Genomic DNA, 115343 nt, shown 5'->3' with positions numbered 1-115343 from the left:
GACGGTATCCGGTCATATGCTCACTCCGTCGTCAGGGCAACGTACTTCAGCACCGTGTATTCTTCAAGCCCCTGACGGCCGCCTTCCCTGCCGATGCCGCTCTCCTTCACCCCGCCGAACGGAGCTTGCGGGTAGGCGAGCGAAGTTCCGTTAACGCCGATGTTGCCTGTTTTCAATACCCGAATCATGCGGTGAATGCGCGCGAAATTTTGCGTATACACATAAGTAGCAAGTCCGTAGGCGGTGTCGTTGGCGGCCGCCACGACCTCCTCCTCCGTTCGAAACGTCAGCACCGGCGCGACCGGACCGAAGATCTCCTCGTGCGCGATGTCCATCTCCCCCGTGACTCCGGCAATCAACGTAGGCGCATAGAAGTAGCCGTCCGCATACGGTTCCCCCTGCAGCCGGCGGCCGCCCGCCAGCAATTCGCCGCCCTTGGCGACGGCGTCGCCGACAAGACGCTCGACCTTGGCGAGCGCAGCGCCGCTGATCAGCGGACCTACATCCGCGCCTTCGGACAAGCCCGGGCCCGTCCGAAGACGGCGCACGCGGGAGAGAAGGGCGGCGACGAAGGCATCGCGGATGTCCTCGTGAACATAAATCCGATTGATGCCGTTGCATACCTGACCGCAGTTTTCGAACTTGTTCGCGGCAATGTCGGCAGCCGCTTTTTCCGGATCGGCATCCGGGAAGACGATGACCGGCGAGTTGCCGCCCAGCTCCAGCGACACCTTTTTAACCGTCCGGGCAGCCTGCTCCATGAGCAGCTTCCCGATGCGGGTCGACCCGGTAAACGAAATTTTGCGGATCGCCGGATGGGCCATCAAACGGGCGCCGATGCGGGCCGCTTCGCCCGTGACCAGATTGGCCGCTCCGGCCGGGATGCCGGTCGCCATCAAATGGTCGAACAAGGCGATGGCGGTAAGCGGCGTCGTCTCGGCCGGCTTTAAGACGAGGGTGCAGCCGGCCGCCAGAGCGGGAGCGACCTTGCGAGCCACGGTCGCCGCCGGGAAATTCATCGGCGTGATCAGGCCGACGACGCCGGCCGCCTCCCGGTATACGAGCAGTTGCTGCCCCTCGTTGGAGGCGGGGATAATTTCGCCGTAAGCCCGCTTTCCTTCTTCCGCATACCAGCGGATGATTGCCGCCGCGCCCGCGATCTCGCCGCGCGACTCGACGAGCGGCTTGCCTTGCTCGAGGGTCAGCAAGCTGGCGAGCTCCTCCGAATGGTCGAGCAGGCGCTGCGCCCATTCGTTCAGATAGCCCGCTCGAACGCCCGCCGGCAGCCGCGACCATGAATCGAATGCCTGCCCGGCGCTTTCTATCGCGCGGTCGACGGCTTCGTCCTCCAGATCGGGCACCCGGGCGATCGTCCTTCCGGTTGCCGGATTTTCCACTTCCATTGCCGCCATGCTTTGAACCCGTTCTCCGCCGATCCAGTTGCAACTGTATCGATCCAGCTCTATTGGCGTTTTCATTCGTGCTCCTCCTTCGCCGGCCGCGGCGCCTGCGCGCGATCGGCCCGCGTCCTTCTGCGGTTTAAATGAATTCGAAATACTTCTTGCGCTCCCAGTCCGTGACCGCCTTGGAGAAATCGTCGATCTCAAGCTTCGCGGCTTGCAGATAATGATTGACGACCGCGTCGCCGAGCAGCGACCTGGCCGCCTCGCTTCGTTCGAGATTGTCGCGGGCCTCCATCAGGCTGGACGGGAGAAGCGGAACCGCCTGGGTTCCCGCGTTGCCCTTGACCGGCGCCGGGATGTCGATCCGGTTTTTGATGCCGTACAGGCCGGAGGCGAGCATGGCCGTCAGCACAAGATAATGATTCGCGTCGGCTCCGGGCACGCGGTTCTCGAATCGGGCCGATCGGCCTTTGCCGTCGAAGCGGAAGGACGTGCTGCGATTGTCGATGCCCCAGCTTATCGTGTTGGGCGCGCCAGAACCGAAGTCCGCAAGACGCTTGTACGAATTGATATAAGGGGCGTAAAACAGCATCATTTCCGGCGCGAGCGCCATCATGCCGCCCAGAAAATAACGGCCCGTTTCCGATAGTCCGTATTCCCCTTCGGGATCGGAAAGCAGGTTGGTTACGCCTTCCGAATCCCACAGGCTGATATGGGTATGGCCGCTGCTGCCGGAATCCCCGGCGTCCTGCTTCGCCATAAACGTCGCCATCAGCCCGTTCAGCGCCGCCATCTCCTTGATTCCGTTTTTGTATATGGCCGTCCGGTCCGCCATCTCCAGCGCCTCCGCATACCGGACGTTCAACTCGATTTGTCCCTTGCCCCATTCGCCCTTTAACGCCTCGATCGGCACGCCCGCCGCCTCCAGGTTCTCGACGAGCATGCCGAGAAACCCGTGATCGACGGTCAGCCGGTAAATGGAATAGTCGATCGGATATTCGAACAACGGCTTCAGGTCCGTAAAGTTTTTGGCGCGGACGGTCTCCGAAGTTTCCTTGAATACGTAAAATTCGATCTCCGATGCCGCAAAGGCTTTTATGCCCATCGAGGCCGCCTCGGAAATTTGTTTTTTCAACATATTGCGCGGCGCTACGGCAACCTCCGAACCGTCCTTTTCATACGTGTCCGAAAGCACGAACGCCGTTTTGGGCGACCACGGATACGGCCGCAGCGTCTTCAGATCCGGCACCGTCTTTATATCGTGCACCCCGGTATCCCAGTTGCAATAGTCGAATGCGCCGAAGTTGAGGCTCACATCCCAGGCAAAATTCAAGGCGCACGTATGGATGCCGTCTTTGGCCTCCTCGAGAAAATAAGAGACGGGCACTCTTTTGCCGAACAGCTTCCCCTGCATATCGACCGCCGCGATCACAACCGAGCGAATCTCCCCGCCTTCCGCCATTCGCGCCAGCTGCGCCAAATCCAATCTGCTCATGTCGGTTCTCCCTCTTTTCTGTTGCGTGTGCGGTTAATGAATCGTCCAGCCGCCGTCTACAAACACGGTCGTGCCCGTAACATATTCGGATTCGGGCAGCGCCAGAAACAGCACGGCATTGGCGATATCGTCGGGCACCGCGATCCGCCCCGCCGGAATGCGTTCAAGCACCCAGGCCTTAACGTCCGGATTCTCCAGTCCCTTCGCCGTGAACGGCGTTTCGACGACGCCTGGCGCAACGGCGTTGACCGTAATTCCGTAACGGGCCAGTTCGAGCGCCATCGCCTTTGTCAAAAGGTTCAGGCCGCCTTTGGAGGAATTGTAGTGCGGCTGGCAGTGTCCGCTGCTCGAAACGATGCGATGGGCCTCAACGGAGGTGATATTGACGATTCTGCCTTTGACGCCCGCTTCGATCATCGCCTTGGCGGCCGCCTGGGAGCAGAGGAACGGCGCCTTCAGATTGACGTTGTGAACCTTGTCCCACTCCTCCTCGGAGAGTTCCAGAAACTCCGTAAACGCGACGATGCCGGCATTGTTGACCAAAATATCGAGTCCGCCGAACGTTTCGACCGTCGTCCGAATCATCCGCTCCACATCGGCTTTGCGAGTCACGTCGGCCAGGACGACCGCCGCATTCGCCGGTTCGGGCGCAAGCTCCGCCGTCTGCCGCGCGCCCTCTTCCGAGATATCCGCGATGACGACTTTCGCTCCTTCCTTCAGAAAACGCAGCGCAATCGAACGTCCGTTGCCGGATCCCGCTCCCGTGACAATGACGACCTTATCCTTGAATTTCATGCATATCATCCTTTGCTTGTTTAATGAATTGCTTCAGAATTTGCTTGTAGCGGCCAAGGGACGGAATGTCCGCATATTCGCCGGGGCCGTGGTGATGGGCGCCCGCCGGTCCGAACTCGACGGCCGGAATGCCATGCAGAGCGTAAAACCGGGTGTCGGCAGAGCCGTCTTGTCCGAAAAAGGAAGTTCCGGCGATAGCCTGCAGTTTTCGGACGAGCTTGTGTTCCGCCGTCGTGTCGACCGGGTAGCCGTGAAAATGAACCTTGATCTCGGCGTCAGGCAGCGCCTGCCGGATCATCCGAAGCAGGTCGTCCGCCTTCTGGCCGGGCAAATAACGGATATCGACGCCGAACGTACAGCGGTCCGGCACCTGATTGAACACCGTACCTGCCTGAATTTTGGCGAGATTGAGCGACGGACGTTCAAAGTAAGGCGTGCTCTCTTCGAAGATTCGCATCGAAGCGATTTTCTCGTAGTGCCGCAGCGCTTCGAGTATCGCATTTTTGCCGAGCCAAGGCCGGCTTCCGTGAGCGGCGACGCCCGTCGCCTCGACGACGAGCTGGAGAATGCCTTTGGCTTGCAGCGCGATGTTCAGATCCGTCGGCTCCCCGCAGATGGCGATATCTCCTACCTCTCCCTGCTCGACCAGAAAGCCCGTCCCCCTCTCGCCCCCGCTCTCTTCGTCGGGCACGAGCGCAAGCTTGACGGTGCAATCCGGCACGTCCTTCGCCAGTTCCGTCATCAGCACCATCATGCTGGCGACGGCTCCCAGCATGTCATAGCTGCCCCGGCCGTACAGTCTGCCGTTTTCCACGCGAGGCGCGAAGTCGTCGGGCTCTCCGGGCACGACGTCCAGATGGCCGTTCAGCACGATGACGGGCAACCCCGATCCGACGGAGGCCACTACGCTTTTCAAGCCTTGATTCTCGTAAACTTTAACGTTCACACCCCCTTGTTCCAACCAGTCCGCGCAATAATCGGCGCATGCGTTGATCCGCTCGGGCGTCGTCGTTTCGAACCGGATCAGATGGCTGGCCAGAGCTGCGATTCGCTCTTCGTCCAGTCCGAGTGGCATTGTCATATTCAGCTTGATGTCACCTCTCGTCTTTAAAAATGCCTGCACCATTATTCAAGCAAGAATCGTGCCAACGTGTTGAAACGCAATCTTTTTTGTCAAAAACGCGGATTATCGCGCTCCATTCCCGCCCCGCTGCCTTTCTTCCAAAATAACGGGCTCTTTTTGTCCCGCTTCGCCCCTTCGCCTTCCTCCCATTAATCCCGTTTTCTCTCATTTATCCTGTTTGTCCCGTTTTTTAAGAGAACAAAAAAATGCCTTTTGAAGATTCAAAGGCATCTTTGGCTTCCGCCTCCATTATCGACTGTTCAGCAGCTCGTACCCTTTTCTGGTCAAACGGCAGCCCCCCCGGCCGATGCGAACCTCCACCAGCCCCTGCCGGTTCAAAACGCCGATCCAATGCCGCATTTGACTTTCGGCAATCAGCAAGCCTTCGCTCTCCGCAAGCTTGATGAGGTTCCGCCTTCCCGCAGGGCGGCCTGCCAATTGCGCCTTCAGGATCAACTCGAGAATCGCGCGTTCGAGTCGGCCGTCCTCCATGTAAGCGGCCGGAACCGCCCTCGCGTCCGGGGCCGGACGCGCGACCGTCCCGATGGGCGCAGCGTCTCCGGCAGGCTGTTCGATGGCGAACGGAAGCTCCTCTACGGAAAATTCCCCCTCGCTCATAATCATCATGTATTCGATCGTATTCTCCAGTTCTCTAATATTCCCCGGCCACTCGTAACAGGCCAGCGCCGCCATGAAGCCGGGGCCCGGCTCGCGGTCGACGCCCCTTCTTTCCAGAAAGAAGCGGACGAGCGGCGGGATATCCGCCTTTCTCTCGCGGAGCGGCGGAATCTCGATATGAAGCACTTTCAGACGATAATACAAATCCTCCCGAAACCGGCCTTCCTTGACCATCTGATATAAATCGCGATTGGTGGCCGCGATAATCCGCACGTCGACTGGAAGCACCTTCGTCCCGCCCACCTTCATAATTTCCTTCTGCTGCAGCACGCGAAGCAGCCTTGTTTGGAGAGCGGGGCTGATGTCTCCGATCTCGTCGAGGAAAATCGTTCCCCGGTGCGCCTGCTCGAACAGCCCCGGCTTGCCTCCCCGCCGCGCGCCCGTGAACGCGCCGTCTTCATAGCCGAACAGCTCCGACTCCAGCAGATTCTCGGAGAGCGCGCTGCAATTGACCGCGATAAAGGGAAAAGAGGCGCGCGGGGAATGATTGTGAATCGAGTGGGCGAACAATTCCTTTCCCGTTCCGTTTTCGCCGAGAATCAGCACGCTAAGCTCGCTTTCCGCCATCTTCCGGGCTCTTGCGATGATGCGGAGCATTTGTTCGGAAGAAGTCACGATGTCGCGGAACGAAAATTTGGCCGCGTGTCCCTTGTCCCGCAGCTGGGTGCGCAGCTTGAGCTCCAGCTCCTCGACCTTCTGGGCGATCTTGAAGATGAGGACGCTCTCCGAATGGCCTCCTCGTCCGAGAATGCGCATATTGTTGACAATGACGGCCTGCTTGCCCACCGTGAGCAGCCGATCCTTCAGTTCCTCGGGAGAATCCAGCAACGCGCGGTCAAGGCCGTGGCCGCCAAACAGTTCGCCGATCGTTCGGCCGGCCCACGACGGTGCCGGTTCCCCGAAGATTTCCTCCGCCGTCCGGTTGACGAACGTGATCGAGCCTCCCTCGTCGTACGTCACCACCCCGTCCTGCACCATATTCAGCGTTTCCTCGAACAAATTTTTGGCGTCGATCAGCCGGTGCATCGTTTGCTGCAAGCCTTGGCTGAGCGATACGATCCGCTCTCCGTACTCGTCCAGCAGCTTGCGGGTCTCGTGATTCAGCAGATTGAAGCGGGTCAGAATTTCGACAATCGTGCTGACGTCCACCACGCGCGGCCCGATATCGATCGTTTCCTTGACCGAGTCCGGGATAAGATGCGCTTCGCCCGGCGTAATGGCAGCGGAGACATCGTAAATGTCCGGCACGCCAGGGTAGTAGGGCAGCAGGTCCACTTGCCTGAGACCGGACTCGTAAAGCAGCGAGATCGTTTCGACGACCGAGTCGCGCTCGTCGTTGACGACCAAGTAACGGTTGCCCGGCGGCAGCTTGCGGATCAATTCCCATCCCGCTCGGGTCAGCGTGCGCTTGATGATCAGCACGTCGGTGAGCTTGGCGCCGCTGTGCAAGGGAGGGTGACGGGTAAAAAGGATATGCGAGCTGAACAGGACGAGATCCATCTCTTCGCCCTCGTGCCAGTCCGTAACCGGATACGGATAAAAAGTCATATAGGCGCCCAACAGCTCGTCCAGCTGCCTGCAAAGCATGGACCCCGTTTCCCGCGTCCCCGCGATCACCGCGATGCGGATGTTTTCCAACTTCTCACCCTCCTCTCAAATGCTGCCTCTGGGAGGTCTTGCCGATGCCAAGCTCCTCCCGGTATTTGGCGACCGTCCTCCGCGCGACCGCGATGCCCTCCGCGGCAAGAAGATCGGACAGGGCCTGGTCGGACAACGGCTTATTTCGGTCTTCGCAGCCGATCAGCCGCTTGATTTTCCCTTTGACCGCATCCTGCGACGATTCGCCGGAGATGCTGCGCAGGCTGGACGAGAAAAAGCTCTTAAGCGCCAGCACCCCCCGGTCGGTCAAAACGTATTTGCTTTGAACGGCCCGGCTCACCGTCGACTCGTGCAGCTCCAACGAACGCGCGATATCCTGAAGAGACAGCGGCCTCAGATGACCGGGGCCCCGGCCCAGAAATTCCTCCTGCCGCACGACAATCTCTCCGATGACGCGAAGAAGGGTTTGTTCCCGCTGTTCGATGCTCCCGATAAATTGCGCGGCGGCCCGTCGGCACTCCTGCAGATAGGTTCGTACCGAACGGGAAACGCCGTTCGTCCGCAGCATGGAGGCGTAGCCGTCCGCGATGACGAGCCGGGGATAAGCCCCGGCATGGAGATAAACGGCATATCCCGTCTGCCGCCGAACAATGACGGCGTCGGGAACGATATAAGACGTCCGCTCCCGCGTAAACCGGGCTCCGGGGCGGGGATCCAGCCCCCGGACGAGGCGAATCGCATCCCGGAGCCGTTCGGCCGGCGCCTTCAATTTCGCGGCGATTTTCCCGATATTTCCCTCGCTCAGATCCGTCAGGCAGCTCTCGACCAGCCGCTCGGCCAATTCATTCCTTTGTTCCAGCCGTCCGAGCTGAAGAAGCAGGCAGTCGCGAAGTCCGTACGCCCCGACGCCCGCCGGCTCGAAGCTTCGCACTGCGACGAGCGCCTTCTCCACTTCGGTCTCCGGCATCCGGAGCGCATGCGCCATGTCCGCCACCGTCATCGTCAAATAGCCGGCATCCGTCAAATTTCCGATAATAAAAGCGGCGGCCCGATACAGGACGGAACGCCGATCGACCGAAAAATTCAGTTGTTCCGTCAGCACGGCCTCCAGACTGTCGCCATGGCCCGACTGCGCTCCCCACTCCTCGAAGCCGGCGGTTCGCGTCCTCCCCCCCGGATCCCGGCGGTCAAAATAGCCGTCAAAGCCCGAAAGGTCGTTCCCGCCGGCCGCTTCTTCCAGCATCGGATTGTTCCAAAGTTGTTCGTAAATCAGCGATGTCAACTCTTCTGACGAACATTGAAGGACTTGGAGGCTTTGTCTCATCCCGGCGCTCAAAGACAGCTTCATCGCCTGCGACTGGACTAGGTTTGCTCCTGTCATCAAGATTGCCACCCTCTGGATTCGTTATATGCGTTATGTTTAGTAACAAAGATATAACGCGTCATCGGAACTGTCAACAAACATTCAATGCCTATACGCAAAAAAACGCCCTCTGCTTGGCATGATTAGCCAGGCAAAGGGCGTTCTTTCGTTGCGGAAAATGGGGCCCGCTAGGGACGGACTGTTGCAGCGCGCCGCTCTTACAGCGTCTTCTGACCGGGCTTCCAGTTGACCGGGCACAGGCCGCCGGATTGCAGCGCCTGCAAAATGCGCAGCGTCTCGTCGACGCTGCGGCCGACGTTCATGTCGGTGACGACCTGGTAGCGCAGCACGCCTTCCGGATCGACGATGAACAGGCCGCGGTGCGCGGCGCCGGACGCGTCGTCGAGAATGCCGTAGGCATGAGCGACTTCCTTCGTGAAGTCGGACGCGATCGGGAAGCGGATGTCGCCGATGCCGCCGGCGTCGCGCGGCGTCTGGATCCAGGCGCGGTGCGTATGCACGCTGTCGACCGAAGCGCCGACGATTTCGCAGTTCAGCTCTTTGAATTGGTCGTAAGCGTCGCTGAAGCCGACGATTTCGGTCGGGCAAACGAACGTGAAGTCATACGGCCAGAAGAAGAAGACGAGCCATTTGCCGCGGTAATCTTCCAGGGAGACCGTTTCTTCGAGCGTCTCCATGTTTTTGGTCGAAAGCAGCTTGAACGAAGGGGCGGGCGTGCCGACTTTGGCGAACGGATATTGTACGGTATGCAAGGTCATGATGTCATCCTCCTAAGATGAAAGTGTATAGTTGCAATCAAGGCCGACTGGTCCTCAGGCTTTCAGTTCTTCCAGCGCGCGGGTCAGTTCGGTTTGGTTGAAGCCCAAAATTTTGCGCTCGCCGATGACGGTGACCGGCACCGACCGCATGCCCGAATTCCACAGTTCTTCGGCATGCTTCTCGTCGAGGTCGATGTTGCGCTCCTCGAAGGCGACGTTTTGCTCGGCCAAAAACGACTTTACTTTTTTGCAATAGACGCAGTGCGTGCTCGTGTACATGATAACGGTCGGGTTCGACATGGCGGGTTCCTCCTTTTAGTTAACGGCTGCGGCGTGCGCCTCGGCTTCCGCGGTTTCCAAAAAACGTTCGCAATCGAGGGCGGCCATGCAGCCGGTTCCGGCGGCGCTGATCGCCTGGCGGTACTTGTTGTCCTGGACGTCGCCGCAAGCGAACACGCCCGGAATATTCGTTTCCGTCGAGCCCGGCTTGACGACCAGATAGCCGACCTCGTCGGTTTCCAGTTGACCGTCCAGAAATTTCGTGTTCGGGTTGTGGCCGATCGCGACGAAGACGCCTTCGGCTTCGATCAGCTCTTCCTCTCCCGTCTCGTTGTTGCGAACCCTCAGGCCTTTCACGCCGGTTTCGCTCGCCACGACCTCAAGCGGGGTGCGGTTCAAGCTCCAGCTGATCTTCTCGTTTTGGCGCGCCCGGTCCTGCATGATCTTCGAGGCGCGCAGTTCGTTGCGGCGGTTCACCAGCACGACTTCCGAAGCGAAGCGCGTCAGGAAATTCGCTTCCTCCATCGCGGAGTCTCCCCCGCCAACGACGATGATTTTTTTGCCCCGGTAGAAAAATCCGTCGCATGTCGCGCACGTGCTGACGCCGCGGCCGACGTTGTCCTTCTCGCCGGGAATGCCCAGGTACTTGGCCGACGCGCCGGTGGAAACGATGATGCTTTCCGCCTGCAGCTCGCCCATTCCTTCGACGGTTACGGCGAAAGGACGTTTGGACAGGTCCGTTTTCGTCACCCATCCGCGGATGAACTCGGCGCCGAACCGTTCGGCCTGCTTGCGCATGTTGTCCATCAGCTCCGGCCCCATGATCCCTTCCGGGAAGCCGGGGAAGTTTTCAACCTCCGTCGTCGTCGTCAGCTGGCCGCCAGGCTCGGGCCCTTCGATGACGAGCGGGTTCAAATTCGCTCTTGCCAAGTAGATTGCCGCCGTCAGCCCCGCAGGGCCCGTGCCGATAATAATCGTTTTCCGCATGAACTCCACTCCTTATTATATTTAGATTAAGTATAAGCGATGTCTACAAAAATAGCATATCATCCGCCGGTCGACCTTTCATGAAGATGGAATGAAGACATCATGAAGGTTTCATGAAACGGCGCCGGGCGGCGATATGCCTTCTGTTTTCAATCGGCGATGCGGTATCCGATGCCCCTGACCGTCAAAATGTAGCCGGGATTGCGGGGATCGTCGCCGAGCTTTTTGCGCAAGCTTTTAATATGGACGTCGATCGAATTGCTGCCCCCGAAATAGGTTTCGCCCCAGATCGATTCCATCAGCTCCTGCCGCGACATGACGCCGTCGGCCGAAAGAAGCGCCTTGAGCAAATCGTACTCCATGCGCGTGAGTTCGATTTTTTGGCTGCCTTTGTGCACGGTCATTTTTTTCAGGTCCATCCGGATGTCCCGAAACGCGAGCATATCCGCCAGCTCCGTGCTGGACACCGGCTCGCGGCTTTCGACCAAAATTTGAATGCGTTCGACCGCCGTCTCGAGCGGACCGGGCCACGGGTGGACATACGCGGCGTTCGGGGGAGCCTCCGACCGGTCCCCGACCAAGTACAGGACCGATCCGGCCGGCGGCGCCTCGTTTCCGTCCGTCTCGAGCGGTGCCACCGTGCGGTCGACGATCATCAGGTCGGGATGAAGGCTCGCAAGCAGCGGCTCCCGCTCATGGTGAAACACGAGCACGTCGTAGCATTTTTCCGTCAGTTCCGAAACGAGCCCCTGCAGCCTTCCGGGAAACGGACTGATGATGACGATCCGCCGCGTCGTTTCGCAGTATGCTCCATAGGGCCCGTTTACTTGTTCGGTTTCGAGGTTTTGCATTCCGCGCACACTCCCTTGAACAAAAATTGCTCCTCGGTTATGTCGTAGCCCGTCTCGGCCTCGATTCGCTTCAGCCATTCCGCGGGCGTTTCCGTCATCACCTCGTCCACCCGCCCGCAGGACGTGCACACGATATGATGGTGGTCTTCCGTCCGGGCATCGTAACGGCTCGCGTCGCCCTGAAGCTTCAGTTCGCGAATGAGCCCTTCGTCGGTCAAAAAGCGGAGCGAATTGTATACGGTGGCATAGGCGACGCTTCGGCCGTCCGCTTTGAGCCGGTCGATAATGTCCGCGGCCGTCGGATGGTCGTGCGAGTCGTTGATGATATCGAGCACAAGCTTGCGCGGCGCAGTCAATCCTTTTCTCGTCATGGACTGCCCCTCCTTTGATAATTATACTTAGTCTAAAATTATATCAAAAAAGGGGGTTTGTCAAACGTTTAGGCGGATTTTCCATTTTACGCTCACGCTCCGTCACGTCTGCTTCCGGCCCCGATCTTGGCGACCCCGACTCTGCCGGAAAAAAACGCCGCGCCCCCGCCCATGTCCGCCAGCCGGTCCGGCGTCAGCGCATTGACGGCGCGCTTGCCGTCCGGGCCGTCCGCCCACAAGCCGAGGCTTACGGCCACACCCCGCAAAACGTCGCGCCCGACCGAAGCCGTCAGCTCGCATTCGCCCCGGGCGTTCCATACGCGCACCGCATCCCCGTCGGCAATGCCGAGCTCGGCCGCGTCCAGTTCGTTCAAAACGAGCTTCGGCGATTTCTCCATTTGCGCGTGCTTCGCGTTATTGGAAAACGTCGAGTTCAAAAAGTTGTGGTTCGGTCCCGGAATAAACAGGAACGGCAGCTCTCCGTCGTCCGCGAGCGGAACGAACGTAGGCAGCGGCGGCAGCCCTTTGCGCTCCATCGCCTTCGAATACAGCTCGATTTTGCCGCTCGGCGTCCGCAGCTTGCCGGGAAGGGGCGGTTTCGCCTTGACCTTGACGAACGGCTTCTCCCGCAGCAGCTCCAGCGTAATGCCGTCATAGGCGGGGTTGAACGGCGCGTTCAGCGCCTGTCGGATCAGATCGTCCTCCGTATCCCGGAAGGCTTCGTCCTCGAACCCCATCGCTTCGGCCAGCAGGCGGAACGTCTCGACGTTCGATTTGCTTTCGCCGTACGGCGCGATTACCGGCTCCTGAATTTGCACATAATGATGCCAATAGGAATGATAAAAATCGGTATTTTCCAGCGACGACGTCGCCGGCAGCACGATGTCCGCGTACGCGGCCGTCTCCGTCAAAAACAGATCGTGCACGACGGTGAAGAGGTCCTCCCGCCTGAGCCCCTCGCGCACCTTGTTCGTGTCCGGGGCGACGATCGCCGGATTCGAATTGTACACGTACAGCGAGCGAATCGGCGGGTCGAGCTCGAGCAGCGCGCTGCCGATCCGGTTCATGTTGACCGAGCGCGGCTTCGTCCGGCGCAAATCCGGGCGCGTCAGCGCCTTGTCGTTGTGGGCGACGTGCCCGCCGTTGCCTTTGATCGCTCCTCCGCCCAGGTCGAGCCAGGAGCCGGTAACCGCGGGCAGGCAGGCGATCGTCCGGACGCACATGCCGCCGTTGTCGTGGTGCTGCGGGCCGTTGCCGATGCGGATGAAGGCCGGCTTCGTCCCGCCGTAAAGCCTCGCCAGCCGCACGATGTCTTCCGGGGGGACGCCGGTAATGGCCGAAACCGCAAGCGGATCGTACTGCCGTACGTGCTCGCGCAGCTCTTCGTGCCCGACGGTATATTCGCGCAAAAAGGCTTCGTTCGCAAGCCCTTCCGCGAACAGCACGTGCATCATGCCGAGGGCGAGCGCGGCGTCGGTGCCGGGCCGGATCGGAACGAACCAGTCGGCCCAGCGCGCGGTGCGGTTGCGATGAACGTCGATGGCGACGACGGTCGCGCCGTTTTTGCGGGCTTTTTCCGCGATCGTTACCTGGTGCATGTTCGTCGAGACCGCATTGATGCCCCACATGACGATGAGCTTCGCGTGAACGGTATCCTCCGGGTCCGTGCCGTAGCTTCCGCCCATCGTGTGGCGGTAGCCTTCCGTGCCGGCCGATTCGCAAATCGTCCGCTCCAGCTCCGACGACCCGAGCCGGTGGAAAAACCGCCGGTCCATCCCTTCGGTTCCGATCCGCCCCATATTGCCGTAGAAGCTGTAGGGCAAAATGGCCTCCGGCCCGGACTCCGCGATCAGCTCCTTCCAGCGCCCGGCGATCGTCTTCAGCGCTTCGTCCCAACCGATTCGCTCGAATTTCCCCTCGCCCTTCGGTCCCGTCCGCTTAAGCGGATAGGCAAGCCGCTTCGGATCGTAAATCCGCTCCGTCAAATGGCGGACTTTGTTGCAAATCGCGCCCAACGTGACCGGATGGGACGGATCGCCTTCGATTTTGACGATGCGGCCGTCCTTTTTGTGAACGAGCAATCCGCATTGATCCGGACAGTCGAGAGAACAGACGGACGGAAACACGCCGTCGGGCTGCTCCGTCCATGGCAGGCTTACGCGCCGTTGCATAAATCAACCTCCTGTTTTTGCATCTCGCCAAGTGCCTTTTTCCGCATGGTGCAGCATACGTCTAGGATAACCCCTGCGGCGATGCAAAACAATAAAGAGAATGGAGGCTTCCCTCAACCCTGCGGCCTTCGCGCGACGCTGCCCCGAATCCAGGCGGCCAGGCAAAGAAGCAGGCCGATTGCGATAAACGCGAAATCGAATACGATGTGGCTCGACCCCAAATAGCGGTCGAAATCGATTTCGCTGGACGGCCCCCAAACGCTCAAAACGAGGGTGAAAAACCCGATCGGGAAGGCGATCGCCTTGTAATCTTCGATCCCCAGCCACTGCGCCGTCCCCAGCACCGCGGCGTACTGATAGGTGGCCAACTGCAGGAACGTTCCCGGAAGCCAAACGGCCAGCAGCAGGGCGTCGACATGCTGGAAAAATTCGCCGATCGCGATATAGCGGACGACCTCGATGAACGGGTAATTCAGCGTGCCCGCATGCTTTCCGAACAGAAAAACCGACACGAGGCCGGAGACGACGAGCGTAAGCATCAGCGAAAACCAGGTCAGCAAAGTATAGGTTTTCGCCTGCCGCTGATTCGAAATCAGCGGGTAGTACAGCCCCAGCATGATGTATCCGGCGAACCAGCTCGTCGGAACGAGCGCGCCCTTGACGGAAGGAAGAGGTCCTTGCCCCATGATCGGCAAAACGTTCGTCACCTCCCACTCGGGAATGGTCAGCACGATCAGGAAGCCGAACACGAGCACCGTGACCGGCAGAAACAGCTGCGCGAGCCTCCCCAGCGCCTCCACTCCCCCTCTGACCGCATAAGCCGCAAGAAGCATGATCCCGCCCGCCGGGACGAGCGGAGGCGTTCGATCCAGAAAAACGGCGGAAATGAAATCGCCGTATATCCGCAAAATGACGGAAGTCAGGTAGACACAGTAAAAAATGACGGCCGCCCCCGCCGCCTTTCCCCCGACCGTGCCCAGCAGCCGCTTGCCGTATTGGACGACCGTCTCCTTCGGAAACATGCGGGCCATGCGAAGCATCGCTATCACGTAGATCAGGCCGACCAGATGGGCCCAGACGGGCGACAGCCATAAATCGCGGCCCGCTTCCTTGCCCGTGATTTTGGGAATCAGAAGCAAGCCGTCATAGGCCAGGATGGAATAAAAAAGAATCCCGAATTGCGCCGCCGAAATTCTTCCTTTCTCCATGGAGCGCCCTCCTCAGCTCAGCTTGCCGGCCAGCGGCTTGCAGATCCAATCGATCAGTTCCATCGGTCCCGGCATATTCGGAAACATCAGGACGAGCACCGCGGCAAGCCAGCCGGCGGCGGCCACGGCTACGAGCGCCGCCCTCTCCTTCTTGCGGCGGGGATCCAGGCTGCCCCATTCGGCTCCGACGATCGCCGCGACGACGAGCGACACTCCCGCGACCTTCAGCCAGATCATCGGCTCTCCCCCGTTTTCGGCGTTCGCCCGACGGGCTCGTTGTTCATGCCGATGCGGCGGACGTTCACCCGAACCGCGACCTCGACTTCCAGCGAAGGAAAAACCTGCTTCCAGCGGGCTTTCATCCGGTTCCATTCCCGCGGGCGGCTGCGGTTGATCGCTTCCCCGAACCCGAAGACATCGGATTTCATCTTTTGCGCCCGCTCGACGGCAAGCTCGACTTTTCGGCGGATATGCTCCGCCTCGGCCTTTTCCGTTTTGCGAATATATTCCGGGTCGGCCAAAGCGTAAGGGGTCGTATTCTGAATGATGCTCAACTCCGTCTCGATGCGAATTTCCATAGCGGGGCGATCTCCTTTCAGATGGGGAATCAACCGGGTTTTCGCGGACATCACCATGAGCGAGACGAGCGGAGGAGAAGCTTCCAGCTTGACGGTTTCGATATCGCGATGCAATTGCTCCAGCACCCACTTGGTTCCCGAAAACGCTTCTTCGTCCATTTCGCCTGCCATGCGGCCTTCGGAAAGAACGGCATACCCTTTGATGTAAGGGGCGGTTTCCTTGCCGTCGCGCGAAAGGTTGATAAGGGGCACGACCGCGTCTTCCGTTTCATCGGTCATCTTTTGAATGAGCCGGTTCATCGTCATTGGCTTGGGGAACAGGCGAGCGGCTTCGCCCCCCAAAAAGTCGGCTTTCGTTTGTTCGAGGGAATACCCGGAAGCGAAAAAATCGCGGACGCTTCCTCCGAAAACGAACGGCTGCACCCGCAGGCGCACTTCGTTGTCGCGGACCAGGTAATCCAGCTGCTCGCGAAACCCGGCGCGCGCCAGCTTTTCCCCCACGACAAGCATTTCCAGCTGCCCCCAATAGATCGTGCGGGGCAGCTTGGCTTGCAGCTTGCTCACCGCATCGGCGGCGGTTTCGCCCTCGGCAGACCGAACGATCGTTTGCCCCCCGCCCCCCGGCTGGCTCCCGCTTTGCGCCCGGCTGCCGTCCTCCTGCTTCGGAACGATGATTTCCAGCGTCATCTCGACGGCTCCGCTCTCCTTCCGGTCCAAGCCGACGCTCGTCACGATCGCCAATCCGTTCACTTCCTCCCGGTCCCAGCAGCCGGCAATCGGCGCGATTGCAAGCGCCAGGAACAAAAGCGGCAAGCGCTCGCTCAAAAGCCGCCAATAGGCAACCGTCCGTTCAGGCATGCCGCTTCATTCCTCCTCTCCCCGTCCCGGCTCCGGCCGCTGTCCGGGGGCAAGCCGGTCCCGGTTTCGCCCGTTCGCGAAGCTCGGGCGCTTCGTCATCTTCCACCAGGGAACCCGGACCATCGTATCCTTCGTATCGCTGGCGACGAACGGCGCGAACGGCGTCAGGTAGGGAACGCCGAACGATCGCAGCGTGCACAGGTGAATGGCGATGGCGATAATGCCGAACATGACGCCCAGCATGCCGAGCATGCCTCCCAGCACGATGAGCAGGAGCCGGAGCAGGCGGATGGACAGCTCGATCGAATAGTGAGGGGCCGTAAACCCCGCGATGCCGGTAAACGCGATAATGATGACGATCGGCGCGGAGACGAGGCCGGCGGAAACGGCAGCCTCTCCTACGACGAGCGCGCCGACGATCGTGACGGCCGAGCCGATCTGCCGCGGCAGACGCAGGCCCGCTTCGCGCAGCACCTCGAACGCCAGCTGCATCATCAGCACTTCCACGATCGTCGGGAACGGAATGGCTTCCCGCGCCGACGCGATGCTGATCATTAATTTGCCCGGCACCATCTCCTGATGAAAATTCAGGAGCGCGACGTACGCCGCCGGAAGGATGAGCGAAATGAACAGCGTGCAGTACCGCAAAAAACGGAGCGTGCTGGAGTACAACGAGCGGTTGTAGTAATCGTCCGCCGCCTGCAGCAGCGTAACGAGCGTCACGGGGACGATCAGCACGTTGGGGGTGCCGTCGACGAGGATGACGACGCGGCCTTCGAGCAGGCTCGCCGCCGCGATATCGACCCGCTCCGTAAATTGCTGCTGCGGAAACGGCGAGTACGGGCTGTCCTCCGTCAGCTCTTCGATATACCCCGTTTCCAGCACGCTGTCCAGGTCGATTCGCTCGATCCGCCGCCGCACCTCCTCGACCAGAGACGGCTTGGCCAGCCCTTCGATGAAGGCAATATAGACGTCCGTCTCGGTATAACGGCCGAGCTGCAGCGATTGCAGCTTCAGCTTGACGGTCTGGACTTTCCGGCGGAGGAGCGACAGATTGGTCGCGATCGATTCGGTAAAGCCTTCGCGCGGCCCCCGAAGCGACGGCTCGGTTTTCGGCTCTTCCACCGCGCGTTTGTCCCACTTGGCGATTTTGAGCAGCAGGGCGCGCTCGCAATCGTCGATCAGCAGCAAAGGGTCCCCTTTGATCAATTGACGGGCGCATTCGCCGATCGTGCCGATCTCCTCGACCGACACGACGGACAGCACCCGGTTTTTGACCTCTTGCAAATCCGCCTTCTCCGCCGGTTCCGACCGCATCAGCGGCTTCAGCACGCTGACATCGATCTCCTGCCGGTCCGACATGCCGGGGATATAGACGAGCTCGGCCTTCACCGTTCCGCCGATCAGGAACGTCCGGAACGAGACGTCGTCCGAGAGGCTGAAAATCCGTTTGAGAGCTTCCACGTTCCGGTCCAGCGACGCGGACAAAGCCGCGCTTTCTTCCGGCACGAACGTTTCGGAAGCTTGGTTTGGTTTGAAAGACCGTTTTCGCATCACCGTCACCCTGTTTCGCTTCGGCGGCCGCCCGTTTCATTTTTTCCTCGATTCCGTTAGGGTTGCCAAAAACCGCCGTTTCATGAATGTCCCGGGAAAACGCAAATTCGAATGCAAAAAATCGTCGCAATATACGTAATTATTACGATTAAACAATAAACTTAAACCGGAATTTATTCGACCGTAAAAGAACGGCCCTTCGAGACCGTTCCGCATCCACCGGGGCCTACAGATCAGGTATTTCCGGGCCATCGGGGGAACAAACGGACGGAAAGATCCCGTCCGACAGCTCCGCAAACGATCCGCTTTTCCATCGGATCCGCGTTTTCTCTTTTCGCATTTCGCTATTTCCATACGACTTTTTCGCCGTAGTCCTTGCCCCATTCGTACATCAGCTTCAAAATCGGCATCAGCCCCTCGCCGTATTCCGTCATGGAATATTCCACTCTCGGCGGCACCTCGGCGTACACCTTGCGGCGAACGAGTCCGTCGTCCTCCAGCTCGCGGAGCTGGTTTGTCAGCATCTTCTGCGTAATCGAAGGGATGAGCCGCTTCAGCTCGCTGAACCGTTTCGTTCCTTCCAAACCCAGATGCCACAAAATGATAAGCTTCCATTTTCCGCCGATGACCGCCAGCGTCAGCTCTTTTTCGCAATTGATTTCTTTCAGGTTGATTCGTTCTTTCAACTCGGTGGCCATGATATTCGAAGCCTCCCCTTTCAAAAGCCCCGCCGGGGCCCAATAGTATCCTTGCGGTAACTACATTACGGCAAAGTGCGTTCTTCCGAAAAAGACGGCATACGTCTAGAATAACCCCTGTACCCTAGCAAACACAACAAACGATTGGAGGAACGGTTATTATGCAACTGCAATTGGCGCTGGATCTGGTGGGCATCCCGGAAGCGATCGAACTCGTTCGGGAGGTCGAAGCGTTTATCGATATCGTGGAAATCGGCACCCCTGTCGTCATCAACGAAGGACTTCATGCGGTCAAAGCGGTCAAGGACGCGTTCCCGAAGCTTAACGTGCTGGCCGATCTGAAAATTATGGACGCGGGCGGCTATGAAGTAATGAAAGCTTCCGAAGCGGGTGCGGATATCGTGACCGTGCTCGGCGTCTCGGACAATTCGACCATCGTCGGAGCCGTGGAAGAAGCGAAAAAACGGAACAAAAAAATTATGGTCGACATGATCAACGTCAAAAATCTGGAGGAACGCGCGCAAGAGATCGACGGGCTCGGCGTGGATTATATTTGCGTCCATTCCGGATACGACCACCAGGCCGCGGGCCTCGACTCGTTTGCGGATTTGGCGGCGATCCAGCGCGTCGTCAAAAACGCCAAAACCGCGATCGCGGGCGGCATCAAGCTGGACACGCTGCCCGAGGTCGTGGCGGCGGGGCCGGATTTGGTCATCGTCGGCGGCGGGATTACCGGCCAGGCCGACAAGCCTTCGGTCGCCGCGGAGATGCGGCGGCTGATCGGACGGGCCTGACCCGATGGCCGGTCAGCAACGGCCCGTTGCCGCGGACGCTTGGACGGAACGCGTGCTGGAGGAGCTGATCCGCACGGTGGCGGCCGTGCCCGGGGCGGCTTTGGAGGCGGTCGCCGGGCAGATCGGCGGGGCCCGTCGAGTCTACGTAGCGGGCGCGGGGCGGTCGGGCCTCATGATGCGGGCGTTTGCCATGCGGCTCATGCACCTGGGGTTCGAAGCGCACGTGGCGGGAGAGACGGTGACGCCGGGAATCGGGGAGGGCGACCTGCTCGTGATCGGATCCGGGTCGGGAACGACCGGGAGTCTGCTTCGCATGGCGGAGAAAGCGAAAGGAGTCGGCGCCCGGCTCGCGCTGCTGACGACCGCCGCAGATTCCGACATCGGGCAATTGGCGGACGTGACCGTGCCGATTCCCGCCGCGGCGAAGGAGCAAAGGGGCTCGTCTAAAAGCGTGCAGCCGATGGGCTCCCTGTTCGAGCAGAGCCTGCTGCTCACGCTCGATGCTGTCGTCCTGAAGCTGATGGAGGCCGGGTCGGTCGACGCCCGCGCCATGATGGCCAGGCACGCGAATCTGGAATAAACCGAAAGGCCGCCAGGCGGGAACAATCGTTTCTTCCTCGCACGGCGGCCTTTCGGTTTTTCCCGCCAGCCTTCGGGTGATCTCGGCTGACGCTTTAGCGCGTTTCCCGGTGCAGCGTGCGGCGCTTCAGCCGCGGGCAGTATTTCATGCGCTCCAGCCGCTCCGGGTGCGTTCGTTTGTTTTTCGTCGTCGTATAGTTGCGGTCGCCCGTTTCGGTACAGGCCAATGTAATCGTGACTCTCATCGTTCGGTCTCCTTTGCATTGTACTTAAGAAATTTTAAGAGCAAGCGCTTTTGAGCGAATTTCATGACGCCTTCCAGCCTAATTTACCGCGTTACGCGGAGGTCGGGCCTTCCTCTTCGCCTCAATCGCCTCAATTGCGAAAGCATCAGCCGGACGAGGCTCGCCTTAGCCCCCGGCCAGCTCTGCCTGCATTCCGGGGAACGGGTCCTTCAGAACGCTCCAATTTCCCGCAAGCTCGTCCTCGGTCAGCAGGCAGCCGTCGAGTTCGGACTCGATCGTTCCCCGGTCGAGTCCGATGCCGATGAACACGACTTTATTGATCCGGTCTCCGTATGCCGGGTGCCAGCGCTCGCGGAGCTCCTCTTCCTCGCGCAGAACCTGCTCCCGCTCCTCTTCCGGCAGCGCCGCCAGCCAATAGCCCGCAGGCCCCATCTGGATCGACGGGCCCGCCTGGCTGAAGCTTTGCGCCATCTCGTTGCGCGTCGCCAGCCATACCACTCCTTTGGCGCGGACGATCTCTTCCGGCCATTCCGACATCCACCGCATCAGACGCTCCGGATGGAACGGGCGAATGCGCTCGTACACGAACGAGCCGATGCCGTATTCCTCCGTTTCCGGCGTATGCTCCGGCGCTTCCAGCTCCTTGATCCAGCCCGCCGACCGGCTTGCTTCCTCGAAGTCGAACCGCCCGGTGTTCAAAATTTCCGCCGGATCTACCCGGCCCTGCTCGCTCCGAATGATGCGGGCCCGCGGCTGCAGCCTGCGCAGCAGGCGCTCCAGTTCTTCCAGCTTGTCGGGCGCCACTTTATCGCACTTGTTCAAGACGAGCACGTCGCAGAACTCGATCTGGTCGATCAGCAGATCGACGACCTCCCGCGTATCGTCTTCTCCGGCCGCCTGCTTGCGGTCGAGCAGCGTCTCCCCGGACGAAAAATCGTGCCAGAACCGGTAGGCATCCACGACGGTGACCATCGTATCGAGACGGCAAAAGCGGGTCAAATCGATGCCGAGCTCCTCGTCGATATAGCTGAACGTTTGCGCCACGGGAACGGGCTCGGCAATGCCGGTCGACTCGATCAATATGTAGTCGAACCTCCCCTCCTTCGCCAGCCGCTCGACCTCTTGGAGCAAATCGTCGCGCAGCGTGCAGCAGATGCAGCCGTTGGACATTTCCACCAGCTTCTCCTCCGTGCGCGACAAGCCTCCCCCGTCGCGGATCAGGTCCGCGTCGATATTCACTTCGCTCAAATCGTTGACGATGACGGCGACCTTCAAGCCGTTGCGGTTGTTCAACACATGGTTGAGAATCGTCGTCTTGCCGGCTCCCAGGTATCCGCTCAGCACGGTGACCGGGATCTTGTTCGAGTTCGGATTCGGGTTCAGGTTCGGGTTATTTGTCATGTCGATCCCTCCAAAAATGTAATTTTTACGATTATGAATCAAGGATAAACCGGACAACATTTGCCTGTCGCTGCGCTTGCGCATCCCCGACATCCAAACGATGTCCGGCTATCCCGTTCGCCTGTACGGCATCACCCATCGTCTCACGACGTGGTTCTGGCGGTCTTCCTCACGCCATCGTCTTTTTCGCGCCATACGATGCTCATTCGCCGGATTATTGTGTAATTATTACGGGTACTAGACGAGCATCAGCCTGGAATCCTATGTCGATAAGATTAGCGCCTTTCGAGACTAAGGCATCTGTCCGACGCCCCGCCTTCGCCATGGTATTTGTACGATTTTTCATACAAAATCGCCATTTCAGGAGGGTCTGCGCACGTTTTTGTATGATATTTCATACAAAAACCCTTCTTTTTCCGCTTTCGCCATGGCATTTGTACGATTTTTCATCCAAATCCGCCACGCCAGGCGGGTCTGTGTATGTTTTTGTACGATTTTTCATCCAAATCCGCCATTTCAGGCGGGTCTGCACACGCTTTTGTATAATATTTCATACAAAGACCCTTCATCCGCGAACGAAATACGCTAGTTACGCGTTCAACGCCTTCGTCAGCGCTTCGAGATTGTTCCGCATCACGCCGAGATAGTCGAGATTGCTGTCCTGCTCTTCTTTCGTCAGCCCTTCCAGCGGGTTCAGCACGTCGGTCGAGGCTCCGATTTCATCGGCGATCGTTTGCGCGACTTTCGGGTCGACCAGCGTTTCGAAGAAAATCGTTTTGACGTCATGCTCTTTCGCCAGTTCTACGACTTCGGCCATTTCTTCGGGGGAAGGCTCCTGGTCGGGGGTCAAGCCGGAAATCGGAATTTGCGTCAAGCCGTACCGTTTGGCCAAATAACCGAATGCGGCGTGCTGCGTGACGAATTCCTTGCGCTTGGCGTTCCGGAGAGCTTCGCCGAACTCCGCGTCCAGCTCCTGAAGCTTCGCGATATAGGCATCCGCATTCGCTTTGTAATCGTCCTTATGCTCCGGGTCCGCTTGAGCCAAGGCCGCTTCGATGGTTCGTACTTCCTGCTGGGCGAGCACCGGGTCCAGCCATACGTGCGGATCGAGCGATTCCTCTTCATGACCGTGCTCTTCTTCGCCTGCATGAGCCTCTTCGGCGGCATGCTCGTCTTCATGCGCGTGCTCGTCTTCATGCGCGTGCTCTTCCTCCGCCGCATGCTCCTCGCCTTCGCCGTGGTGATGATGGGCCTCGCCTTCCTGCAATTCAATGCCTTCGCTCGCCCGGACGACGACGCGATCCGAGTTCGCCGCGCTCTCGAGCGCGCTGTCTACCCATCCCTCGACGATGCCGTGATAGACGAATACATCGGCTTCGCTAATTTGGGCCATATCCTTCGGGGCCGGCTCCCAGTCGTGCGGCTCGGTTCCTGCCGACACGAGCGCCGTCACGTCGGCGTGCTCCCCCGCCACCTGACGCGTAAATTCATACATCGGATAAAAAGTCGTAACGACTTTAAGCTTGCCATCCTGCGGCGCCTCCGCACTCGCGGTTGCCGATGCCGTTGCTTCTGCGCTCGCCGAGCCGGACGGACTGGCCGACGTATTCGAATTGCCGCCTCCGCAGCCCGCGAGCGCGAGCGCAACCGACGCAAGCAGCAGAGACGATTTCAAAAGCTTGTTGCTCATTCTTCTTTTCCTCCAGACTGTACGTATGAGTATTTATTCGATAAACGGGGAATGCGAGCCTCGCTCTCACTCTCCGTCCAATCGCGTTTCCGGTTGGTCCTTTTGCCGAAACGGACCACGATTTTTTGCAAAGCTATGCCGGCCAGCAGCATAAGCAGCAGCGACAGCGCGATCGTCGCCCCCGGCGGCGTGCTGAATTCGTAGGAGGCAGTCAACCCCGAGAACACGCCGCAAAGCGCTGCGATCATCGCGATCCAAAGCGCCGCCCGAAAGCTCGGAGCGATCCGGATCGCAAGCGAGGCCGGCAGCACGATCAGCGATGACACGAGCAGCACGCCGACGATCGGCATCGCCGCGGCCACGATCATCCCGGTCAGAACGCTGAAGCCCATGGAAATCCATTTGACCGGGAGACCGTTCGTCTTCGCCGTATCTTCGTCGAACGTCATCTGATACAGCGGGCGCCGCAGCAAATAGAAAAAGACGGCCCCGAGAACGGTCACGGCGAGCATCAGAAGCAGTTCCGTCCGGTTGACGGCGACGACGGAGCCGAACAAATAGGAGCTGAAGCTTTTGTTGACGGCGCTGTTCATGCTCATCAAAATGACGGCCGTCGACAAGCCGCCGACCATAATAATGGCGATCGAAATTTCGCTGTAAGATTTATACGTTCTGCGGACGTATTCGACGGCGACCGCGCCGACCAATGCGACGACGAAACCCGATACCGTCGGATTCAGGTGCAGCAGCGCGCCCGCGGCGATCCCGGCCAGCGATACGTGCGACAGCATATCCGCCATCAGCGCCTGCCGGCGAAGCAGCAAGTACACGCCCAGCACCGAGGCGATTACCGCGATTAGTGCACCGGCGAAAAATGCCCTTTGCATGAAGTCGTAGTGCAGCATTTCCAGCCCCCATCCTCCTTTCGCTGAAGCTCGATGATCCGATCCAAATAGGGACTTGCTTCCGTCAAGCCGTGCGTAACCATGACGACGGTCCGCCCGTGCTGCCGGACCTGATGATGCATCAGCTCGTAAAAGCCCATCCGGCTCTCTTGATCCATCCCCGTCGTCGGTTCGTCCAGCACGAGCAAATCCGGCTCCATGGCGAGCGCCCGGGCGATGCAAATCCGCTGCTTCTGTCCGCCCGACAATTCGCCGATTCGGCGGTGCCGCCATTCCCACATGCCGACCTGGCGCAGCGCTTCTTCGGCGCGCTCCCGATCTTCGGCTCGCAGCTTGCGAAACCAGGAGCCGCTGCCGTAGCGTCCGGACAGAACAAATTCCCAAACTTTGCTCGGAAAGCCGCTGTTGAACGCGGCGATCTGCTGGGGAACGTATCCGACTGCCAGCTTCCGGCCGCCGTCGCCTTTTTTGGCCAGTTCGATCCGGCCGGACCACGGCTTAAGCAAGCCCAGCATCAGCTTTAGCAGCGTCGTCTTCGACGCGCCGTTCGGGCCGGTTACCGCGACGAACTCTCCGGGCAATATGTCCACGCTCACATCCACCAGACTGGGGACGTCCGAGTAGCCGAATACGACATCCCGCATCGAGGCCAATGTTTGCTGCATGTTCGCTCTTCCTCTCGTTCCGTTCTCTTTCGTTCTAATTGTAATAATTACGTGCCTTGGGCAACAAATGTAATAATTACGGCTTAAGCGCAACGAAACGGATGCGGCTAGCGTGCGCCGCATCCGGATCTCGTTCAGGGCGTCGATTCAAGCCTGCACTGCTCGCACAGGCCGTATATTTCAAACCGGTGGTTCAAAATTTTATAATTGCCCGGCAGCTGCAACCCGTCTTTCATCGGGCAGTAATCGAACGTTTCCGTCTTCTCGCAGTTCATGCAAATCAAGTGATGATGGTGGTGATTGAGGCAGGACGCCTTGAATTTCAAGCCGCCTTCCATAAAATAGAACTGCTCCAGCACGCCCATCTCGCTCAGCATCCGCAAATTGCGGTAAACGGTATCGAAGCTGACGCTTGGATACTTCACCGACAACTGGTCGTAAACGTCTTTCGGAGAAAGATAGCCGTCCGTGGACGAAAAAATTTTCGCCAGCGACCTGCGCTGATCGGTAATTCTCCACCCGCTGCGGGACATCATCGCGACCATGTCCTGAACCTTCTCGTGATCGCCGACGGAACGCTGCGGGTCGCTGCTATGATCGTGATCGGACAACGGAATCCCCTCTTTTCCTCGTACAGGATGTCCGAAGCTTATTAACGTAATAATTACTAATAGATCATAATGCTCATTGCTCCAATTGTCAACTCGGCTGCGTCCGTACGTCAGTGGTCAGCGTCAAGCCTGCGCGTCACTTTAACGCCAAATGCATGCAGCCGCCCGCAGTTGAGTAAAAATGACTCATTTTACCGCCTCTCGTGCACGCTAACGATCCAGTTGAGTCGTCATGACTCATCTCGACCCGCCAAGCGCGCACAGCCGCCCGCAGTTGAGTAAAAATGACTCATTTTACCGCCTCTCGTGCACGCTAACGATCCAGTTGAGTCGTCATGACTCATCTCGACCCTTACGCACCTGCCGATCTGCCGACACGAACTCCTCAAGAAAAAAATCCCTCCCCGCCGTTATTCGGCGGATGAGAGGGATTTTGCTTCCTTCATCTATCCGACCAACTATTCATTCGCCCGAACCCGCAAAGCCAGATAAGGCCTGCCCGGCAGCTCCACCCGGCATTTGCCCGCGAGCGACGGCGCGATCGTTTCGATCGTCATCGCCTGCGTATCGATCAGCTCGAACCGGAACGTCAGTCCCTCCGGCAGTTCGAACTCCCGATACTTGGGCCTGTGGATGCCGAAGTAAAGCAAATAATAGCTGTATTCGACGCCGATGGCCGGCACGTCGGGGATGGAGGCGAACGGCTTCAGGCATGCCGGCGCTTCCTCCAGCAGCTTTCGCAAAAACGCGATTCGGGCCGGGCTTTCGCCGTACAGCCTGCCGCCCTTCGCCCACCACAGCTCGTCCGCGGGATGCACGTACGTTTCGCCGTGGCCGACAAAGCCGCCTCTGAACGTTCCGTCCCAGACGCGATGCGCCATTTCCTCGGCGGGCAGGTTGCCCCAGCGCTGCGGAATGTTGCCTTCGTAGCCGCATTCGTCGATGACGATCGGCTTGCGGTATTGCTTGTGCCAATGGGGCACGAGCGTGACGTCCCAGTGCTGCACGCTGCAGTGGGTCACCCAGCTTTTGCCGTGATCGTACATGCGGATGCTGTCGGGATCGTACATCCGGGTCCAATTGTGAATGGACCTCGGGTGCCCGTACGGATCCTCCTCCTGCACGATGCGGAACAAGCGGTCCCAGTCGCCCTCCGACTTCCGGTCCATCAAGTCGTACTCGTTGGCGAGCGACCACCAGACGTTCCGGTAAGCGGACAGGCGGGCCAGAACGTAGCGCAGATAGAACGCATCCTGCTCGGCCGTCATTTCGTCGAAGCCCCAGCGTCCGTTGTCGTACGGGTGGAACAAAATGAGATCGGCTTCGATGCCCAGCCGTCCCAGCTCCTCGATGCTCTTTTCCAGTCTGGCAAAAAATTCGGGATCGAACCGGTCAAAATCGAAGCCGTCCGCCCGGCTGCCCGGAAACGGGAAGCGTTCCGGATCGGTTGCGTTAAAGCTGTAATTTTTCGGAAAGACGCACATTCTCAGCTTGTTGAACGGCGAAGCGGCGAGCGTTCGCAGCGTCGCTTCCCGCAGCTCCTCCTCCTGGTGAATCCAGGCGTAGCACGTCGTGCCGAAGGGAAGATATGCGCCCCCGTCCGCGTATTCAAAATGAAGCTCGTCGCGTACCCGCACGGGTCCCCGATTCGCCGGGGACCGCGGGGCGACGCATTCGAACCGCCCCTTATGGCCCGAGAGCGCTTCGCAGGAGCTCGTCGTTTCGTAACTCCACGTTCCTTCCCGGTCGGGCATAAACCGGATGCGGTAAACCCCGTTCCCGTCGTAAAAGCCCGGGACCGTCACTTTCCGGCTGCCGCAGGCGAATTCCCCATGCAGCCGGATTTCCCGAAACGGATTGCCGCCGGCCGGCCCCTCGATCGACCATTCGAATAGTTCCCAGCGCTCAACCGAACCCGATCCGCTCAAACCCATCCCTCTTTCCGACTCGTATTGTCAGCCTTTGATCCCCGTCGTCGAAATCCCCTCGACGAAATACCGCTGCAGCGAGAAAAACAAAATAAGCGAAGGAACAAGCGCCACCACGGACATCGCGAACAGCGGCCCCCAGGCCGATTCCCCCGACGAGTCCATGAACATGCGAAGGCCGAGCGGAACCGTATACAGGCTGGAGGTGTTCAAATACAGCAGTTGGCTGAAAAAATCGTCCCATGTCCAAATGAAGGTGAAAATGGCCGTCGTGACGAGAGCCGGAAAAGCGAGCGGCAGCACGATGCGCCAGTAGATGCCGAACCGGCCGCAGCCGTCGATCGTCGCCGATTCGTCGAGCTCGCGGGGCAAGCCGCGGATGAACTGCACCATGAGGAAGACGAAAAACGCTTCCGTCGCGAGAAACTTCGGGATAAAAAGCGGCAAATACGAGTCGACCCAGCCCATTTCCTGAAACAGAATGTATTGCGGGATAATCGTCACATGGTGCGGAAGCATGATCGTCACGAGCATGATCGCGAACCAGAAGCTTTTGAGCGTGAATTCCATGCGCCCGAACGCGTAAGCGGCGAGCGAGCAGGAGATCAGATTGCCGACCAGGCAGAGCGCGCAGACGATCAGCGAGTTGACCATGAAGGTCCAGAACGGCGTTCCCGATACGCCCTGCCAGCCCAATTTGTAGTTGTCGAGCGTAAACTCCGCCGGCCACAGGCTGAGATCGGAAAAAATCAGCTGGCTCGGCTTGAACGAGCTCATGATCAGCCACAAAATCGGGTAAAGCATGACGACGCCGAGCGCGATGATGAACGGATGAAGCCAGGCGTTGCGTCCCAGCAGCGTGCGAATGCGCATATCGGTCATCTCCCCCCGTCGCCGTAAGTGACCCAGTATTTGGACGTCGTGAACACGATTCCGGTCAAAACGCCGATGATGATCAGCAGCACCCAGGCCATTGCGGACGCGTAGCCCATTTCAAAGAAGGAAAATCCCTTCATATACAGATACAGCGTGTAAAATAACGTGGAATCGAGCGGGCCGCCCTTGCCGCCGCTTATAATGAACGCCTGCGTAAACGCCTGAAACGAGCCGATCATTTGAATGATCAGGTTGAAGAGCAGGACCGGCGACAGCATCGGCAGCGTGATCCGGACAAACTGGCGAACCTTGCCGGCTCCGTCCACCTGCGCCGCTTCGTAATACTCGGTCGGGATTTGCTTCAAGCCGGCCAGGAAAATGATCATCGAGGAGCCGAACTGCCAAACCGTCAGCGCCACGATCGAATAAAGCGCATACTTCGGATTGGCGATCCAGTCCGGCGCATCGAAGCCGAACATCCACAGCAGCGCCTGGTTGACGATGCCTTCGCCGCCGAAAATTTTCCGCCACAACACGGCGATCGCGACGCTGCCGCCAAGCAGCGTCGGGATGTAATAGATCGTCCGGTACAAGCCGAGTCCCTTGAGCCCCTTGTTCATCAAAATCGCGACCAGCAGCGCGAATCCGAGCTTGAGCGGGACCGACACAAACACATAAATAAAGGTGACTTTCAGCGAAGCGAAATATTTCGGATCGGACCCGAACATCGTCTCGTAATTTTGCCAGCCGATCCATTTCGCCGGCGTCAGCATGTCGTACGAGGTAAACGAAAGATACAGCGAACTGACCATCGGACCGAGCGTGAGCACCAGAAAACCGAGTAGCCAGGGGAGGAGAAACGCGTAGGGAACCGCGTTTTTCCTCCATAATCTTCGAATCCAACTATCGGAAGTTCGGTTCATTCCCGGTCCCTCCTCATCATTTCAAGGATTTGTCGATCGCGGCTTGCGCGCCGTCCACGATAATTTGCGCCGCCTGCTCCACGCTGCCTTGCTTGAACGATACCGTTTCGGCCGCCTGCGTCATCGCGGTATTGAACTCGACGCTGTTCGGCAATTCGCGGTCCATCGTGCGGGAGTTGGCGATGGCGAGATCCAAATATTCGTACACCATCTTGTTCGTGGCCGTACCGCTGTCCTTCAAAGCGTCGCGCACCTTGGAGGAACCCGGAATGCCGCGCTCGCTGCCGAGAATGGCCGTCGCCTCCGGATCGTTCACCATGAAGCTGATGAACATGGCGACTTCCTTCGGGTGCTCGGTCTTCGCATAGCCCGTGAGGAACTGGCTCGGCTGGATCCACATGCCTTGCGTCGTGCCGCCGGAAGGAGGCAGAACCGCGCCCAGTTCATCCTGCATCAGGCTTTGGTACGCATTGATCTGGTTGGACCAGACGACGGACAGCACGGCTTTGCTCTGCACGATGGCCGACGTGTCGGGACCCGTTTCCGTGTAGGCGGAAGCGGCTTCTTCGGCGGTCGGAATGAGCCCGGCCGCGCGGTAGCGGTCCCAGATCGAAAGCCAGTCGGCGGCGTCCTGGACGCCGATGCCGGTTTTCCCGGCGGCGACGTCGTACATCGGCTTGCCGGATTGGCGGGCATAATAGGCAAAAAACGGAGCCGAGCTGGACAGGTCGGTGAAGGCGTAGTAATCGTCTCCGAGCTTTTCCTTCAATTGCGTGCCGTAAGCCTCGAATTCTTCCCAGGTCATGCTTTCCTTCGGCGGCTCCATGCCGGCTTTTTCCACGAGCGCTTTATTGTAAATGAGCGCCAGCGCGTTGCTGCCTAGAGAAATACCGTATTGCTTGCCGTCCATCGCCCCCGCTTCGACGACGGAAGGATCGAAATGGGATACGTCGATTTCCTTGCCCATATAAGGCGTCAGATCGAGCAGGGAGCCTCTCGCGGCATAGTCCGGATAATTGTTTCCGAATTGCAGCAGGTCGGGGGCGCTCCCTCCCGCGATCAGCGTGTTCAGCTTGTCCCAGTAACTGTCGCTGCCCATGTACTCGCCTTTGATCGTAATATTCGGATATTTCTGATGGAACAGCTCCAGCACTTTCAGCGTCGCGTCGTGGCGCGCCTGGGATCCCCACCACATCATGCGCAGCTCGACCGGTTCGCCGGACGAGGTTTCTCCGGACGCCCCTCCCTCGGAAGCCGGCGAAGAAGCTGGCGCCGAACCGCTTGGGGACGAACCGGAACCTCCTCCTCCGCATGCGGACAATACCAGAACGAACGAAAGAATCAGGCTCGTAAACCACATTTTTTTTGTCATTGATGTGCGCCTCCCGCTTTTCTCCGATTTCATTCCTTGCATCGTCTCTGTTTAGTAAATTATTACAAATCATCTAACTAAACGAAAGCGGTTACTAAATAAAAATCACTTTTAGGTAAACGCTTTCATTTCTTGTTATTCATCATATCATCGAGAATTCACCGAGGTCAAGCCGATTTTGACTAAATTTGAGCTTAACAATCTAAATTAATTTTAAATTAGTGATGAATTGTTTAGTTCGAAGGCGATTGATCCTTGATTATCTTATCCCTCAATGAAAAAGCTGCCGGTACTGGCGGGGAGACATCCCTTCGAGCCTGGAAAAGCAGGAGCTGAAGTAAGGAGCCTGGTTGAAACCGACCTCCTCCGCGATGCGGGCGACGGTCCAGTCGGTCTGCATCAGGAGGAGCTTGCTCTGCTCGATTCGAAAACGAAGCAAATATTCCATCGGCGTGCAGCCGTATTCCCGCTGCATGCAGCGGGCGATATAAACCGGATGGAAGTTCAGGCTCTCCCCTAGCTCCTTTACGGTAATCTCCTCGCGATAACGGCTGCGCAGGAAGGCCGCCGCCCGCTCCGCGCACTCCTTGCCCGGGAAAGCCCGGCGCGATTCCGGAGAGGCCGCGAGCAGCTGCACGAGCTCCTGAAACAGCAGCTGCTGCTTGAAGCGAGCGGCGCTAAGATGCGCATTCGGATGAAGCCGGCTCAAATGCTCGAACAGCTCCTCCGCTTTTCCCGGCTTTGCCAATCGGATAAACTGCGGCATCCGGATCGAAAACGTCCGCACCGCGAAATTTTCATCCCCCGCGCCGCTGTCATTGGACTCCCCGCTTCGTTCCGCCGGGCCGTCCGCGACGGCCCAAGCCCCCGTCGTTTGAAAGTGAAGCCAGTAATATTCGGTTCGCTCCCGGCACCCTTCCTGTCCGTAATGAAAGCAATCCGGGCGCAGGATGAGCGCGCAGCCCGGTCCGACTTCGTAATGCCGATCCTCTTCCCCCATAAATAAGCAGCCTTTCCGCACGAACAGCAAATCGAACACCCGGATGTTCCGGCGGCTCATATGACGGTCCCCGGGAACGAAAATCGTATGGCCGCAAGCGATATAATGCAGCAGCGGAGGGACGGTGAACTCCAGCAGGCTCATGGGAGCGCTTCCTTTCCAATCAGGTTTCAAAATTGAACGTTTACGTTTTGAAAATGAACCATCGCCGTCAGTATACCATCTATAATCTGTTAGGGATATAACGAGACTATCCATCGTTCCCGAAGGGAAGCAACCAGTCCAGTCAGGGGGTTTCATTTGTGAATCCTAAATATTCGCTTTGGGCGCTTTCCTGGCCCGTTTTTATCGAATTGCTCCTTCAGACGCTGCTCGGTACCGTCGATACGATCATGGTCAGCCGAATTTCGGACGAGGCCGTCGCCGTCGTCGGCTTCGCCAACCAGCTGTTCAATGCGCTCAACACGCTGTTCATGACGATCGCGACCGGCGCCGGCATTCTCGTCGCGCAGCGGCTCGGCATGAAGCGCGGGGAGGATGCCCGCACGATCGCGATTATGGCCGTGTCGGCATGCGCGCTCGTCGGCATGGCGCTAAGCGTCGTTCTGTACGCATTCGCAAGTCCGATCGCCGGACTGCTGAACGTTTCCGACGAATTGCTCCCGCTTTGGAACGTCTATGTTTCCCATCTCGGCGGAGGCATGTTCCTGACGGCGCTCATCGCCGTGCTCGGCACCGTCATCCGCAATACCGGCAATACGAGAGGCCCGATGTATATCAGCATCGCCATGAACGTCATCCATATCGTCCTGAACTACGGCTTTATTTTCGGCGCGCTCGGCCTGCCGAAATGGGGGCTGCTCGGCGTGACGGTGTCCGGCAACCTGTCCAAGCTTTTTGCCGCGGCGATTTTGCTGTACCTGTTCGTGTTCGCCTTCGAGCGGACGATCCGAATCCGCGACTTCCGCGTTTTCGACGCCCCCCTGTTCAAGGAAGTGCTGAAAATCGGCTGGCCGCTCGGCATCAATATGTCGTGCTGGGTGTTCTCGCAGCTCGCGATCTATGCGTTCCTTGCCGATCTGGGCGACAAGGAGCTCGCCGCCCGGACGTACATGAACACGCTCGAATCGTTCTGCTTCATGCTGGGCAGCGCCATCGCGCTTGCCGTCCAGATTCAGATCGCCCATCTCTTCGGCGCGGGCCGGATCCGGGAAGCCTATCGGGCGGCTTACCGCGCGCTTGCAATCGGCCTCGGGTTCGTCGCGGCCTGCGCGCTGCTGCTCTTCCTGTTCGGCCGTCCGATGCTCGGCCTGTTCACGAAAGACGGCGAAATCGTCGCCATGGGCGTTTCGCTGCTCGGACTGAACCTGCTGCTTCAACCCGGCAAAATGCTGAACATGGCGCTCGGCAACTCGCTGAACGCCGTCGGAGATACGCGCTTTACGATGTATATTTCGATCGGCTCGATGTCCGTCATCGCGACGGGCTGCTCGTACTGGCTCGGGCTTCACGCGGGCTGGGGGCTGATCGGCATTTACTGCTGCATGATCGCGGACGAATACGTGCGGGGAATTCTTTCTCTGATCCGATGGAGGGGAAAAAAGTTTTTGCTGAAGGGCAGCGGAAGCGGCGCCCAGGGACGCTTCGAGGCGGCACCGGCCATTCATCTGTGACGCGATTCTCGCAACGACGGTCCGAAAAACAAAAAACTCGTCTCCCGGCGCGCTTTCAAGCGGCCAAGGGACGAGTTTTCTAGTTTCGGCGGAGCGCCTTCAATCGAAATCGTAACGCTGCTCCTTAAAGGGATCGCCGTACATGTGGTACCCGTTCCGCTCCCAGAAGCCCGGCTTATCCTTGGCCATGAACTCGATGCCGCGCAGCCATTTGGCGCTTTTCCAGAAATACAGATGCGGCACGACCATGCGAACGGGATACCCGTGCTCGGGCGTCAACAGCTCTCCGTTATGCTTCAAGCCGAAAAAGGACGTATCGCGCAAAAAATCTTCAAGCGGCAGATTCGTCGTCCATCCCTGTTCGGCGTGCAGCATCACGAAACGAGCCTCCGGCTTCGGCTTCACCCGCTCCATCAGCGTCGACACCGCGACGCCTTCCCAGACGTTGTCCAGCCTGGACCAGGTCGTGACGCAGTGAATATCGTTGACGAACTCTCGGCGCGGAAGCTTCATGAATTCGGCATAGGAGATCGCGACTTCCTCCTCGACGAGACCGAACACGCGCAAATCCCATTTGCTCATATCCCGGTAGTAAGGCACTTCTCCGTGATGGAGAACGGGAAAGCTGGTCGTCAAACGCTGGCCCGGCGGAACCCGCGACTCCATGTTCGTCATGCTCATTTTAAGCCCCCTCCTTCGACTTTGCCTCAATCCGTTTAAATTTTCGACATCATGTTAGTTTGCGCCGAATTTGCCGAAAAAAGCCGCGGCGCGCAACGAATCTAAACCTGATCCTCCACAAGCGGCAAATAAATAATAAATTCCGTGCCCTCATTCAGTTCGCTGTCGACCTGGATCGTGCCGCCATGATTGCGGATAATCCGATAGCTCACCGACATGCCGAGACCGGTTCCTTCCTGTTTGGTCGTGAAAAAGGGATCGAACAGCTTCGTCATCGTGAGCCGGTCCATTCCTTTGCCGTTATCGCGAATCCGAATGACGGCGTAGCGGTTTTCCCGGTTGGCGGACATTTGAATCAGTCCGTTGCGGTTGTCGCCCGCTCCCTGGATCGCATCCATCGAGTTTTTCATAATGTTCAGCAGCACTTGCTTGATCTGCTTGACGTCGATGGCGATCTGAATGGCCGGATCGAAGATTTCGCACTTCAACTCGCAGCCTTTCATATTGGCTTCGCTTTCGAACAGCAAAATCGATTCCTTCAGCAGCATGCCGACCGAAATCCGCTGCTTCATCGGAGCGGAAGGCTTCGACGAATTCAGAAACTCGAAAATGATGTCGTTGGCGCGGTCGATTTCGGATAAAATGATGCGAACGTATTCCTGCTTGCCGATCGTCTCCAAATACGGCTTCAGCAATTGGATAAAACCGCGTATCGAGGTTAAAGGATTGCGAACTTCGTGCGCGATGGACGCGGCGATTTTGCCGAGCATGGCGAGCTTGTCGTTTTGAAACGCGGACTGCTCGATTTGCTTGTATTCGGACACGTCCTTGACGCTGACCAGGTAATCCCCGTCCAATTCGTCGATTTGCGTAATGCTGATCAGCAGAAAACGGCCTTGCGAATCCTGAAACTCCCCATAGTTCCTGCGATAGTACAGCATATCTTTGTACATCCGCACGAAAATCGCCCGAACGGACTTGCGCAATGCCGGATGGAACATCAGCTGGCGCAGCGAATTGCCGATCAACGCGTTGCGCGGGGCCTGCATCAAACGGGACATCTGAACGTTCAAAAAACGTAGATTTCCCTCCGAATCGAAAAGAGCGATTCCGCTGTCCATATGCTGCAAAATCGTCTCGAATTTACTCGGACGAACTTCTTCGATCGGAAGCGACTGAATGGCGGCTTCCTTCAGACGCCTCATTTCGGCCCCTTCCTGACCGGCCGCGGCTTCGGGAAGCCTCATCGAAGTCAGAATTTCCATCAGGAAAAGCAGGGACCGGTGCATGAGCGCAACCCGATCTTCCGCTTCGGCGTTGGAAAGCAAGTACTTCAAGCTCTCCTCATGATGGCTGAGGAGTTCATCGGTGGGTACTCCTTGCAGATGCTGCAGCAATTCCGCTTTTTCCGCAAAAGAGCCTGCTTTCCCCAGCGCGAATTCCGCCAAGGCCGGAAAATAGCGAGTTTTCCACCTCTTCATGAACGACTCCTCCCGATTTCTCGTCTATCGACAGGTTCGTATTGCCAAAAAATCACATTAATCATAGCTATGGATGAAACATCCTGTCAATGAGAGATCGTGTCGTTCGATGTAGAATGAAGACTGATCGCCGTTTTCTTCCTTAGCGCTCGCTCCGGTTCGAATTCCCGTGTTCCTTCCGGCCGCGGTTCTCGCCGGATTCCTTGCGGTCGTCCTCGTTTTCCGCCTTCCGGCCTCCCTCCGATCCGGAGCCGCTCCCGCCCCGGTTTGACGAACTCCATTGCCCGTTCGCGTTCTCGCCGCTCGTCCCCCCGCTCCCGGATGGCTGCCGGACCTGTTCGTTATGGCCGACGCCGTTTCGGCGGTTGCCGCTCGGACTTTCGTTTCGGTTGTCGTCTCGGTTGTCGTCTCGGTTGTCGTTTTGGTTATCGTTGCGATTGCCATTCTCTTTCCCGGTCGGGGCGCCGTTCGGTTTTTCGGTCGGATCGCCGTTCCCGCCCTGTCCGTTTGGCCGTTGCCCGCGGTTATCCGGCTGCTGCCGGTTCTCTTCCTTGTCCCGGCTATTCTCGCGCTCTTCGCCCTTTTGCCCGGCCGGCTTCGGAGTCCCGGATTGGACGTCGGTCTGCCCGCCATCCTCGCGCTGCTCCGGCTCCTCCTGACGGTGCTGCCGATCGGTTGCCCGCCGCTCGTCGCGCTGCTTCTTGTCCTCTTCGACTTTGGCCTTCGACGCTTCGACGAGCGCCTTCCATTCGTCCTTGCCCTTTTCCTTGTCCGCGGAGGCCGATTCGCTCTCGGTTCCGGCTTCGTTTCCGGTTGCGCTCCCGTTTTCGTTTCCGGTTCCCGCCAGCACCCGATCGACGCCGCCCCAGTCGCTCGCGATCGTTTTCAACGATTCGCGCCTCAGCGTCTCAAGCGGTACCTCGTGCCCCTGGCTTTCCGCTTTCAGCCAGAACGCCATCTTGCCGGCCGACACGCCGCTTTTGATCGCTTCTTCCCTTACCTCCTCGGGGACCGACACGACCGTAATTTCCGGAAGCTGCTCCGCCCCTTCGGACGCTTGCCGGGCCGCCTGCCGGATCGCTTCCTCGATTTCGCCGATCACTTCCGCTTCCCAATCGACGTCGACTTTCCCGACCGCTACGCTGGCCAGCACGACTTCTCCGTCCGCGCTTAGCAGCTTTCGGGAAGCGAGCTCCGCGGCGAGCCGCGCCGTCACTTCCGCCACCGGCTTCCCCTTGTAATCCGCGACAGCTTCGACGATCGGACGCGCGTCCCCGTTGATCGCATGCAGCTCCCGAACGTTTTCGTTGCTGTCGAGACCGAACTCGACGCTCGGATTGACATCCATCGTCACGTAAGCCACGACCGGCGGCGTTCGGAACGCCCACAATCCGACCAGCAGAAGAACAAGCGCAGCCGCGGAGGCGCATGAAGCGAACACGCGCTTGCGATTCGCAAAAAAGCCCCGATCCGCCGCTTGAAGCTCGGATTCCCATTCGATTTCGTCGCCGATTCGAAAATGAGGCCGGCGTCTGATGCGAACGAAACGGCCGCCGGGCGCAAGCGCGATCGCTTCCTTTTTCTCCAAAGACATAATGACGGCCCGCTTCATTCCGACGCTCCCCCTTTATCCTCCGGCTCCTCTTCCTCTATGTACGGCTTCAGCCATCCGTACGGCCCTCCCGCGATAAGGGCGACCGCGATCAAATACTTCCGGTTGCGCTCCAGCGTTTTTCTCGATACGCGTTCCTTTTCGCACAGCTCCTTGAGGGGCAGCTGACGCTTTTCTTTAAGCACGGCAAATAAATCGGGCGTTTCGGCCAGCCTCCGGCCGATGCCCAGCAGCAGCTTGCGCGAATCGTAATGCTTCGGGGAATGATCGCTCAATTCCGCAAATCGGATGCCGAAGCCCGCCAGTTCCTCGGCCAGCGCCTCGATTTCCTCCCGGCGCGCGGCTTTTTCCCGATCGAGATCGTATGCCGCCAGCGCCTCTTTCGACTCGAGCCTCGTTAGCGGAGACAGCCCCTCGTCTTCTCCCGCGCTCTCCATCGCGCTGAACGGGACAAGCGCTGCAAGCCGCTCCTCCTTGCGCGCAAAATCGATCAAGCGCCTCGTCATCACCTGCGCGGCGAAGCTGAGAAATTTTCCGCCCGATTCGGGGGAGTACCCGTTTATGGCTTCGTCGAAAGCCGTGAGCGCCACGCTGTATTCGTCGTCCCGTGAAGGATCGATATAGCGTTTGCTGAAGCCGCTGGCGGTTTTCAAAATAAAAGGACGGTATTGTTGGATCAAATCATTGCGGAGTTCTTCGTTTCCCAGTTGAATGGATGCAACGGCTTCTTCCGGCGATTGGCCGACGGACGCACTGTCCGCGTTGAAGCGCGAGCGTCCGACCCATCTTCTCCACAGTGCGAGCAGCAAAAACTCACCCCACAACTACAAAATTCGAACGTCGATCCTTTTATGAGCGGGTACCCCGCTTTATGCATGCAGAAAAATCGCCCCGCACCGCGGCGCTGCCGACCAGTGGGGGGCGATCAACACTTCCGTATTCCATCGGCTAATGAGCGCCGCCGCTCGTTCGCTTGAGCCTCAGCTTATGGCGGCGCTGGGCCAGCATGCCGAGACGGCGCTTGAGCTGCTGCTCCCATTCCGCGTCTTCCAGTTCCTTCGCAAACGTAAGCAAATCCAAGGCCATATCGATCTGATACTGAACGACGTAAAGCGGATCCTCATCCTCGTTGTTCACACAGTTTTCGTGGAGGGCTTTATCCGATTCGTCCACGTAGTCTTGAAAATCGACTTCGGATGCTCCGTCGCCGTGCGCGTACTCGGCCAAAATTTCGTATTCGTTCTCGACCAGATAATGAACCTCGACCCTGTGGCAAACCGGACAAAACAAAATGGGGACATTATGGATTCGCGTTCTGTAATGCTTCAGCGTCCCCTTCGTGCCGATCATGCTGGCTCCGCAGCAAAAACTCATCGATACCCCTCCCCGTTCCGCGCGTTTGGATGATTTTATTCACTATATTCTCTTTGCGAATATAGAATTCCTGCCGATAAATCGCATGCCGCTATTCTTCATTTTGACGTATTTTGTCGGGAAAAGCAAAGGCGCATGCATCATGCATGCGCCTTTGCCGATATGAAAGTTAAACATTCATTATTTGGCAACCAGGTGCTTGTCCCCCGGTTTCCAGTTCATCGGGCACAGACCGCCGGATTGAAGCGCTTGAAGCACGCGGAGCGTTTCTTCGACGCTGCGGCCTACGTCGTTATGGTTGACGACCTGGTATTTCAGTTCGCCTTCCGGATCGATGATGAACAGGCCGCGCAGAGCGACGCCTTCTTCTTCGATCAGGACGCCGTAGTCCTTCGCCGTCTTCTTCGTAATGTCGGCAGCGAGCGGGAAGTTCAGCTTGCCGAGACCGTTGTCGTTAACCGGCGTGTTGATCCAGGCGCGGTGGCTGTGGATGCTGTCCACGCTGACGCCGAGAATTTCGGTGTTCAGCGCTTTGAATTGGTCGGCCGCTTCGGAAAGAGCGGTAATTTCCGTCGGGCAAACGAACGTGAAGTCCAGCGGGTAGAAGAAAAATACGAGCCATTTGCCTTTGTAATCGGAAAGGGACGCTTTGCCGAAGCCTTGTCCGTCGCCAAGAGCCGTTTCAAGGTTGAAATCCGGAGCCGGGCGACCTACCAAACGTTCTGCCATTATGGATTACCTCCTACTTTTCCGGCCTTGTGGCCGGGCTTATGTCTATTCCAATCCTACCATCATTGAGAAAGAAAATCAATATGGAACGATTACTTATTTAGAATAAATACAAACAAGTGATCAGCGTGCCATGGCCGCGACGATCAGGTCGCCCATTGCCGTCGTGCCGATCGCTTTGCTCTTGTCGACCGCGATGTCGCCCGTGCGGTGGCCGGCGTCAAGCACTTGCTTCACGGCGTTTTCGATGACGTTGCCCGCTTCCTCGAAACCGAAGGTGAGCTTGAACATAAGCGCGACCGACAGAATCGTCGCGATCGGGTTGGAAATGCCTTGGCCCGCGATATCGGGAGCGGAGCCGTGCACCGGCTCGTACAGGCCGAAGCTGCCTTCGCCGAGCGACGCGGAGGACAGCATGCCGATGGAGCCGGTCAGCATGGCGGCTTCGTCGCTCAGGATGTCTCCGAACATGTTCTCCGTCACGATGACGTCGAAGCTCGACGGGCGGCGCAGCAATTGCATCGCGCAGTTGTCGACCAGCACGTGCTCCAGCTCGACGTCCGGATATTCCGGCGCGATGCGGTTCACCGTTTCCCGCCATAGACGGGACGTCTCCAGTACGTTCGCCTTGTCGACGGAGGCGAGACGCTTGCTGCGTTTTTGCGCGATTTCGAACGCCTGGCGAACGATCCGCTCCACTTCCGCTACGTTATAAACGCACGTATCGACGGCTTCTTGTCCGCCCGCGCCCTCGCGGCGGAACTTCTCGCCGAAGTAGATGCCGCCCGTCAGCTCGCGCACGACGATCAGATCGGTGCCTTCCAGCACTTCGGGCTTCAGCGTGGAAGCGTCTTTCAGGCAGTCGAACACGACGGCCGGACGGATGTTGGAAAACAGGCCGAGCGCTTTGCGGATGCCCAGCAAGCCGGTTTCCGGACGAAGCTCCTTCGGATTGTTGTCCCATTTCGGGCCGCCGACGGCGCCGAGCAGCACGGCGTCCGCTTTTTGGCAAATTTCCAGCGTCTCCTGCGGCAGCGGCGTTCCTTTCTCGTCGATCGCGATGCCGCCGAACAGGCCGTATTCCAGTTCGAATTTGTAGCCGAACAGCTCTTCCGTTTTTTTCAATACTTTGACCGCTTCCGCCACGACCTCGGGGCCGATTCCGTCCCCGGGGATGACGGCGATTTTTTTCACTTCTGCCATAATTGCGATTCACTCCCGTTTTCCATAAGATTTACGTGTCCGAGACTCTCCATTCATTTGTAGCACATTTCCTCTGAGAGGCAAAATAGATAAATCCTATTGTTTTCATATTCGGGAACTATAACCGATCCAGCGCGCGTGCCAAACCCGGCCAAACGGGGAGCAGGCCCTTATCGCCCGGCTGTAGGGCCGGCGAGGCGGCCTGCCGCCGCCCATTAACGAATTCCCACGATCAGACGAGCACGCTCTCGATCGCGCGCGTCATTTTTTCCATGCCGGAAATCGTGGCGTCGTAGTCGTTGTGCGTAAAATTCATCCGCATGCAGTTCGTCGGCGCGTTTTCCGCGAAGAAGGTTACGCCCGGCACGAAAGCGACGCCCAGCTCGACGCATGTTTTAAGCAGCTCCGTCGTATTGACCGATTCCGGGAATTCCAGCCAGAAAAACATGCCGCCCTTCGGCTCCTGCCATTTCACCCCGGGCCAATCGTGCTTCTTCAGCAGGTCGGCCATTTGCCGCATCCGCGCCTCGTACTCCTTCCGGACAAACTCGATATGGCCGTCCAGATCGAAATGCGCAAGCAATTGGTACAGCGTCTGCTGGTCGAGCGAGCTCGAATGCAAATCGGCGGCTTGCTTGGCCTGCGACATCGCGCGGATCAGCTTCGAATCGCCGATGACCCAGCCGGTGCGAAGCGCGGGCGCGACCGTCTTGGAGAACGTGCTCGTGTACACGACGCACGAGTTATCCGTTTGCTCGTCCAGCGACAGGATCGACGGGTACGTGCGGGATGCGTCTCCGAATTTCAGCTCGCCGTACGGGTCGTCCTCGAGAATGAGCGTGTCCGAAGCCCGGCATGCCTCCAGCACGGCGCGGCGGCGCTCCTCGCTCCATACCTTTCCCGTCGGATTCGAAAAGGTCGGGATGACGTAAAACATTTTCGGCTTGTGCTGCTTGATTTTCGCCGCCAGATCGTCCAAATCCGGGCCGTCCAGGTCCGCGTCGACCGAAATCGGCACGGCGCCGTAGGAGCGGAACACCTGCAGCGCCGACAAGTAGGTCGGGCGCTCGACGAGAATGACATCGCCCGGGTCGATGTAAATCCGGGTCAGCAAATCGATCGCCTGCTGGGAGCCGGTCGTCAGCAGCATGTTTTCGGGCTTCGCCTTCACGCCTTTGCGGGCCATCCGGTCGCACAGCGCTTCCCGGAGCGGCATATACCCTTCGGTCAGCCCGTATTGCAGCGCTTTGTTGCCCTGCTCCATGACGCGACCGAACGCTTCGCTGACCGCCGCGACGGGAAAGTGCTCCTCCGCGGGCAAGCCTCCGGCAAACGAGATGATCGAATTGCCCTGCGTCAGCTTCAAAATTTCGCGCACCGCCGAAGAGGAGAAGCTCCCCAGCTTGGCGGAAAACCGATAATTCATGTAAGGGTTCCTCTTTTCGTGGCAAAATGGGCGAAGCCCCCGCTTGCCGGGGACCTCGCAGCCGAAAAGGATAAACGTGAAATTCAGCCTTTACGGTAACGTTTAAATGAGCGTCACGTTGTCGCGGCGGGCGCGCGTCGGCGCGTTTCGCTTGTCGATCAGGCGATTGAGCGCGTCGACGTAGGCGCGGGCGCTCGCCTCGAGGATGTCGGTGCTGACGCCGCGGCCCTGCGCGCTTACTTCGCCCTGCCGCAGGACGACGTGAACGTCGCCGAGCGCATCGGTGCCGTCGGTGACGGATTTGATCGTGTAATCGTCGAGGACGACTTCTTCCTTCGTCAGCTCGTCGATCGCGCGGTAAATCGCGTCGACCGAACCGTTGCCGACCGCTTTCGTCTCGATTGGGCCGCCGGCCGTTTGGAGACGGACGGTTGCCTCCGGTCCTTTGCGGCTGTCGAAGGCGATGACCAGTTGGTCGAGCGCGTACACTTCCGGCGTATCGACCATCTTCTCTTCCATCAGCGCGATGATGTCTTCGTTGCTGACGTCTTTCTTGCGGTCGGCCAAATCCTTGAACTTGCCGAAAGCGGCGTTCAGCTGATCCCCGGTCAGGTTTTCGAAGCCGAGATCGACCAGCTTCTCCCGGAACGCATGGCGGCCGGAATGCTTGCCGAGCACGAGCTTGCTGTCCTTGAGGCCGATCGTCGCCGGGGAGATGATCTCGTACGTCGTCTTCTCCTTCAGCACGCCGTCCTGGTGAATGCCGGACTCGTGGGCGAACGCGTTCGCGCCGACGATCGCTTTGTTGCCGGGAACGACCATGCCCGTCAGCTTGCTGACGAGCCGGCTCGTTTTGGCGATTTCCTGCAGGTTCAGCGTCGTCCTCGCCTGGAAAAATTCGGCCCGCGTATGCAGCGCAAGCGCGACTTCCTCAAGCGCCGTGTTGCCGGCGCGCTCGCCGATGCCGTTGATCGTGCCCTCGATTTGATCGGCTCCGTTCAAAATCGCCGCAAGCGCGTTCGCCGTCGCCATGCCGAGATCGTCGTGGCAGTGCGCGGAAAGCTGGATGCGATCGATGTCCGGCACCTTTTCCTTCAGCGTCTTGAAAATGTTGCCGAACTCTTGCGGCGTCATATAGCCGACCGTATCGGGGATGTTGACGACGGAAACGCCGTTCTTGACGGCAAGCTCAGTCACCTCGCAGAGGAAGTCCAGCTCCGTCCGACCCGCGTCCTCGGCGGAAAACTCGATTTTGCTGAAATACTTTTTGGCATATTGAATGGCGCGCTCGGCCGTTTCCAGTACCTGTTCCTTTTCCATCCGGAGCTTGTGCTTGCGGTGAATCGGGGACGTGGCGAGAAAAATATGAATGCAGGGATCCTGCGCGTCCTTCAGCGCGTCGCGCACGGCGTCGATGTCCTGTTCGCGGGAACGCGCAAGTCCGACGATGCTGGCGTTTTTGACGGCTTTCGCCACCGCGTTCACCGCGGCCAGATCGCCGGGGGAAGCGGCCGGAAAGCCGGCTTCGATCCGGTCGACGCCGAGACGCTCCAATTGGTAAGCAATTTCCAATTTCTCTTGGGTGTTCAGGTTGACGCCCGGGGATTGCTCCCCGTCGCGGAGCGTCGTGTCAAAAATATATATTTTTCGCATATGGCAACTGGTTGCCCGCACCTCCTGAAACCGGGATTAGGTTCGGACCGTTCGCTTTTCGTCCGGCCACGAATCGATTATATCATAAACTTGATAAATAACCCCGGCCGAAGCCGGGGTTGTCCATCGCGCTATTGTGGGGATTACTTGTTGATCCAGTGCATCAGGCCGCGAAGCTGGGAACCGACCACTTCGATCGGATGCTCGGCTTCGTTGCGGCGAGTCGCCGTCAGGAACGCGCGTCCGGATTGATTTTCCAGGATGAAGTCGCGGGCGAAGCGGCCGGCTTGGATGTCGGCGAGCACTTCTTTCATCGCTTTTTTCGTTTCGTCGGTCACGATGCGAGGACCGGTTACATAATCGCCGTACTCGGCCGTATTGGAGATCGAGCTGCGCATTGCGGCAAGTCCGCCTTCGTACATCAGGTCGACGATCAGCTTCAGCTCGTGCAAACATTCGAAGTAGGCCATTTCCGGAGCGTAGCCCGCTTCGACGAGCGTTTCGAAACCGGCTTTGACGAGGGCGCTCGCGCCGCCGCACAGAACGGCTTGTTCGCCGAACAGGTCGGTTTCCGTCTCTTCGCGGAACGTCGTTTCGATGACGCCCGCGCGGGTGCAGCCGATGCCTTTGGCATAGGCCATGCCGATTTCGAACGCTTTGCCGGTGCCGTTTTGGTGGATGGCGATCAGGCCGGGAACGCCGAAGCCTTCGACGTACGTGCGGCGAACCAGGTGGCCCGGCGATTTCGGAGCGACGAGCAGAACGTCGGCGTCGGCCGGCGCGACGATTTGGCCGAAGTGCACGTTGAAGCCGTGGGAGAACATCAGGGCCGCGCCTTTTTTGAGGTTCGGCTCGATTTCGTTTTTGTAGACGGCGGCTTGCGTTTCGTCCGGCATCAAAATTTGCACGACGTCCGCTTTGCGGGTCGCGTCGGCGACGGACAGCACTTCGAAGCCGTCGTTGCGGGCCGCTTCCGCGGATTTGCCTTCGCGAAGACCGATGATGACGGACAGGCCGCTGTCGCGCAGGTTTTGCGCTTGAGCGTGGCCTTGGCTGCCGTAGCCGATGACGGCGATCGTTTTGCCTTTCAGGGCGCCGAGGTCGGCGTCTTTTTCGTGGAATAACTTAACTGCCATGGAATGTGTTCCTCCTTAAATTGTAAAACCTTTTTATGGCAACCCTCATGGAACGGGCGTCCCAAGAGAGAACCGGCCTTTGTCGGCGGTTCTCTCCTCGAACTCCCGCTCCCTGGGGGAGCGGTCAAAAGCGGGATAAGGCCCCGATTACTTCGCGCCGCGCGTCAAAGCGGTAACGCCGGTGCGGGAAATTTCGCGAATGCCGTACGGCTTCAACAGCTCGATCATCGCCTCGATCTTTTCCGGATCGCCGACGACCTGGACGATCAGGCTGTTCGGGCTGATGTCGACGACGGCGGCGCGGAACGTCTCGACGACGCCCAAAATCTCCGGCCGGGCCGACGGCTCGGCGGAAACCTTGATCAATCCCAGTTCCCGGCCGACCATCGGATTGGAACCGACGTCGATGACTTTGATGACGTCGATAATTTTGTAAAGCTGCTTTTGAATTTGTTCGAGCGTGTGCTCGTCGCCGCTCGTCACGATGACCATGCGGGACAGCCCCGGCTCTTCCGAACTTCCTACGGTAATGCTTTCGATATTGAAGCCGCGTCTGCCGAACAGGCCGGACACCCGCTGCAGAACGCCCGGCTGGTCGTTGACGAGAATCGCGATCGTATGCTTCCGGTTCATTCCGCATCCCCCATGATCATTTGGTCGATCGAACTGCCCTGCGGCACCATCGGATAAACGTTCTCTCCCTTGCGGACGACGAATTCGACGACCGCCGGGCCCGGGTGCTTCAACGCTTCCTCCCAGGCGCGGCGCGCCTCCTCCTTGTTCGTCGCGCGGAATCCCTTGACGCCGTACGCCTCCGCCAGCTTCACGAAGTCCGGGCTTCCGGACAGGTCGATATGGCTGTAGCGGTTGTCGTAAATGAGCTCCTGCCACTGGCGGACCATGCCGAGCACCTGGTTGTTCAAAATGGCGACCTTGACCGGAATGTTGTTGATCGCGCAAATCGCCAGCTCCTGGGCGCACATCTGCATGCCGCCGTCGCCGTTGATCGAAACGACGGTCCGGTCCGGGTTGCCCATTTGAGCGCCGATCGCCGAAGGGAAACCGAAGCCCATCGTGCCGAGGCCGCCGGACGTTACCCACGAGCGCGGCTTGTTGAACGGATAATATTGCGCCGCCCACATTTGATGCTGGCCGACGTCGGTCGTGACGATGGCGTCGCCCCCCGTCGTTTCGTGAATCATCGAAACGACCCACTGCGGCTTCAATTCCGCGCCCGAATCGGAGTACGAGAACGGCTTGGCCGCCTTCCACTCCTGAAGCTGGGCGCGCCAGGCATCCGCCTTCGCCGCCCGCTTCGCGCTTTCGTTCGCGAGTTGGAGCACGGCTTTGACGTCGCCGACGATCGGAATTTCCGTCGGCACGTTTTTGCCGATTTCGGCGGGATCGATATCGATATGAACGATCCTGGCCTTCGGCGCGAAACCGTCGAGCCGTCCCGTCACGCGATCGTCGAACCGCGCGCCGATGCTGATCAGCAGGTCCGCGTTCTGAATCGCGGTGTTGGCCGTCCACGTGCCGTGCATGCCCGGGAAGCCGACGTGCAGCTCATGCCCGCTCGGAAAAGCTCCCAGGCCGAGCAGCGTCGTCGTAATCGGAATTTCCGTCTTCGTGACGAATTCGTACAGCTCCTCGTGGGCGCCGGAGTAAACCGCTCCGCCGCCGACCAGCAGCAGCGGACGTTCGGCTTGCTCGATCGCGCGCAGCATTTTGTCCACTTGCATCTTCTTCGGCTGCACCGTCGGGTTGTAGCCGCGCAGCTGGACGGAATCGACGGGCTGGAACAGCGCCTTTTGCGCGGACACGTCTTTCGGGATGTCGATCAAAACCGGGCCTTTGCGGCCGGTGTTCGCGATGTGGAACGCCTCGTGAATGACGCGAGGCAGGTCCTCGACCTTGCGGACCAGGTAGCTGTGCTTCGTAATCGGCATCGTGATGCCGACGATATCGGCTTCCTGGAATGCGTCCGTGCCGATCAGGGTCGTCGCGACGTTGCCGGTGATGACGACGAGCGGCACCGAATCCATATAAGCCGTCGCAATCCCGGTAACCAGGTTCGTCGCCCCCGGCCCCGAAGTGGCGATGCAGACGCCGACCTTGCCGGTGCTCCTCGCGTAGCCGTCGGCCGCGTGAATCGCCCCCTGCTCGTGACGGGTCAGCAAATGTTTAAAATCGTCGAAGCCGTACATGGCGTCGTAAATATAAAGCACGGCGCCGCCGGGGTATCCGAAGACGCACTCCACACCCTCCAGCAGCAAACTTCTCAGGAGCATTTCCGAACCGGTAATGACTTCCGGTTTGCTCCATTTTTCAATCAGCTCTTCTTTGGACTTCAGCGTGGCACTTTGCGCGCTCATCCGTCATCCTCCTTTCATCGATTCAAATCCTCTGTCAAAACAAAAAACCTCTCGTCCCGAACATTCAAATGAAATGTTCAGGGACGAAAGGTTGTTCCTTCCGCGGTACCACCCGGATTTGCCGCTCATCTCGCGATGAAGGCCTCATAAAGTACGGTTGCCGACTTGAGCGCTCAAGGGACAACTTCATACTTCGGGCGCGATAACGTGCGCCATCCCGATTCCCCCTACAACGCCGGCATGCGGCGGTTCAGGCGAACAGCTCCAAGGAGACCCAGCGTACAGGGATTAAGGCATCGGTCTCAGCATTCCCGACGCTCTCTGAGCATAAGAGCCCTCGCGCTTCTTCCTCTTCACGGCCATTAAATGTTCGGTCGATGTAGCTCTAATTATATTCTTCACGGAAGCGTTCGTCAATACACGAATCGGGCGCGCGGGAAAATTAGCGGGACACGTTTGCGAAGCCCCGATCATACGATGTATCGACCGGCGGAAGATGACGACCGGCAAGCAACCGATTGACGGAGGCGCCCCATGATTCGTTGGAAGCGTAAAGGAGACAACCCGGGCATCATTCGGCTTGTCCGCGCCCAGCTCGTTCCGATTTCTCCCTGGTACGACGAACGCGACAAAAACCTCGACGGGATCATCGCCCGGCGAATCCGCGGCGGGTATACGTTCGTCGTTTCGCGCGTCAGAAGCGGCGCTCCGATCGCCTTCGTTCATTTTATCGTGCGCGGCGAATTGCTGTTCATCGATCTGCTTGCGGTCGACGGCGCATCCCAAGGCCGGGGCTGGGGCACCGAGCTTATGCGCCGCGCGGAAAGCTTCGGCCGAAGCCGCGGCTGCTCGCGGGTTCGGCTGTACGTGGACGAGGGCAACGCGAAAGGGCTGCGCTTTTACCTTCGACTCGGCTACGAAACCGTAAGGCATGCCGCGGAACTTCGCGCCATCGAGCTGGCAAAGCCTTTGTAACCGATACGGGTCACCACCACCAGCCGCCGTCGAATCCTCCCCAGCCGCCGAATCCGCCGCCGTACCCGTAAGGACCGAAGCCGTAGAACGGGGCCGTGCCGATCGCCAGCAGATCGAACAGCACGAGCGGCACGAATGCTTTCGTCCGAACCTTCTTGCCTTTCGTCTCCACAACGAGGACGTTGCCGCTGATGCGAACGAGCTTTCCGCTCACTACCGTGCCGTCTTTCCGTTTGGCGTAGATGCGGCGGCCGACAAGCTTAAGGACTTGCTCGCGTGTAACGCGGGACATGAAAGACTCCTCCTTTCCGGGAAGATGAGACCCGCGGTAACCCCGCACCGTCACAAGTCGGTCTGCATCCCCTTTGTCCTACAGCGTATGAGCGCGAAGCCGTCTCGGCTTGCACCCCTGTCCCGCATGGCCAAAAAGGGCGAACGAGCGCATTTCGGCCGCTTCCCTTGCGGCGGCGCGGCTCCTCTCCCTGCAAACGCAAAAAAGCCGCCGCATCCGGCCGCCGGACAGGCGGGGATGCGATGGCTTTTCCGTTAAACGCGCGTTACGCGTTGATTTTCGATTTGGCGACGCCTGCGAGCGAGTTGAACGCGCCGATGTCGTTGACGGCCAGGTCGGCCAGCATCTTGCGGTTCACTTCGATGCCGGCCAGCTTCAGGCCGTGCATCAGCTTGCTGTAGGACAGGCCGTTTTGGCGGGCGGCGGCGTTGATCCGCACGATCCACAGCTTGCGGAAATTGCGTTTCGTTTGACGACGGTCGCGGTATGCGTACGTCAGGGACTTCAGAACTTGCTCGTTGGCTTTTTTGAACAGGCGATGTTTCGCGCCCCAGTAACCTTTTGCCAGTTTCAGGACTCTATTGCGACGGCGGCGCGTTACGAATCCGCCTTTGACTCTTGCCATTTGCCATTACCTCCCGGTACGAATGAATATGCGCTAATTAGGGCCGCGGCGCGGCTTATTTCAGGTTGGCCAGCTGTTGCTGCATGCGGCGAACGTCGCCTTGGGCAACGAGCGGCTGCGTGGAGAGCACGCGTTTTTGACGGCCGGACTTGTGAGCGAGCAAGTGGTTCTTGTACGCTTTGTAGCGTTTGACTTTGCCCGTACCGGTAATCTTGAAGCGGTCTTTCAGACTGCTGTGCGTTTTCATCTTAGGCATCTTTTGTTCCTCCTGTCATCAGTGGCTCTTCGGAGCCAGAATCATAATCATGCTGCGCCCTTCGAGCTTCGGCACGCGTTCGACGACGCAAATGTCGGCCACTTCGCTCGCCACCCGCTCCAGAATCTTCTGGCCGATGTTGGCGTGAGCGATTTCGCGTCCGCGGAACCGCACGGAACATTTGACTTTGTCGCCGTCTTTCAAAAACTTGACTACGTTGCGGAATTTGGTCTGGTAGTCGTGTTCCTCGATGTTCGAGCGGAACCAAACCTCTTTCAGATCTACAATCTTCTGATTCTTCCGGGCTTCCTTCTCTTTCTTCTGCTGCTCGTAACGGAATTTGCCGTAATCCATGATCCGGCATACCGGCGGCTTCGCCTGAGGAGCGATGTTCACGAGATCGAGATTGGCGTCGATGGCGAGCTGCATGGCTTCGCGGAATGGCTTGATTCCGATTTGCTCTCCGTCCGGCCCGACGAGCCGAACTTCCTTCGCCCGGATTTCCTCGTTGATTTGATGATCTTTGCTGATATGTTCCACCTCCAGATTGGACTGGTTGTCATGCGCCAACAACAAAAAAATGCGGGCCCAGAAGACCCACATTCCGCTGCAAACGTTGTGCCGGCAAAGGCGGATTTCCATCCGTCGCAAACCGGACCTCGCTACGCGTACCAGCCGATCGGCATCGGTCAGGTGAGAAGCGGGCGCTTCTGCTTAAGCGTGCTGATTCATTTCGTCACTCGAGTACTATACCATCCCCCGCAGACGTTGTCAACCTTCCGGCAGGCGGGAAGCTTTGCGAGGATGCGCCGGGTGCCGAAGAAGCAAAAAACGGCCCGAAGGCCGTTTCGCTTTTGCCCGTTTACATCTGCTTGCCCTGCACCTCGTCGAGCCGAAGCACGCGCGTGTGCTCGGTATGGCTCCACGTCTTGTTGTTTTGCGTGAAAAAGGCGTACACCGTGATCGGCCACCACGAAATGGAGAAAATCGGGAACGTGACGAGCCTGAGGTACATTTTCCACGGCACCTTCTCCAGCAGCATCGCCAGCGGCGTCTGCGCGTACATGTACAGCGCGATCGGAATCGAAAGCCAGGCCGGCGCCACCGCGTAAATCGAATCGAAATTCGGATCGCCCGGCAGCAGCTGGTCGAACCACAATACGCCGGTTACCGTAAATCCGAGCAAAAAGTAATACGCGTTGAAAATATAAAGGGCGGCGTCGATCTTCGCCCATTTGCGCTCCTTGATGCCCTGCCACAGCGTCGGCAGCATATAATGGCGGGCGACGTGAAAATGCCCTTGCATCCACCGCAGCCGCTGGCGGGACGACGCGCGGAACGTAATCGGCTTTTCGTCGTAAACCCGGGCATCGAAATTGAACTTCGGATAAATGTTGCGCTGAATGCAGCGAATCGTGAATTCCAGGTCCTCGACCAGGCTCGTCGCGCCCCAGCCCATCTCCTTGAGCAGCTTCGTCTCGAAGCACATGCCCGTTCCGCCGAGGAAGTTCGCCAGCCCCAGATTATAGCGCGGAAGCTGCCACAACCGGTTGCAAAACCAGTAGTTGATGCCGTTGGCGGCGCTCACCCAGGAATCGTGCGGGTTTTTGGTGTCGAGGTAGCCTTGGACGACGCGGTGGCCGTTCAGCAAGTCCTCGTTCATGTACTTCAGGAAATCGGTCGCGACCAGGTTGTCGGCGTCGAACATGACGACGGCGTCGTACTGGCGCGGATGCTTCCACAGCTTGCGAAGCATCCATTCGATGGCGTAGCCCTTGCCGCGCTCGTTCGGATTGACGCGCTCGCAGGCGTAAACGCCGGGATAGCCGCGGACGATGTCGGCCGTTCCGTCGGTGCAGTTGTCGCAGATGACGAACACGTCGAACAGCTCGCGCGGATAATCCATTTTGAGCAGGTTTTCCAGCAGCGCGCCTACGACCTTTTCCTCATTATGGGCGGCGACGAGAACCGCGAACGACTTCGTCGGCTCGTGCTCGATTTTTTCCCGCTTCCGTTTCCAAGCGAACACGGACAGGAAAACCTGGTACGTCCCGAGCACAAAAAACAGTCCTTGCGCGATCAGCAGCAAATGGTTCCACATATTCGGTTAGACCCCCTAAAAACCCTTTTTCATTTTTGCGCGTCCGACTTCCATCCGGTGGTCCGGATGCCGTCGCCGCTTTTCTCTTTTTGTTGTTTTTCTCTCTGTTTGAAAACACAAACCTGATTTTCATCCGTACGCGTGCATTTCGTCAAAAAGCATTTTCCGTCATTTCCGGTGTCCAGGCTCCGTTTAAGTTCCCTTCGCTTGCCGGGCATCCGTTTTCAACCGACTTCCTCCGCCAAGCATCCGCAAGCATCGTTTTCCGTCCGTTTTGTGTCCGCAGTCCCGATCTCCCGACACCATTCCTTCACAAGTCAGTTCTTTCGGATCGACCTTTCGCCATCGCCGCGGAACCCCGTTCGTTCGCTTTCGACACGCCGTTCGAATGACCGCGAGCGCAACGGCATGGCAGCGGCCGCCGCCGGCCTCCCCGCTATCATATGACGAACCGCGCGGCCGGAAGGTTTCAATCCATGCAGATATCTCCATAAAAGCTTACCCATCCGCCGCGAAAGTAAAACGAGCCGAACATGAAAATCCCGGCAGGAAAGCCCGCCGGGTTTACAGAAATGATATAGTGGATTTATATTTTCTTAATGTTTATCGATTAAAATGACAGTAGCGCTGCGATCCGGATTCTGTTTTGCGAGGCTCGCGCAACCCGGTACCGGGGAAAACGGGAGGGACGCTATGATGATGAGATTTTACAACAGACTCCATGAGTGGGAAGGTCCCTTGTTCCTTCATGTGAATATTCGATGGAACCGCCGAACGTGCAATTTGCTGTTTGCGATCCTTTCGCTCATCGGCGGGGCGACGTTCAGCCTCAGCTTTTCCGCGTTGGTCGGATTTATGATGCCGGACCCGTGGAGAGTCGTCGGCTGGCAGTCGCTGGCGGCCGTGTCGCTGAGCCATCTTCCGGTCGTTCTGGCGAAACGGAGCATGCCGCGCCTTAGGCCTTACCAGGTTTTTCCGCAAGCGAGAACGGGCAGGCGGCCGCTTCAGGATCCTTCGTTTCCGTCCGGCCACACGACCGCCGCTTTCGCGTTGTTGACGCCGTGGATGATCGCGATGCCAGGCATGTTCCCCCTGCTGCTGGCCGTCGGGCTCGGCGTCGCCCTGTCGCGCGTCTATTTCGGCCTGCACTACCCGAGCGATACCGCCGTCGGGGCGATGCTCGGTTTTCTGACCGCGCTCCTGATGATCAAACTGATCGGATAAATCCGCTACGAAAACGCGAAAAGGCAGACGGCCTCGCAGAAGGTCCGTCTGCCTTTTCGCGTTCATCGGCGTCGCCGCGCATGCCGCCCGATCAAAACCGGCCCGAGCGGAAAATGGAATAAATCAGCCACACGAACATGAGCGCGGCCACGATAAAGCCGACGACGACCGCCGGGACTTTCCACGGCAGCATGTACTCGTGCCCCATGGACGACCCGACGATGAGCCCCGCCATCATAATGCTGAAGGCAAGCAAAACGATGCTGAACGCCAGCCGGTTGCCGACCCGGTCCAGCTTCTTCAGCATCCGGTTCATCTGCTTCTCCGGCACCGACAGCTCCAGCTTGATTTTCCCTTGCTTCGCGAGCGTCAGCAGCTCCCGCAGCTTTCCCGGCGCTTCCGTCAGCAGGTCGGCGTATTCGGGCAAATGACGGGCCCAGATTTTCAGGATCGAGAACGGATTGAGCCGGTCGGTGACGAGCCGGCGGCCGAACGGTTCGGCCGCGTCCATAATGCTGAAATCCGAATCGAGCCCGGATACGACGCCTTCCATCGTCATCAGCGACTTGCCCAGCAGCGTCAAATCGGCGGGGATGCGGATGCGATGGCGGTAGGCGAGGGACATCAGCTTTTTGACGGCGTCGGCGATGCTGATTTGGCTTAACGGCACCTGGTAATAGTCTTCCCTCAATTCGTCCACGTCCGAGCGAAGCGAGGCGCGATCGGCGTCGTCGGGAATGAGCCCGAGCCGTTCGATCGCCGCGATGATTCCGTCCGTGCTCTGATTGCGCAAAGCGATCACGAACGTCGCGAAATGCGTCTTGGCTTCCGACGACAGCCGGCCGACCATGCCGAAATCCAAAAATGCCAGTTCCCCTCCGGGCAGCACGAGCACGTTGCCGGGATGCGGGTCGGCATGAAAGAAGCCTTCGATCAAAATTTGCTGAAGCATCGCGGTCGTGAAACGCTCGGCGACCTGCGCCCTGGAGATCCCTTCCCGTTCGAGCTTCTCGCGCTCGTTCAGGCGAATGCCGTCGATAAACTCCATCGTCAGCACCTTGCCCGACGAAAGCTCCCGAAACACGCGCGGAATGCGAACATAGGGCAGCTCGGCGGAAAAGACGGCGAATTTCTCCGCATTGCTTGCCTCCCGGCCGTAATTCAATTCGTTGCGCAGAGCGCTTCCGAGCTCCTCCATCATCTCGCTGACCCGGTACCTTCTCGCCCAGTCCAGCCTTTTCTCGGCCAAGCGAGACAGCTCCCCCAATATTTCCAGGTCGGTTTCGATACGGGAACGCACGGAAGGACGCTGTACTTTGACCGCCACGTCGGTTCCGTCCTTCAGCACGGCGTAATGGACCTGTCCGATGGAAGCGGCCGCGATCGGCGTCTCCTGGATTTCAAGGAACAGCTCCTCGACGGACGAGCCGAGCTCTTTTTCCAAAATCGTTCTCGCTTCCGAAAAAGGAAAGGCCGGAACGTCGTCCTGCAGCCGCGCAAGCTCCGCGATCACCTCGGCCGGAAGGAGATCCGCCCGGGTGCTGGCAAGCTGGCCCAGCTTGACGAAGGTCGGTCCCATTTCCTCGAGAAACAGCCGAATCCGGAGCCCGATCGAATGCTTTTGCAAATCCCGCCGTTCCTCGTCCCAGATCGCTTTATAGGATAACCCTTGGGCGAGCCCGAGGTCCTTGACGATAAATCCGAAACCGTAGCGCACGAATGCGGAGACGATTTCCCGGTAGCGTTTGAGATGGCGGATTCTTTTGCCGACGTTCATATCGTCCCTCCCCCGAACGCGGCGCGTTTTCCCGCAGAAGGCGCGCGGCCTTTAAACGGATTCGTCGTTCCCGGGCGTTTCGGTTCCGCTTTTTTCGCCGCCCGCGATCGCGACGAGCTCGTCCAGCCGCCGCTCCAGCCGCTCGATATCGGCTTTCGTCGCCAGATTTCTTTCGCCTAAAGCGGTCTGAATGCGCTCCTGGATGTAGGATTCGAGCTTCCGGCGGGATTCCTCGCCTTTTTGCAGCCACTCGTCGACGAAGCCGAAAGACTCCGCGCGGCTCATCTCGCCCTTCTTGACCAGTTCGTCGACCAGTTTTTCCACCTGCTCCTTGCTGGCCGCGGCAACCCCCAGCCCGAGGGAGAACGCCTTGTTCAAAGCCTCTTTCATGCTCCAGACCTCCTCATCCTTTTAGAAAAAATGAATGCCGGATTCGATGTCGTTAGTGTGGATAAGAGCCGATGGTTTATACCTATTTCGTTTGCTCCTTCCTTGTAAAAGTCTGATAATTCCGTCTCCTTCATCGTACCGGATGATGCCCAAAAGTCAACCGACGATTCGATGGCGATTCTCTTGGCCGGTCTTCGGCAGGGCGGAGCTTTCGGAAGGCATGAAATTGGCGGCACTCAAGAGTGCGACCATAGTCGAGATGAGTAATGGTTACTCGATTGCGCGCGGGTCTGTGTGCACGGCGGGTTGAGATGAGTAATTTTTACTCAACTGAGTGCGGATCTAGGCGCATGGCGGGTTGAGATGAGTATTTTTTACTCAACTGCGCGCGGGTCTTGGGCGTATGGCCGGGCAGATGAGTATTTTCTACTCAACTGAGTCGGTTCTGGGCGCACGGCGGGTGGGAGTTGAGTCACCATGAGACAACCGGGTTCCCGGAGGGCAGAGCCGATTTCCTGAGCGGCTGCGGGAGATGTCGCCGGAGAGGCATTTCGTGCGGCCCGAGCGGCGCCCCCGTCCCCCGGCGGGCTTGTCCGGCTCTTGTCTGTTCGTACGGCAAAAAAATTTAACAAAAAAAGCCGGCCGAAGAAGGCAAACGTTCGTTTGCCGCCTTCGGCCGACCCGAATCCGCTCGATCGTCACGGTTCGTTTTTCTCGAGGCGCTCCTGCGCCCTCATCTCGCGCTTGCGTTCGGCGGCGCGCTCCGAAGCGATGCGGTCCGCGTTGTCGGCGATCGCCCGCTCGCCGACGACGGCCTCCAGCCGGTAAATCGGCTGCCCGAGCCCGACGAATTTCGCCTCGTATTCGGTCAGCACCAAATCTTCGCGCAGCGTTTCCCGGTGCAAATGCAGCGAGATGTTCCGCATCTGCAGGCCGCAGTCCGAGAAGCTGTTCAGCGAAAACTCGAACAGCGTGAGCGAGTCCGTTTTGAAGTGGATTTCCCCCCGCTCGTTCAACGCGAGCTTGTACTTCTCCAGCATTCGCGGATGGGTCAGGCGGCGCCTGGCATGCTTGCTTTTCGGCCACGGATCGCTGAAATTCAAATAAATCCGCTCCAGTTCCCCCGGCTCGAACATGTCCTCCAGAAACTCGACGTTGCCGCGGACGAGCGCCAAATTCGGAACGCGATCCGCTCCGGCTTCCCGCCAGGCCGCGCGCGCCTTTTCGCTTCCGCGGCGCAGCAGCTCGTCGTACATGTCCATGCCGATGTAGTTGATATCCGGATTCCGAACGCTTTGCGTGCTGATGAAGCGCCCCTTGCCCATCCCGAGCTCGACATGGATCGGACGGTCGTTGCCGAAAAACTCGCGCCATTTTCCTTTCCATTTATTCGGCTCCAGCACGACCAGTTCCGGCTGGGCCTCCAGGCTTTCCCTTATATTTTTTCTGCCACGCAGTCTCATCGCTCGTCCTCGTCCTTCCGCTATGTTGGGCCGCAGCCCGCCGATTGCGCCGGCCGGACCTCGCCGGTCCCCGGCATCGACCTTTATTTTGCCGAATCCGGCCCCGATTGTAAAGGGGAAAGCGATTGCCGCGCCGCGGGCAGACATGAAAAAAGACCGCGCTCCTTCGCTTTCGGAACGCGGCCTCGCGATATTCACAGAAAGCCGGCGTTCGGCTTTCCTTTAATTCAGATACTTTTTGTCGTCTATGTCGTACTGAACGTCGAGGGCGTCCTGGAGCTTTCTTTTCGCGGACACTTCCACTCCGTGATTGTTGTGGAACTTGATGCCCGCGAGCGCCATCACTTCCTTGACCGTCAACTCGACCTTCATCGTGTCGTCCCCTTGGGGGATTTTTACGTTGTTCGTCACGATCCTCACCTCTCGCTTTCTCCAAAATGACTGTGGGGGCTTCTGCCCCCCGGAACGGAACAGCGGCAACAGCTATGCGTACAGTGCTGGAAATGGAGTGTGATGTCAGATTTTTTTGTTGATTTGGCGCACTTTTAATATAACAGATCATGTTAGGTATTTCAAGATGAAACCGCTTTATTTTTTGCGAAATCCGCGAAAACCTATTTATCGTTCTCCCCCGAACCTCAAAAAAACGTTTATCGGAATCCCCGTCCTCGCCACCCGATTGATTTTCCGGTACAATGGAAGAAGCGATTTTAGGGCAAGGAGAGGCTAAAGGCCATGCAGCAGACCCGCTCGATCCGGCCGGAAGCTTCCGGCCTCCCTTTGCGTTGGGGCGACAAAAGGTTTCACCCCTGGAGCTACGAAATGCGGCAAACCTTCGGCACGAAGGCGTTTAAAGTGATGCTGGACGCGGGCTTCACCTGTCCGAACCGGGACGGCTCCATCGCCGCGGGGGGCTGCACCTTTTGCAGCGCGCGCGGCTCGGGCGATTTCGCGGGCAGCCGGCGCGACGATCTCGTCACGCAATTCAATTCGGTGCGCGACCGCCAGCATTTGAAATGGCCGGAAGCGAAATACATCGGCTATTTTCAGGCGTATACGAACACTTATGCTCCGCTCGCTGTTCTGAAGGAATATTATGAAACGATTTTGCGGCAGCCCGGCGTCGTCGGCCTGGCGATCGCCACGCGGCCCGACTGCTTGCCGGACGACGTGGTCGATTATTTGGCCGAATTGAACGAGCGAACCTACCTTTGGCTCGAAATGGGCCTGCAAACCGTGCACGAATCGACGTCCGCGCTGATCAACCGGGCGCACGACACCGCCTGTTACCTGGACGCGGTCCGGCGCCTGCGCTCAAGAGGCATTCGCGTCTGCGCCCACATCATCTACGGCTTGCCCGGCGAGACGCGCGAGATGATGCTGGAGACCGGCCGGCAGGTCGCGGAGATGGACGTCCAAGGCATCAAAATCCACCTGCTCCACCTGATGCGCAAAACGCCGATGGTCCGCCAGTGGCGGGACGGCCTGCTCCGGTTTCTGGAGCGGGACGAATACGTCGAGCTTGTCGTCGACACGCTCGAAATGCTCCCGCCGGAAATGATCGTGCACCGGCTGACGGGAGACGCTCCCCGGGAGCTGCTGATCGGGCCGACGTGGAGCCTGCGCAAATGGGAAGTGCTGAACGCGATCGACGCCGAGCTGATCCGGCGCGCCAGCTGGCAGGGCAAGCTTTGGAAGGGGCGCTGACCGATGGGGTTCCTTTCGGTGCTCGCCATGGCGCAGCGCTGGGTGGCGGAGCGGGCGGGTCCGGGCGCCGTCGCCGTCGACGCGACGGCCGGCGGCGGGGTGGACACGCTGTTTCTTGCCCGAACGATCGGACCGGGCGGGCTTGTCTACGCCTTTGACATTCAGGAAGCCGCGCTCGACCGGACGCGGGAACGGCTGGCCGCGGCGGACGGCCCCGGCGGCGGAATCGCGCCCGTCCGGCTGCTGCGGGCCGGGCACGAACGGATGGCCGAGCTGATCGATCCGCGGCATCGCGGGCTTGTCCGGGCGGCGATGTTCAACCTCGGCTTTTTGCCGATGGCGGATGCCGACCGCTCCGTCATAACGAGGCCGGATACGACGATTCCGGCCATGAAGGCGGCGCTCGGCCTGATGGCGCCGGGAGGCGTGCTCACCGCCGTCGTATACCCCGGTCACGAGGGCGGCGGCGAGGAGGCGCAGGAAGTGGAGCGCTGGATGACGTCGCTCCCGGCCGCCGAGGCGCAGCTGGCCCTGTACCGGATGCCGCAAAAGCCCGCGGCGCCCTACCTGCTCGCGCTTGAGAAGCGGGCGCCGCTGCCGGGCTGATTTTTCGCGAAACTTGCGACGAAGCTCTTGAATTTTTGCAATCGATTAGAGGAGGATTACCCGCATGACCGTCAAACCTTATCCCTTGCATTTCAAACCGGAATTCAAAGAACGCGTCTGGGGCGGACGCGCGCTGGAGCGCTTCGGCTTCGACGTGCCGGAAGGCCATATCGGCGAAGGCTGGATGATCGCCGACCACCCGAACGGCGTATCCCACGTGCTGAACGGCGAACTGGCCGGCCAAGGGCTCGACCGGATCCGCGAGACCGTCGGCGCGGAATGGTTCGGCGACCGGGGCGCGCTGTCCGGCAACGGACGCTTTCCGCTGCTGATCAAGCTGCTCGACTGCAACGACGACCTTTCGGTGCAGGTTCACCCGAACGACAGCTACGAGGGACTGCCGAAAGGCGAACTCGGCAAAACCGAAATGTGGTACGTGCTGGACGCGAAACCGGGCGCCAAAATCATTTACGGGCTGAAGCCCGGCGTCGATCGGGAAGAGCTGGCGAAAGCCATTTCCGAAAACCGCATCATGGATACGCTGCAGGAGGTGCCCGTCAAGGCGGGCGATACGTTCTACATCCCCGCGGGAACCGTCCACGCGCTCTGCTCCGGCGTGCTGGTCGCGGAAATTCAGCAAAACTCCGACACGACCTACCGGTTGTACGATTACGACCGGCCCGGACTCGACGGCAAACCGCGGGAGCTCCATATCGAGGATTCGCTTAACGTCATCGCCTACGAAGGAGCCGGGGCAAGCCGGATGGAAACCGACGGCGCCGCCCCGGGACAATGGCTGAACCTGGCGCAATCTCCGTACTTTACGACGGACAAAGGCGTCGTCGACGGCGCCTGGGAGCTGTCCACCGATCCGTCCAGCTTCGTCGTGCTGATCGTCGCGGACGGAGAAGGCTCGATCCGCTGGTCGGGCGAATCGCTGCAGGCCAAAGCCGGCGACTGCTTCCTGCTTCCGGCCAATTTGGGCTCATACGCGCTCGACGGCAAAATGACGGTGCTGCGCAGCCGTCTTCCCGAGTAACACGACTTCGTCGGTCATGCGGAGGCACGATCGTTCAAGCTGTCGGCCTCCGCCATTTCCCGCGCCTGCCGCGCGAAAGGAAGGAAACGAATGCTGCGCCAAACGTTGGTATTAACGGGACTCGGCCTTGCCATGTGGGTCATCTCCACGCTATTCTTCATTCTTTTCGGGGATTGGGTTCTGGTGGGCACGGACGATTCCCATTTCGGCTCTTCCTTGTTTTTGCTCGAGGCGCTGACGCTGCTCGTGCTCATCGGCCTATCGCTGATCGTAAGGCTGCGGCTGTTTCGCCAGCGCGGCTCGGCTACCCGTTTCGGCTATATTGCCGCTTCGATCGGCCTGCTGCTGAGCGCCTTGGCCATCTGGAACCGCAGCCGCGTTTTCTCCGATTTGGACGAAAGCCAGCTTCACGCTTTTTCGATTTGGATGACGCTGGCTTACGCCATGACGCTGCTCGTGCCCGCCGCAACGGACCGGCTCGTCCGGACGAAAAGCGAAGAAGCGGCCCCGGCGGACGAACGGCCGAGCGAACCGTCGGATGAATACGCCGATGCCGGCCGGGACGAAACCCGCCTGTAAAAAGAACGCCGGAAAGAACGTCGAAAAAATTTTCCCGCGGCCGTCAACCCCTGTCACCCGATACGGATTGGCGGCCTTATTTTTATCGAACGAAGGAGTTGCGAAATGAGCACTTCAACCGAACAGCATCGCAGCGAAGCGCCGGCAACCGTCTCTTGCCTGATCGTTACCGTATCCGATACCCGCACGCCCGAAACGGACAAAAGCGGGCAGCTCATCCGCGAGCTGCTGGAGAACGGCGGCTATCGGGTCGTCGACCGGATCATCGTTCCCGACGAATTCGAACGGATTCGAAGCGAAGTGAAGCAAGCGGCGGACAGGCCCGACGTCGAAGCCGTCCTGCTCAACGGGGGAACGGGAATCGCCGCCCGCGACACGACCTGCGAAGCGGTGCAAAGCTTGCTCGACAAGGAGATGCCCGGGTTCGGGGAGATTTTTCGCTACCTGAGCTTCGCCGAGGATATCGGTTCGGCCGCCATATTGTCGCGGGCCATCGCCGGCACGATCGGGCGAACCGCCGTTTTTTCGATGCCGGGCTCGACGGGAGCCGTGAGGCTGGCCATGACCCGGCTCATCGTGCCGGAGCTCGGACACGTGATGCGGGAAATTTATAAGGACCGTTAGGGGGATTTGCGGCATGTCCGAACGCTCCGCTTTCGTGCCGGCTTTTTTCGTGTGGGCGCTGCTCGCGGGATCGGGCCTGCTTCGGATCCGCCGGACGGCTTCAGCCCCTTCGCCGGTGCCGCGGACCGCAAGCTGGCGCGTTGGTCGGGTTACGCGCTGATATCCATGTCGGTGTTCCGTCTATAAACGGAAGGGCGGCCCCGGGGGTCGGTTTGACCTCTTGGGACCGCCTCTTCTCCTTTTACTGCTCGCCTTTTAAAATGTCTTCGATGCGCTGAAGCTCCTCGGCCGTGAAGTCGAGGCGGTTGACGGTCGCGGCGTTGTCGTCCACCTGCTGGACGCGGCTCGCGCCGATCAGCACAGTCGTCACCCGGCCGCCGCGCAGCACCCAGGCAAGCGCCATCTGGGCGAGCGTCTGGCCCCGCTCCGCGGCGACTTCGTTCAAGCGCCGCACTTTGTCCAGCTTGTCCGGCGTTATGTTGGATTCGCTTAAAAACACGGAGGCTCCGGCAGCCCGCGAGTCTTCCGGGATCCCCTGCAAATATTTGTTCGTCAGCAAGCCTTGCTCGAGCGGCGAGAAGGCGATCGAGCCGACGCCGTTTTCCTCCAGGACGTCGAGCAGTCCGTCCTCGACCCAGCGGTCGAACATGCTGTAGCGGGGCTGATGGATCAGCAGCGGCGTGCCCAGGTCTTTCAAAATCCGGATCGCCTTGGCGGCCTCCGGCGCGCGGTAATTCGAGATGCCCACGTACAGCGCCTTGCCGGAACGGACGATATGGTCCAGCGCCGCCATCGTTTCCTCCAGCGGGGTTTCGGGATCGGGGCGATGATGATAGAAGATGTCCACGTAGTCGAGCCCCATCCGCTTCAGGCTTTGATCGAGGCTGGAGACGAGATATTTGCGGGAGCCCCAATCGCCGTAAGGTCCCGGCCACATATAGTAGCCCGCCTTCGTCGAAATGACCAGCTCGTCGCGATACGGCTTCAAGTCGGTCGCGAGCAGGCGGCCGAAGTTTTCCTCGGCGGATCCCGGAGGCGGACCGTAATTGTTCGCCAGATCGAAGTGCGTAATGCCAAGGTCGAACGCTCTTCTTACGATGGCCCGGCCGTTCTCGAACTTGTCGTTGCCGCCGAAATTGTGCCACAGGCCGAGCGAAATCGCGGGCAGCTTCAATCCGGTGCGTCCGCAGCGATTGTACTTCATGCCTTGATACCGTTCCTCGCTTGCCACATAAACCATGTTCCTTGCTCCTCTCCGGCTATTCGATAGGTTTGCCCGCTTCCGAAAGCTGTGCCTTGCCTAAGGGCGAAGGAAGCGCAAGCAATTGAGGCGGCGTTTCCTCTCCGCCGTAAAGCACCGCGAGCAGCGTGCCGTTCTCCCGGTCGATGCGGCCTTCCCCCGACCAGGCGGCGTAATCGAACGGAACGTATTCGAGAACCGCCTTTTTCGCGAGTTCCCTTTGATCCAAACCCAGCCGCTCCGCCGCCGCCTTCAAATGACCGGACCAGGCGTCCTTGTCCATTCGATCTTCCCACCAGATTTTGCGGGGCTTGTATTTATGCTGGAGGAAGTAATCGATTTTGAGCAATCCGAGCGTGACGTCAAGATCCAGGGCGGGGTTGGCATCCTCTTTCAGGAACGACCAGATCCGGACGAACAAGTCCTCCAGTTGATGCCCGATCCGCTGCCAGCCGCGTTCCTCCCAATAATCCCCGAACCGCTGGAAAAAGTCAAACGGCGACGGATACGCCCGGCCGACCAAATATTCGATCGTGCGGTCCATCCGGTGCGCGTTCCAGTATTTTTCCAGCACATCCTCCACGCGCTTGATGCGGACGATATCGGAAAACGGCATCCGATCGTTGCCCAGCATTTCGTACGGGGCGCGATCCGAATAGACGTAGCCGTACTTGTCCGCGTCGATCCGCAGTCCCGTTCCGCGCAGCATTTTGAGAAATCCGAGCTGCAGCTCCTCCGGCCGAAGCTCGAACACGTCGTTGAACGTTTTCCGGAACGTGTCGTAATCTTCGTGCGGCAGTCCGGCGATCAGGTCGAGATGCTGGTCGATTTTGCCGCTTTCCTTGACTTTCGTTACCGTGCGAACAAGCTTCGTCCAGTTTTGCCGGCGCTTGACCGCCAGATTGGTCGGATCGTTCGTCGACTGCACGCCGATTTCGAACCGGAAAATGCCGGGCGGCGCGTGCTCCGCGAGAAAATCCAGCACCTCCGGCCGCATGATGTCGGCGGTAATTTCGAATTGAAACACGCAGCCCTTGTGGTTGTCGATCAAAAACCGGAAAATTTCCAGCGCGTAATCGCGCTTGATGTTGAACGTCCGGTCCACGAATTTGATCAGCTTCGCCCCGCTGTCGATCAAATAGAGCAGATCGGATTTGACCCGGTCCATATCGAAATAGCGGACGCCCACCTCGATGCTCGACAGGCAGAACTGGCAGCTAAACGGGCAGCCCCGGCTCGTCTCGAAATAAACGACGCGATTTCCGAGCGACGGCAAATCCTCCTTGAAGCGGTAAGGCGAAGGGAGGGCATTCAGGTCGAGCTTCGGGCGTCCCGGATTGATGACCGTTTCGCCGTTTTTGCGGTAGGCGAGCCCGAACACGAAGTGGAACTTGCGGTCTCCCGCCAGCTCCCGCAGCAAATCCCGCAGCGTCTCCTCCCCCTCGCCCATGACGATGAAATCGACCGCGGGCAGCCGGTTCATCCAATACTCCGTATCGTAGGAAACCTCCGGGCCGCCGAGCACGATTTTGACGTCGGGCATCACCTTGCGCAGCATGTCGATGACGACGATCGTCTCTTCGATGTTCCAGATGTAGCAGGAGAACCCGATCACGTCCGGCTTGCGGCGATACAAATCGGAGGCGATCGTCATCGCCGGATCTTTGATCGTGTATTCGGCGAGCTCGATATCGAACTCGTCCCGACAATAAGCCTTGAGCACGCGCAAAGCCAGGGAAGTGTGAATGTATTTGGCGTTCAGCGTCGCCAGCACGACGTTCATGGCAGAACCTCTTTTCAAATCGAAGCATTCTCTTCATTGTACCGGAAATCGCAGCGAAAAAACAAAAGAAATCGATCCGCCGGTCGATGCCGGGGCAGGCGAAGCTTGGTTGGATTTTGTCCAATCAAAACCGGTGTTTTCGCGAAACACGTCATCTTCGTTGCAAATAGTTAAAAAAAGACCGCTCCCGAAGCGCGGGAGCCGTCCCTTGTCAAATGGCTTTTACACGTCCAGCCCGCCGTCGGCGATGACCTGCCGGATGAAATAATAGCTGTCCTTCGGATAGCGCGCGAACGTCTCGTAATCGGTGTACACGATGCCGAAGCGTTTGCGGTAGCCTTCCGCCCACTCGAAATTGTCCAGCAGCGACCAGGCGAAATAACCCTTGAGCGGAACGCCCGATTCGATCAGCCGGTGGCACTGGATGAAGTGCTTGCGATAGTACTCGGTTCGCAGCTCGTCGTGCACCCGATGGTCGGCGGTCAACTCGTCCTCGTAGCAGGCGCCGTTTTCGGTAATGTAGATCGGCGTGTCCCCGTACTCGTCCTTCACCCACGACAGCACCTTGTACAGTCCGTCCGGATACACGTTCCAGTCCATGAACGTCTTGTCGAAGCCGAGCTGCACTTCCTCGCAGTCGAACAGGCCCTCGCCCTGCTTGTAGCGGCCGAAACCGCCGCTGTAGTAGTTGACGCCGATAAAATCGATCGGCTGCGCGATCGTCTCCATATCCCCCGGCTCGATCGGCACCTCGGCGCCCTTCTCGCGGAACCAGTCGACCATGAACGCCGGATACGTTCCCTTGAACGTCGGCTCCATAAACCACTCGTTGTTCCACGCCCGCTGCCGCCGCGCCGCCTCGACGTCTTCCTCGCGCGTCGTGTACGGTTCGTACCAGTACAGGTTGTGGGTGGTGCCGATTTCGCCCTTCACGCCCAGAGAGCGGAACTTTTTGACCGCCTCCCCGTGGGCCACCATGCAGTTATGCGCAACCGTTACGGCCAGCTGCAGGTCTTTGTTGCCGGGAGCGTGGGCTCCCAGGTAGTTGGACAAAAACGAAACGCACCACGTCTCGTTAAACGTTATCCATTGCTTTACCTTTCCGTCGAATGCCTTGAACACCGTTTCCGCATAGCGGACGAACGCGTCGATCGTATCCCGGTTCGCCCAGCCGCCCTTGTCCTGAAGCGCCTGCGGCAAATCCCAGTGATACAGCGTGACGCAAGGCTCGATTCCGGCCGCCAGCAGCGCGTAAAGAACGCGCCGGTAATAATCCAGTCCTTCCGGATTGAGCTCGCCGTCCCCGGTCGGATATACGCGCGGCCAGGCGATAGACAGCCGGTACGCTTTGACGCCGAGCCCCTTGAGCAGGGCGACGTCCTCCTCGTAGCGATGATAGCTGTCGCATGCCCTGTCGCCGTTGTCGTCGTTCGCCACCTTGCCGGGCGTATGGGAAAACGTATCCCAAATGGAAAGCCCTCTGCCGCCTTCCCGGTATGCCCCTTCGATTTGATAGGAAGCCGTTGCCGTCCCCCAGACGAAATCGGCCGGAAACGTTAATTTTGCCATCGATCCTACCTCCGCACAGAGAATAAATACGTGCATGTAAAACGTTTTCTATCCCGATTTTAACATGTTCCCGGGAAGAACGCCCGCTTTTTTCTGTGCGATTTTGCTTACTATTTATTCGGGTTAGGCGCTTTTTTCGGGGAGCTCCCGGGCGAGCGTCCCGATCGAGTCGAGAAATTCCTGCACGGCGGGAATGCCGCGTTCCAGCGCGTCTTCTCCCCGCTCGTACACGGCGCCTCCCGTCCCCTCCAGCAGCTATTGCGTTCGGCCCTCATTCGCCTTTGAATTGCAACGAAAGGAAAAATGCGTTAAAAAGAAAAGAGAATCGGCGCACGCCGTCCGGCGGCGGCAAGCAGGACAGACGAAGGGGAGGACCGAATGGACAACCGAAGCTACGAGTGGGTATTGGCCGACGGCAGCCGCATGTTTGCGTGCGAATGGAGACCCGGCGAACGCGCTTCCGTCCGCGGCGTCGTCGCCATCGTGCACGGGATGGGGGAGCATATCGGGCGCTATGCGCATGTCGCCGAGACGCTTACGGAAGCCGGGTTCGCGGTGTTCGGCTTCGACCAGCGCGGACACGGACGCACGGCCGGAAGACGGGGGCATACGCCTTCCTACGAAGCCCTGTTCGAAGGAGTGGACCGCATGCTGGACGACGCGAGGCGGAGCTGTCCGGGGGTCCCTTTGTTTTTGTACGGGCACAGCATGGGCGGAAACGTGACGCTGAACTACGTGCTGCGCCGCAAGCCGGCCATCGCGGGCGCCATCGTCACGAGCCCCTGGCTTACGCTTTCCTTCAGTCCCCCGCCGCTGCAGGTCGTCGTCGGGCGAATGCTGGAACGAATCCGGCCGACCTTTTCCAACAATCGGCCGATGATTCCCGAGCGATTGAGCTCCGATCCCGACATGATTCGCCGGCTGAAGGAGGATCCGCTCGGACACGGCCTGATCAGCGCCGCTTTTTTCTTCGGCGTGCAGCGGGCCGGGCTGTGGGCGCTCCAGCATGCGGGGGATCTGTCCGTCCCGCTGCTGCTCATGCACGGAGACGACGATAAAGTCACGTCCTTCGTTTCCAGCGCGCGATTCGCAAACGCCGCCGGACCGCTGTGCTCCTTCCGGGAATGGCCGGGCTTCAAGCACGAGCTGCACAACGAAACCGGGCGGGAGCGGGTTTTCGCCGCGATCAGGGATTGGCTGGACGAACGCATGGGCGCGGAACGCTTGTCCTAAGCCCGTCAGCCCCCTCTGTACCATCCCCGTCCGTTCCGGTACAATCTATGGAGAGAACGATAAGAGAAAAAGGAGAGAACCGGAACCGATGACAACGTATAAATTGGTGGCCATGGACCTTGACGACAGCTTGCTGAGAGACGATTTAACCGTCAGCGACGAGACGAAAGCGGCCATGGCCGCAGCGATTGCGAAAGGGGCGCACCTGACGATCGCGACCGGCCGCATGTTCGCTTCCGCCAAGCGGGTAGCCGAGCAGGTCGGCATCAACGTCCCCATCATTACGTATCAAGGCTCGCTCATTCGCAACCTGCTCGATCCGCAGGTGCTGTACGAGCGTTTCGTGCCTCGGGAAGTCGCCCGCAAGCTGTACGACTATACGCGCGAACGCGGGCTTCACCTGCAAACGTACATCCGCGACCGGCTGTACGCCTTCGACGAAGGCGACAAGATTGTCGCTTATGCCCGGCAATCCGGCATTCCCTATACCGTGGAGCCCGATTTCGACCGGCTGCCGGCGGGAGATCATATCAAGCTGATGATCATCGACGAGCCGGAGCGGCTGCTCGAGCTGGCCCCCGTCCTCCGGCCGATCGTCGGAGAAGACGTCCATGTGACGACCTCGAAGCCGCACTATCTGGAATTCGTGCACCGCGAAGCGACCAAAGGCCACGCGCTCCGCTTTCTCGCGGAGCATTACGGAATCCCGATGGAGCAGACGATCGCCATCGGGGACGCCTGGAACGACCGCGAGATGATCGAAGCGGCCGGTCTCGGCGTCGCGATGGCCAACGCCGTGCCCGCGCTGCGGGAGCTGGCCGATTTCGTTACGCTCGGCAACAACGAGGACGGCGTCCGCCACGTGCTGGAGAAATTCATTTTGAACGCCTGAAACGCAAGCGAAAAGCCCCCGCGGCGCCGAATACGGCGGCACGCGGGGGCTTGATCTTTTTATTTCGGTCCGAGAGGCTTCTCCAGCGTCAGAAACTTGACCGTGCCGGCCGGGCGCACGACAAGCTCCTGGTCCGCGACCTCATAGCCCATGTTCTCGTACATGACGAGGTTCTTATGTACGGTTTGCCGAACTTTGCAGCGGCTGATTTCCGCGCCTTTGGCGACGCCCTGGCGTTCGCCCCATTCCATGAGCTTCCGGGCGTAGCCGCGCTTGCGCCGGGACGGAACGACCGACAGCCGGGAAAATACGACCGCGTTGCCCTCGAACCGGTACCTGACCGCTCCGACGGCGGTTTCGTCCTCGTACAGAATGCCGGCGAATTCCTTCTCCTCTTCGAGCAGGGCGCGGATTTGGCCGGCCGTTTCCTCGAGCGCGCTCGAAGGCGGCACCGCCACCCGGTATTCCTCGAAAGCGGCTTGAGTGACCGCGTACAGCTCGTCCGCGTCTTCCGGACCGGCATTCCGGATTTCGATATCCGGGTTCGCTCTCGGCTTCGGTTCGGAGTTGGCGGCCGGCTGCGGATCCGGGAGCTTATCGCGCGCGCTCGTTCCGGCCGAGGCTGCCGGCACTGCGTCCGCTTCGTCTTCCGCGGCCTCTCCCGTCACGTCGATCGGAGCCGCCTGCCTGCCGGGCGAAACGCCGGGCGCCGAAGCCGCTCCTTCGAAATAAAGGCGAGCGGGGCGCAGCAGAAGCAGCACGACAATGATTAGCGACAGCAGCAGCTGAAGCGGGTTGTTGGACGAAAACCAGAACACGACGAGCGACAAGACGATCGCAAGCATTCTCTTTTTCCTGGCGATGGCGACGAGCGTCAGAATGATCCCCAAAATCGAAGGCGCCAGATTGACCGCCACGACGCCGAGATGCTGGGGTCTATACTCTTCCGGATTATCAAAGCCGAACATCGTCGTTATCGTATTGGCCTTGTATTCGTTCCATCCGCTCCAGGCGCCGTCCGGAACGACGAGCAAAAGCGTGGCGACAATAAGGATAAAGGCGAATAAAGCCAGTTTGAAATAAAGAAGCAGCTGCACGATGCGGATGGAATTCGGTTTAGCCAATGGAAAACCCCCTGAAATTTTTGGACGAATGAATGTTTCCAATCTACAGTATACGTGCGAGAAAGCGCTACGTTTCAGTATCCGCGAAGCGACGGCGGATCATCCGTCCTTTTCGCCCCTTTTCTTCCTTTTTCGGTCGTGCTCCCGCTTTTCTTTCAACAACCGGAACATTTCGAGGCTGTCCAGAAGATAACGGGCTTCTTCGTCGGTAAGGTTTTCCCGGATGCCTCCCACGCAAATTCGGTTGCCGGCTTCCTCGCCGCTTTCGGCCTTCTTCCCGCCGGCGAGCAGCCAATCGAGCGACACTTCGTATAGCGATGCCATTTCCCGCAAAATGTCGTTGTCCGGCTGGGACTTGTTGTTTTCGTACTTCGAAATCGTCGTAAAATCGATTCCCAGCTTGTCCGCAACTTCGTTCTGGGTCATCCGTTTCCGGTTGCGGGCTTGCTTGAGCCGGGTTCCGAACGTTTCGGCCATCGGCACCGCCCCTTTAAAAATAGTATAAAAGATTTAGTTCCGGGTCCAAATAAAGATGAAGAATTTTCAATAATATTAACCGCTATTGCCGTAATGTCAAGTTTTTCCGGACACCGGCGGCCAACGCAAAAATAAAAAAGAGCGCCCCTGAGGGCGGCTCCCGAAGCCTTGCGATTAAATTCCCGCGAGCACCTGGTACCAGACGCCGCGGCTCGAATACAGCGTTTCCCGTACTTCGTCCCAGCCGCCCAGGTAGCCGATGTCGAACAAATCGTCCGGCTGCCGGAATTCGTCCTTCCAGTTGGCCGCCGTTTCTTCGTGCACCGGGCGAAACCCGTGCTCGGCGAAAATTTGCTGGGCCTGCTCCCCGTGAAGGAAGGCGACGAACGCGTCGGCAACCTCCCGCACGCCGTGGCGATCCGCATTGACGTCGACGACGGCGGCCGGATTCTCGATCAGAATCGTCCGGCTCGGCGTCACGATGTCGTAATCGACGCCCTGGGCCATACGCGCGAGCAGCTCGTTCTCGTAAGTGACGATAACGTCGCCGACGCCGTACTCGAAAGCCGCCATCGACGCGCGCCCGCTTTTATCCATCGATTCGATGTTGCGGTGCACGTCTTCCAGAAACCGCTTCGCGTAAGCGGGGTCTTTGGCGCCCGTCTCCTCCTCCGACTTCTTCAGCCCGTAGCCGTACAGCGCGTTGATATCCCATTGCGCACCGCCTGACGTTTTCGGATTCGGATAGAGCACCTTCACGTCGTCGCGCGTCAAATCGTCGAAGTCGGAAATGCCGAGCGGGTTGCCCGGGCGCGTTCCCATCACCACGATCGAACGCGTGATCATGCCGCCGTTGTCCGAATCGTCCTTCCAGTTCGCGCGCATGAAGCCGGCGTTTGCGACTTTGTCCATGTCGCCTTCCATCGACAGCACGGCGACGTCCGCCTCGAAGCCGCCGGCGATCGAGCGCGCCTGCGTCCCCGACGCTTCGTAAGATTCCTGAAACCTGACGTCCTGCCCCGTCTTCGCTTTCCATTGTTCGCGAAAAAGCGGCATAATTTCCTGCAGGGCGTCCTTGGCGACGGAGTACGCCCCGACGACAAGCGTCACGCCGCCTTGCTCGCCCCCGCCGGATCCGGTCGTCCCCGAGGACGGCCCGCCGCCGCCGCATCCGGCAATCGTGCCCAACAGCAATATGAATGCGCCCCATCCGGCTAGTCCGACTTTCCGTCGGCGGAATGGCGCGCGGCTTCCCCGTCTCATTCCGTTTCCTCCTTGCGGTGCCTTCGAAGGCTCCCGCCGCCCGTCGATCGTTTAAATTTCGAAGGCAATCGGACTTGCCTTCAATTTATTTTCCATCACCCAGCTGTCGTTGTCGTTGAACAGATAAGCCCGGTGCACGAGCACGAGCACCTCGTCCCCGGCATGCAGCACTTCCTTTTCCAGGGAGCGATAGGTGACCAGCTTGTTGTCCCCGACCTCGACCTCGACGAGCCATTCGCTTCCCCGGAAATGAATGTGGCTCACGCGCCCCGGAACCGTCGCGGACAGCAGCTGGGTAAAATCGTCCCGCAACCCGACCTCGACGTATTCGGGGCGGATTAGCGCCCGCGTGCCCGGCCATAGGGCCACATCCTCGAAGCCGTTCAGGGCCGAAATATTTTCGACGACGGTGGATTCCCCGATAAAGCCCGCCACGAACGGGGTTTGCGGATCTTTATAAATTTCCCAAGGAGTGCCTTTCTGCTCCAGCCGCCCCTTGCTGATAATCATGATTTCGTCCGCGACCTCGATCGCCTCGTCCTGATCGTGCGTGACGAAAATCGAGGTGATGCCGAGACGGTCGATCATTTCCCGCAGCCAGGAGCGCAGCTCGTGGCGGATTTTGGCGTCGATCGCCGCGAACGGCTCGTCGAGCAGCAGCAGCTGCGGCTCCGGCGCCAGCGCTCGGGCGAACGCCACGCGCTGCCGCTGGCCCCCGGACAATTGATGGGGATAGCGCTTCTCGAAGCCGACGAGCCCGGTCAATTCCACCAGCTCGCCGACGCGGTCCTTGATTTTCGCTTTCGTCCACTTTTTGACTTCGAGTCCGAAGGCGATGTTTTCCGCGACCGTCATATGCTTGAACAAGGCGTAGTTTTGGAAAACGAAGCCGATGCCGCGCTCTTGAGGCGGCAGGTCGTTAACCCGTTTGCCATGAAAAAGAATATCGCCGGAGTCCGGCGTCTCCAGCCCGGCCAGCATGCGAAGAATGGACGTTTTGCCGCCGCCGGAAGGTCCGAGCAAACCGATCAGCTGACCTTTTTCGATATCGAAATGAACGTCGGAAACGGCCTGAAACTCCCCGAACTTTTTATTCAATCCGCGAACTTCCACATGCATGGCTGCACCCCTCCAGCTTTCTCTTCTATTTATCGTTCGATCGCGCCCGCTTCAGTCCGCTTTCCTCGATTTCGCCCATTCCATGAAGAGCAGCAAGCCGATGGAGGCGGCCGCAAGCACGAGAGCGACCGAATTGGCTTCCGTCAAATTAAAGTTTTCCACGTCCTGATACACCAAGGTCGTCGCCGTTTGCGTTTTGAACAATATGTTGCCGGATACGACAAGCACAGCGCCGAATTCGCCCAAGCAACGCGCGACCGTCAGCACGACGCCGTAGACGACGCTCCATCGGATCGAAGGCCAGGTCACCCGCCAAAACGTCGTCCACGCATAGGCGCCGAGCATTTGCGCGGCCTCCTCCTGCTGCGAGCCGATCTCCTGAAGCACGGGCATCACCTCGCGGATGACGAGCGGAAACGTGACGAACAGCGTCGCGATCAGCATGCCGGGCAGCGCGTAGACGATATCGATTCCCGCCCGGCCGAGAAGCGCGCCGAGCGCCGTTTCGGGACCGAGCAGCAGCACGATCATGAGGCCCCCGATAATCGGGGATACCGCGAACGGCAGGTCGACGATGCTGTTCAGCAGCCGCTTGAGCTGCGGGCGCAGCCATTTGGCGCGCACGAGATACATCGCCAGCATGACGCCGAACAACGTATTGATCAGCGTAACGACAACGGCGATAATGCCGGTCATCATGAGCGCGTGCAGCGCCTCGGGCCTCGAGATTCCTGCGGCGAAGCCGCTCCAGCCTTCCTCCCAGGCGCCGACCGCGATCCGGAAGACGGGAATAATGAGCAGCAAGCCGAAAACGGCGTACGTAAGTCCGATCCAAAGCCGCCTCATCCGTTCATCCTCCTCGTCTGCACGTAGTTGACGACCCAGAGAATGACGAAGGAAAACGTGAGCAGCAGGACGGAAACGGCGGCGGCGCCCGCCGGATTGTCGCTTTCGATTTCCCCGAAAATATAAACCGACGCGACCAGCGTCTTGCCGGGGATGTTGCCCGCGACGAGCACGACGGCGCCGAATTCCGCCAGCGACCGCGAGAAAGCCAGCATCGCCCCGCTCAGGATGCCCGGCACCATGCTCGGAAAAAGGACCCTCCAGAACGTTTTCGCTTTGGACGCTCCGAGCGTATAGGCCGCCTCCTCCTCCGAAGCGTCGAGTTCTTCCAGCAGCGGTTGAATGGCGCGGATCACGAACGGAAACGTGACGAATACCATCGCCACGACGATGGCCGGCTCATGGAACAAAATCGTAAAGCCGAGCCTGTCGGCGCCCTGGCCGACCCAGCTGTTCGGTCCGAGCAGAAGCAGAATCATCAGGCCGACGACCGCCGTCGGAAGCGCGAACGGCAAGTCGACGAGACTGTTCAGCAAGCTTCTTCCGGGGAAGCGATAGCGGGTCAGCACCCAAGCCGCCATCGTCCCGATGAGCACGTTGACGACGGTGGCGACCAGAGCCAGCTTCACCGTGAGCATGACGGCCTTCCAGGCCAGCGGCTCGGTCAGGTTGCGGACGAAAGCGTCCCAGCCATCGGAAAGCGATTGGCCGTAAATGCCGAGAATCGGAAAAACGATCAACAAAACGAAATAGAGCATGACGGCGCTGCGGAATCCCCAGCTCCACCATCGGCTGCGCAGCATGTTGGTCACGTATGCGAACCTCCCGGGATATGGGCCGAAAACATAATTCCTATTAAAACAGTAGGTATTGTTAATGTAGCAGAACACCGCTTCTCGCGTCAATTGAAAAATGACGAAATTTCCTAAAAATCAGCACAATCGATGGAAACGATAATTTTCCATTATAAATCATACGAACGACGGCACGTTCGCGTGACCGGAACTCTTTATTTTTCAGGGGGCGGGTTGTTCGCTATAATGGGGATAAACGGAAGGAAAGGACGGGTGGGTTATGCTGCACCGCGAAACGCTGCAAACGTCCAGGCGCGACGAAATGATCGAGATTACGAGACAGGTCGCCTCCGCCGTCGCGAAGCTCGGAATCGAAGACGGGGCGGTCGTCGTCTATTGCCCGCATACGACGGCGGGGATCGCGATCAACGAAAATGCCGATCCCGACGTGAAGCGGGACGTCCTGATGCGCCTCGACGAAGTTTACCCGTGGGAGCATCCGAAGTACCGGCACGCCGAAGGCAACACCGCCTCGCACTTGAAGGCGATTACGACCGGCACGTCCCAAACCGTTATCGTGGCGGGCGGACGGCTGCTGCTCGGCCGCTGGCAGGGCATTTACTTCTGCGAATTCGACGGGCCGAGATCGCGGGAGTACATCGTGAAGGGGTTAAAAGGTTGAAAGTTAAAGGCCGACTTACTCCCCTTCGATAAAATATTTTTCCTCCCCCGTCTCGATCCGCGCTTGCCCTTGGGTCAGGTCGGTCATCCAGGCGGCGAAGCGCTCGGCTTCGGGCGCTTCCGGCAGGCAAACGACGCGCACCCGATCGGTGAACGAAATGTCGCCGAGACGGGTGCCTTTTTGCCGGAGCTCGTTTTCCAGCTTGCCGTACCAGGTGTAGTCCACGTCGACGGCGATTTCCCGGTGCAGCACCTTGACGATCGGCTCTGCGGCGTCGATGCCGGCGACCGCTCCATCCGTATAGGCCCGGACCAGACCGCCGGCTCCCAGCAGAATGCCTCCGAAATACCGGGTCACGACGACCGCCGTGTTTTTCAATCCCCGGTGCTTGATCACTTCCAAAATCGGCTTGCCCGCCGTGCCGCTCGGCTCCCCGTCGTCCAGCGCCTTCTGGTATTCGTCGCGCTCTCCGATGACGTAGGCGGAACAGTTGTGCGTGGCGTTCCAGTGCTGCTTTTTGATTGATTCGATAAAAGCGACCGCTTCCTCCTCGCTCTCCACCGGCCGCGCGTGACCGATAAAACGCGATTTTTTGATGACGATTTCGCTGTTTCCGTAATCCCGTACCGTTGCGTATCTGGACAGCATTCCAATCTTCCTTTCGTCGTGAGGCGAACCTAATAGATCGTATAACGTCTATTATACAGGAATTTCGGGGCGCGCTCCGTACGCGTGGTTTAGGCTTTCCCAAAATTAAAACCCGGTCACGAATACCGGGCTTGGTTATGCTTTCGTCATATTCAGCTACGTATTTCAGCTTTACTTCGAATGATTTTGCACCCTGGGTCTTCCTTGATCGTTCGGGTCATTCGATCGCGACGGACTATTTTTCGGGTTGTTTTTGTCGGGCTTGGTTTTTGTGCTCATTTCATCGATCACCTCCTGCGTTATCCGTATGAGTATGTCACCAAATGGTTATCTTTATCAGAATGTATCCGAACCGCTGCCCTGAAATTCAAGAGAGAGGTTCCGCTGCGGCGGTTCCTAGCCCGGCTCGATTGCGCCGTGCCCAAATGAACGGCCAGTTTAAGCAGGGCCAGGTCGAGGCCGCGACGGCGGAGCCGCTGGAGAGGCGCCGGAAATGCGGTCCGGCGCCGCAGGGTTTACGGGCGCCGCGCCATATAAACGTCCAGCGCGGCTTGCACGGCTTTGCCGGCGTCGATCGCCGCGCCGTGGCGAAGCAGCGCCGCCTCGAGAGCGCCGAGCGCGTGCAGCACGTTCGTCTGCCGGCAGCTGTAGCCCATCGTCCCGATGCGCCAGATTTTGCCGGCGAGCGGGCCGAACGAGCTGGCGATTTCGACGCCGAACTGCTCCAGCAGCATTTGCCGGACGGACTCGCCTTCGATCCCTTCGGGAATGTTCACGCAGGTGACGACCGGAAGCTTGCAGGCGGGATCGCCGAACAGCGTCAGGCCCATCGCCTCAAGGCCCGCCATCAGCGCCCGCTCGTGCAGCCGGTGACGCGCGAAGCGTTCCGCGAGTCCCTCTTCCAGCACGATGCGCAGCCCCTCCCGGAGCGCGTACAGCATCGAGGTCGCTTCCGTATGGTGATTGAGCCGCCGCGGGCCCCAATAGTCCATCAGCTGGCTCAAGTCGAAGTAGTTGCTTTGGATCATGCGGCCCGACAGTTCGACATCCGTATCCGGATTGCGGATGCCCCGCTCGACCCGTTTGCGCGAATTGATTTTTCGCTCCGCCCGTTCGTTGAACGTAATCGGCGCGAGCCCCGAAGGAACGGAAATGTTTTTTTGCGTGCCGCCCATCGCCGCGTCGATCCGCCAAGCATCCGTCTTGACGTCCGTGCCGCCGATCGTGGCCACGACGTCGACGATGAACAGAATATCGAGTTCCCGGCAGGCCTTGCCGATCTCCTCGAGCGGCTGCATCCGGCCCGTCGACGTTTCCCCGTGCACGATCGCGACGACGTCCGGGCGCTCCCGCTGGATGGCGGCGATGACCTCCTCGGGATCGAACACGGTTCCCCATTCCCGTTCCAGCGTGACGACCTCCGCGCCGCACCGTTCCGCGATTTCGACGAGGAGATGGCCGAAGCGGCCGAAAATCGGCACGAGCACTTTTTCGCCGGGCGCGATCAGGCTGACCATCACCGCTTCGATCCCGGAGCGCGACGTGCCGTCGACCGGAAACGCCTGGGTATTCGCCGTTTGAAACACCTCGCGGACCATTTCCATCGTTTCGTTCATCAGCCCGGTAAACTCGGGATCGAACTGGCCGAGAATCGGCGTCGCCATCGCGCGCAGCACGCGCGGATCCGCCTCCACCGGGCCGGGGGTCATGATGATGCGCTGCGACGGGGCCAGGTCTCTATATTTTTTCATGGATAAATTCCTCCTTGTAGGCGTGCAAAAACAGCCACTCTGCAAGCGCGGCGATTCCGTCGGCCAGTTGCTCCGGCTCGGTGTGCTCCAGCGGAGAATGGCTGATCCCGTCCCGGCTCGGGACGAACAGCATCGTCGTCGGAAACGCCCCCCGAAACACCTGCGAATCGTGCCCGGCGCCGCTGTACATCGAGCGGTACGAATACCCGGCCGCCTCGCAGACGGACATCATCGCGCGGTTCATTTCCTCGCTCATCCGGACCGGCTCCGCGTTCATCCATTCCGACACCTCGACCGACAGGCCGCGCCTTGCCGCGATTTCCGCGAACGACTGCCGGAACGCCCCGCAGAAACGGTCCAGCTCCCCGGCGTCCTTATCCCGAACGTCGACGGAAAAAACGGCTTCGCCCGCAATGACGTTGGCCACGTTCGGGCGAACCTCCAGGCGTCCCGCCGTCGCGACGAGCCCGTCCTCGCGAGCAAGCGCCGCCCGCTCCAGCCAGCCGATCATCTCGCACGCTCCGGCAACGGCGTCCCGGCGGCCCGGCATCGGCGTCGTGCCCGCATGATTGGCCGCGCCTTCCACGCGAACGGCGAACCGCCTTTGCCCGACGATGCCGTCCACGATGCCGAGGGCGAGCCCCTCCCGCTCCAGCACATAGCCTTGCTCGATGTGAAGCTCGATAAACGCGGCAATGTCGTTCCGTCGCGGAGAGGCGTGAAGGCCCAGGCCGAAGCCGGCCGTTTCCATCGCTTCCTTCAACGAAACTCCGTCCGCATCGCACAGGTTCGGCACGGAGGCGATGTCGTATTTTCCGCAAACGTTGCCCGAGCCCCAATAGGTCAGCGGGAACCGGCTTCCCTCTTCCTCGCACAGCGACGCGGCCTCAAGCGTTCGCAGCGGCGGGCCGAATTTTTCCCGCAAAAACTTCAGCGCGATCATGCCCGCGAGCACGCCGTACGCCCCGTCCAGCTTGCCGCCGCTGACGACGGTGTCGACGTGGGAGCCGGTCACGATTTTCGGCAGCCCGGGCTTTCGGCCCTCCAGGCGTCCGAACAGATTGCCGACGTCATCGAAATAAGGCCGCAGGCCGTCCGCCGCCATTTTTTCGGCCAGAGCCCGCTGCGCCGAGCTCCACGCCGCGTCGTACAAAAGCCGGGTGACGCCGCCCGCCTCGTCCGCCCCGTATCGGGCCAGCCATTCGACGGCCTCCGTTATTTCCCGCCTGAACCGGACGCGGTCGGCGTCCGTCACGAGGCGTTCGCGAGCGCTATTGTCGGTCACGCCAAGCCCCCCTTTGTCCGTGTTGTCGTCGATCACTTTCCGGTCGCCAGAGGGCCGAACCATTCGCCCGCCGCCGCGTCCGCAACGCCGCCATGCCGATCGTAGACGACGCTGCCCCGCAGAACGGTCGTTTGCACGCGGCAGCGCATCGTTTTGCCGATGTAGACGTTCTGCTTGTGCCGGTCATGCAGGTGTTCCTTGCGCAGGACATACGGGGAAAAATCGACGATCGCCAAGTCCGCGTCGGCGCCGACGGCGATCTGTCCCTTGCGGGGGCCGAGCCCGAACCGCCGCGCCGGACCGCCCGAGAGCAGCCGGCAAAGCAGCGGCAGCTCGAGCCCCCGCGCGGCATGGCCTTCGCCGAGCACGAGCTCCAGCGAATTTTGCGCGCCGGAAATGCCGCCCCAGATTTCGAACCAGTCGGCGGACGTCTTCATCTCCGGCGGGCAAGGCGAATGGTCGGAGGCGATCATGTCGATTTCGCCCCGCGCGATCGCCGCCCACAGCCCTTCGACTTCCGCTTGCGTGCGCAGCGGAGGCGCGCATTTCGCCACCGGTCCGGCCTGCTCGAGCGCATCGCCCGTCAGCGTCAAATAGTGCGGGCACGTCTCCAGCGTAACGTCCAGGCCCGACCGCTTGGCCCGCGCGATCTCTTCCGCCGCCTCCGGACTGCTGATATGCACGAAATGAAGCGGGCAGCCCGTCTGCTCCGCGAAAAACAACGCCCGCCGCACCGCCTCGACCTCGGCGTAAACCGGCCGGGTCTGCAAATAATCGGCAGGCCCGGCGAGGCCGCGGCTCGCCTTGTCCGCGGCGAGCGCCCGGATGACGGCTTCGCTTTCGGCATGCAGCGCCAATATTTTGCCGAGCCGGGCGATTTCCCGCATGCCGGCGTACAGCGTCGCGTCGTCCACCTCGCGGAAAGCTCCTTCCTCCTTGCCGCCGGCCGCGGACATAAACGCTTTGAAGCCGACGACGCCCGCTTCCGCCAACGGCGCGAGCTCCTCCAGGTTGCCGGGAACGAGGCCGCCCCAAAACGCGTAGTCGACGCGGGAACGTCCTTTCGCCAGCCGCTTCTTCTCCTCCAGCGCGGCCAGCGTCGTCGTCGGAGGCAGGCCGTTGAGCGGCATATCGAAGTAAGCGGTGCAGCCGCCCGCGGCGAGCGCCGCCGAGCCGCTCGGAAACCCTTCCCAATGCGCCATGCCCGGCTCGTTGAAATGAACGTGAACGTCGATCATGCCCGGCACGACGACAAGCCCTTCCGCTTCGAGCGCCGTCTCCGCCTCTTCCGCCGGAACGGTCCCCAAAACCGCGATCTTGCCTCCCTGAATCCCGATATCCGTACGCTCGACTCGGTCGTCCAGCACGACACGGCCGCCCTTGATCACCAAATCGTACTTGGCTGCCATCCGATTTCCTCCCATCCTTCCGGTCAAACAGCGGTTCGCCTATTTGTCACGAATAGTAACATTTCGAACGCCAGTTGATTTCATCTTAGCAGAAATAGAAGTCAAAACAATAGACAATGTGCACAAAGGTAACATAATTAATTGTTTGAATTGCACAAGCCCATATTTTGTTGCATAATTCTCTAAAGACAAACCTTTTTTTATGTAATTTTATTTAACATAAATTCGTTCCGGAGGGGATCGCATGCAGCTTCAAGAACTGCTCAAGCTGCCGGTTTATCGCGGCGCCCGCCTGCTCGCCGGCAAAGGCGGCGCGGCGCGGCAGGTCAAATCGGTCAACATGATGGATGCGCCCGATATCATTGGCTTTCTCAAGCCGAATGATCTGCTGCTCACGACAGGGTACGCCATGCGCGACAAGCCGGAGGAGCTGGCCGGACTGATCCGGCAGATGGCCGAAAACGGCTGCGCCGGCCTCGGCATCAAGCTCAAGCGGTTTTTGCACGAAATCCCGCAGAGCGCGTTGGACCTGGCCGACGAGCTGGACTTTCCGCTGATCGAGCTCGCGCTCGAGCCTTCCCTCGGCGAGCTGCTTCAAGCCTCGCTGAGCCGCATGATGGAAAAGCACAACGAAGAGCTGCACTACGCGATCGATCTGCACCGCGATTTTTCCCGGATGATCATGCAAGGTCACGGAATCGCCGCCGTCATCCAGGCGCTGTCGCGCGTCGTCGAAGGCACCGCCCTGCTGATGAATCACCGCTGCGAGACGATATTCGGCTCGGGGCCGCTTCCCGATGCCGTATTCGGGCAGCTGCGGGAGCAATCGCGCCGCATGCTGGCCGGGCAGCCGGACTCGGACGCCGAAACGGTCGGCTTGCGTTTGCCGGCAGACGAAACCGAAGAAGGGCCGGAAGCTTTTTTTTACCGGATCCGGCTGCCGCAGCAAACGTATTTCATGGTTTTGGTCAATGCGGCGCGAATGGACGGGTCGCCGCTGCCCAGCCTCGCCGTCGAACAGGCCGCCAACGTGATCGGGTTCGAGCTGATGAAGCAGCAGGCCGTGCGCGAACGCACCCGCCGGTTCAAAAACGAATATTTCGATAATTTGGTGGAAGGCCGATTCGGTTCGGCCGCGGAAATTTTGCATTCGGGGAAGCGCTACGGACTGCAGGATCGGGTCCCGTATTTGTGCGTCGCCGCCCAAACGGACCCGGGCACGGGGGAAGCCGACGACAGCCAGTTCCAAAAACGGGACTACATTTACGAGCGATTGAAAACGATGCTGTCCGAGCGCAAGCGGAAGTTCGTCATGTTCAACAAAAAGGAACGGTACGTATTGCTGGTGGAGTGGGAGCGGCAGCCGGCTTCCGGGGTCGCCCTTTTGTCCCGCGAATTGGCCGAGCTTCAGGAAAGCCTGTTTTCGGCGGACCGCGTTTCGCTGTCGTTCGGCATCGGCAACCCGGCGGAGCAGCTGACGCAAATTCCGGGCGCTTTCAAAGAAGCGGCAAACGCGCTTGAGCTCGGTTACCGGGGGAGGCAAACGAGATTCGTGCAAATTTATCGGGCAAAAGAGGTCGCCGGGCTGCTCGGCATGATCCCGAAAGAAGCGCGGCGCGACTTTGTGGCGGAATCTTTCCGGCCGCTTGCGAACGTGGAGCCGGGCGAGCGCGAGGAATTGCTGAACACCGCCCGGGCGTTTCTCGAAACGCAGGGCCAGATCGCCGAAACCGCGAAGCGGCTGTACATTCACCGGAACACGGTCGCCTACCGCATGGCCAAGTTCGAGAAGCTGACCGGGCGCAGCTTGCGGGATCCGAACGATTCGCTGCGGCTTCGGCTCGCTTTTTTGCTTCGGGAGCTGCAGTAGGCTTCCAGCTGCAACGGCGAAACCGCCCCCTCAAACGACGAAGCTGTCCCCGTCGGCTTGAAAGCCGGTTCGGGGACAGCCGGCCTGTCCTATCCTTTGATCGAGCCGAGCATGGCTCCCTTGGCGAAATGCTTTTGCAAAAACGGGTATACCAGCAAAATCGGCAGCGTCGCGACGACGATGACGGCCATTTTGACCGATTGCTCCGGAGGCGGCACCGCGGAATCGAGATTCGAGCTGTAGTCCATGCCGCTCGCCAGCACGACGATTTGGCGCAGCAGCACCTGAATCGGCCACATTTCGCTTTTGTTCAAATACAAAATGGCGTTCATATACGTGTTCCAGTACGTGACCGCGTAAAAAAGCGAAATGGTCGCGATCGCCGGCATGGACAGCGGCAGCACGATCCGGAACAAAATGCCGAAATCGTGGCAGCCGTCGATTTTCGCCGATTCCTCCAGCCCCTCGGGAATGTTCTGGAAAAAGTTTTTGAGAATGATCATGTTGAACGCGGTAATCGCCGACGGCAAAATGAGCGCGGCGTACGTATCGATCAGCCCCAGCTCCTTGACGACGAGAAACGTCGGAATCATCCCGCCGCTGAACAGCATCGTAAAGACGACGAGAAACATCAGGCCTCCCCGGCCGTCCAGGTCCCGCCGCGACAGGCCGTACGCCATGAGCGACGTGATCAGCATGCTGAACAGCGTTCCGACCAGCGTGACGCCGATCGATACGGCCATCGCGCGAAAAATCGTCGGCGTCGAGAAAATGAAGCGGTACGCTTCCGTGCTCCAGACGGTCGGCACGAGAATGAACTTCTTCGCGGCGATTTCCGCGTTCGTCGTAAACGAGCCCGCCACGACATGGACGAACGGAAGCACCGTCACGAGCGCGATGACGGCAAGCAGCGCGAAATTCACGATCGAGAACAGGCGCCCGCCAAACGTTCGGTCTTCTACCATGAGCAGCCTCTCCTTCGCTTTTAGTAAATGCCTTCTTCTCCGAATCTTTTGGCCAGGCGGTTCGCGACCATGACCAGCACGAGGCCGACCGCCGATTTGAAAAATCCGACCGCGGCGCTGTAGCTGAACTGCATTTGCCTCAAGCCGGCGGTATAGACGTACGTATCGATAATTTCAGCGACATTGCGGTTCATCGAGTTGAGCAGCAGGTACACATGTTCGAACCCGAGCTCCAGCACGTCGCCAATTTTCAAGATCAAAAGGACGACAATGACGCTCCGGATCGCCGGCAGCGTAATATGCCAAATCTGCCGCAGCCGTCCGGCGCCGTCCATCCGGGCCGCCTCGTACAGCTGGGGATCGATCGAGGCGATGGCCGCCAAATAGATGATCGTCCCCCACCCCGCCTCGCGCCAGATAACCTGGACGATATACGTGGGCCGGAACCATTCGGGGCTGAGCAGGAAGTTGATTTTGGGCAGCCCCAGCATGACAAGCAGCTCGTTGATAATCCCGCCGTCCATCGTCAGCATGACGTAGCCGATCGAAACGATAATGACCCATGACATGAAATGGGGCAAATAAACGAGCGATTGGAAAAACTTTTTGAAAAACGCGGTCCGCACTTCGTTCAGCATGAGCGCGAGAATGATCGGCACCGGGAAATAAAAGACGAGGTTCATGCCGAACAAAATAAGCGTATTGGATAAAATCTGCCAGAAATCCGGCATCGTGAACAGGCGCTCGAAATGCTCGAAGCCTACCCATTCGCTGCCCAAAATGCCTTTGAACGGCTTGTAATCCTGAAACGAAATGACGAGCCCGAACATCGGGACGTATTTGAAAATCAGAAAATAAAGCAAGCCCGGCAAAATCATGACGTAAATCCAGCGGTTTCTCCACATGCGTTTTTTCCGCTCGCTCTTGGTGCGCTCCCTGAGAGCGGCCTGCGAGCGGACAGCCATTTCCTCCATAACTCCACATCCTTAGAAGAGGTCGGTCAGCGCGAGAGGCATCTCCTTCGCGGAAAGCTTTCCCGTTCGAAAGCTCCGCGAAGGAGATGCCGGGTCGGATCATCGGGTGCTGGTCGCCGTTACTGCCTGGCGGCGTTGAATTCCTCGATGATGTTGTCCCCGCCGTCTTTTTTCCATCTTTCGATCGCTTTATCGAAGCCGGCCTTGTCGATTTGCCCGTAAATGTACTGATACGTCGCATCCGTCATAATCTGCTGCAGCTCCACGCCTTTCTCGGCATAGGTGGCCGAATCGAGCGCGGCCGTCGGGTCCTTGACGCCGATTTTCTCGTTTTCGACGATGAGCTGTTCGGCATGAATCCGCCCCGGCAGCTCGTTCAGGCTTTCGTACATGCCGTTCGTCGCGGCCTCGCCGATGACGCTGTCCTTGTAGCCTTTGACTTCGCGTTCCACGAGCTCCTTGTCGTCGGAAACCTTCGCTTTGCCGTCGACGACCGTGTAGTGGACGCCTTCGATGCCCCAGTACATGAGATTCGCCACTTCCGGCGTCATCATTTTGTCGAAGAAGGCCAAAATCTTTTTCAGCTCCGCTTCGTCCTTGACGGCCGTTTTCGGGAACAAAATGACGTTGTTGTAGCCCGGAATCATCCATTGGCGAAGCTCGCCGTCGGGACCGGCCACCATGCTGTGCACGTCCAGGACGGCTTCCGGCACGTTTTTGATAAGATCCTTGTTCAGCGAGTCGATATCCTGCATCGAGCCGCCGATATAGATGCCGGCTTTGCCGCTCGTGAACATTTTGACCGCGTCGGTTTTGCTCGTCGCCGCGAAGTCCTGGTTCATGTAGCCGCCGTCGCGCAGCTTTTTGAAGAAGTCCATCGTCTCGACGTACTGCGGGAACATGAACTCCGGCAGCAGCTTGCCGTCCTGCTCGCCCCAGTAGTTCGGCGTGCCGAACCAGGCCGAAACCGTCTTGAACGCGCCGTAGACGAGTTCGTTGCGGTCGACGATGCCGATCGTGTCCGCCTGGCCGTTGCCGTCGGGATCTTTTTCCGTAAACGCTTTCGCCATTTCGAACAGCTCGTCGACGTTTGCCGGCGGCTGGATGCCGAGTTTGTCCGCCCAGTCCTTGCGGTAAATGATGCCCTGGCGCGCCAGCGGGCGGCCGATGTACAGCGAGTACAGCTTGCCTTCGACCTTCGTATTGTCCAAAATTTCCGGCTTCAGCTTGCTCAGGTTCGGAAACTCCGACAGGTAAGGCCCGATTTCCCAGAACTGGCCGTCCTTGATCGCTTCCCTCATGAGCAGGAACGTCGTGGAGTTTTTCAAATACGTGACCTGCGGCAGCGTTCCGGTGGCGAACGACGAGTTCAATTTCTCTTCGTAAGTGTCCGCCGGGAAAAATTGATACGTCAGCTTGGTGTTCGTGAGCTTTTCGACTTCGGTTTTGATGCGGTCGGGCGGCGTCTCCGCCGTGTTGAGCGGCAGCATGATCGTAATTTCGGTCGGCTTTTCGTCCGCCGGCGCTTCCGCGCTTGCGCTCGGGCTCGCGCCGGAAGGCGCCGCTCCGCCGGATGCGGACGGCGACGCGTTATTGCTTCCCCCGGTGGCGCACGCCCCGAGCAGCATGGCAAGCGCGGTCGCCGTGCAAAGCGCGAGCGATAAAGGCTTTCTGTTCATGTTTCGTAGACCTCCATCTTTTTTTGAAATTGGATTTCCGGTCCTGCACCTTGAACACTACACCCCGGCGAACGGTTGCGTATACAATCCTTTGCTCAGGTCGAGCCGTCCGGCCGGCCCGCGTGAAAAAATGATTATTCTCGGCCAAAATGACACCCGGACCGCTCTCGAATCGTCAACGAAATGAAAAAGACGGCCGCCCGGAATGCATCCGGATGACCGTCCGATGGTTCGCCGCACCGTTGTTTGGCCCCGCTCGCCATTCGTTTCCGCGATTCGCCGTTCATTTCGCCGAGCCGAAATAGCCTTGCGTAAACTCCTTAATAATTTGATCGCCTCCGTTTTGCTTCCAGCGCTCGATTTCCTTTTTGAACCCCGCCTCGTCCAGCTGGCCCAAGATATAATTGTAAGTCGCGTCTGATATGATTTTGTTCAGCTCCGCATTTCGCTCGTCGTACGTGACGGACTCCAGGCTGACCGTCGGATCGCGAACGATGAACTTCTCGTTGTCCGAGGTAAGCCGCTCCGCGATTTCCGTCAGCGACTCCTGCTCCTTGATTTTCATCAGATTCGGGTTGCTCATATCCGCGATCATCAGCGTATACAGGGCATTCACTTCCATGACGCGAAGCCGCGTGCTTTCCTGCGGCAGCACCACGAACTCTCCGTCTTTGACATAGTGGCGGCCCTCGTGGCCGTACTTCATCAAGTTCGCGACATCCGCGTCCATCGTCCGGTCGAAAAAGCCAAGAATCCGCTTCAGCTCCTCCTCCGTTTTGATCGCCTTTTTGGAAAACAAATACAAGCCGTTATAATTCGGAATCGACCATATGCGATAACCGTGGGGCCCTTCGATCCGGTTGACGACCGTAAATCGGGCGTCCGGATTGACGAGCGCCGCTTCGTCCGACAGCCGCTGAACGTCGGTCATGCTGCCGATGTAAACGCCCGCCTTGCCGCGAATGAGCAGGTCGCGCTGCTTCTCTTTGCTGGTCACGGCGAAGTCGGGATTGACGATGCCTTCCGAATAAAGCCTTTTCATAAAATTCATCGTTTCCATGTAGGCTTGCGTTTTGAACTCCGGGACAAGCCGACGGTTCTCCACGCCCCAATTGTTGGGCGCGCCGAAGTAGGAGCTGAGCGTCTTGAACGCGCCGAATACGAGATCGTTGCGATCGGTAAGACCGTACGTGTCGTTTATGCCGTTGCCGTCCGGATCGTCCTGCGCAAACCTGCGCATCACCTCGTACAGCTCGTCGATCGTGCCCGGCTCCTTGAGCCCCAGCTTCTCCAGCCAGTCGGCGCGGAGAATGACGCCTTGCCGCGAGGAAGGCCGTTCCGTATACAGGCCGTAAATTTTCCCGTCCAATGCGGTCTGCTTCAAAATCGATTCGTCCAGCCGCCGTAGATTCGGATATTCGTCGAGATAAGGCCCGATTTCCCAAAACGCGCCCGACCGGATCGCCGTTTTCATGAACATGTAATCGGTATGCTTGACGAACGTCGCTTTTTTGAGCGTATTCGTCGTCAGCGCCGTATTCATTTTGTCCGTGTAAATGCCGTCCGGCACCCATTCGATTTCCAGCTTCGTTCCGGTTCCGTCCTCGATTTCGGCGAGCAGCGATTCGGAAGGCGTTTGCGGAAAATGGAGCGGGGCCATCACCGTCAACACCGGCCGTTCTTCCGCGAGCGGCTTCGTCCCGGCCGGCGCCGCCATCGCGCACGACGCGAGCAAAGCGCCGATCGGCAGCAAAATCGCCATTTTCCGTAGCTTGATCATCCAGGTTTCCTCCCCCGATTCCTTGAAAAACGCGCGAAAACAACGAAATGATTATCGCCTGATCAGATGATTGTTGTTCCGTTCCGGCCGACTGGCTACAATGGAACTATCACTTATTCGAGATAAGGTGTTGGCTGCCGATGCGCTCTACCAGTTTTCTGACCAAGCTTACCGTATTCGGGTTTCTGCTGAGCACGCTACCCGTGCTGTTCATCGGCTTGTTCTCGTATGCCACCTCGTCCCGGGAAATTCAAAGTCACGTCAACAAAGGGAAAATACAGCTATTAATTCAAATTAATGCCAATGTAGAGCAAATTCTTGTCACTGTCAACCACACGCTGAACCAGGTGCTGAACTCGACCGTGCTCAAACGCGCGATGGGCAACCCGCTTTCTGTAAACGATTTCACGCTCTATGATAACCTAAGAAACGAACTTCGTCACATGCAATCTTTCGATACGCGGCTGGAGGACGTCGTGCTCATCAACCGGGATTACAACTGGATGGTCAAAAATTCCGGGCTCTACCGGTTTGACGAGTATGCCCATTATGACGAAATCGACGAATTGGTCGACTCTTCCGGAGACAGCGCCTGGATGCTGAACCCTTCCGATTGGTTTTACAGCGAGGAAAACGCGGGCAGCGCGCCATGCCGATACAGCATCAGTCTGGCGAAGAAGCTTCCGGTCAACGGATTGGATAAAAGCGGGCTCGCGCTCGCCAACATTCCGGCCTGCGCTCTTCAGGATTTCTTGAGCGGAAACGCGGAGCGGGACGACCGGCTCATGGTCGTCGGCGAGGACGGCCGGCTGCTGCTGCACCCGGATCCGGAGCTGATCGGGCAGCCGCTGGAAGCCGCCGGATTGGCCGAAACGGACAAATTCTCGGGAGACAGCGGCCAGTTCCGCGCGGATATCGATCAGCAGCCTTACTCGGTTACTTATTACCGCTCCCCATATAACAATTGGACTTATGTCTCGTTCACGTCGATCGGCAGCCTGACCAAGGAATCGGACAAAATCGGCATGTACACGCTGCTGGTCTGCTTATTCATGCTGCTGTTCATGCTCTCGCTGGCCTGGATCGGCTCCCGCCGGATGTACTCTCCCGTTCAACAGCTTATGCTGCAGTTGGACGCGGGCGCGGCGACCGGCCGGAAAAACCGGAGCGACGAATTCCAGGTGATCGGCGAGCGGGTGCGCCATTTGTTCCAGTCCAAATCGAGGCTGGAGCAAGAGGTGCACCGGCATATCCGCCAGGTGTCCGCCTTTTATTTAATGAAAGCGTACCAAGGCGGCGGCAAGCCGAGCGAACTGGAGGATCAGCTCGAACGTTTCGGCTACGGCGAGCGCATCCGCGACTGGGAACTGAAGGCGGTGCTTACTCTCCAGATCGATTCGCTCGAATCGACCGGCTACGAAAAGCGCGACGCGGAGCTGCTCCTGTTCGCCATCCAAAATATGATCGAGGAAATCATCCCCGCCGAACGCCGCCTGGCCCCGGTTACCGTCGAGCATACGGTCGTGCTGACCGTCGGCGGCCGCGCGGGGGACCGGACGTATCTCGCGGAATCGGCGGAAGCTTCGCGTTCGCCGGAATCGGCAGCATCTTCGGCATCTGCTGAATCTGCGGAATCGGTGGAAGCGGCGGCATCTTCGGCATCTCCGGCATCGGCGGGAGCGGCGGAATTTTCGAAAACGGCCCACTCGGCCTCATTTAAAGAGGAAATCATCGCGCTGACCGAGGAATTGCAGAAAAAAATCGCCGACTACTTGCGTCTGACCGTCAGCATTGGCATCAGCCTGCCTTTCCGGAGGCTCGAGGATCTGTCCAACGCGTATCGCGAAGGACTGGAGGCGCTTCGCCAAAGACTCAAGCTGGGCGGCGGCATCATCGTGCAATACGAGCACCTGAACGCGGGCAAGCACGTCCTTAGCTTGCATTACCCGCACCAGCTCGAAAACGAGCTGATCGAAGCCGTCAAGCTGGCGGACAAAGACCGGGCGAAGGAGCTTCTGCACCAGTTTCTCGTGCCCGTTTTCGCCTCCGAAACGTCGCCTCGGGAGTGCCAGATCCCGCTTACCCGACTATTGAACAATCTGCTCGTCGTCATGCAGGAATCGGGCATTGCCGTTAGCGTCATTCACCCGGAGCGGAGCACGCTGTACGAGGATCTTCTGGAGCTGAACACGTCCGCCGAAATCGAGGAATGGTTTTGGTCGTGCGTCGTGCATCCGATGCTCCGCATTTTCCGTGACCGGCAGGAAGCGCAGTACGCCAACATTTCCGAAAAAATCATCGATCTCGTCCATCGCTACTACGATACCGATTTGACGCTGGAGGAATGCGCCGCGAGGCTCCACTACAATCCAAATTACCTGAGCAGCGTATTTCGCAAGGAAACGGGACGGTCGTTCAGCGAATATTTGACCGCCTACCGGTTTCAAACGGCCAAAAAATGGCTCGCCGAAACCGACATCCCGATCAAAGACATCGCGGCCAAATTGCGCTACAACAATTCCCAAAACTTCATTCGCTCCTTCCGCAAACAGGAAGGCATTACCCCCGGCCAGTTCCGCGAATCCCGGGGCGGGCGAGCGCTGTAGCGGCGTTTGGCTGCGGGTTCCCGTTGCCTCTGTGCTTCTTCGCTCCCCGTCTCTACGGTTTCTCGGCTCCGAGCCTCACCGCCTCCCCCGCGTTTCCCCGGTTCCCGGTCTCACCGTCTCCCCCGCGTTTCCCCGGTTCCCTGCGATTCCCGGCTCCCTGTGATTCCCAGCCCCCTGCGATGGGCTCCCCAGCTTTCCTGCTCCCTCAGCTTCCCTGGCCCTCTAGAACCCTCGAGTCGTCTAATCTTAAATTTCTTTCCCTTATTACGATATCCCGTCGGCTCAGATGCTCCGAAAGCCAATCTCCCGTTCTAACTCCCTATTTACGGTATCCCCTTCGCTCAGATAATTCGGCTTCTCCTTTGCTCTTCGTAACCGGCCCGATTCTTGTCCATGCGCGAGAAATTCGAGAAGTTTTGAATGACTTTTATTGGCATTTATTATTGAAATAAGAACATTTGTTTGGTAAAATTGAATCAGAAAAAACAATCCCGTTGCCGAATCGGAGGAATGCGCCGTGATCGAGCTGATGTCCTTTGAGGAGTTTTGCGAGTTGGTTCGCGATGAAAGCCACTGTATCCGGATCTTGTTTCAGGCAAAATGGCCCCATGGCTTCCGCTGTCCTCGCTGCGCGCATCCTCACGCTTCCGTCACTTCCACCCGCCGGCTTCCTTTATACGACTGCCGCGCTTGCGGCAAGCAAACATCGCTTACGGTCGGCACGATTATGGAGGGCAGCCGCACGCCGCTTCGGCTCTGGTTTCAGGCTCTTTTTCTGCATGCCCAGCCCGACGATATCAATGCCGTGCAATTGTCCGAACGGATCGGCGTTACCTATAAAACAAGCTGGCTCATGTGCCACAAAATTCGTCATGCCATGCGGCAAGCGGAGGACGGACAGCTGCTCACCGGCACCGTCTGCATGATCAACGCGATATACAGCGAAAAATTCCGCGCCTCCGCAGAAGGGCACAAGCAGGAACAGCCCGTGATCGTCGGCGCCAGCGTGGGCCTCTGCGAGGAGATGTCCCGGATCAAAATCAAAAAGCAGCCCAAAACGCCCCGCAGCCGGGCGCCCGAAATATCCGATCGGGATCGGTTCGAGGAGGAATGGGTAGACGAGGAGGCCGATGTCGATCTTCGTTGGCGCCTCATGCGCTATCGTTCCGGAAAGCTGAAGCGGATTTTCAAAACCGCCGAAAACTGGCTGGCGGACTTATTTCGCGGCATCGGCAGCAAGCATCTGCAGGCGTATCTGGAGCATTTTTGCTATTTGTGGAACCGGCAAGCGGGGATGATTTTCATCGAGCTGTTAATCGACTGCGCAACGCGATCCACCATCACCTATCCGGCTTTGACGGGGACGCCCGGCAAGAGCAAGCACGTTCGCTCGCTTGCCGCTATTCCTCCCGCCTACTTCCCATCTGCAAGTTGAGTTGAATTGAATGAAACTCTATTTGACGATTCTTGCCCACGATTCGGCCTATTTACGGGTCAGCTTCCTAATGATTTATTCTGATTTGATTCCATCCATGCGACGTTCGATGTTCATGCTGGTGCCGATTACCGTTTATGTCCGTTCCGGTTTCATGCCGCCGAATGTCTTTTATATGCCGCTACGGTTTTACGCCACCAATTGCTGCCAAGCCACTGCGATTCCACGCTATCGATTATCTTCTATAAACCATTCCGCTTTCATACCGTGGATTATCTTTTATAAGCCACTACGGTTCCACGCTGCCGATTGACCTTTCAGTTCCATGCCATGGATTATCATTTTCTATAAGCCATTACGGTCTCATGCTGCCGTTGCCCTTAACGGTTTCACACCCAATTACCTTCAAAAAGCTATTCCGATTCCATATTACAGCTAATTACCGTCTACGGTTGTTCCGTTTCTTTTGCGATTATCGGGTTTCTGCTTACCGTGGGGGGATTGCCTCAGGCACAATAATAACGCAGTTTCATTTCCTGAGCGAACGGGATTTCGTAACAAGCGGTTTTTTTCGGCAATGTGTCCTGGCGGGAATTTCGCGACTAGCGAATTCTTGTAATAGTTGGTCCTTGGCGGGATGATTGTGACTAGCGAATCTTTTGCGGCAATTTGTCCCGGGTGATGATTTTGTGACTAGCGAATCTTTTGCGGCAATTCGTTCTGGTGAGGGTGATCGTGACTAGCGAATTTTTGCGGTAAAATCGTTTTGGCGAACTTCTGAGTGAACGGGATACCGTCGTAAGGGGGAAAAAAGAGAAACATACCTCTCCGAGACCGGCCCCCCAAAAAAAGCCCGAAGCCCCCGCTCGGGGAACTTCAGGCTTTAACCCGTTTCAACCGTTTATTTGACTCCGAGCAAATCCAAATGCTTGCCGATATGCTTTTTGAGCGCATGGGCATAGTCTTCTTCCCGCTCGCTCAACGTTCGGAAAAACTCGTCGCGGAACAGGCTGGATCCGTCCTCCCGCTTGGCCTGCAACAGGATGCCGTACGTAATATGCAGAAGCTGGCGAGCGTCGTTTTCCTCCATGTATTTCGGCAATTCTTCGTCGGTAACTTCCTTCAGCGGCCGGATGTTGTCCAGATTTGTCGTGACATGATAATAAGCCGTCGCTTCTTCGAAATGCTCCAGAGCATATTGATGCATCTTGCGGTACAATGACGGGTTCGTTCGAGCGACGATCCGCACGGCTTCCAGCCAGTTCGTGCCTGCCGTCTTGACGTGGAAGCGGCCGTTCGTATATTTGCCGACAAGCGCGAACACGCTGAATTTGTCGCTGCCGGAGTGAATGCTCAGCTTGTAGCCGAAATGATCGGCAATCGCCGCGTGAACGGCCAGCTCCTGCTCAAATTGGGCGAGATCCCCGATATAGTCGATTCCTTTTTGGAATTCGCCGATGAACCGGGGAGCCATGCTGAAAATGTCGACGTTTTTGGCGTTCAGTTCCGAAGCGACGAGGAAGTGCGATCCGGGAGCCGTAGGCGTCAGCGTTTCATCGATCGAAATTTCGAAATCGACGGCGCGGTCGGCGGCTTTAATGTACTTTTCGTAAATAAAAACCATAAACTCGATCGCTTCATGGTACACGAGCACATCGCGTTTCAGCGTAGCGGCGTCGAAATGGATCGATTGCGAACCTGCCGTAAACGTTTTGTTCAAATAGTTGGACTCATAATGGGTGCGAACGGCCTCCGGCAAAGCTTCGTATTTGCGGTTGACTTCCGCTTCGTCCGCTTGGGCGGCCGCGTTGTCGATTTGTTCGGAGCAATCCAGCGTCAGCATCGTAAACCCTAGATCGAGCGACATGCGGATGTCTTCTTCTTTTTTCAAATGGTCCCCGTCCGCGCCGTAGCCTTCCGTATAGCCTTCCTGAAGCGCCGCATAAGCAGCCGCGTCGATGACCTGCTTATAATCGCGGCCGGTCAGGGCAAGCTCGCGAATGCTTTGCTGGGCCAGAATGGGATGGATCGCACGGCCTTTTACCGTTTGCAAATGACCCGGTCCGGCAATGCCAAGTCGGTCTCCAAGTCCGATCGTCGTGCTTTGCTTGCCGAACGCTTGCGGAACGGTAAACGGAAAAAACTTGTTAATGACCAGACGGTTGGCATGCGACAGCTCGCACAGCTTGACGCCGTTTGCCGTTTCGCCTTCAAGCTCGTCGAAAAGCTTGCCGCTTCCTTCGGCCAAAATGTATTTGCGATCGGCGGCCTTCACGATTTGCAGCTTGGTCCCTTCATGTTCGTGCTTGGAACGAGGATAAACATATGCATTTCCTGCCGCGACTTGTTCAATCACCGATTGAGCTCCCATATCCAACCTTCTCCTCTCATGATAACAACGTTGTTATTTTCATTTAGAAAAATAGTCCGGGGTAAATGCCTAATTGACGTTATCGTCCCTCATTTTGCCCCGGAGTTGCAACAAATCTATTTTTAGGAGTCGATCTCCCCGAATCGCTTCAGCGTTTCCCGATAAACCGTACGAAGGGAGACCCCGTAGGCTTTTGCCGCTTGCGCGGCGTCCTCAAACTCTGGCGAAGCCTGGACCAGCTTATCTTTTTCGTAGCCGAGCTTGACCCGCACGATGCCGAAAGGCGTTTCGACTTGCTGCCACTTTCGTTCCAGCATTCGCCGGGTTCGCTCGCTTCTGCGGACTCCGAAAGTGGTCGTCTCCTTAAGCAGCGTCGTTTCACAGGCATCGGCATCGACCGGCAAACAAATGACGGTGACGTGCACGCCGGGGCGGTTTTTTTTCATATATACGGGCGCGTAAAACACGTCCAGCGCTCCGGACGCAAACAATCGCTCCATCGCATAGCCCATCGTTTCACCCGTCGCGTCGTCGATTTGCGCTTCCAGGACGACGACTTTCTCGCCTGGCGAAGACGACTTCGTTCGCTTCAGCAAAATCGCCCGGAGCACGTTCGGATGCTCGAAGTCCTTGTTGCCCGCCCCGTACCCGATCCTGTCCATCGTCCCTTCGGGAATCGCACCGAACTCGGAAGCCAGCGCCTTCGCAAGGCCCGCTCCGGTCGGAGTCGTCAGCTCGGCGCTGACGGGAAAGGAGGCCAGCGGAACGCCGCGAAGAAGTTCGGCCGTCGCCGGCGCCGGTACCGGATACAGTCCGTGCGCGATCCGCACTTTGCCCATGCCGGTCGGAATCGGCGAGGCTACGATGTCTTCGACCCCTAAATCCTCAAGCGCCAAACAAACGCCGATAATGTCGACGATCGAGTCCATCGCGCCGACTTCGTGAAAATGCACTTCGGCGGGATCGATGCCGTGAATTTTACCCTCCGCGGCTGCGATGAGCGTAAATACGCTTCGGCTGCGCTCTTTTACGCGGGGCGGCAGCTCGGAGTTCGAAATCATCGCGAGAATATCGGCCGCCTTGCGATGCTCATGGTCGTGCGAGTGCGCATGCGCATGCCCGTGGCTGTGGTCGTGATCGTGGCTGTGATGGTGCGCATGTCCGTGGCTATGGTCGTGATCATGGCTATGTTCATGATCATGGCCGTGGTGATGCGCATGCCCGTGGCTGTGGTCGTGATCGTGGCCGTGATGGTGCGCATGCCCGTGGCTGTGGTCGTGATCGTGGCCGTGATGGTGCGCATGTCCGTGGCTATGGTCGTGACCGGGTTCATGGCCAGGCTCGGAAAAAGTCAGCTTGAGCAGCTTGGCGGAAATGCCGCGGCGGACGACGGGCACGAACGCCATCGCGAACGGATCTAGCGGCAGCTTGCGCAAATGCGATTCGATGTAGGCCGGATCGGCCCCGAGGTCGACGAGCGCCGCCAGCGTCATATCCCCCGCGATGCCGGAAAAACAGTCCAGATAAAGAGTCGTTTTCATGTCGCTCATCGCGCCGCCTCCGCCGCCAGTTGTTGGATCATCGCCGCATTGTAGCCGGCGCCGAAGCCGTTGTCGATATTGACGACGGATACGCCCGCCGCGCACGAGGTCAGCATGGAGAGCAGCGGCGTCAAGCCTTGAAAATGCGCGCCATAGCCGACGGATGTCGGTACCGCGATGACGGGCCTGCGAACCATGCCTCCCACGACGCTGGCCAGCGCTCCCTCCATGCCGGCGACGACGATGACGACGTTCGCTTCCCGAATGCGGTCCCGCTGGGCCAAAATCCGGTCGATGCCCGCCACGCCCACGTCATAGATGCGCTCGATTTCGCAGCCCATCCATTCGGCCGTTCCGGCCGCTTCCTCGGCTACCGGGATGTCCCCGGTTCCTCCGGTAAGAACGGAGACCTTCCCGGGAAACCGCCTGGGCGACGTTCCGTAAACGACAAGCCCCGACCTCGGGTCATGCTTGGCTTCCGGGAACGCGGACAGAATCGCCGCTGCCATCTCCGACGACGATCGGGTGAGCAGCGCCCGGCCGTGCTTTTCCACCAGCTTGGCGAATATGGCCGACGCTTGTTCCGCCGTTTTTCCCGGTCCGAACACGACCTCGGGATGCCCGGTTCGTTCTTCTCTTGCTACGTCCAGCTTGCAAAAATCCATATCCTCGAATCCGCCGTTCACGCCTTCGCACGCTCCAATGCCCGATTCATGCTTCCGCTCGCATAGCCCGCCAAATCCATTGCGACATGCGTATACCCAATTTCTCTCAACTCCCGGACGATATCGGCGCCGCGTTCGACGAGGCGCGCCATATCCCGGGGCTCCACCTCGATGCGGGCGACGTCGCCGTGCGATCGTACCCGCACCTGGCGAATGCCAAGCGACCGGACGAAACGCTCCGCCTGCCCCACTCGGGTCAGCTTTTCCATCGTGATCGTTTCGCCGTAGGCGATTCGCGACGAAAGGCAGGCGAAGGAGGGCTTATCCCAAGTGGGCAATCCCATCTGGCGGGACAAGGCGCGAATTTCTTCCTTGTAAAGTCCCGCCTCCTGCAGCGGTCCCCGCGCGCCGTGCTCGCGGGCCGCGCGAATGCCGGGACGGTGTTCGTTCATGTCGTCGGCGATCAATCCGTACGCGACGTGCCGGTAACGCCCGCCGCTGACGAATGGCGTCAAATGCTCGAACAAGCTTTTTTTGCAAAAATAGCAGCGATTGCCGTTATTCTCTTTGTAGCCGGGAATGGCAAGCTCCGACGTTTCGATGACCTCGTGGGAAGCTCCCAATTGCTTGGCCAGCCTGCGCGCTTCTTCCAGTTCCTCGGACGGATACGTTTCCGAGTCGGCGGTTACGGCCAGCACCCGCTGCGGACCGAGCGTATCCAATGCCGCCTTCAGCAAAAACGTGCTGTCCACCCCGCCGGAAAAAGCGATTACCACCGACTCCATTTCGGTCAAAATGGCCTGGAGCTTTTCATATTTCTCCGCCTCTTGCGCCATCGAAGCCGTCCCTCCTTTTTAGCCCGGGAGCGCTTGCCGCTGTTCAAAGCCGGTAAGGTCCTTCATGCTGTCTTTTAGCTTATCATACAATCCGAGATAAATCGGAAAAAGTTCGCGGTAGGCGTTCGCGCGCTCCGGGTTCGGCTCGTAGACTTGCGAAACGGTGCCGGGCCAGCGCAGCAGCGGCCCTTGGCCGTCCTCCATGGCGTAAAATCCGAGCTGCGCCGCTCCAAGCCCGGAGCTCTCGATGATTTCGGGCACGGCGACGGGAACGCCGAGCAAGTCGGCCGCCATTTGACACCAGGCCGCCGAACGGGCAAATCCGCCCGAAGCGAGCAACCGATCCGGAGATCCCGCGCGTTCCTCCAGAAGCGTTTGAATCGCGCGAATTTGAAAAAGGACGCCTTCCAGTCCGGCCTTGAGCAAATGCTCCTCCTTGTGGGCGAGCGTCAGGCCGAACCACGTTCCCCGCGCGTGAGCGTCCCAGAACGGCGCCCGCTCGCCGGAAAGCAGCGGCATCATGAGCAAGCCGTTGGAGCCGGGCGGCACCGATTCCGTCAACGGCACAACCTCTTCCATCGGCCGGCCCGGGTACAATCGTTCGGCCGCCCATTGGGCCACGATGCCGCCGTTGTTGGAGGCTCCTCCGACGACCCAGCGGTCTTCGGTGAGCGCGTAACAGAACAGCCGTCCTTGCGGATCGAGCGACGGTTCGCCGACCATGGCGCGGACGGCGCTGCTCGTGCCGATCGTGACGGCGAACAGCCCCGGCCCGGCCGCGCCGATGCCCAGATTGGCCAGCACGCCGTCCGACGCGCCGAGGACAAACGGGGTATCCGGCGCAAGGCCGAGCCGCCGCGCGGCCGTTTCCGGGAGCCCGGTCAGCCGGAAGGTCGTCGGCTTCGGCTCCGGCAATTGCTCCGGCGCGATGCCCGCCAGCTTGAGCGCGCCTTCGTCCCAGTCCAGCGTCCGCAAGTTAAACAATCCGGTCGCGCTGGCGATCGAATGGTCGACGACATAGCGCCCGAACAGCCGCATCAGCACGTATTCCTTGATGCCGATCCATTTGCGGACGGAGGCGAACAGCTCGGGCTGCCGCTCCCGCATCCAGATCAGCTTGACGAGCGGCGACATCGGATGCACGGGCGTTCCCGTGCGCAAATACACCTCGAGCCCCGAGCCGTCCCGGTTGAGCCGGTCCGCCTGCTCCGCGCTTCGCTGATCGGCGAACGTCAGGCTCGGCGTGAGGGGAATTCCCGCGCCGTCGACCCCGATCAGGCTGTGCATCGCGGCGCTGAACGAAACGCACAGCACCTGGTCCGGCCGCAATCCCGCCGCCTCTGCCGTGTCCCGGATCGTCCGCGCGACCGCCTCGAAAATCTCCTCCGGGTCCTGCTCCGCATAGCCCGGCTTCGGCGTATGCAGCGGGTAGCCCTGCGAGCGGCTCGCCAGGACGTTGCCGTCCGAATCGATGGCCAGCGTCTTCGTGCTCGTCGTTCCGATGTCGACCGCCAAAACGCAAGAAGTCGTTCCGCTCATTTCGGCAAATATCCTTCCTCGTCGAATTCGAACTCGTAAGGCCCTTCCAGCACTTCGATCTGCGGATGCTTCAGCGCCTCGGGCAGCAGCGTCTCCGAAATCTCGATCTCGCCGAGATGCAGCGTATCGCGGATACGAACGAGCCTGCATTGCTCGTAATCGAGGATGTTGCACGTCTTGACCGCGGCTTTGATCGCTTCCCGGTCGTTCGGCAGCGTCGTCGCCTGCTTCGTCGGCGCGCATACGGTCGAAGTCAGGCCGTTGGCGTACGTGCCCGGCCAATCCGTTTTGTCCACGAGCCGCTGCGTCGTAAAGTCCGCCGTGCCGACGCCGTTCGCGTTGCCTTTGGATTCGGGCGTAAGATCGAGCACGACCATCTTCGTCACTTCGGGGCCGCCGAACGCGTAAGGCGTCGGATAGCGCCCGGTAATGTTCGGGTCGGCGCCGTCTCCGCTGATGTTTTTCCCGATGTAGTCGATGACGAGCACGTCGATTTGCGGAAAAAGAATTTGCGGAAGACGGGATTTCGCTTCCTCCAGCAAAGGTGGCTCCTTCTCCAGCATCTCGGACGCGGCCACTACTTCGACCCGGCAAATCTGGTCGTAGGCGTTTTCCACGACGGCCACGCCGTAGATGATCGGCAGCTTCTGAAGCATCACCTCGGCCATCGCGGGCACGTTTTCCGCCATATACTTGAAGCCGAGCTGGTGGCACGCTTCCGCGCCTTTTTGCTTGCCGAGCCCGATCGCGATCATTTTCAGCAGGCCGCTTTCGACCTTGCCGCGGAACGCCGTGTGCGGCTTGATCCGGTTGATGACGACAATGACGTCGGCCTCTTTGGCGGCGATGGCGTCGCAGTATACCGGAAGTCCGTTCGGCAGGCGATCCAGCAAAACGACTTCCATCGAGGAACGGACCGGAGCGCCCATCCGCTCCTCGGAAACGCCCAGATGCGCGAGCACGTCCTTCTGCCCTTCGGCCGTCGCCCCGCCATGGCTGCCCATGCAAGGCACGATGAACGGCTCGGCCCCCTGGCGCTTCAAATCGTCGATGACCGCCTTCGTCAGCTCGTCGATGCGCGAGACGCCGCGGCTGCCGACGGCCACCGCCACCTTCTGCCCCGGCTTGACGGCCGCCGCGGGGGCGGCGCGCAGCTTCGCGGCCAGTTCGCCGATCGGGTCCGCCAGCTTGTCGTCGGCGAACTTTTGGCGAATGCGGACCATTTTCGGAATCGGGATTCCTTCCAGCAGCTTCGTCAAAATGTCGCTCATATCGTCATCGCCCCGAATCCGCCGTCGACCCGCAGCGTCGTTCCGGTCACGAACGAAGAAGCCTTGGCCGACGCGAGATAAACGATCGCGCCCTGCAGCTCCTCCGGATTGCCGAAACGCCCCATCGGGGTGTGGCCCATAATCGACTGCACCCGCTCTGGGGACAGGATTTTGCGGTTTTGCTCAGCCGGGAAAAAGCCCGGAATAATGGCGTTCACCCGCACGTTATGCGGGGCGAATTCGCGCGCGAGAAATTTGGTGATGCTGTTGATGCCCGCTTTCGAAGCGGAATACGTGAACACCTTGGACAAAGGCGGATCGGACGACACGGAGGAAATGTTGACGATCGAGCCTCCCTCGCCCTGGTCGATCAAATGCTTGCCGAAAATTTGCGCCGTGACGACCGCGCTCTTCAGGTTGACGTCCATAATGCGGTCCCATTCTTCCATCTTCAGCTCGAAAAACGGAGTCGGGCTGTTCATGCCCGCACAGTGGACGACCGTATCTACGCGTCCGCCCCATTCGAGTACCCGGCGAAGCACTTCGCGCAAATCTTCCTCGCGGGTGGCGTCGGCCGCGAACGTCGCCGCCTCTCCTCCCGCTTCGGCGATGCGCAAGCGAACGGCTTCCGCCTTTTCCATATCCCTGCCGACGACGGCAACCTTGGAGCCCGCGCCCGCAAGCGCTTCCGACATCGCTCCGCCCAGCACGCCGTTGCCGCCGATGACGACGGAAACGGTGCCCGACAAATCAAACAAATTCATGTCCATCCCCCAATTGCGCCAACTGGAACGCGCTTAATAACAACGTTGTTATTGCCATCATAGCCGAAACGATTCCCGATGTCCATACATCCCGAAAATGAAAATGAGGCTTTCTTTTCATTCCGCGATCGATTAAGATTAAAGAAAATAACAACGTTGTTAGAAAACTGTGCGGAGGTTGTCGCGTCCTATGTCCGTAACGATTAAAGACATCGCCGAGCGTGCCGGCGTGAGTTTTTCGACCGTCTCGAAGGCGCTTCGCAACAGTCCGCTCGTTCAGGAGAAGACAAAGGCGAAAATACTCGCCATCGCCGAGGAGATGGGCTACCGGCCGAACATCGCCGCCCGGAGCCTCGTCTCCAAGCGCAGCGGGGTCGTCGGCGTCGTCTGGCCGTCCGTCGAGCGCACGACGCTGTCCGCCCTGATCACGCTGATCAATGCGGAGCTTGAGGACAGCGGCTACGCTACGCTGCTGTCGATCAACCGGGCCGACGCCGCCATCGAGACGTTCCGCCGCTTCCAGGTGGACGCGATCTTGCTGTTTTCGGAAAAGGACGAGCCGCTGCTCGGCGTCCCGAGCCCGTCCGGCATCCCGATTCTGTGCTACGGGAACGCCGTCCGTTCCGGGTTCCCGTCGCTCGACGTCAACCGGCAAAAGGCGGTGCGCCTCGCCGTCCGGCACCTGTACGAGCTGGGTCACCGGGATATCGCCTACATCGGCCGGCCGGAGGGGGGCGACCCCCTCCAAGAAGAAAAGGCGTCGGCGTTTCTCGACGAGCTGCGGCGGCTCGGAAAGCGGGAGCCGGCGGAAAAGGCGGTCGCCGCCATTTCCGGCATGGAGTTCCACGACGGCTACGTTGCCGCCAAGGAGCTGCTCAAGCGGCGCGACCGGCCGACGGCGCTGTTCGGCGGCAGCTACGATCTCACCCGCGGCATGATGCGCGCGGCGGCGGAATCGGGCATCCGCGTCCCCGACGACGTCTCGATCGTCGGTTACGACCACATTCCGCAGATGGACAACTTGGAAGTCCCGGTCACCTCCGTCGGCGTCGACATCGCGACCATCGCCGCTACGTTGGCCCGCAGGCTGATCGCCATGATCGAGGAGACCGGAGCACGAGGGAATGGCGCCGAAGGGTCCGCCGTCCTGCTCGAGCCCGAACTCGTCGTGCGGACGTCGACCGCGCCGCCCGCCGCCCCGGCAAGGCGCTGAGATCTCTTCGATAAGATCGCCGCGAGGAGATCGCCGCGAAGCCAATAACGCGGACAAAAAAACGGCCGCATCCCCCGTTTCGGGATGAGGCCGTTTTTTGGCGCTGTCGTACTTACAGGCGAGCTTCCAGCGCTTTTTTCTCCGCTTCGAAGCCCGGTTTGCCAAGCAGCGCGAACATGTTTTTCTTGTATGCCTCGACCCCCGGCTGATCGAACGGGTTGACGCCGAGCAAGTAGCCGCTCACGCCGCACGCGATTTCGAAGAAGTAGACGAGCTGGCCGAACGTATGCGGAGTCATATCCGGCAGGTGAACGACCAGATTCGGCACTTGGCCGTCCGTGTGCGCGAGGAGCGTGCCCTCGAACGCCTTTTTGTTGACGAAGTCGAGCGTTTTGCCCGCCAGGAAGTTCAGGCCGTCCAGATCGGCCGGGTCGCTCTCGATCGTAATCTGCTCCGGCACCTCGCCGACCTGCAGCACCGTTTCGAAAATAATCCGGTTGCCCTCTTGAATAAATTGCCCCATCGAGTGCAAATCCGTGGAAAAGTCAACCGATGCGGGATAAATGCCCTTGTAATCCTTGCCTTCGCTTTCCCCGTACAGCTGCTTCCACCATTCGGACACGAAGTGCAGGCCCGGCTCGTAGTTGACGAGAATTTCCACCGTCTTGCCTTTGCGATACAGCGCGTTGCGGATCGCCGCGTATTGGTAAGCCGGATTCTCGCTCACGTTCGGATTGTTATACAGCTTGGCCGCTTCCTGCGCGCCCTTCATGATCGCTTCGATATCGATGCCCGCCGTGGCGATCGGCAGCAGGCCGACGGCCGTCAGAACCGAATAGCGTCCGCCCACGTCGTCCGGAATGACGAACGTTTCGTAGCCTTCTTCGGTCGCCAGCTTCTTGAGAGCTCCGCGCGCCTTGTCGGTCGTGGCGTAGATGCGCTTCTTGGCGGCTTCCTTGCCGTACTTCTTCTCCAGCGCGTCGCGGAAAATGCGGAAAGCGATCGCCGGCTCGGTCGTCGTGCCGGATTTGGAAATGACGTTGATCGACCAGTCCTTGCCTTCGAGCGCCTGAAGCAGGTGGGTTACGTAGGTGGAGCTGATGTTGTTGCCGGCGAAGAAAATTTGCGGCGTTTTGCGCTGTTCTTTGCCGAGCGTATTGTAAAACGAGTGCGACAGCATCTCGATCGCGGCGCGGGCGCCGAGATAGGAGCCGCCGATGCCGATGACGACGAGCGCTTCCGAATCGGACTGAATTTGCTTCGCGGCCGCCTGAATGCGGGCGAATTCCTCTTTGTCGTAATCGAACGGCAGGTTGATCCAGCCGAGATAGTCGGATCCGGTGCCGGTACCGTTATGCAGCTGCTCATGCGCGAGGCGGATGGCCGGAGCCAGATTGTCGATCTCGTTTTGCCCGATGAATTGCAGCGCTTTGGAATAATCCAAACGAATGTTAGCGGACACTTTACACTTCTCCCTTCAATTCCTATCGGCACGCATAAAGGCGCGCGTCGCTTCTTTGATTTACGTAGCTTAAGGATACTCAAAAAAAAGACGCGGCACAAGCTTGTACGAATGAGTTTCATTAAGTCTTCATCTTATAAGTTCCCATCATTAGGAAAATATGATACAAAGGTTATGATGAAAAGAATGGAGGTTTCACCCGTGAAAAAAATCGGATTTGTCGGACTTGGCGTCATGGGCCAGCCCATGGCGGCCAACCTGGTTCGCAAGGGATACGAACTGGCCGTCTACAATCGCACGCCGGGAAAAACGGCGGAGCTCGAAAAGCTTGGCGCCGTCGCGGCGTCATCCCCGGCAGAGCTTGCGGAAACCTCGGAAGTCGTCATGACGATGATCAGCAACGACCGGGCGATCGAGGACGTCTATTTCGGGCACGAAGGCATTATGGAGGGAATTCGGGCAGGATCGACCGTCATTGACAGCAGCACGATTTCGCCGAGCCTCGCGAAGCGGCTTGCCGCCGAGCTAGGCGCGAAGTCGGCCGGCTTCCTGGACGCGCCGGTAACGGGAAGCAAGCCGGCCGCCATCGACGGCACGCTGCTGTTTATGGTTGGCGGCCCTAAGGCGACCGTGGACGCGTGCCGCGAGCTGCTGCTGGCGATGGGGCGCGAAGTGCTTCACATGGGGGAAAACGGAAGCGGGGCCTCGGCGAAGCTTGCCCACAATACGATCGTCGGCATCAACGCCGCCGGGCTGTTCGAAGGCATGGCGATCGCGGCCAAAGCGGGGATCGACGCCGAATCGTTCCTCCGCGTCGTACAGGGCGGCGGCGCCGCGAGCAAACAGGCCGAGCTGAAAGGGCGCAAAGTAATCGAGCATGAGTTCAGCGTTCAGTTTTCGCTGGCGCTCATGCTGAAGGATCTGAAGCTGTCGTCCGCGTTGACGGACGGGCTCGGCGTGCCGACGCCGATGCTGGAAGCGGCCAAAAGCCTGTTCCAGGCCGGCCAGTCGGCCGGCTACGGCGACGAGGATCTGGCCGCGCTCGCCCGCATTTACGAATCGTGGATCGGCCGGCGCATCGGGGAGTGAGGTCGGCGTGCCCCCGTACTCGGTAATCCGTTTTGCGCTGCCTGGTTGCGATATCCCGTTCGCTCAGTGCTGCGCTTTTTGTCCGGATACCGAAACCAGAAGCGTTTAGTTTGCCTATCACTGACCCAACGGGATACCGCCATAAAGTGCGACAAAAACCCGTACTGACCCAACGGGATACCGCCATAAAGTGCGAAGACGCGCTGCACATGCCCGAAGAAACTTAAAAAACCTTCCCCGATGAACGACGCGTTCGCAAGGGAAGGTTTTTGGCTTTCGCATTCGATTACAGGTAGGAACAAAGATAATCGGTCGTTTGCGTAACTTTTAATTTGAACTTCGAGTTGGCCGGAACGGTGAACTCGCCCGTACCGGAAATCGAAATCCACTCCTCGCTTCCGGGAAGCTGCACGGTCAGCTCTCCGGCCATAATTTTCATAATTTCGGTTTGCGAAGTGCCGAACTCGTAATCGCCCGGCAGCATGATGCCAAGCGTCTTATGGGTTCCGTCCGGAAATTTGACGGTACGGCTCGTGACTTTTCCTTCGAAATAAATGTTCGCTTGCTTGACGACGCTGACGTTATCGAATTGGGACATGTTGGAAAGCCTCCTGTGTGATGGCAACGGCCTTATGAAGCGCCCGGCGGCTTTCGCCCCGGGCGCCCGTTGAATTACAGCAATTTATTGAACTGTGCGATGACGTTTTCGACGGTAAAGCCGTATTCCTTGATGACGCGGTCGCCCGGAGCGGAAGCGCCGAAGGTGGAAATGCCGAGAATCGCGCCGCTATCCCCGACATACCGTTCCCAGCCGAACGGGGAAGCCATTTCGATCGCAAGGCGGGCTTTGACCGATTTCGGCAGCACGCTTTCCTTGTATTCCGTCGATTGCTTCTCGAACAGGTCCCAGCTCGGCAGGCTGACGACGCGGACGTGAACGCCTTGTTCGGCAAGCGCCTTTTGCGAAGCGATCGCGAGCTGAACTTCCGACCCCGTCGCGATCAGAATGCCTTGCGGATTGCCGTTTGCGGCTTCGGAAATGACGTATCCGCCCTTGGCGATGCCTTCGCGCGCTTTTTCCGCCGTGCCGGCCAAGATCGGCAGGTTTTGGCGGGTGAGAACGAGCGCAACCGGATTGGCGTTGTTTTGGACGGCGTACGCCCAAGCGGCGGACGTTTCGTTGCCGTCAGCCGGACGGATGACCGTCAATCCCGGGATGACGCGAATCGATGCCAGCTGCTCGATCGGCTCATGGGTAGGGCCGTCTTCGCCGACGGCGATCGAGTCGTGGGTCAGCACGTAGACGACCGGTTGTTTCATGATCGCGGCGAGACGAACGGCCGGACGCAAATAGTCGGTGAAGACGAAGAACGTGCCGCCGTAAACCTTCAGGCCTCCGTGCAGCGAGATGCCGTTCATCGCCGCGGCCATCCCGAACTCGCGAACGCCGAAATAAATGTTGCGGCCGTCGTATTGGCCGGCCTTGTATACGGGCAAACCTTTCAGATGGGTCATCGTCGAGCTTTCCAGGTCGGCGGAACCGCCGACGAGGTGCGGAACGTTTTTCGCCAGTCCGTTGAGCGCGTTGCCCGAAGCGACGCGGGTCGACAGAGGCTTGTCTTCCGTCGAATAAACCGGGAGATCCGCATCCCAACCTTGCGGCAAACCGCCGGAAACGGCGTTTTCGAATTGGGCTGCGAGCTCCGCGTGCGCCGATTTGTACTTGGCATACAGCTCGTCCCATGCGGCATTCGCCTTCTCGCCTTTCGCTTTCACTTCGGCAAAGTGAGCGCGGACTTCGTCCGGCACATGGAATTCTTCATGCTCCCATTCGTAAAACGCCTTGGTAAGCTTCGCTTCCTCGGAGCCGAGCGGGGAACCGTGCGGTCCGGCGTGTCCGCCTTTGCCGCCCTTGTTCGGCGAGCCGTAGCCGATGACCGTTTTGACTTCGATCAGCGTCGGCTTGCCCGTTTCGGCCTGGGCGGCGGCGATCGCTTCGGACAGCGCGCCGAGGTCGTTGCCGTCTTCCACCCGCAGCACTTGCCAGTTATATCCTTCAAAACGCTTGGCGACGTTTTCCGAGAACGAAAGGTTCAGTTCGCCGTCGAGCGAGATGTCGTTCGAATCGTAAAGCACGATCAGCTTGCCCAGCTTCAGGTGTCCCGCAAGCGATGCGGCTTCGGAGGAAATGCCCTCCATCAGGTCGCCGTCGCCGCAAATGGAGTAGGTGTAGTGGTTGATCAGGTCGAAGCCTTCGCGGTTATAGGTGGCCCCAAGCTGAGCTTCGGCCATCGCCATGCCGACGGCCATCGCGATCCCTTGGCCAAGCGGACCCGTCGTAGCGTCGACGCCGGCCGTGTGCCCGACTTCCGGATGCCCCGGAGTCAAGGAGCCCCATTGGCGGAAGTTTTTCAGTTCTTCGATCGGCAGGTCGTAGCCGCTCAAATGGAGCAGCGAGTAAAGCAGCATCGAGCCGTGGCCCGCGGACAGAACGAAACGGTCGCGGTTGATCCAGGTCGGATTGGACGGGTTGTGGGTCATCGTTTTGGCAAACAGTTGATAGCCCATCGGCGCAGCGCCCATCGGCATGCCCGGGTGGCCGGATTTAGCTTTCTCGATGGCGTCGATCGCCAGCGTACGAACCGTCGTAACCGACAATTGTTCAATGGATTTCGCACTTGCGGTCATTTCGTAAAAAACCTCCTTCTATATGTCGCATAGACGTTGAACGCCTGCGATAAATCACAAACCGAAACCAGGCACGGCTGCCGGTTTATCCCACCTATTGTACCACGGGGCGTCTGGTTTTACCACAACTTGTACGTACAAGCTGAGCATCGGCTCCGCGTCCGGAAACGGCCCGAGACTGCGCTCAAGGGCGCGCGACTGCGCCCCAAGGGCAAGGAAACTGCGCTTCAAGCGGCAGCGGCATGCGGGCGAAAGCGAAAGCCGCTACCGCCTAAGCTTCACTTCCAACTCGTCGCCGGCCTTAAGCGGCGGCAAATTCCGCTCCGCAAGCCGGCGATTGACGGCCGCATACAAATCCGCCATGTCGACGAAGCGGTCGTCGATGTACATGACCCATTCGTCATTCTCCACGTCGTAGGCTACCCGGCCTTCGATGACCGTTTGCTCCTCGCGCGTCGCCATAGCGAACGTCAAACGAAAGCGACCGTCTTGTTCTGGTACACGACCAGACGGTCCTCCGCATGCCACTTGACGGCGCGAGCCAGTACGATACGCTCGATATGGCGGCCGATTCGTTTCAATTCGTCGACGTCGTTGCGATGGCTGACCCGCTGAACGTCCTGCTCGATGATCGGTCCCGCATCGAGTTCCGCAGTCACGTAGTGCGCGGTCGCCCCGATCAGCTTGACGCCGCGGTCGTATGCCTGATGGTATGGCTTGCCGCCGACGAAAGCGGGGAGGAACGAGTGGTGAATATTGATGATGCGGTTCGGAAATTGCTCGATAAACTTGGGCGTCACGATTTGCATATAGCGCGCAAGCACGACCAGATCGATTTTTCCGGTAGCCGTCAGTTCCAATTGCTTGCGCTCGGCTTCCGCCTTCGTATCCGGAGTGACGGGGATATGATGATAAGGAATCCCGTAGGATTCGACCAGCCCGCGCATATCGTCGTGGTTGCTGATGACCATGGCGATGTCGGCGTTCAGATCGCCGGACTGCCATTGCCAAAGCAGCTCGAGCAGGCAATGATCCTCTTTGGACACCATCACGGCGATTCGCTTGTTCCGGCTTGCCCGATACACGCTCCATCGCATGTCGAACCGGTCGGCGACGCGCGTGAAATCCTCCTGCAGCGACGGCAGCTTCCGCTCCAGCTCGCTCAGGTCGAATTCGATCCGCATGAAAAACATGCCGCCCTCGGGGTTCATCGTGTATTGGTCGGATTGGATAATGTTGGCGCCCTGCTCGTACAAAAATTGCGAAACCGTCGCCACGATCCCCGGGCGATCCGGGCAGGAGATCAGCATGCGGGCGCGATTTTTGTTTTCTTCCCTTTGCCGGGCCTCCTGCGCCTTGTAAACGTTGAGACTCATCGATTACGCTTCCTTTCTATCGTTCCGTCTGCCGGATCAAACCTTGGCGAGCCATTCCTTGCCCGCAAGGCTTGCGGTCAAGCGATGGTTGATTTCTTCTTCCGTGTAGTCGGCGGACAGCACCCGGTTTTCGACCGCAAGGTCGTACAGGCGCTCCATCGGTTCGCGCGGATCGGCTTTGCGGGCTTTGGCGTCGGATTTGAGCAATTCCCACGTCTGCAGCACATACAGCCGGGGCACGATCTCTTCCCGTTCGAAAAAATGGTGCAGGCGCTCGACATCCTCCAAAAACTCGCCGCCGAAGCGCTCCTGGGCATTGCCGCGGAGCATGGCGATTTCGGTTTCGTACATTGGGCGCTCCTTCCCCGCGACCTTTCCGATCCACGGGGTTTCCAAAATAAACGGCTTGCCTTGCAGCGCTTCGTGATGCACGATCCGGTCGATCGCGTCGAAACCGATCCAGCCCGACCCGACCGGCGCGTGGCGGTCTTTGGCCGCTCCTTGCGGATTTTTGCTGTCGTTGATATGGACGACGGCTACGCGGTCGAGACCGACGATTTCGTCGAATTTGCGGATGACGCCGTCGAAATCGTTCACGATATCGTAATCGGCGTCGTGCATGTGGCAGGTGTCCATGCAGACGGCGAGGCGATGATTGTCTTCGACGCGCTCGATAATGGCGGCGATCTCCTCGAAGGTTCGCCCGATTTCCGAGCCTTTGCCGGCCATCGTTTCGAGCGCGATATTGACGTCCGTCTCCTTCGTTCCGCCGAGCACTTCGTTCAAACCTTCGGCGATGCGGTCGATGCCGTATTCGGGATCCTTGTCCGTGTACGCTCCCGGATGAAGAACGATATTTCGGACCCCGATATGATGCGTGCGGCGGATTTCCTCCTGAAGGAAATTGACCGCCAGCTCGAAGGTGTCGTTCTTATAAGAACCGAGGTTGATAATGTAGGGGGCATGAACGACGATCTCGCCGATGTCGGCTTCCGCCATCAGTTCCCTACCCTCGGGAATGTACAAGCTCTCGATCGGCTTGCGGCGCGTGTTCTGCGGGGCTCCGGTATAAATCATGAACGTGCTGGAACCGTAGGATACCGCTTCTTTGGCCGCCGTCAGCAAACCCTTGTCCGAAAAAGATACATGAGATCCGATTTTAAGCATTGAGCTGCTCCTCTCCGTATCGACGCCAAGCGCGGTGCCGTATCCGGACCGGTCCGGGCGTCCGTTTGGATCATCCCCTATTGTAGCGCGAACGTCGAAATAAATCTAGAAATGAGATATAATTTAACGATGAAGAATTCATGCGCGCTGAATACGAGGTGGTACGGCTATGAGAAACACGCCCGAATGGTTCATGTATTTCATCGGGTTTTGGACGATCGTGATGGTCGGCTTTATGTGCGTCGGCGGCTTTTTCATGTTCCGCAAATTTCTTAAAGTTCTGCCCAAGCAGGACGGCAAGTCGAAGCTGGATTGGCAGAACTATTGGGTGGAAAAAAGCCGGCCGCTATGGACGGAGGAATCGAAAGCGATGCTGGACAAGCTGGCTTCGCCGGTGCCGTCCGCGTTCCGCGATATCGCGAAGCATTCCATCGCTGCCCGAATCGGGCAGCTCGCCGTCGAAAGCGGCGCCAAGAGCGTCACGGAGGAGCATTGCATCGAAGGCTACATCCTCGCGACGCCGAAGCGGGACCACTCGTTTTTGGTCAGTTTTTTGGAGAAGAACGGAATCGACTATTCGAAATACCGGCATCTGATCGGCGACGTTTCGGAATCGCGGCAAGCGGTTGAATAATAGAAATAACGAAACCTTTGCGCTTGCGAGCCGTCTAACCTCATGAGGGCCTGTTTCGACAGCTCAGATCATCGACTAACTCCTGGAGGTGCTAGATCCTATGAAAAGATCCGGCAAACATTACGGCAAACAATTCGCCTGGTACGTCGCAATCCTGTCTCTGCTTATGGTAGCGGCGGCATGCAGCAATGAAAATAACGCAACGAACGCAAGCGGAACGCCGACGGCAAGTCCTTCCGCCAGTCCTTCCGCCAGTCCTTCCGCCAGCCCGTCTTCGGCTCCCGAATCGCCGAGTGCGAGTCCTTCGGACGAAGCTCCGGAATTGCTGGAAGCGACCGGCGAATATATCGGGCTGATGGACAGCCATTCGATCGAAATCGAAACCGAGGACGGCCCGACCGGCTTCCAAATCGACGAAGCGACGGCGGAGAAAGTTTCCGATTGGGAACAAGGCACGCCCGTACGCTTCGAATACCGTCAAGATACGCTGGATGTAGACGGCGAGCAAGTCAAGCAAAATACGATTCTTACCATTGAGAAGCAATAAAGCCAAAAAGGAGCGCAAGTCATGCGATTTTTGATTTGCGGCGGTACGGGGTTTATCGGCCGGGCGCTAGCCGAGGCCATGCTCGACCGCGGAGACGAAGTGTGGATCGTGACCCGAAAGCTGCCTGCGGCCCCGGCCGCGGGCTTTCTCTATGTTACCTGGGAAGAGTTGTCCAAAAACCCCGCCCGCTGGAACGGAATCGACGGCATCGTAAATTTGGCCGGCGAAACAATCAACCAGCGCTGGAGCGAGGATTCAAAACGGCGAATCCTCATTTCCCGAACGCAGGCGGCGATGCATGTCGCCGACATCGTCAAACGGATGCCCGTCCCGCCCAAAGTCGTCGTAAACGCTTCGGCCGTCGCGATATACGGGCATTCGTACAGCGCGACCAGCCGGGCGAAGGCGGCCTACGCACCGGTTTCGGACGACGAACCATCCCCGAACCCCCCTTCACGCCCGGAACCCGTTGCCGAAACGACAAACGGCCTTGCAGCAAAGGCATCCGAGGCCGTTTCGATGTCCGCGGAGCCGTATCCGGAAACGGGCGACGAGCCGCTTAAAGCCGCTTTCGGCGCAAGTAAAGCACCGGAATCCGAGAAGAACCTCCCCTCCGCCGAACCGTTGCCGGAAGAGCAGCCGGCGCAAAGCGTTTATGCAAACGGGATAAAAGGGTTTTCGCGGGTCCGTCCGTCCCGGATCGACGCAAACGAAGCCGCCGATGCCTGGCCCGGGTTGCCCTCCTCCGCGGAGAAGCGAAAAGAAGCGAGCCCGGCCGAAGCCCGGGAACATCCCGGTCCGGCCGAGGGGCATATCGAGAGCGGCGCCCCGAACGACGCTTCCGCATTCGCTCCGGACGCTCTTTCGGCGGCGGAAGAACCGGCGCAGCCCGCCGACTTCGCGCAATCGTTCATCGAAGAGTTGTTCGACGAAAACTCGCCCCCCGAACCGGCCGATTATCTCGGACGCGTCGTCGTCGCCTGGGAAGAGGCGGCGGATCAAATTCCGGTCGAACGGCTCGTCAAGCTGCGCCTGGGACTCGTGCTCGGTCGCAAAAACGGTTCGTTTCCGCTGTTAAGATTGCCTTACCGGCTCTTCGCCGGCGGAAGAATGGGCGCGGGAAATCAGGGAATGCCATGGATTCATCTGAATGACGTCGTGTCGCTTATTTTATTTTGCCTCGACAATCCCGATATCGAAGGCCCGGTCAACGCGGTCGCTCCGGATCCGGTTACGAACGACGACTTCGGCCGCATCCTGGGTGAAATTACGCGTCGGCCCCATTGGCTTCCGATCCCTTCCACCCTGCTGGAGGCCGCGCTGGGGGAAAGGGCGGAGCTTGTGCTCGCGGGTCAGATGGCATTCCCGCTCAAAGCGCTGGAACACGGTTTTGAATTCGCCTTCCCCAGGCTCGAGGATGCGTTGCGGGATTTGACCGCCCGCTGAGCCGGATCAACTTTCGTCGTATCGATAAACGGACGACGCGACTTGCAGGCTGTCGCCGTTTTTCAGCGGGTACGGCTCGTACGGCGTCATCGGCATGCCGTTAATCCAGCTTCCGTTGCGGGAACCGAGATCCTTCGCCTGCCAGAGTCGATCCTGACGGATTAATTCCAGGTGGGCCCGGGAGACGCCCTGCGTGTTATCGATCAGTTGGGCGGCCTCGCCGGATCTCCCGAGAACCACGGAGGGACCGCAAAGCTCGAATTTCACTTGCTTTCCGTCGGTTTCTTTGCATAAGTAAGCTTTGGCCTCCGCAGTTAACTCGGCAAGCATCGCGGTCTCCGCGCCGTTGCCGGACAGCCAGCTCGTCCGGTGCTCCGAATCGGGACGTTCTTCGGTCTCTCTGTCGATCAGGCCGAAGGAGAACGCGCCGGCCGCCCCGGTTTGCCGCTTTGGCGCCAGGCCGCCCGCCCCTTCGGCATCCCGATGCGAAGGTGCGGCGAAAGGCGCAAACCTTGATCCTCCGGCTTCCCTCGCGGCTGGACGAAATCCCTCCTCCATCTCCCTTTCGCTTTCTCTTTCCGAAAACGGCTCATCGAACGAGGATGCCGTTTCCACAGCGGCACGGCGCTCTTTTTTCCAAAAGGGCAAGCCGTTCCAGAGGAAAGCGCAAGCGCCGAAAGCCAGCAGCGTAAGACCCGCGGATAACGCCATATTTCGCGTTTCCGGCGAAGGCAAATACAAGAAACGCCACGCCAAGGCGGACGCGAGCGCCGCGCAAGCGGCGGCATACGTTCGAATCCGTCCGACGGGCATCGCTTCTTTTTCCTCGTTGCGCTTTTCGGGTCCGTTCTCCGCGCCCAGCAACCCGGATAAACTTTGCGGATCCTGCAGTTCGGGCTTAAGCCGCTTCAGCAAACCGCCGGGAACGGACGCGGGCTCCGAAGCGGCAACCGTTCTTCCGTTCGGGCGGGCAACCGAATCGGCGTAAGGGCCCCGATTGGACGCATCCCCGATGTTTTCCCGGTGCGGGCTTGCCGCCGCCGGGCGAGCCGGCCGCTCCTGCCCCATGCTCGAAACGCTTTGCGGCTCCGGCCAAGCGATCGAACCCTCCGCCGCGATCTCCCTGGAACAACGGCGAAGCGCCGCCGGGGAAAAATCGGCCGATCCCGCGATTTGCAGCAACTTTTTCATGGCGAGGCCGTCGGGACGGTCCACATGCATGAGCCAGCGAACGACCAGACGCTCGAGCGTCGCGGAAAAATCGCCCCCGGGCGCGCCCCTGAGGACCGGCAAATAAGTAAACGATAGATCGTGCCCCTGCTCTCCGATAAAAATAAAATCGTCGGTCAACGCGAAACGCTCGCGATCCAGCATCATATCCTCGGCATTTTCCAGCATATCCGCCAAAGAACAGAAGGCGGACATCGCTTCTTCCATCGTCCAACGTCCCCCGCGCAGCGCCTGCGACAGCATCCGGCGTCCCGACAAAGCATACCGCAACGCGATCCTGCCGTTCAGTTCTTCCGTTTCGAGCTCGAGAAGGCCGGGCGCTTTACAGGCCCGCAGCATCGAGAGTTGGAGCGAATCCAGCTCCGAAATCCCGATCGGAGGTTCCCCTTCGACGATCATTTTATGGCCCCTTCCCCGTTCGAATCTGATTTTGTAACCGTCCATTTCTCCCCCTCCTTGGCAGAGCTAGGCGAATTGTCCCCACGCCAATACGGCGAACGCGGGAACCACCGCCAGCATAAACGGAAATTTGGCCGCTCCCTTGGCCGCCTCCAACGGGTGCCGTCCCCATGGCCAGGCTACGGCTTTGCCGATTTTTCTTAAGCCCGGAGCGCGCATCAGCAGCAGCAGAGCCGCAATCCCTCCCGCAAAGAGGATCGACCAAACGGCGAGCGCAAGCGCCTGCGCGACGCCGGTCCAAGCCCCGTAAGCGGCAAACCACTTGACATCCCCCCCGCCGATTCCCCGAAGCAGATACAAAACAAGCAGCGGCGCCATGCCGCACAGCAATCCCGAAACGGAGCTCCCCAATCCGTCCCAGCCTTGCGTCGCGCCGTGATAAACAAGCCCGGCCAAGGCGAACGGAACGGTCAGGACGTTCGGAATTTCCATTTTCCGCAAATCCGTCCAGCAAGCAATGAAAGTAAGCGTCGATACCGCGGCGAGCGCGACCGCTTCAACTAAGTCCATACCCGGCCTCCAACCGTTTGCGAAAATTCCGTACGATAGCCAAACGGAGCTGCCGCCTCGTAATTCGGCGGTCAAGCTTTGGCTCTGACTTCAAAGGTTTGCGTCAAAAGAGCGCCGCTTGCGGACCGCGCCTCCCAGGACCACTGCCCTGGCGTCGTGTTTCCCGAAACGTGCCACGTCCAGGTCACGACGCCCGATTCGTCCGCCGTCGCGGTCCCGAGATTTTTCGCCTGGCTCTCCCCGCTCTTGTAAACGACGGTAAGATCGACCTGCTGTCCCGGCTCGGTTCGCAGCCGCAGCGTCACCTTTCGGCCCCGCGTGACCGGATCGGGCGAAATGGACACAAAGGTCAGCGTTCCCGTTTCGGCCCCCGCTTCGGAGCGCCGGGCGGCAGATGGCGAGCCGCCGTACCATACCCGCTCCCTTGCCGACTCGCGAAGCAGCAGCGTTCGGCCGACGAACGGCACCTTGAACGGCAGCCGGTATTCCGCCTCGATCGTCAAAAACGCTTCCGCCGCATCATCGTCGTCCGGCAGCTCGACATTCACGACGTCCAAACGATCTTCCGCAAGTCCCGTCCCTTCCAGCTGCCGCTTGAGCATTTGTCCGAACGCCGCTCTGGCCGCGTTTTGTTCGAGCGACCATGAGCCGTCTGCGGCTTCCCTGGCCCATTCCGGCAAAGGGGAAGGAAGCCGCTCCCCGTACTCGGCCAGCGTCTCGCCGATCCCTTGCAGCTTCGCGGACCATTCTTCCGTTTTTTGATAAATGGGGGTCGACCTGACTTCATCGACAGCGAGCGCTATCGGATACCAGGCGGACGCGACTTGCCTGACGGTCTGCGATAACGCTCCGTGAAGCGACATCGCAATGATCGAAGTTTGAATCAGAAAAATGAGAAACAAGACCGTCAGCAAAAACATCGGCATGACAAGCGCGGCCTCGAGCGTGACGCTCCCTGCCGATCTCCGTTTTGCTCGGCCGTTACTGGTAAGCGTCGTCTGCCGTAAACTCGGCTTCATAACGGTTCCCTGCCACCTCTCCGCCCATCTGCCCTATTTTCCCCAACGCGCCGGCCACGCCGGGAAAAAACCAAAGCCGCAGAGTTGCCCTTCCCGTGCCGCTAACATAGGTGTAAGCTTTTTGGAGCGTTAGTCCCGTATTTCGTTCGATAACGGCGATCATTCGGGCGATTTGCCCGGCGGACCCGCCTTGAAGCAAGTAAAACAAACGCAAGTAATCGGAGTATGCCGTCTCCGCCTTCAAAAATTTGGACAACAGGACCGTTCCCGAATCCAATAGCTGCCGGATATCCGCCACGGCATTCGCGACCGCGTACAGCAGCGCGCCCGCAAGCACGAGCAGAGGATGTCCGAGCGTCCGGCTTTCGATCAATCCCTCCATCGTCCGGATCGCCAGCCGGAGCGAGAATATTTCGCCGTAAGCCGCCGCGATATTGCCGCCGGGATGGTTCAGCCCGTACAAAATAAACTCGGCCTCCTGCCGCTCCGGGCTCGTCGCCCCCTCCCCCGTTCCGGCGAGCAGGGCCATGACCTCCGCATGATCGGAGATGGAAAAACGGGATATGGCATACTCGGCAAAATATAACGTGTCCCTGGCGTTCAATGCCGCTTCGGTCAAGGCGCTAAGCCACCCTTCCGCGGCGCCGACGGCTTCGTCCCTCCCCTGCGAAGGATCTCGCGAAGGGACGGGTTCCGTCCGGCTGTCCTCCGCTTCGTTCCACGCCAGGTTGCTTTCGTAAAGCTCCGTCAGCTCGGCGAACGCTTCCCGATCCGCGGAAGTGCCCCCGATGGCGGCCAAGCCGCCAAGGAGAGAGCGGGCGGACTCCCACTGGACGGCGGCTTCCGATTCCATCCGCTTTCGCTCCTTGTCCGCGGAATTCAATTGATCCAGCCGATCCCGCCTCGCCTTCAAGACGGAGCCCGAAGACCCGTATCGGGAACGGTAATGCGCGCCCGAAGACTGAAGACGCTCCGCCCGGCTTCTCAACGTTACGCCAAGTCCGGATGCGTCCGGCGCGGAAGCTGCCGTCTCCCCGAAAGCTTCCGCCGCCGCCGCGATTTCCGAGGCATCCGCTTGCTGCCCGTTCAATTCGCCCGCGTAATCGGCAAAAAAGCCGTTGTCCATAACCAACTCGTCCGCCGATTGCCGAAGCTCCCTCAGCGTCTCGCTCGCCTCCTTCCCGATTCCGCCGGCTCCGGCACCCGCGCCGACCGAACCCGAAGCTTCTTCCGCCGAATCCGAGGCGTTCGCCGCGATTTCGCGCATTTCCTCGTTCGCCTCTTCCGCAGCGCGCAAAGCCTCTTTCGCCGC

General features: G+C 59.1%; 107 protein-coding genes (2 of these 107 only partly in view). 23 read left to right on the top strand and 84 right to left on the bottom strand.

Annotated features, from left to right (window positions below; genetic code table 11):
• From B7E11_RS16275 to B7E11_RS16190, 18 genes are all read right to left on the bottom strand, one after another.
• Positions 1–16: the start of an ACT domain-containing protein gene (locus B7E11_RS16275; RefSeq protein WP_080836516.1), read on the bottom strand. It extends 341 nt beyond the left edge of the window; the window shows 16 of its 357 coding nt (coding positions 1–16); its start codon is at positions 14–16; its stop codon lies beyond the left edge, outside the window.
• Between the two features lie 4 nt (positions 17–20).
• Positions 21–1478 carry an NAD-dependent succinate-semialdehyde dehydrogenase gene (locus B7E11_RS16270; protein WP_080836512.1) on the bottom strand — a complete coding sequence of 486 codons (1458 nt, stop codon included), beginning with the start codon at positions 1476–1478 and terminating at the stop codon, positions 21–23.
• Between the two features lie 61 nt (positions 1479–1539).
• Positions 1540–2898, bottom strand: a complete 1359-nt coding sequence (locus tag B7E11_RS16265) for a glutamine synthetase family protein (RefSeq protein ID WP_080836509.1) — start codon at positions 2896–2898, stop codon at positions 1540–1542.
• 33 nt (positions 2899–2931) lie between these two features.
• Positions 2932–3693, bottom strand: coding sequence for an SDR family NAD(P)-dependent oxidoreductase (locus tag B7E11_RS16260; RefSeq protein ID WP_080836507.1), 762 nt, complete (start codon positions 3691–3693; stop codon positions 2932–2934).
• Entirely contained in the window at positions 3677–4774 is a 1098-nt protein-coding gene (locus tag B7E11_RS16255) for a M20 family metallopeptidase (RefSeq protein WP_176220786.1), read from the bottom strand. The genes B7E11_RS16260 and B7E11_RS16255 overlap by 17 nt, the downstream gene beginning before the upstream one ends.
• 291 nt (positions 4775–5065) lie before the next feature.
• Positions 5066–7132, bottom strand: coding sequence for a sigma-54 interaction domain-containing protein (locus B7E11_RS16250; protein WP_080836505.1), 2067 nt, complete (start codon positions 7130–7132; stop codon positions 5066–5068).
• A gap of 4 nt (positions 7133–7136) precedes the next feature.
• Positions 7137–8474, bottom strand: a complete 1338-nt coding sequence (rpoN, locus tag B7E11_RS16245; protein WP_080836503.1) for an RNA polymerase factor sigma-54 — start codon at positions 8472–8474, stop codon at positions 7137–7139.
• A gap of 200 nt (positions 8475–8674) precedes the next feature.
• On the bottom strand, positions 8675–9235 hold the full coding sequence (locus B7E11_RS16240; protein ID WP_080836502.1) for a peroxiredoxin: 561 nt from the start codon (positions 9233–9235) through the stop codon (positions 8675–8677).
• 54 nt (positions 9236–9289) lie between these two features.
• Positions 9290–9535 carry a glutaredoxin family protein gene (locus B7E11_RS16235; protein ID WP_080836500.1) on the bottom strand — a complete coding sequence of 82 codons (246 nt, stop codon included), beginning with the start codon at positions 9533–9535 and terminating at the stop codon, positions 9290–9292.
• Positions 9536–9550: 15 nt separating this feature from the next.
• Entirely contained in the window at positions 9551–10501 is a 951-nt protein-coding gene (trxB, locus tag B7E11_RS16230) for a thioredoxin-disulfide reductase (protein ID WP_080836498.1), read from the bottom strand.
• Positions 10502–10650: 149 nt separating this feature from the next.
• Positions 10651–11352: a winged helix-turn-helix transcriptional regulator gene (locus tag B7E11_RS16225; protein ID WP_080836497.1), complete on the bottom strand. Its 702-nt coding sequence runs from the start codon at positions 11350–11352 to the stop codon at positions 10651–10653.
• Positions 11325–11723, bottom strand: a complete 399-nt coding sequence (locus tag B7E11_RS16220; RefSeq protein WP_080836495.1) for a Fur family transcriptional regulator — start codon at positions 11721–11723, stop codon at positions 11325–11327. The genes B7E11_RS16225 and B7E11_RS16220 overlap by 28 nt, the downstream gene beginning before the upstream one ends.
• 92 nt (positions 11724–11815) lie before the next feature.
• On the bottom strand, positions 11816–13894 hold the full coding sequence (locus tag B7E11_RS16215; RefSeq protein WP_080836493.1) for a molybdopterin-containing oxidoreductase family protein: 2079 nt from the start codon (positions 13892–13894) through the stop codon (positions 11816–11818).
• A gap of 113 nt (positions 13895–14007) precedes the next feature.
• Positions 14008–15102: a GerAB/ArcD/ProY family transporter gene (locus tag B7E11_RS16210; protein ID WP_080836491.1), complete on the bottom strand. Its 1095-nt coding sequence runs from the start codon at positions 15100–15102 to the stop codon at positions 14008–14010.
• A gap of 12 nt (positions 15103–15114) precedes the next feature.
• On the bottom strand, positions 15115–15339 hold the full coding sequence (locus B7E11_RS16205) for a hypothetical protein (RefSeq protein WP_080836489.1): 225 nt from the start codon (positions 15337–15339) through the stop codon (positions 15115–15117).
• Entirely contained in the window at positions 15336–16538 is a 1203-nt protein-coding gene (locus B7E11_RS16200; protein WP_080836487.1) for a Ger(x)C family spore germination protein, read from the bottom strand. The genes B7E11_RS16205 and B7E11_RS16200 overlap by 4 nt, the downstream gene beginning before the upstream one ends.
• A 6-nt stretch (positions 16539–16544) precedes the next feature.
• On the bottom strand, positions 16545–18092 hold the full coding sequence (locus B7E11_RS16195) for a spore germination protein (protein WP_080836485.1): 1548 nt from the start codon (positions 18090–18092) through the stop codon (positions 16545–16547).
• A 344-nt stretch (positions 18093–18436) separates the two neighbouring features.
• A complete protein-coding gene (locus B7E11_RS16190; RefSeq protein ID WP_080836483.1) occupies positions 18437–18790 on the bottom strand; it encodes a winged helix-turn-helix transcriptional regulator in 354 nt (117 codons plus the stop codon).
• A 161-nt stretch (positions 18791–18951) separates the two neighbouring features.
• Between B7E11_RS16190 and hxlA the strand changes: the two genes are divergently transcribed.
• Positions 18952–19584 (top strand): 3-hexulose-6-phosphate synthase, encoded by a 633-nt coding sequence (hxlA, locus tag B7E11_RS16185; RefSeq protein ID WP_080836480.1) that lies wholly within the window; start codon positions 18952–18954, stop codon positions 19582–19584.
• Positions 19585–19588: 4 nt separating this feature from the next.
• Complete coding sequence (hxlB, locus tag B7E11_RS16180) at positions 19589–20164, top strand: 6-phospho-3-hexuloisomerase (RefSeq protein WP_080836477.1); 576 nt, start codon at positions 19589–19591, stop codon at positions 20162–20164.
• A 94-nt stretch (positions 20165–20258) separates the two neighbouring features.
• On the opposite strand, the gene rpmG is transcribed toward hxlB, so the two are convergent.
• The 11 genes from rpmG to B7E11_RS16125 form a co-directional block, all read right to left on the bottom strand.
• Positions 20259–20408 carry a 50S ribosomal protein L33 gene (gene rpmG / locus B7E11_RS16175; protein ID WP_080836475.1) on the bottom strand — a complete coding sequence of 50 codons (150 nt, stop codon included), beginning with the start codon at positions 20406–20408 and terminating at the stop codon, positions 20259–20261.
• 165 nt (positions 20409–20573) lie between these two features.
• Positions 20574–21809, bottom strand: a complete 1236-nt coding sequence (locus B7E11_RS16170) for a GTP-binding protein (protein WP_080836473.1) — start codon at positions 21807–21809, stop codon at positions 20574–20576.
• A 589-nt stretch (positions 21810–22398) separates the two neighbouring features.
• Positions 22399–23499: a metal ABC transporter substrate-binding protein gene (locus tag B7E11_RS16165; protein ID WP_080836472.1), complete on the bottom strand. Its 1101-nt coding sequence runs from the start codon at positions 23497–23499 to the stop codon at positions 22399–22401.
• Positions 23496–24410: a metal ABC transporter permease gene (locus tag B7E11_RS16160; protein ID WP_080840849.1), complete on the bottom strand. Its 915-nt coding sequence runs from the start codon at positions 24408–24410 to the stop codon at positions 23496–23498. The genes B7E11_RS16165 and B7E11_RS16160 overlap by 4 nt, the downstream gene beginning before the upstream one ends.
• Positions 24356–25069, bottom strand: coding sequence for a metal ABC transporter ATP-binding protein (locus B7E11_RS16155; RefSeq protein WP_080840848.1), 714 nt, complete (start codon positions 25067–25069; stop codon positions 24356–24358). Before B7E11_RS16155 ends, B7E11_RS16160 begins: the two co-directional genes overlap by 55 nt.
• 134 nt (positions 25070–25203) lie before the next feature.
• Positions 25204–25680 carry a Fur family transcriptional regulator gene (locus B7E11_RS16150; protein WP_080836470.1) on the bottom strand — a complete coding sequence of 159 codons (477 nt, stop codon included), beginning with the start codon at positions 25678–25680 and terminating at the stop codon, positions 25204–25206.
• Positions 25681–26138: 458 nt separating this feature from the next.
• Positions 26139–27608: a DUF5605 domain-containing protein gene (locus B7E11_RS16145; RefSeq protein ID WP_425430071.1), complete on the bottom strand. Its 1470-nt coding sequence runs from the start codon at positions 27606–27608 to the stop codon at positions 26139–26141.
• A 27-nt stretch (positions 27609–27635) separates the two neighbouring features.
• Positions 27636–28481 (bottom strand): carbohydrate ABC transporter permease, encoded by an 846-nt coding sequence (locus B7E11_RS16140; protein WP_080836466.1) that lies wholly within the window; start codon positions 28479–28481, stop codon positions 27636–27638.
• Between the two features lie 5 nt (positions 28482–28486).
• Positions 28487–29407 carry a carbohydrate ABC transporter permease gene (locus tag B7E11_RS16135; RefSeq protein WP_080836465.1) on the bottom strand — a complete coding sequence of 307 codons (921 nt, stop codon included), beginning with the start codon at positions 29405–29407 and terminating at the stop codon, positions 28487–28489.
• A gap of 16 nt (positions 29408–29423) precedes the next feature.
• Positions 29424–30779: an ABC transporter substrate-binding protein gene (locus tag B7E11_RS16130; protein WP_080836462.1), complete on the bottom strand. Its 1356-nt coding sequence runs from the start codon at positions 30777–30779 to the stop codon at positions 29424–29426.
• Between the two features lie 271 nt (positions 30780–31050).
• Positions 31051–31923 carry a helix-turn-helix transcriptional regulator gene (locus B7E11_RS16125; RefSeq protein WP_080836460.1) on the bottom strand — a complete coding sequence of 291 codons (873 nt, stop codon included), beginning with the start codon at positions 31921–31923 and terminating at the stop codon, positions 31051–31053.
• A 158-nt stretch (positions 31924–32081) separates the two neighbouring features.
• Between B7E11_RS16125 and B7E11_RS16120 the strand changes: the two genes are divergently transcribed.
• Complete coding sequence (locus tag B7E11_RS16120) at positions 32082–33452, top strand: MATE family efflux transporter (RefSeq protein WP_080836458.1); 1371 nt, start codon at positions 32082–32084, stop codon at positions 33450–33452.
• 99 nt (positions 33453–33551) lie between these two features.
• On the opposite strand, the gene B7E11_RS16115 is transcribed toward B7E11_RS16120, so the two are convergent.
• From B7E11_RS16115 to ilvB, 12 genes are all read right to left on the bottom strand, one after another.
• Positions 33552–34133 carry a sulfite oxidase-like oxidoreductase gene (locus tag B7E11_RS16115; RefSeq protein WP_139787225.1) on the bottom strand — a complete coding sequence of 194 codons (582 nt, stop codon included), beginning with the start codon at positions 34131–34133 and terminating at the stop codon, positions 33552–33554.
• A 101-nt stretch (positions 34134–34234) separates the two neighbouring features.
• Entirely contained in the window at positions 34235–35614 is a 1380-nt protein-coding gene (locus B7E11_RS16110) for an ATP-binding protein (protein WP_080836456.1), read from the bottom strand.
• Between the two features lie 142 nt (positions 35615–35756).
• Positions 35757–37226, bottom strand: a complete 1470-nt coding sequence (locus B7E11_RS16105; protein WP_080836454.1) for an anti-sigma-I factor RsgI family protein — start codon at positions 37224–37226, stop codon at positions 35757–35759.
• Positions 37223–38035: an RNA polymerase sigma-I factor gene (gene sigI / locus B7E11_RS16100; RefSeq protein WP_080836452.1), complete on the bottom strand. Its 813-nt coding sequence runs from the start codon at positions 38033–38035 to the stop codon at positions 37223–37225. Before sigI ends, B7E11_RS16105 begins: the two co-directional genes overlap by 4 nt.
• 139 nt (positions 38036–38174) lie before the next feature.
• Complete coding sequence (locus B7E11_RS16095; protein WP_080836450.1) at positions 38175–38600, bottom strand: hypothetical protein; 426 nt, start codon at positions 38598–38600, stop codon at positions 38175–38177.
• A gap of 180 nt (positions 38601–38780) precedes the next feature.
• Positions 38781–39329: a peroxiredoxin gene (locus B7E11_RS16090; RefSeq protein ID WP_080836448.1), complete on the bottom strand. Its 549-nt coding sequence runs from the start codon at positions 39327–39329 to the stop codon at positions 38781–38783.
• 123 nt (positions 39330–39452) lie between these two features.
• Positions 39453–40532 (bottom strand): 3-isopropylmalate dehydrogenase, encoded by a 1080-nt coding sequence (leuB, locus tag B7E11_RS16085; RefSeq protein WP_080836446.1) that lies wholly within the window; start codon positions 40530–40532, stop codon positions 39453–39455.
• A gap of 232 nt (positions 40533–40764) precedes the next feature.
• Complete coding sequence (locus B7E11_RS16080; protein ID WP_080836444.1) at positions 40765–41958, bottom strand: aminotransferase-like domain-containing protein; 1194 nt, start codon at positions 41956–41958, stop codon at positions 40765–40767.
• 102 nt (positions 41959–42060) lie between these two features.
• Positions 42061–43611, bottom strand: a complete 1551-nt coding sequence (locus tag B7E11_RS16075; RefSeq protein WP_080836442.1) for a 2-isopropylmalate synthase — start codon at positions 43609–43611, stop codon at positions 42061–42063.
• A 143-nt stretch (positions 43612–43754) separates the two neighbouring features.
• A complete protein-coding gene (ilvC, locus tag B7E11_RS16070) occupies positions 43755–44747 on the bottom strand; it encodes a ketol-acid reductoisomerase (RefSeq protein ID WP_080836439.1) in 993 nt (330 codons plus the stop codon).
• A gap of 147 nt (positions 44748–44894) precedes the next feature.
• Complete coding sequence (ilvN, locus tag B7E11_RS16065; protein WP_080836436.1) at positions 44895–45380, bottom strand: acetolactate synthase small subunit; 486 nt, start codon at positions 45378–45380, stop codon at positions 44895–44897.
• Positions 45377–47122, bottom strand: coding sequence for a biosynthetic-type acetolactate synthase large subunit (gene ilvB / locus B7E11_RS16060; protein ID WP_080836434.1), 1746 nt, complete (start codon positions 47120–47122; stop codon positions 45377–45379). The genes ilvN and ilvB overlap by 4 nt, the downstream gene beginning before the upstream one ends.
• Positions 47123–47656: 534 nt before the next feature.
• On the opposite strand from ilvB, the gene B7E11_RS16055 reads away from it, so the two are divergent.
• Complete coding sequence (locus tag B7E11_RS16055) at positions 47657–48097, top strand: GNAT family N-acetyltransferase (RefSeq protein WP_080836432.1); 441 nt, start codon at positions 47657–47659, stop codon at positions 48095–48097.
• Between the two features lie 10 nt (positions 48098–48107).
• Here the strand turns inward: B7E11_RS16055 and B7E11_RS16050 are convergent, their stop codons facing one another.
• The 5 genes from B7E11_RS16050 to B7E11_RS16030 all read right to left on the bottom strand — a co-directional run bounded on the left by B7E11_RS16050 (position 48108) and on the right by B7E11_RS16030 (position 51371).
• The gene (locus B7E11_RS16050) at positions 48108–48389 is read right to left on the bottom strand and encodes a 50S ribosomal protein L33 (RefSeq protein ID WP_080836430.1); all 282 of its coding nucleotides are present in this window, start codon (positions 48387–48389) and stop codon (positions 48108–48110) included.
• Between the two features lie 265 nt (positions 48390–48654).
• Entirely contained in the window at positions 48655–49014 is a 360-nt protein-coding gene (gene rplT / locus B7E11_RS16045; RefSeq protein ID WP_080836428.1) for a 50S ribosomal protein L20, read from the bottom strand.
• Positions 49015–49069: 55 nt separating this feature from the next.
• On the bottom strand, positions 49070–49270 hold the full coding sequence (gene rpmI / locus B7E11_RS16040; protein WP_080836426.1) for a 50S ribosomal protein L35: 201 nt from the start codon (positions 49268–49270) through the stop codon (positions 49070–49072).
• Positions 49271–49288: 18 nt separating this feature from the next.
• Complete coding sequence (gene infC / locus B7E11_RS16035) at positions 49289–49873, bottom strand: translation initiation factor IF-3 (RefSeq protein ID WP_240353462.1); 585 nt, start codon at positions 49871–49873, stop codon at positions 49289–49291.
• A gap of 259 nt (positions 49874–50132) precedes the next feature.
• Entirely contained in the window at positions 50133–51371 is a 1239-nt protein-coding gene (locus B7E11_RS16030) for a glycosyltransferase family 2 protein (RefSeq protein WP_080836424.1), read from the bottom strand.
• A 693-nt stretch (positions 51372–52064) separates the two neighbouring features.
• On the opposite strand from B7E11_RS16030, the gene B7E11_RS16020 reads away from it, so the two are divergent.
• Positions 52065–52595, top strand: coding sequence for a phosphatase PAP2 family protein (locus B7E11_RS16020; RefSeq protein ID WP_240353119.1), 531 nt, complete (start codon positions 52065–52067; stop codon positions 52593–52595).
• A 91-nt stretch (positions 52596–52686) separates the two neighbouring features.
• Here the strand turns inward: B7E11_RS16020 and B7E11_RS16015 are convergent, their stop codons facing one another.
• The 4 genes from B7E11_RS16015 to B7E11_RS16000 form a co-directional block, all read right to left on the bottom strand.
• Complete coding sequence (locus tag B7E11_RS16015) at positions 52687–54372, bottom strand: ABC1 kinase family protein (RefSeq protein ID WP_080836421.1); 1686 nt, start codon at positions 54370–54372, stop codon at positions 52687–52689.
• 51 nt (positions 54373–54423) lie between these two features.
• Positions 54424–54762 carry a phasin family protein gene (locus B7E11_RS16010; RefSeq protein WP_080836420.1) on the bottom strand — a complete coding sequence of 113 codons (339 nt, stop codon included), beginning with the start codon at positions 54760–54762 and terminating at the stop codon, positions 54424–54426.
• Positions 54763–55460: 698 nt separating this feature from the next.
• Positions 55461–56225 (bottom strand): tRNA (guanosine(46)-N7)-methyltransferase TrmB, encoded by a 765-nt coding sequence (gene trmB / locus B7E11_RS16005; protein WP_080840844.1) that lies wholly within the window; start codon positions 56223–56225, stop codon positions 55461–55463.
• 222 nt (positions 56226–56447) lie between these two features.
• On the bottom strand, positions 56448–56636 hold the full coding sequence (locus B7E11_RS16000) for a hypothetical protein (RefSeq protein ID WP_139787224.1): 189 nt from the start codon (positions 56634–56636) through the stop codon (positions 56448–56450).
• Positions 56637–56960: 324 nt separating this feature from the next.
• Between B7E11_RS16000 and mnmL the strand changes: the two genes are divergently transcribed.
• The 6 genes from mnmL (at position 56961) to B7E11_RS29625 (ending at position 60940) form a co-directional block, all read left to right on the top strand.
• Positions 56961–57932 carry a tRNA modification radical SAM protein MnmL/YtqA gene (gene mnmL, locus B7E11_RS15995; protein ID WP_080836415.1) on the top strand — a complete coding sequence of 324 codons (972 nt, stop codon included), beginning with the start codon at positions 56961–56963 and terminating at the stop codon, positions 57930–57932.
• A 3-nt stretch (positions 57933–57935) separates the two neighbouring features.
• The gene (mnmM, locus tag B7E11_RS15990) at positions 57936–58538 is read left to right on the top strand and encodes a tRNA 5-(aminomethyl)-2-thiouridylate-methyltransferase MnmM (RefSeq protein WP_080836413.1); all 603 of its coding nucleotides are present in this window, start codon (positions 57936–57938) and stop codon (positions 58536–58538) included.
• Between the two features lie 64 nt (positions 58539–58602).
• On the top strand, positions 58603–59577 hold the full coding sequence (locus B7E11_RS15985; RefSeq protein ID WP_080836409.1) for a type I phosphomannose isomerase catalytic subunit: 975 nt from the start codon (positions 58603–58605) through the stop codon (positions 59575–59577).
• Between the two features lie 90 nt (positions 59578–59667).
• Positions 59668–60156, top strand: coding sequence for a hypothetical protein (locus B7E11_RS15980; protein ID WP_080836406.1), 489 nt, complete (start codon positions 59668–59670; stop codon positions 60154–60156).
• A 105-nt stretch (positions 60157–60261) separates the two neighbouring features.
• Positions 60262–60780, top strand: a complete 519-nt coding sequence (locus tag B7E11_RS15975) for a MogA/MoaB family molybdenum cofactor biosynthesis protein (protein ID WP_080836404.1) — start codon at positions 60262–60264, stop codon at positions 60778–60780.
• Positions 60781–60793: 13 nt separating this feature from the next.
• On the top strand, positions 60794–60940 hold the full coding sequence (locus B7E11_RS29625) for a hypothetical protein (protein ID WP_176220785.1): 147 nt from the start codon (positions 60794–60796) through the stop codon (positions 60938–60940).
• 81 nt (positions 60941–61021) lie between these two features.
• Here the strand turns inward: B7E11_RS29625 and mgrA are convergent, their stop codons facing one another.
• The 3 genes from mgrA to B7E11_RS15960 all read right to left on the bottom strand — a co-directional run bounded on the left by mgrA (position 61022) and on the right by B7E11_RS15960 (position 65372).
• On the bottom strand, positions 61022–62020 hold the full coding sequence (mgrA, locus tag B7E11_RS15970) for an L-glyceraldehyde 3-phosphate reductase (protein WP_080836401.1): 999 nt from the start codon (positions 62018–62020) through the stop codon (positions 61022–61024).
• Between the two features lie 19 nt (positions 62021–62039).
• Positions 62040–63803 carry a B12-binding domain-containing radical SAM protein gene (locus B7E11_RS15965; protein WP_080836399.1) on the bottom strand — a complete coding sequence of 588 codons (1764 nt, stop codon included), beginning with the start codon at positions 63801–63803 and terminating at the stop codon, positions 62040–62042.
• Between the two features lie 222 nt (positions 63804–64025).
• The gene (locus B7E11_RS15960) at positions 64026–65372 is read right to left on the bottom strand and encodes a GH1 family beta-glucosidase (RefSeq protein WP_080836396.1); all 1347 of its coding nucleotides are present in this window, start codon (positions 65370–65372) and stop codon (positions 64026–64028) included.
• A 378-nt stretch (positions 65373–65750) separates the two neighbouring features.
• On the opposite strand from B7E11_RS15960, the gene B7E11_RS15955 reads away from it, so the two are divergent.
• Entirely contained in the window at positions 65751–66605 is an 855-nt protein-coding gene (locus tag B7E11_RS15955; RefSeq protein ID WP_080836394.1) for an alpha/beta hydrolase, read from the top strand.
• A gap of 88 nt (positions 66606–66693) precedes the next feature.
• The gene (locus B7E11_RS15950) at positions 66694–67497 is read left to right on the top strand and encodes a Cof-type HAD-IIB family hydrolase (RefSeq protein ID WP_080836393.1); all 804 of its coding nucleotides are present in this window, start codon (positions 66694–66696) and stop codon (positions 67495–67497) included.
• Positions 67498–67556: 59 nt separating this feature from the next.
• Here the strand turns inward: B7E11_RS15950 and B7E11_RS15945 are convergent, their stop codons facing one another.
• The 6 genes from B7E11_RS15945 to cysT all read right to left on the bottom strand — a co-directional run bounded on the left by B7E11_RS15945 (position 67557) and on the right by cysT (position 73129).
• Positions 67557–68621, bottom strand: coding sequence for a GNAT family N-acetyltransferase (locus B7E11_RS15945; RefSeq protein WP_080836391.1), 1065 nt, complete (start codon positions 68619–68621; stop codon positions 67557–67559).
• 99 nt (positions 68622–68720) lie between these two features.
• On the bottom strand, positions 68721–69098 hold the full coding sequence (locus B7E11_RS15940; protein WP_080836389.1) for a helix-turn-helix domain-containing protein: 378 nt from the start codon (positions 69096–69098) through the stop codon (positions 68721–68723).
• Between the two features lie 174 nt (positions 69099–69272).
• Positions 69273–70361 (bottom strand): sulfate ABC transporter substrate-binding protein, encoded by a 1089-nt coding sequence (locus tag B7E11_RS15935; protein ID WP_080836387.1) that lies wholly within the window; start codon positions 70359–70361, stop codon positions 69273–69275.
• Between the two features lie 51 nt (positions 70362–70412).
• A complete protein-coding gene (locus B7E11_RS15930) occupies positions 70413–71480 on the bottom strand; it encodes a sulfate/molybdate ABC transporter ATP-binding protein (protein ID WP_080836385.1) in 1068 nt (355 codons plus the stop codon).
• Positions 71481–71531: 51 nt separating this feature from the next.
• On the bottom strand, positions 71532–72326 hold the full coding sequence (locus B7E11_RS15925) for a sulfate ABC transporter permease subunit (protein ID WP_080836383.1): 795 nt from the start codon (positions 72324–72326) through the stop codon (positions 71532–71534).
• Entirely contained in the window at positions 72323–73129 is an 807-nt protein-coding gene (gene cysT / locus B7E11_RS15920; RefSeq protein ID WP_240353463.1) for a sulfate ABC transporter permease subunit CysT, read from the bottom strand. The genes B7E11_RS15925 and cysT overlap by 4 nt, the downstream gene beginning before the upstream one ends.
• Positions 73130–73400: 271 nt before the next feature.
• On the opposite strand from cysT, the gene B7E11_RS15915 reads away from it, so the two are divergent.
• Positions 73401–73802, top strand: a complete 402-nt coding sequence (locus B7E11_RS15915) for a secondary thiamine-phosphate synthase enzyme YjbQ (RefSeq protein ID WP_080836379.1) — start codon at positions 73401–73403, stop codon at positions 73800–73802.
• A 15-nt stretch (positions 73803–73817) separates the two neighbouring features.
• Here the strand turns inward: B7E11_RS15915 and B7E11_RS15910 are convergent, their stop codons facing one another.
• From B7E11_RS15910 to B7E11_RS15895, 4 genes are all read right to left on the bottom strand, one after another.
• Positions 73818–74450: a YigZ family protein gene (locus B7E11_RS15910; RefSeq protein WP_080836376.1), complete on the bottom strand. Its 633-nt coding sequence runs from the start codon at positions 74448–74450 to the stop codon at positions 73818–73820.
• Positions 74451–74965: 515 nt separating this feature from the next.
• Positions 74966–76201: a pyridoxal-phosphate-dependent aminotransferase family protein gene (locus B7E11_RS15905; protein WP_080836374.1), complete on the bottom strand. Its 1236-nt coding sequence runs from the start codon at positions 76199–76201 to the stop codon at positions 74966–74968.
• Positions 76188–77549: a Zn-dependent hydrolase gene (locus B7E11_RS15900; protein WP_080836373.1), complete on the bottom strand. Its 1362-nt coding sequence runs from the start codon at positions 77547–77549 to the stop codon at positions 76188–76190. Before B7E11_RS15900 ends, B7E11_RS15905 begins: the two co-directional genes overlap by 14 nt.
• A complete protein-coding gene (locus B7E11_RS15895) occupies positions 77519–78895 on the bottom strand; it encodes an allantoinase (protein WP_080836371.1) in 1377 nt (458 codons plus the stop codon). Before B7E11_RS15895 ends, B7E11_RS15900 begins: the two co-directional genes overlap by 31 nt.
• A gap of 244 nt (positions 78896–79139) precedes the next feature.
• On the opposite strand from B7E11_RS15895, the gene B7E11_RS15890 reads away from it, so the two are divergent.
• Entirely contained in the window at positions 79140–80765 is a 1626-nt protein-coding gene (locus B7E11_RS15890) for a PucR family transcriptional regulator (protein ID WP_080836369.1), read from the top strand.
• A gap of 89 nt (positions 80766–80854) precedes the next feature.
• Here the strand turns inward: B7E11_RS15890 and B7E11_RS15885 are convergent, their stop codons facing one another.
• The 4 genes from B7E11_RS15885 to B7E11_RS15870 form a co-directional block, all read right to left on the bottom strand.
• Positions 80855–81730 (bottom strand): carbohydrate ABC transporter permease, encoded by an 876-nt coding sequence (locus tag B7E11_RS15885; protein WP_080836367.1) that lies wholly within the window; start codon positions 81728–81730, stop codon positions 80855–80857.
• A gap of 20 nt (positions 81731–81750) precedes the next feature.
• A complete protein-coding gene (locus tag B7E11_RS15880; protein ID WP_420830670.1) occupies positions 81751–82695 on the bottom strand; it encodes an ABC transporter permease in 945 nt (314 codons plus the stop codon).
• Positions 82696–82823: 128 nt separating this feature from the next.
• A complete protein-coding gene (locus B7E11_RS15875; RefSeq protein ID WP_080836363.1) occupies positions 82824–84383 on the bottom strand; it encodes an extracellular solute-binding protein in 1560 nt (519 codons plus the stop codon).
• A 283-nt stretch (positions 84384–84666) separates the two neighbouring features.
• Positions 84667–86163: an extracellular solute-binding protein gene (locus tag B7E11_RS15870; protein WP_080836361.1), complete on the bottom strand. Its 1497-nt coding sequence runs from the start codon at positions 86161–86163 to the stop codon at positions 84667–84669.
• Positions 86164–86303: 140 nt separating this feature from the next.
• Here B7E11_RS15870 and B7E11_RS30320 point away from each other — a divergent pair, with 140 nt between their 5' ends.
• The 3 genes from B7E11_RS30320 to B7E11_RS29045 all read left to right on the top strand — a co-directional run bounded on the left by B7E11_RS30320 (position 86304) and on the right by B7E11_RS29045 (position 90517).
• Positions 86304–88769, top strand: a complete 2466-nt coding sequence (locus B7E11_RS30320; protein ID WP_245809744.1) for a helix-turn-helix domain-containing protein — start codon at positions 86304–86306, stop codon at positions 88767–88769.
• A gap of 517 nt (positions 88770–89286) precedes the next feature.
• Complete coding sequence (locus B7E11_RS15855; protein WP_139787209.1) at positions 89287–90204, top strand: transposase; 918 nt, start codon at positions 89287–89289, stop codon at positions 90202–90204.
• A 10-nt stretch (positions 90205–90214) separates the two neighbouring features.
• Complete coding sequence (locus tag B7E11_RS29045) at positions 90215–90517, top strand: hypothetical protein (protein ID WP_139787208.1); 303 nt, start codon at positions 90215–90217, stop codon at positions 90515–90517.
• A 588-nt stretch (positions 90518–91105) separates the two neighbouring features.
• On the opposite strand, the gene B7E11_RS15850 is transcribed toward B7E11_RS29045, so the two are convergent.
• The 7 genes from B7E11_RS15850 to B7E11_RS15820 all read right to left on the bottom strand — a co-directional run bounded on the left by B7E11_RS15850 (position 91106) and on the right by B7E11_RS15820 (position 99191).
• Positions 91106–92575: a tagaturonate epimerase family protein gene (locus B7E11_RS15850; RefSeq protein WP_080836358.1), complete on the bottom strand. Its 1470-nt coding sequence runs from the start codon at positions 92573–92575 to the stop codon at positions 91106–91108.
• A gap of 122 nt (positions 92576–92697) precedes the next feature.
• Positions 92698–94125 (bottom strand): nickel pincer cofactor biosynthesis protein LarC, encoded by a 1428-nt coding sequence (gene larC, locus B7E11_RS15845; protein WP_080836355.1) that lies wholly within the window; start codon positions 94123–94125, stop codon positions 92698–92700.
• Positions 94122–94802 (bottom strand): nickel pincer cofactor biosynthesis protein LarB, encoded by a 681-nt coding sequence (gene larB / locus B7E11_RS15840; protein WP_080836352.1) that lies wholly within the window; start codon positions 94800–94802, stop codon positions 94122–94124. Before larB ends, larC begins: the two co-directional genes overlap by 4 nt.
• Positions 94799–95617 carry an ATP-dependent sacrificial sulfur transferase LarE gene (gene larE / locus B7E11_RS15835; RefSeq protein WP_080836350.1) on the bottom strand — a complete coding sequence of 273 codons (819 nt, stop codon included), beginning with the start codon at positions 95615–95617 and terminating at the stop codon, positions 94799–94801. The genes larB and larE overlap by 4 nt, the downstream gene beginning before the upstream one ends.
• A gap of 18 nt (positions 95618–95635) precedes the next feature.
• The gene (locus B7E11_RS15830) at positions 95636–97156 is read right to left on the bottom strand and encodes a gluconokinase (RefSeq protein ID WP_080836348.1); all 1521 of its coding nucleotides are present in this window, start codon (positions 97154–97156) and stop codon (positions 95636–95638) included.
• Positions 97153–98427, bottom strand: coding sequence for a nickel pincer cofactor-dependent isomerase, group 22 (locus B7E11_RS15825; protein WP_080836345.1), 1275 nt, complete (start codon positions 98425–98427; stop codon positions 97153–97155). Before B7E11_RS15825 ends, B7E11_RS15830 begins: the two co-directional genes overlap by 4 nt.
• Complete coding sequence (locus B7E11_RS15820) at positions 98424–99191, bottom strand: SDR family oxidoreductase (RefSeq protein ID WP_176220784.1); 768 nt, start codon at positions 99189–99191, stop codon at positions 98424–98426. The genes B7E11_RS15825 and B7E11_RS15820 overlap by 4 nt, the downstream gene beginning before the upstream one ends.
• Positions 99192–99381: 190 nt before the next feature.
• Between B7E11_RS15820 and B7E11_RS15815 the strand changes: the two genes are divergently transcribed.
• Positions 99382–100404 (top strand): LacI family DNA-binding transcriptional regulator, encoded by a 1023-nt coding sequence (locus tag B7E11_RS15815; protein ID WP_080836341.1) that lies wholly within the window; start codon positions 99382–99384, stop codon positions 100402–100404.
• 112 nt (positions 100405–100516) lie between these two features.
• Here the strand turns inward: B7E11_RS15815 and B7E11_RS15810 are convergent, their stop codons facing one another.
• Complete coding sequence (locus tag B7E11_RS15810) at positions 100517–101866, bottom strand: glucose-6-phosphate isomerase (RefSeq protein ID WP_080836340.1); 1350 nt, start codon at positions 101864–101866, stop codon at positions 100517–100519.
• Positions 101867–102067: 201 nt separating this feature from the next.
• On the opposite strand from B7E11_RS15810, the gene B7E11_RS15805 reads away from it, so the two are divergent.
• Entirely contained in the window at positions 102068–102955 is an 888-nt protein-coding gene (locus tag B7E11_RS15805) for an NAD(P)-dependent oxidoreductase (protein WP_080836338.1), read from the top strand.
• A gap of 286 nt (positions 102956–103241) precedes the next feature.
• On the opposite strand, the gene ppnP is transcribed toward B7E11_RS15805, so the two are convergent.
• The 5 genes from ppnP to B7E11_RS15780 all read right to left on the bottom strand — a co-directional run bounded on the left by ppnP (position 103242) and on the right by B7E11_RS15780 (position 108186).
• The gene (ppnP, locus tag B7E11_RS15800; protein ID WP_080836337.1) at positions 103242–103553 is read right to left on the bottom strand and encodes a pyrimidine/purine nucleoside phosphorylase; all 312 of its coding nucleotides are present in this window, start codon (positions 103551–103553) and stop codon (positions 103242–103244) included.
• Positions 103554–103627: 74 nt separating this feature from the next.
• Positions 103628–105643 (bottom strand): transketolase, encoded by a 2016-nt coding sequence (tkt, locus tag B7E11_RS15795; protein ID WP_080836335.1) that lies wholly within the window; start codon positions 105641–105643, stop codon positions 103628–103630.
• A 264-nt stretch (positions 105644–105907) separates the two neighbouring features.
• The gene (locus B7E11_RS15790; protein ID WP_080836333.1) at positions 105908–106117 is read right to left on the bottom strand and encodes a hypothetical protein; all 210 of its coding nucleotides are present in this window, start codon (positions 106115–106117) and stop codon (positions 105908–105910) included.
• Entirely contained in the window at positions 106114–107019 is a 906-nt protein-coding gene (gene purU, locus B7E11_RS15785; RefSeq protein WP_080836330.1) for a formyltetrahydrofolate deformylase, read from the bottom strand. The genes B7E11_RS15790 and purU overlap by 4 nt, the downstream gene beginning before the upstream one ends.
• Before the next feature lie 36 nt (positions 107020–107055).
• Positions 107056–108186, bottom strand: coding sequence for a deoxyribonuclease IV (locus B7E11_RS15780; RefSeq protein WP_080836328.1), 1131 nt, complete (start codon positions 108184–108186; stop codon positions 107056–107058).
• A gap of 169 nt (positions 108187–108355) precedes the next feature.
• Here B7E11_RS15780 and B7E11_RS15775 point away from each other — a divergent pair, with 169 nt between their 5' ends.
• The 3 genes from B7E11_RS15775 to B7E11_RS15765 all read left to right on the top strand — a co-directional run bounded on the left by B7E11_RS15775 (position 108356) and on the right by B7E11_RS15765 (position 110813).
• Positions 108356–108820 (top strand): DUF2621 domain-containing protein, encoded by a 465-nt coding sequence (locus B7E11_RS15775; protein WP_080836326.1) that lies wholly within the window; start codon positions 108356–108358, stop codon positions 108818–108820.
• Between the two features lie 100 nt (positions 108821–108920).
• Positions 108921–109367 carry a hypothetical protein gene (locus B7E11_RS15770; RefSeq protein ID WP_080836324.1) on the top strand — a complete coding sequence of 149 codons (447 nt, stop codon included), beginning with the start codon at positions 108921–108923 and terminating at the stop codon, positions 109365–109367.
• Positions 109368–109388: 21 nt separating this feature from the next.
• Positions 109389–110813, top strand: a complete 1425-nt coding sequence (locus B7E11_RS15765) for a DUF1731 domain-containing protein (protein ID WP_080836322.1) — start codon at positions 109389–109391, stop codon at positions 110811–110813.
• Between the two features lie 6 nt (positions 110814–110819).
• On the opposite strand, the gene B7E11_RS15760 is transcribed toward B7E11_RS15765, so the two are convergent.
• From B7E11_RS15760 to B7E11_RS15745, 4 genes are all read right to left on the bottom strand, one after another.
• Positions 110820–112487 carry a DUF6382 domain-containing protein gene (locus tag B7E11_RS15760; protein ID WP_080836320.1) on the bottom strand — a complete coding sequence of 556 codons (1668 nt, stop codon included), beginning with the start codon at positions 112485–112487 and terminating at the stop codon, positions 110820–110822.
• 21 nt (positions 112488–112508) lie between these two features.
• Positions 112509–113012 carry an A24 family peptidase gene (locus tag B7E11_RS15755; protein ID WP_080836318.1) on the bottom strand — a complete coding sequence of 168 codons (504 nt, stop codon included), beginning with the start codon at positions 113010–113012 and terminating at the stop codon, positions 112509–112511.
• 71 nt (positions 113013–113083) lie between these two features.
• Positions 113084–114031, bottom strand: coding sequence for a TadE family protein (locus B7E11_RS15750; protein ID WP_139787223.1), 948 nt, complete (start codon positions 114029–114031; stop codon positions 113084–113086).
• Positions 113994–115343: the 3' portion of a hypothetical protein gene (locus B7E11_RS15745; RefSeq protein WP_080836313.1), read on the bottom strand. The gene runs 942 nt beyond the window's last position; 1350 of the gene's 2292 nt are visible here — the last part of the coding sequence; the start codon falls outside the window, past its right edge; it ends in the stop codon at positions 113994–113996. The genes B7E11_RS15750 and B7E11_RS15745 overlap by 38 nt, the downstream gene beginning before the upstream one ends.

The organism is Cohnella massiliensis (assembly GCF_900169535.1).
In the GTDB taxonomy this organism is placed as follows: domain Bacteria; phylum Bacillota; class Bacilli; order Paenibacillales; family Paenibacillaceae; genus Cohnella; species Cohnella algarum.
The sequence above is the reverse complement of the archived record's forward strand: the minus strand, read 5'-3'. Positions and strand labels throughout refer to the sequence as shown.

Bases quoted from the DNA above. Each gene is read 5' to 3' on its own strand.
- ilvB (WP_080836434.1), bottom strand. From the start codon at position 47,122: ATGAGCGCGCAAAGTGCCACGCTGAAGTCCAAAGAAGAGCTGATTGAA.
- B7E11_RS15880 (WP_420830670.1), bottom strand. From the start codon at position 82,695: ATGGCTGTCCGCTCGCAGGCCGCTCTCAGGGAGCGCACCAAGAGCGAG.
- trmB (WP_080840844.1), bottom strand. From the start codon at position 56,225: ATGAGACTGCGTGGCAGAAAAAATATAAGGGAAAGCCTGGAGGCCCAG.
- B7E11_RS16095 (WP_080836450.1), bottom strand. From the start codon at position 38,600: ATGAGTTTTTGCTGCGGAGCCAGCATGATCGGCACGAAGGGGACGCTG.
- B7E11_RS15955 (WP_080836394.1), top strand. From the start codon at position 65,751: ATGGACAACCGAAGCTACGAGTGGGTATTGGCCGACGGCAGCCGCATG.
- mnmL (WP_080836415.1), top strand. From the start codon at position 56,961: ATGCAGCAGACCCGCTCGATCCGGCCGGAAGCTTCCGGCCTCCCTTTG.
- B7E11_RS15940 (WP_080836389.1), bottom strand. From the start codon at position 69,098: ATGGCCGAAACGTTCGGAACCCGGCTCAAGCAAGCCCGCAACCGGAAA.
- hxlB (WP_080836477.1), top strand. From the start codon at position 19,589: ATGGCCGGTCAGCAACGGCCCGTTGCCGCGGACGCTTGGACGGAACGC.
- B7E11_RS16015 (WP_080836421.1), bottom strand. From the start codon at position 54,372: ATGAACGTCGGCAAAAGAATCCGCCATCTCAAACGCTACCGGGAAATC.
- B7E11_RS16190 (WP_080836483.1), bottom strand. From the start codon at position 18,790: ATGGCCACCGAGTTGAAAGAACGAATCAACCTGAAAGAAATCAATTGC.
- B7E11_RS16130 (WP_080836462.1), bottom strand. From the start codon at position 30,779: ATGACAAAAAAAATGTGGTTTACGAGCCTGATTCTTTCGTTCGTTCTG.
- B7E11_RS16235 (WP_080836500.1), bottom strand. From the start codon at position 9,535: ATGTCGAACCCGACCGTTATCATGTACACGAGCACGCACTGCGTCTAT.
- B7E11_RS16010 (WP_080836420.1), bottom strand. From the start codon at position 54,762: ATGAAAGAGGCTTTGAACAAGGCGTTCTCCCTCGGGCTGGGGGTTGCC.
- B7E11_RS16075 (WP_080836442.1), bottom strand. From the start codon at position 43,611: ATGCGAAAAATATATATTTTTGACACGACGCTCCGCGACGGGGAGCAA.
- B7E11_RS15905 (WP_080836374.1), bottom strand. From the start codon at position 76,201: ATGAAAAAATATAGAGACCTGGCCCCGTCGCAGCGCATCATCATGACC.
- B7E11_RS29625 (WP_176220785.1), top strand. From the start codon at position 60,794: ATGTCCGAACGCTCCGCTTTCGTGCCGGCTTTTTTCGTGTGGGCGCTG.
- leuB (WP_080836446.1), bottom strand. From the start codon at position 40,532: ATGGCAGAAGTGAAAAAAATCGCCGTCATCCCCGGGGACGGAATCGGC.
- rpoN (WP_080836503.1), bottom strand. From the start codon at position 8,474: ATGACAGGAGCAAACCTAGTCCAGTCGCAGGCGATGAAGCTGTCTTTG.
- B7E11_RS16220 (WP_080836495.1), bottom strand. From the start codon at position 11,723: ATGACGAGAAAAGGATTGACTGCGCCGCGCAAGCTTGTGCTCGATATC.
- B7E11_RS15820 (WP_176220784.1), bottom strand. From the start codon at position 99,191: ATGAATTTGTTTGATTTGTCGGGCACCGTTTCCGTCGTCATCGGCGGC.
- B7E11_RS15925 (WP_080836383.1), bottom strand. From the start codon at position 72,326: ATGAGGCGGCTTTGGATCGGACTTACGTACGCCGTTTTCGGCTTGCTG.
- ilvC (WP_080836439.1), bottom strand. From the start codon at position 44,747: ATGGCAGTTAAGTTATTCCACGAAAAAGACGCCGACCTCGGCGCCCTG.
- B7E11_RS15980 (WP_080836406.1), top strand. From the start codon at position 59,668: ATGCTGCGCCAAACGTTGGTATTAACGGGACTCGGCCTTGCCATGTGG.
- B7E11_RS16210 (WP_080836491.1), bottom strand. From the start codon at position 15,102: ATGGAGAAAGGAAGAATTTCGGCGGCGCAATTCGGGATTCTTTTTTAT.
- B7E11_RS15755 (WP_080836318.1), bottom strand. From the start codon at position 113,012: ATGGACTTAGTTGAAGCGGTCGCGCTCGCCGCGGTATCGACGCTTACT.
- B7E11_RS16195 (WP_080836485.1), bottom strand. From the start codon at position 18,092: ATGCGAAAACGGTCTTTCAAACCAAACCAAGCTTCCGAAACGTTCGTG.
- B7E11_RS16260 (WP_080836507.1), bottom strand. From the start codon at position 3,693: ATGAAATTCAAGGATAAGGTCGTCATTGTCACGGGAGCGGGATCCGGC.
- hxlA (WP_080836480.1), top strand. From the start codon at position 18,952: ATGCAACTGCAATTGGCGCTGGATCTGGTGGGCATCCCGGAAGCGATC.
- mgrA (WP_080836401.1), bottom strand. From the start codon at position 62,020: ATGGTTTATGTGGCAAGCGAGGAACGGTATCAAGGCATGAAGTACAAT.
- B7E11_RS16265 (WP_080836509.1), bottom strand. From the start codon at position 2,898: ATGAGCAGATTGGATTTGGCGCAGCTGGCGCGAATGGCGGAAGGCGGG.
- B7E11_RS16200 (WP_080836487.1), bottom strand. From the start codon at position 16,538: ATGCCTGAACGGACGGTTGCCTATTGGCGGCTTTTGAGCGAGCGCTTG.
- B7E11_RS15760 (WP_080836320.1), bottom strand. From the start codon at position 112,487: ATGGACGGTTACAAAATCAGATTCGAACGGGGAAGGGGCCATAAAATG.
- B7E11_RS15895 (WP_080836371.1), bottom strand. From the start codon at position 78,895: ATGGCAGCCAAGTACGATTTGGTGATCAAGGGCGGCCGTGTCGTGCTG.
- B7E11_RS16055 (WP_080836432.1), top strand. From the start codon at position 47,657: ATGATTCGTTGGAAGCGTAAAGGAGACAACCCGGGCATCATTCGGCTT.
- B7E11_RS30320 (WP_245809744.1), top strand. From the start codon at position 86,304: ATGCGCTCTACCAGTTTTCTGACCAAGCTTACCGTATTCGGGTTTCTG.
- B7E11_RS15850 (WP_080836358.1), bottom strand. From the start codon at position 92,575: ATGGGAGCTCAATCGGTGATTGAACAAGTCGCGGCAGGAAATGCATAT.
- B7E11_RS16090 (WP_080836448.1), bottom strand. From the start codon at position 39,329: ATGGCAGAACGTTTGGTAGGTCGCCCGGCTCCGGATTTCAACCTTGAA.
- tkt (WP_080836335.1), bottom strand. From the start codon at position 105,643: ATGACCGCAAGTGCGAAATCCATTGAACAATTGTCGGTTACGACGGTT.
- B7E11_RS15910 (WP_080836376.1), bottom strand. From the start codon at position 74,450: ATGCTGTCCAGATACGCAACGGTACGGGATTACGGAAACAGCGAAATC.
- B7E11_RS15825 (WP_080836345.1), bottom strand. From the start codon at position 98,427: ATGAGCGACATTTTGACGAAGCTGCTGGAAGGAATCCCGATTCCGAAA.
- B7E11_RS16165 (WP_080836472.1), bottom strand. From the start codon at position 23,499: ATGAGCAACAAGCTTTTGAAATCGTCTCTGCTGCTTGCGTCGGTTGCG.
- ilvN (WP_080836436.1), bottom strand. From the start codon at position 45,380: ATGAACCGGAAGCATACGATCGCGATTCTCGTCAACGACCAGCCGGGC.
- B7E11_RS15900 (WP_080836373.1), bottom strand. From the start codon at position 77,549: ATGGTTCGGCCCTCTGGCGACCGGAAAGTGATCGACGACAACACGGAC.
- B7E11_RS16110 (WP_080836456.1), bottom strand. From the start codon at position 35,614: ATGAAGAGGTGGAAAACTCGCTATTTTCCGGCCTTGGCGGAATTCGCG.
- B7E11_RS15890 (WP_080836369.1), top strand. From the start codon at position 79,140: ATGCAGCTTCAAGAACTGCTCAAGCTGCCGGTTTATCGCGGCGCCCGC.
- B7E11_RS15830 (WP_080836348.1), bottom strand. From the start codon at position 97,156: ATGAGCGGAACGACTTCTTGCGTTTTGGCGGTCGACATCGGAACGACG.
- infC (WP_240353462.1), bottom strand. From the start codon at position 49,873: ATGTGGGTCTTCTGGGCCCGCATTTTTTTGTTGTTGGCGCATGACAAC.
- B7E11_RS16030 (WP_080836424.1), bottom strand. From the start codon at position 51,371: ATGTGGAACCATTTGCTGCTGATCGCGCAAGGACTGTTTTTTGTGCTC.
- trxB (WP_080836498.1), bottom strand. From the start codon at position 10,501: ATGCGGAAAACGATTATTATCGGCACGGGCCCTGCGGGGCTGACGGCG.
- B7E11_RS16155 (WP_080840848.1), bottom strand. From the start codon at position 25,069: ATGCAGCAAACATTGGCCTCGATGCGGGATGTCGTATTCGGCTACTCG.
- B7E11_RS15870 (WP_080836361.1), bottom strand. From the start codon at position 86,163: ATGATCAAGCTACGGAAAATGGCGATTTTGCTGCCGATCGGCGCTTTG.
- B7E11_RS15965 (WP_080836399.1), bottom strand. From the start codon at position 63,803: ATGAACGTCGTGCTGGCGACGCTGAACGCCAAATACATTCACACTTCC.
- larE (WP_080836350.1), bottom strand. From the start codon at position 95,617: ATGGCGCAAGAGGCGGAGAAATATGAAAAGCTCCAGGCCATTTTGACC.
- B7E11_RS16050 (WP_080836430.1), bottom strand. From the start codon at position 48,389: ATGTCCCGCGTTACACGCGAGCAAGTCCTTAAGCTTGTCGGCCGCCGC.
- B7E11_RS16125 (WP_080836460.1), bottom strand. From the start codon at position 31,923: ATGAGCCTGCTGGAGTTCACCGTCCCTCCGCTGCTGCATTATATCGCT.
- B7E11_RS15930 (WP_080836385.1), bottom strand. From the start codon at position 71,480: ATGCATGTGGAAGTTCGCGGATTGAATAAAAAGTTCGGGGAGTTTCAG.
- B7E11_RS15780 (WP_080836328.1), bottom strand. From the start codon at position 108,186: ATGCTTAAAATCGGATCTCATGTATCTTTTTCGGACAAGGGTTTGCTG.
- cysT (WP_240353463.1), bottom strand. From the start codon at position 73,129: ATGCTGCGCAGCCGATGGTGGAGCTGGGGATTCCGCAGCGCCGTCATG.
- purU (WP_080836330.1), bottom strand. From the start codon at position 107,019: ATGAGTCTCAACGTTTACAAGGCGCAGGAGGCCCGGCAAAGGGAAGAA.
- B7E11_RS16080 (WP_080836444.1), bottom strand. From the start codon at position 41,958: ATGAATTATCGGTTTTCCGCCAAGCTGGGGAGCTTCTCCTCTTCGGCG.
- B7E11_RS15935 (WP_080836387.1), bottom strand. From the start codon at position 70,361: ATGAGACGGGGAAGCCGCGCGCCATTCCGCCGACGGAAAGTCGGACTA.
- B7E11_RS15975 (WP_080836404.1), top strand. From the start codon at position 60,262: ATGAGCACTTCAACCGAACAGCATCGCAGCGAAGCGCCGGCAACCGTC.
- B7E11_RS16240 (WP_080836502.1), bottom strand. From the start codon at position 9,235: ATGACCTTGCATACCGTACAATATCCGTTCGCCAAAGTCGGCACGCCC.
- B7E11_RS16135 (WP_080836465.1), bottom strand. From the start codon at position 29,407: ATGAACCGAACTTCCGATAGTTGGATTCGAAGATTATGGAGGAAAAAC.
- B7E11_RS15765 (WP_080836322.1), top strand. From the start codon at position 109,389: ATGCGATTTTTGATTTGCGGCGGTACGGGGTTTATCGGCCGGGCGCTA.
- B7E11_RS15915 (WP_080836379.1), top strand. From the start codon at position 73,401: ATGCTGCACCGCGAAACGCTGCAAACGTCCAGGCGCGACGAAATGATC.
- B7E11_RS16170 (WP_080836473.1), bottom strand. From the start codon at position 21,809: ATGACAAATAACCCGAACCTGAACCCGAATCCGAACTCGAACAAGATC.
- rpmI (WP_080836426.1), bottom strand. From the start codon at position 49,270: ATGCCTAAGATGAAAACGCACAGCAGTCTGAAAGACCGCTTCAAGATT.
- B7E11_RS15815 (WP_080836341.1), top strand. From the start codon at position 99,382: ATGTCCGTAACGATTAAAGACATCGCCGAGCGTGCCGGCGTGAGTTTT.
- B7E11_RS16205 (WP_080836489.1), bottom strand. From the start codon at position 15,339: ATGATCTGGCTGAAGGTCGCGGGAGTGTCGCTCGTCGTCGCGGCGATC.
- B7E11_RS16215 (WP_080836493.1), bottom strand. From the start codon at position 13,894: ATGCAACGGCGCGTAAGCCTGCCATGGACGGAGCAGCCCGACGGCGTG.
- mnmM (WP_080836413.1), top strand. From the start codon at position 57,936: ATGGGGTTCCTTTCGGTGCTCGCCATGGCGCAGCGCTGGGTGGCGGAG.
- B7E11_RS29045 (WP_139787208.1), top strand. From the start codon at position 90,215: ATGAAACTCTATTTGACGATTCTTGCCCACGATTCGGCCTATTTACGG.
- B7E11_RS16270 (WP_080836512.1), bottom strand. From the start codon at position 1,478: ATGAAAACGCCAATAGAGCTGGATCGATACAGTTGCAACTGGATCGGC.
- B7E11_RS16115 (WP_139787225.1), bottom strand. From the start codon at position 34,133: ATGAGCATGACGAACATGGAGTCGCGGGTTCCGCCGGGCCAGCGTTTG.
- B7E11_RS16105 (WP_080836454.1), bottom strand. From the start codon at position 37,226: ATGAAGCGGGCCGTCATTATGTCTTTGGAGAAAAAGGAAGCGATCGCG.
- ppnP (WP_080836337.1), bottom strand. From the start codon at position 103,553: ATGTCCCAATTCGATAACGTCAGCGTCGTCAAGCAAGCGAACATTTAT.
- B7E11_RS15960 (WP_080836396.1), bottom strand. From the start codon at position 65,372: ATGGCAAAATTAACGTTTCCGGCCGATTTCGTCTGGGGGACGGCAACG.
- larC (WP_080836355.1), bottom strand. From the start codon at position 94,125: ATGAGCGACATGAAAACGACTCTTTATCTGGACTGTTTTTCCGGCATC.
- B7E11_RS16140 (WP_080836466.1), bottom strand. From the start codon at position 28,481: ATGCGCATTCGCACGCTGCTGGGACGCAACGCCTGGCTTCATCCGTTC.
- B7E11_RS15775 (WP_080836326.1), top strand. From the start codon at position 108,356: ATGAGAAACACGCCCGAATGGTTCATGTATTTCATCGGGTTTTGGACG.
- B7E11_RS15875 (WP_080836363.1), bottom strand. From the start codon at position 84,383: ATGAACAGAAAGCCTTTATCGCTCGCGCTTTGCACGGCGACCGCGCTT.
- B7E11_RS15950 (WP_080836393.1), top strand. From the start codon at position 66,694: ATGACAACGTATAAATTGGTGGCCATGGACCTTGACGACAGCTTGCTG.
- B7E11_RS15985 (WP_080836409.1), top strand. From the start codon at position 58,603: ATGACCGTCAAACCTTATCCCTTGCATTTCAAACCGGAATTCAAAGAA.
- B7E11_RS15750 (WP_139787223.1), bottom strand. From the start codon at position 114,031: ATGAAGCCGAGTTTACGGCAGACGACGCTTACCAGTAACGGCCGAGCA.
- B7E11_RS16225 (WP_080836497.1), bottom strand. From the start codon at position 11,352: ATGCAAAACCTCGAAACCGAACAAGTAAACGGGCCCTATGGAGCATAC.
- B7E11_RS16020 (WP_240353119.1), top strand. From the start codon at position 52,065: ATGATGATGAGATTTTACAACAGACTCCATGAGTGGGAAGGTCCCTTG.
- B7E11_RS15770 (WP_080836324.1), top strand. From the start codon at position 108,921: ATGAAAAGATCCGGCAAACATTACGGCAAACAATTCGCCTGGTACGTC.
- rpmG (WP_080836475.1), bottom strand. From the start codon at position 20,408: ATGAGAGTCACGATTACATTGGCCTGTACCGAAACGGGCGACCGCAAC.
- B7E11_RS16255 (WP_176220786.1), bottom strand. From the start codon at position 4,774: ATGACAATGCCACTCGGACTGGACGAAGAGCGAATCGCAGCTCTGGCC.
- rplT (WP_080836428.1), bottom strand. From the start codon at position 49,014: ATGGCAAGAGTCAAAGGCGGATTCGTAACGCGCCGCCGTCGCAATAGA.
- B7E11_RS15885 (WP_080836367.1), bottom strand. From the start codon at position 81,730: ATGGTAGAAGACCGAACGTTTGGCGGGCGCCTGTTCTCGATCGTGAAT.